General features: G+C 70.5%; 103 protein-coding genes (1 of these 103 cut by a window edge). 41 read left to right on the forward strand and 62 right to left on the reverse strand.

The features are described from left to right. Positions 1-43: 43 nt before the first annotated feature. A complete protein-coding gene (locus tag H2041_RS07575) occupies positions 44-796 on the reverse strand; it encodes an outer membrane beta-barrel protein (protein WP_293411172.1) in 753 nt (250 codons plus the stop codon). Positions 797-1,381: 585 nt separating this feature from the next. Further along, positions 1,382-3,160 carry a cation:proton antiporter gene (locus H2041_RS07580; RefSeq protein ID WP_293411175.1) on the reverse strand — a complete coding sequence of 593 codons (1,779 nt, stop codon included), beginning with the start codon at positions 3,158-3,160 and terminating at the stop codon, positions 1,382-1,384. 206 nt (positions 3,161-3,366) lie between these two features. Between H2041_RS07580 and H2041_RS07585 the strand changes: the two genes are divergently transcribed. Both H2041_RS07585 and H2041_RS07590 read left to right on the forward strand, forming a co-directional pair. Beyond that, the gene (locus H2041_RS07585) at positions 3,367-5,001 is read left to right on the forward strand and encodes an AMP-binding protein (protein ID WP_293411178.1); all 1,635 of its coding nucleotides are present in this window, start codon (positions 3,367-3,369) and stop codon (positions 4,999-5,001) included. A gap of 92 nt (positions 5,002-5,093) precedes the next feature. Then, the gene (locus tag H2041_RS07590) at positions 5,094-7,187 is read left to right on the forward strand and encodes a M13-type metalloendopeptidase (RefSeq protein WP_293411180.1); all 2,094 of its coding nucleotides are present in this window, start codon (positions 5,094-5,096) and stop codon (positions 7,185-7,187) included. Positions 7,188-7,535: 348 nt separating this feature from the next. On the opposite strand, the gene hisG is transcribed toward H2041_RS07590, so the two are convergent. From hisG to pgi, 4 genes are all read right to left on the reverse strand, one after another. Beyond that, the gene (hisG, locus tag H2041_RS07595; RefSeq protein ID WP_293411183.1) at positions 7,536-8,498 is read right to left on the reverse strand and encodes an ATP phosphoribosyltransferase; all 963 of its coding nucleotides are present in this window, start codon (positions 8,496-8,498) and stop codon (positions 7,536-7,538) included. After that, positions 8,498-9,637, reverse strand: a complete 1,140-nt coding sequence (locus tag H2041_RS07600) for an ATP phosphoribosyltransferase regulatory subunit (RefSeq protein ID WP_293411185.1) — start codon at positions 9,635-9,637, stop codon at positions 8,498-8,500. Before H2041_RS07600 ends, hisG begins: the two co-directional genes overlap by 1 nt. Further along, a complete protein-coding gene (hisS, locus tag H2041_RS07605) occupies positions 9,637-11,121 on the reverse strand; it encodes a histidine--tRNA ligase (protein WP_293411187.1) in 1,485 nt (494 codons plus the stop codon). Before hisS ends, H2041_RS07600 begins: the two co-directional genes overlap by 1 nt. Before the next feature lie 296 nt (positions 11,122-11,417). Next, the gene (gene pgi, locus H2041_RS07610; protein ID WP_293411189.1) at positions 11,418-13,034 is read right to left on the reverse strand and encodes a glucose-6-phosphate isomerase; all 1,617 of its coding nucleotides are present in this window, start codon (positions 13,032-13,034) and stop codon (positions 11,418-11,420) included. A gap of 132 nt (positions 13,035-13,166) precedes the next feature. Between pgi and H2041_RS07615 the strand changes: the two genes are divergently transcribed. Further along, positions 13,167-13,628, forward strand: coding sequence for a hypothetical protein (locus H2041_RS07615; RefSeq protein WP_293411192.1), 462 nt, complete (start codon positions 13,167-13,169; stop codon positions 13,626-13,628). A gap of 3 nt (positions 13,629-13,631) precedes the next feature. Here the strand turns inward: H2041_RS07615 and H2041_RS07620 are convergent, their stop codons facing one another. Both H2041_RS07620 and H2041_RS07625 read right to left on the reverse strand, forming a co-directional pair. Continuing rightward, complete coding sequence (locus H2041_RS07620; RefSeq protein ID WP_293411195.1) at positions 13,632-14,261, reverse strand: thioredoxin family protein; 630 nt, start codon at positions 14,259-14,261, stop codon at positions 13,632-13,634. Positions 14,262-14,318: 57 nt separating this feature from the next. Then, positions 14,319-16,454: a protein-disulfide reductase DsbD family protein gene (locus H2041_RS07625; protein ID WP_367133184.1), complete on the reverse strand. Its 2,136-nt coding sequence runs from the start codon at positions 16,452-16,454 to the stop codon at positions 14,319-14,321. 153 nt (positions 16,455-16,607) lie between these two features. Here H2041_RS07625 and H2041_RS07630 point away from each other — a divergent pair, with 153 nt between their 5' ends. Next, the gene (locus tag H2041_RS07630) at positions 16,608-17,000 is read left to right on the forward strand and encodes an acyl dehydratase (RefSeq protein WP_293411199.1); all 393 of its coding nucleotides are present in this window, start codon (positions 16,608-16,610) and stop codon (positions 16,998-17,000) included. Positions 17,001-17,040: 40 nt separating this feature from the next. Here H2041_RS07630 and H2041_RS07635 read toward each other — a convergent pair whose 3' ends face one another. Continuing rightward, the gene (locus H2041_RS07635) at positions 17,041-17,847 is read right to left on the reverse strand and encodes a SapC family protein (RefSeq protein ID WP_293411202.1); all 807 of its coding nucleotides are present in this window, start codon (positions 17,845-17,847) and stop codon (positions 17,041-17,043) included. 199 nt (positions 17,848-18,046) lie between these two features. Between H2041_RS07635 and H2041_RS07640 the strand changes: the two genes are divergently transcribed. Together H2041_RS07640 and H2041_RS07645 are read left to right on the forward strand one after the other, a co-directional pair. Further along, the gene (locus tag H2041_RS07640; RefSeq protein WP_293411205.1) at positions 18,047-18,934 is read left to right on the forward strand and encodes a MaoC/PaaZ C-terminal domain-containing protein; all 888 of its coding nucleotides are present in this window, start codon (positions 18,047-18,049) and stop codon (positions 18,932-18,934) included. A gap of 57 nt (positions 18,935-18,991) precedes the next feature. Further along, positions 18,992-19,783, forward strand: coding sequence for a phosphatase PAP2 family protein (locus tag H2041_RS07645; RefSeq protein WP_293411207.1), 792 nt, complete (start codon positions 18,992-18,994; stop codon positions 19,781-19,783). 77 nt (positions 19,784-19,860) lie between these two features. Here the strand turns inward: H2041_RS07645 and H2041_RS07650 are convergent, their stop codons facing one another. From H2041_RS07650 to H2041_RS07665, 4 genes are all read right to left on the reverse strand, one after another. Next, positions 19,861-20,307 (reverse strand): GNAT family N-acetyltransferase, encoded by a 447-nt coding sequence (locus H2041_RS07650; RefSeq protein WP_293411209.1) that lies wholly within the window; start codon positions 20,305-20,307, stop codon positions 19,861-19,863. A gap of 39 nt (positions 20,308-20,346) precedes the next feature. Beyond that, positions 20,347-21,225 carry an N-carbamoylputrescine amidase gene (gene aguB, locus H2041_RS07655; protein WP_293411211.1) on the reverse strand — a complete coding sequence of 293 codons (879 nt, stop codon included), beginning with the start codon at positions 21,223-21,225 and terminating at the stop codon, positions 20,347-20,349. Further along, entirely contained in the window at positions 21,225-22,229 is a 1,005-nt protein-coding gene (locus H2041_RS07660) for an agmatine deiminase family protein (RefSeq protein WP_293411213.1), read from the reverse strand. The genes aguB and H2041_RS07660 overlap by 1 nt, the downstream gene beginning before the upstream one ends. A 180-nt stretch (positions 22,230-22,409) precedes the next feature. Continuing rightward, entirely contained in the window at positions 22,410-25,703 is a 3,294-nt protein-coding gene (locus H2041_RS07665) for a TonB-dependent receptor (protein ID WP_293411215.1), read from the reverse strand. A gap of 216 nt (positions 25,704-25,919) precedes the next feature. Here H2041_RS07665 and H2041_RS07670 point away from each other — a divergent pair, with 216 nt between their 5' ends. After that, positions 25,920-27,455 (forward strand): glycosyltransferase family 39 protein, encoded by a 1,536-nt coding sequence (locus H2041_RS07670; RefSeq protein ID WP_293411217.1) that lies wholly within the window; start codon positions 25,920-25,922, stop codon positions 27,453-27,455. On the opposite strand, the gene msrA is transcribed toward H2041_RS07670, so the two are convergent. The 3 genes from msrA to H2041_RS07685 form a co-directional block, all read right to left on the reverse strand. Next, positions 27,430-28,026, reverse strand: coding sequence for a peptide-methionine (S)-S-oxide reductase MsrA (msrA, locus tag H2041_RS07675; protein ID WP_293411219.1), 597 nt, complete (start codon positions 28,024-28,026; stop codon positions 27,430-27,432). The two genes, H2041_RS07670 and msrA, sit on opposite strands and share 26 nt — an antisense overlap. Positions 28,027-28,093: 67 nt before the next feature. Continuing rightward, entirely contained in the window at positions 28,094-28,738 is a 645-nt protein-coding gene (locus H2041_RS07680; RefSeq protein ID WP_293411221.1) for a 3-oxoacid CoA-transferase subunit B, read from the reverse strand. After that, positions 28,738-29,472, reverse strand: coding sequence for a CoA transferase subunit A (locus tag H2041_RS07685; RefSeq protein WP_293411223.1), 735 nt, complete (start codon positions 29,470-29,472; stop codon positions 28,738-28,740). The genes H2041_RS07680 and H2041_RS07685 overlap by 1 nt, the downstream gene beginning before the upstream one ends. A 151-nt stretch (positions 29,473-29,623) precedes the next feature. Between H2041_RS07685 and H2041_RS07690 the strand changes: the two genes are divergently transcribed. Further along, positions 29,624-31,504, forward strand: a complete 1,881-nt coding sequence (locus tag H2041_RS07690; RefSeq protein WP_293411225.1) for a monovalent cation:proton antiporter-2 (CPA2) family protein — start codon at positions 29,624-29,626, stop codon at positions 31,502-31,504. Here H2041_RS07690 and H2041_RS07695 read toward each other — a convergent pair. Then, the gene (locus H2041_RS07695; RefSeq protein ID WP_293411227.1) at positions 31,492-32,166 is read right to left on the reverse strand and encodes an OmpA family protein; all 675 of its coding nucleotides are present in this window, start codon (positions 32,164-32,166) and stop codon (positions 31,492-31,494) included. The two genes, H2041_RS07690 and H2041_RS07695, sit on opposite strands and share 13 nt — an antisense overlap. A 131-nt stretch (positions 32,167-32,297) precedes the next feature. On the opposite strand from H2041_RS07695, the gene H2041_RS07700 reads away from it, so the two are divergent. Both H2041_RS07700 and H2041_RS07705 read left to right on the forward strand, forming a co-directional pair. Continuing rightward, the gene (locus H2041_RS07700) at positions 32,298-33,233 is read left to right on the forward strand and encodes a 2-oxoglutarate and iron-dependent oxygenase domain-containing protein (protein WP_293411229.1); all 936 of its coding nucleotides are present in this window, start codon (positions 32,298-32,300) and stop codon (positions 33,231-33,233) included. A gap of 128 nt (positions 33,234-33,361) precedes the next feature. After that, positions 33,362-35,776: an ATP-binding protein gene (locus H2041_RS07705; protein WP_293411231.1), complete on the forward strand. Its 2,415-nt coding sequence runs from the start codon at positions 33,362-33,364 to the stop codon at positions 35,774-35,776. Between the two features lie 37 nt (positions 35,777-35,813). On the opposite strand, the gene H2041_RS07710 is transcribed toward H2041_RS07705, so the two are convergent. Further along, a complete protein-coding gene (locus H2041_RS07710) occupies positions 35,814-37,385 on the reverse strand; it encodes a pilus assembly protein (protein WP_293411234.1) in 1,572 nt (523 codons plus the stop codon). 144 nt (positions 37,386-37,529) lie between these two features. Continuing rightward, the gene (locus H2041_RS07715) at positions 37,530-39,338 is read right to left on the reverse strand and encodes a M2 family metallopeptidase (protein ID WP_293411237.1); all 1,809 of its coding nucleotides are present in this window, start codon (positions 39,336-39,338) and stop codon (positions 37,530-37,532) included. A 148-nt stretch (positions 39,339-39,486) separates the two neighbouring features. On the opposite strand from H2041_RS07715, the gene H2041_RS07720 reads away from it, so the two are divergent. The 3 genes from H2041_RS07720 (at position 39,487) to pbpC (ending at position 48,229) form a co-directional block, all read left to right on the forward strand. Continuing rightward, complete coding sequence (locus tag H2041_RS07720; protein WP_293411240.1) at positions 39,487-40,959, forward strand: NAD-dependent succinate-semialdehyde dehydrogenase; 1,473 nt, start codon at positions 39,487-39,489, stop codon at positions 40,957-40,959. A 93-nt stretch (positions 40,960-41,052) separates the two neighbouring features. Then, complete coding sequence (locus H2041_RS07725) at positions 41,053-46,137, forward strand: alpha-2-macroglobulin (protein WP_293411242.1); 5,085 nt, start codon at positions 41,053-41,055, stop codon at positions 46,135-46,137. 91 nt (positions 46,138-46,228) lie between these two features. Beyond that, positions 46,229-48,229 (forward strand): penicillin-binding protein 1C, encoded by a 2,001-nt coding sequence (pbpC, locus tag H2041_RS07730; RefSeq protein WP_293411614.1) that lies wholly within the window; start codon positions 46,229-46,231, stop codon positions 48,227-48,229. On the opposite strand, the gene H2041_RS07735 is transcribed toward pbpC, so the two are convergent. The 4 genes from H2041_RS07735 to H2041_RS07750 all read right to left on the reverse strand — a co-directional run bounded on the left by H2041_RS07735 (position 48,219) and on the right by H2041_RS07750 (position 50,888). After that, positions 48,219-48,854, reverse strand: a complete 636-nt coding sequence (locus H2041_RS07735) for a carbonic anhydrase (RefSeq protein WP_293411245.1) — start codon at positions 48,852-48,854, stop codon at positions 48,219-48,221. The genes pbpC and H2041_RS07735 overlap by 11 nt on opposite strands. Before the next feature lie 14 nt (positions 48,855-48,868). Next, entirely contained in the window at positions 48,869-49,510 is a 642-nt protein-coding gene (gene maiA, locus H2041_RS07740) for a maleylacetoacetate isomerase (protein WP_293411248.1), read from the reverse strand. A gap of 2 nt (positions 49,511-49,512) precedes the next feature. After that, positions 49,513-50,193 carry a fumarylacetoacetate hydrolase family protein gene (locus H2041_RS07745; RefSeq protein WP_293411616.1) on the reverse strand — a complete coding sequence of 227 codons (681 nt, stop codon included), beginning with the start codon at positions 50,191-50,193 and terminating at the stop codon, positions 49,513-49,515. 89 nt (positions 50,194-50,282) lie between these two features. Then, positions 50,283-50,888 carry a DUF4142 domain-containing protein gene (locus tag H2041_RS07750; RefSeq protein ID WP_293411250.1) on the reverse strand — a complete coding sequence of 202 codons (606 nt, stop codon included), beginning with the start codon at positions 50,886-50,888 and terminating at the stop codon, positions 50,283-50,285. 106 nt (positions 50,889-50,994) lie between these two features. Between H2041_RS07750 and H2041_RS07755 the strand changes: the two genes are divergently transcribed. Further along, the gene (locus H2041_RS07755; RefSeq protein ID WP_293411253.1) at positions 50,995-52,203 is read left to right on the forward strand and encodes a CoA transferase; all 1,209 of its coding nucleotides are present in this window, start codon (positions 50,995-50,997) and stop codon (positions 52,201-52,203) included. Between the two features lie 10 nt (positions 52,204-52,213). Here the strand turns inward: H2041_RS07755 and H2041_RS07760 are convergent, their stop codons facing one another. Beyond that, positions 52,214-53,632, reverse strand: a complete 1,419-nt coding sequence (locus tag H2041_RS07760) for an HWE histidine kinase domain-containing protein (RefSeq protein ID WP_293411255.1) — start codon at positions 53,630-53,632, stop codon at positions 52,214-52,216. A 158-nt stretch (positions 53,633-53,790) separates the two neighbouring features. Here H2041_RS07760 and H2041_RS07765 point away from each other — a divergent pair, with 158 nt between their 5' ends. The 4 genes from H2041_RS07765 to H2041_RS07780 all read left to right on the forward strand — a co-directional run bounded on the left by H2041_RS07765 (position 53,791) and on the right by H2041_RS07780 (position 55,523). Continuing rightward, complete coding sequence (locus H2041_RS07765) at positions 53,791-54,108, forward strand: hypothetical protein (RefSeq protein WP_293411258.1); 318 nt, start codon at positions 53,791-53,793, stop codon at positions 54,106-54,108. Continuing rightward, positions 54,105-54,500 carry a hypothetical protein gene (locus H2041_RS07770; protein WP_293411261.1) on the forward strand — a complete coding sequence of 132 codons (396 nt, stop codon included), beginning with the start codon at positions 54,105-54,107 and terminating at the stop codon, positions 54,498-54,500. Before H2041_RS07765 ends, H2041_RS07770 begins: the two co-directional genes overlap by 4 nt. A gap of 93 nt (positions 54,501-54,593) precedes the next feature. Further along, the gene (locus H2041_RS07775) at positions 54,594-55,232 is read left to right on the forward strand and encodes a superoxide dismutase (RefSeq protein WP_293411263.1); all 639 of its coding nucleotides are present in this window, start codon (positions 54,594-54,596) and stop codon (positions 55,230-55,232) included. Positions 55,233-55,352: 120 nt separating this feature from the next. Continuing rightward, positions 55,353-55,523 (forward strand): DUF1328 domain-containing protein, encoded by a 171-nt coding sequence (locus H2041_RS07780; protein ID WP_293411266.1) that lies wholly within the window; start codon positions 55,353-55,355, stop codon positions 55,521-55,523. A 66-nt stretch (positions 55,524-55,589) separates the two neighbouring features. On the opposite strand, the gene H2041_RS07785 is transcribed toward H2041_RS07780, so the two are convergent. From H2041_RS07785 to H2041_RS07795, 3 genes are read right to left on the reverse strand one after another with little or no spacing between them, the layout of a single operon-like run. Continuing rightward, entirely contained in the window at positions 55,590-56,360 is a 771-nt protein-coding gene (locus H2041_RS07785; protein ID WP_293411269.1) for a metallophosphoesterase, read from the reverse strand. An 8-nt stretch (positions 56,361-56,368) separates the two neighbouring features. Further along, entirely contained in the window at positions 56,369-57,286 is a 918-nt protein-coding gene (locus H2041_RS07790; RefSeq protein WP_293411272.1) for a diacylglycerol kinase family protein, read from the reverse strand. A gap of 13 nt (positions 57,287-57,299) precedes the next feature. Further along, positions 57,300-57,680: a hypothetical protein gene (locus tag H2041_RS07795; RefSeq protein WP_293411274.1), complete on the reverse strand. Its 381-nt coding sequence runs from the start codon at positions 57,678-57,680 to the stop codon at positions 57,300-57,302. Positions 57,681-57,823: 143 nt separating this feature from the next. Here H2041_RS07795 and H2041_RS07800 point away from each other — a divergent pair, with 143 nt between their 5' ends. From H2041_RS07800 to H2041_RS07815, 4 genes are all read left to right on the forward strand, one after another. Further along, on the forward strand, positions 57,824-58,168 hold the full coding sequence (locus H2041_RS07800; RefSeq protein WP_293411277.1) for a YMGG-like glycine zipper-containing protein: 345 nt from the start codon (positions 57,824-57,826) through the stop codon (positions 58,166-58,168). A 96-nt stretch (positions 58,169-58,264) separates the two neighbouring features. Beyond that, a complete protein-coding gene (locus H2041_RS07805; protein ID WP_293411280.1) occupies positions 58,265-58,720 on the forward strand; it encodes an OmpA family protein in 456 nt (151 codons plus the stop codon). Between the two features lie 356 nt (positions 58,721-59,076). Further along, entirely contained in the window at positions 59,077-59,289 is a 213-nt protein-coding gene (locus H2041_RS07810) for a hypothetical protein (protein ID WP_293411282.1), read from the forward strand. A gap of 19 nt (positions 59,290-59,308) precedes the next feature. Continuing rightward, positions 59,309-59,611, forward strand: coding sequence for a hypothetical protein (locus tag H2041_RS07815; protein ID WP_293411285.1), 303 nt, complete (start codon positions 59,309-59,311; stop codon positions 59,609-59,611). A gap of 87 nt (positions 59,612-59,698) precedes the next feature. Here H2041_RS07815 and H2041_RS07820 read toward each other — a convergent pair whose 3' ends face one another. Both H2041_RS07820 and H2041_RS07825 read right to left on the reverse strand, forming a co-directional pair. Beyond that, entirely contained in the window at positions 59,699-59,872 is a 174-nt protein-coding gene (locus tag H2041_RS07820) for a DUF1328 domain-containing protein (protein WP_293411287.1), read from the reverse strand. A gap of 111 nt (positions 59,873-59,983) precedes the next feature. Next, positions 59,984-60,784, reverse strand: a complete 801-nt coding sequence (locus tag H2041_RS07825; RefSeq protein ID WP_293411290.1) for a response regulator — start codon at positions 60,782-60,784, stop codon at positions 59,984-59,986. A gap of 227 nt (positions 60,785-61,011) precedes the next feature. On the opposite strand from H2041_RS07825, the gene H2041_RS07830 reads away from it, so the two are divergent. The 4 genes from H2041_RS07830 to H2041_RS07845 are packed head-to-tail and all read left to right on the forward strand — an operon-like array spanning position 61,012 to position 63,710. Further along, a complete protein-coding gene (locus H2041_RS07830; protein WP_293411293.1) occupies positions 61,012-61,209 on the forward strand; it encodes a NepR family anti-sigma factor in 198 nt (65 codons plus the stop codon). Next, on the forward strand, positions 61,209-61,805 hold the full coding sequence (locus tag H2041_RS07835) for a sigma-70 family RNA polymerase sigma factor (RefSeq protein ID WP_293411296.1): 597 nt from the start codon (positions 61,209-61,211) through the stop codon (positions 61,803-61,805). Before H2041_RS07830 ends, H2041_RS07835 begins: the two co-directional genes overlap by 1 nt. Before the next feature lie 18 nt (positions 61,806-61,823). Beyond that, positions 61,824-63,533: a sensor histidine kinase gene (locus tag H2041_RS07840; protein WP_293411298.1), complete on the forward strand. Its 1,710-nt coding sequence runs from the start codon at positions 61,824-61,826 to the stop codon at positions 63,531-63,533. A gap of 39 nt (positions 63,534-63,572) precedes the next feature. After that, positions 63,573-63,710 carry an entericidin A/B family lipoprotein gene (locus tag H2041_RS07845; RefSeq protein WP_293411301.1) on the forward strand — a complete coding sequence of 46 codons (138 nt, stop codon included), beginning with the start codon at positions 63,573-63,575 and terminating at the stop codon, positions 63,708-63,710. Positions 63,711-63,795: 85 nt separating this feature from the next. Here H2041_RS07845 and H2041_RS07850 read toward each other — a convergent pair whose 3' ends face one another. The 4 genes from H2041_RS07850 to H2041_RS07865 form a co-directional block, all read right to left on the reverse strand. Next, positions 63,796-64,614 (reverse strand): protein-glutamate O-methyltransferase CheR, encoded by an 819-nt coding sequence (locus tag H2041_RS07850; RefSeq protein WP_293411304.1) that lies wholly within the window; start codon positions 64,612-64,614, stop codon positions 63,796-63,798. Further along, positions 64,611-64,976, reverse strand: coding sequence for a response regulator (locus H2041_RS07855; RefSeq protein ID WP_293411307.1), 366 nt, complete (start codon positions 64,974-64,976; stop codon positions 64,611-64,613). Before H2041_RS07855 ends, H2041_RS07850 begins: the two co-directional genes overlap by 4 nt. Positions 64,977-65,078: 102 nt before the next feature. After that, positions 65,079-65,762: a histidine phosphotransferase ChpT gene (gene chpT, locus H2041_RS07860; protein WP_293411310.1), complete on the reverse strand. Its 684-nt coding sequence runs from the start codon at positions 65,760-65,762 to the stop codon at positions 65,079-65,081. A gap of 75 nt (positions 65,763-65,837) precedes the next feature. Continuing rightward, positions 65,838-66,053: a hypothetical protein gene (locus H2041_RS07865; RefSeq protein WP_293411313.1), complete on the reverse strand. Its 216-nt coding sequence runs from the start codon at positions 66,051-66,053 to the stop codon at positions 65,838-65,840. 380 nt (positions 66,054-66,433) lie between these two features. Between H2041_RS07865 and H2041_RS07870 the strand changes: the two genes are divergently transcribed. The 3 genes from H2041_RS07870 (at position 66,434) to H2041_RS07880 (ending at position 72,147) form a co-directional block, all read left to right on the forward strand. Next, complete coding sequence (locus H2041_RS07870) at positions 66,434-67,624, forward strand: acyl-CoA dehydrogenase (RefSeq protein WP_293411316.1); 1,191 nt, start codon at positions 66,434-66,436, stop codon at positions 67,622-67,624. Between the two features lie 107 nt (positions 67,625-67,731). Beyond that, positions 67,732-70,419 (forward strand): PAS domain S-box protein, encoded by a 2,688-nt coding sequence (locus H2041_RS07875; protein ID WP_293411319.1) that lies wholly within the window; start codon positions 67,732-67,734, stop codon positions 70,417-70,419. Positions 70,420-70,494: 75 nt separating this feature from the next. Next, the gene (locus H2041_RS07880; protein ID WP_293411322.1) at positions 70,495-72,147 is read left to right on the forward strand and encodes an MFS transporter; all 1,653 of its coding nucleotides are present in this window, start codon (positions 70,495-70,497) and stop codon (positions 72,145-72,147) included. A gap of 13 nt (positions 72,148-72,160) precedes the next feature. Here the strand turns inward: H2041_RS07880 and H2041_RS07885 are convergent, their stop codons facing one another. The 3 genes from H2041_RS07885 to H2041_RS07895 are packed head-to-tail and all read right to left on the reverse strand — an operon-like array spanning position 72,161 to position 73,790. Beyond that, positions 72,161-73,057: an NAD(P)-dependent oxidoreductase gene (locus H2041_RS07885; protein WP_293411325.1), complete on the reverse strand. Its 897-nt coding sequence runs from the start codon at positions 73,055-73,057 to the stop codon at positions 72,161-72,163. An 11-nt stretch (positions 73,058-73,068) separates the two neighbouring features. Further along, positions 73,069-73,437, reverse strand: coding sequence for an MliC family protein (locus H2041_RS07890; protein WP_293411328.1), 369 nt, complete (start codon positions 73,435-73,437; stop codon positions 73,069-73,071). Next, the gene (locus H2041_RS07895) at positions 73,434-73,790 is read right to left on the reverse strand and encodes a c-type cytochrome (protein ID WP_293411331.1); all 357 of its coding nucleotides are present in this window, start codon (positions 73,788-73,790) and stop codon (positions 73,434-73,436) included. Before H2041_RS07895 ends, H2041_RS07890 begins: the two co-directional genes overlap by 4 nt. A 136-nt stretch (positions 73,791-73,926) precedes the next feature. On the opposite strand from H2041_RS07895, the gene H2041_RS07900 reads away from it, so the two are divergent. Both H2041_RS07900 and H2041_RS07905 read left to right on the forward strand, forming a co-directional pair. Continuing rightward, positions 73,927-74,400 (forward strand): (2Fe-2S)-binding protein, encoded by a 474-nt coding sequence (locus H2041_RS07900; protein WP_293411334.1) that lies wholly within the window; start codon positions 73,927-73,929, stop codon positions 74,398-74,400. Positions 74,401-74,417: 17 nt separating this feature from the next. After that, complete coding sequence (locus H2041_RS07905) at positions 74,418-76,607, forward strand: xanthine dehydrogenase family protein molybdopterin-binding subunit (protein ID WP_293411337.1); 2,190 nt, start codon at positions 74,418-74,420, stop codon at positions 76,605-76,607. Here the strand turns inward: H2041_RS07905 and H2041_RS07910 are convergent. Next, positions 76,604-77,218, reverse strand: a complete 615-nt coding sequence (locus tag H2041_RS07910; RefSeq protein WP_293411340.1) for a nucleotidyltransferase family protein — start codon at positions 77,216-77,218, stop codon at positions 76,604-76,606. The two genes, H2041_RS07905 and H2041_RS07910, sit on opposite strands and share 4 nt — an antisense overlap. Positions 77,219-77,250: 32 nt before the next feature. On the opposite strand from H2041_RS07910, the gene moaA reads away from it, so the two are divergent. Genes moaA through H2041_RS07925 form a run of 3 tightly spaced genes read left to right on the forward strand, consistent with a single transcriptional unit; the run spans position 77,251 to position 78,991 of the window. Next, a complete protein-coding gene (gene moaA, locus H2041_RS07915; RefSeq protein ID WP_293411343.1) occupies positions 77,251-78,282 on the forward strand; it encodes a GTP 3',8-cyclase MoaA in 1,032 nt (343 codons plus the stop codon). A 5-nt stretch (positions 78,283-78,287) separates the two neighbouring features. Continuing rightward, positions 78,288-78,533: a MoaD/ThiS family protein gene (locus tag H2041_RS07920; protein ID WP_293411345.1), complete on the forward strand. Its 246-nt coding sequence runs from the start codon at positions 78,288-78,290 to the stop codon at positions 78,531-78,533. Continuing rightward, positions 78,530-78,991, forward strand: coding sequence for a molybdenum cofactor biosynthesis protein MoaE (locus H2041_RS07925; RefSeq protein ID WP_293411347.1), 462 nt, complete (start codon positions 78,530-78,532; stop codon positions 78,989-78,991). Before H2041_RS07920 ends, H2041_RS07925 begins: the two co-directional genes overlap by 4 nt. Here the strand turns inward: H2041_RS07925 and H2041_RS07930 are convergent. From H2041_RS07930 to H2041_RS07950, 5 genes are all read right to left on the reverse strand, one after another. Continuing rightward, positions 78,988-80,709 (reverse strand): tetratricopeptide repeat protein, encoded by a 1,722-nt coding sequence (locus H2041_RS07930; RefSeq protein ID WP_293411350.1) that lies wholly within the window; start codon positions 80,707-80,709, stop codon positions 78,988-78,990. The genes H2041_RS07925 and H2041_RS07930 overlap by 4 nt on opposite strands. Next, positions 80,706-83,471 (reverse strand): pitrilysin family protein, encoded by a 2,766-nt coding sequence (locus H2041_RS07935; protein ID WP_293411353.1) that lies wholly within the window; start codon positions 83,469-83,471, stop codon positions 80,706-80,708. The genes H2041_RS07930 and H2041_RS07935 overlap by 4 nt, the downstream gene beginning before the upstream one ends. A gap of 129 nt (positions 83,472-83,600) precedes the next feature. Further along, positions 83,601-83,918 carry a GNAT family N-acetyltransferase gene (locus H2041_RS07940; RefSeq protein WP_293411356.1) on the reverse strand — a complete coding sequence of 106 codons (318 nt, stop codon included), beginning with the start codon at positions 83,916-83,918 and terminating at the stop codon, positions 83,601-83,603. Positions 83,919-84,032: 114 nt separating this feature from the next. Then, positions 84,033-84,320, reverse strand: coding sequence for a hypothetical protein (locus H2041_RS07945; RefSeq protein WP_293411359.1), 288 nt, complete (start codon positions 84,318-84,320; stop codon positions 84,033-84,035). Between the two features lie 298 nt (positions 84,321-84,618). Then, complete coding sequence (locus tag H2041_RS07950; RefSeq protein WP_293411361.1) at positions 84,619-85,014, reverse strand: PaaI family thioesterase; 396 nt, start codon at positions 85,012-85,014, stop codon at positions 84,619-84,621. A 184-nt stretch (positions 85,015-85,198) separates the two neighbouring features. On the opposite strand from H2041_RS07950, the gene H2041_RS07955 reads away from it, so the two are divergent. Together H2041_RS07955 and rarD are read left to right on the forward strand one after the other, a co-directional pair. Further along, positions 85,199-86,230: an aspartate-semialdehyde dehydrogenase gene (locus tag H2041_RS07955; protein ID WP_293411363.1), complete on the forward strand. Its 1,032-nt coding sequence runs from the start codon at positions 85,199-85,201 to the stop codon at positions 86,228-86,230. 157 nt (positions 86,231-86,387) lie between these two features. Then, the gene (gene rarD, locus H2041_RS07960; RefSeq protein ID WP_293411365.1) at positions 86,388-87,320 is read left to right on the forward strand and encodes an EamA family transporter RarD; all 933 of its coding nucleotides are present in this window, start codon (positions 86,388-86,390) and stop codon (positions 87,318-87,320) included. On the opposite strand, the gene H2041_RS07965 is transcribed toward rarD, so the two are convergent. The 4 genes from H2041_RS07965 to H2041_RS07980 all read right to left on the reverse strand — a co-directional run bounded on the left by H2041_RS07965 (position 87,298) and on the right by H2041_RS07980 (position 90,599). After that, positions 87,298-87,864, reverse strand: a complete 567-nt coding sequence (locus H2041_RS07965) for a shikimate kinase (RefSeq protein ID WP_293411368.1) — start codon at positions 87,862-87,864, stop codon at positions 87,298-87,300. The two genes, rarD and H2041_RS07965, sit on opposite strands and share 23 nt — an antisense overlap. Before the next feature lie 20 nt (positions 87,865-87,884). Continuing rightward, complete coding sequence (locus H2041_RS07970) at positions 87,885-88,625, reverse strand: M48 family metallopeptidase (RefSeq protein WP_293411371.1); 741 nt, start codon at positions 88,623-88,625, stop codon at positions 87,885-87,887. Between the two features lie 12 nt (positions 88,626-88,637). Then, entirely contained in the window at positions 88,638-89,909 is a 1,272-nt protein-coding gene (locus H2041_RS07975; protein ID WP_293411374.1) for a polyhydroxyalkanoate depolymerase, read from the reverse strand. Between the two features lie 81 nt (positions 89,910-89,990). Next, positions 89,991-90,599 (reverse strand): SCO family protein, encoded by a 609-nt coding sequence (locus H2041_RS07980; RefSeq protein WP_293411376.1) that lies wholly within the window; start codon positions 90,597-90,599, stop codon positions 89,991-89,993. 76 nt (positions 90,600-90,675) lie between these two features. On the opposite strand from H2041_RS07980, the gene H2041_RS07985 reads away from it, so the two are divergent. Continuing rightward, entirely contained in the window at positions 90,676-92,058 is a 1,383-nt protein-coding gene (locus H2041_RS07985) for an ActS/PrrB/RegB family redox-sensitive histidine kinase (RefSeq protein ID WP_293411379.1), read from the forward strand. An 86-nt stretch (positions 92,059-92,144) separates the two neighbouring features. Then, positions 92,145-92,702 (forward strand): ActR/PrrA/RegA family redox response regulator transcription factor, encoded by a 558-nt coding sequence (locus tag H2041_RS07990; RefSeq protein WP_293411382.1) that lies wholly within the window; start codon positions 92,145-92,147, stop codon positions 92,700-92,702. Here H2041_RS07990 and mmcB read toward each other — a convergent pair. The 8 genes from mmcB to H2041_RS08030 form a co-directional block, all read right to left on the reverse strand. Then, positions 92,699-93,163 (reverse strand): DNA repair putative endonuclease MmcB, encoded by a 465-nt coding sequence (gene mmcB / locus H2041_RS07995; protein ID WP_293411385.1) that lies wholly within the window; start codon positions 93,161-93,163, stop codon positions 92,699-92,701. The two genes, H2041_RS07990 and mmcB, sit on opposite strands and share 4 nt — an antisense overlap. A 62-nt stretch (positions 93,164-93,225) precedes the next feature. After that, positions 93,226-93,780 carry a lipocalin family protein gene (locus tag H2041_RS08000; protein WP_293411388.1) on the reverse strand — a complete coding sequence of 185 codons (555 nt, stop codon included), beginning with the start codon at positions 93,778-93,780 and terminating at the stop codon, positions 93,226-93,228. A 107-nt stretch (positions 93,781-93,887) separates the two neighbouring features. Beyond that, on the reverse strand, positions 93,888-95,018 hold the full coding sequence (locus H2041_RS08005; protein ID WP_293411391.1) for a ferritin-like domain-containing protein: 1,131 nt from the start codon (positions 95,016-95,018) through the stop codon (positions 93,888-93,890). A gap of 110 nt (positions 95,019-95,128) precedes the next feature. Then, positions 95,129-95,803: a glycerol-3-phosphate 1-O-acyltransferase PlsY gene (plsY, locus tag H2041_RS08010; protein ID WP_293411394.1), complete on the reverse strand. Its 675-nt coding sequence runs from the start codon at positions 95,801-95,803 to the stop codon at positions 95,129-95,131. Positions 95,804-95,880: 77 nt separating this feature from the next. Beyond that, the gene (locus H2041_RS08015; protein WP_293411618.1) at positions 95,881-97,011 is read right to left on the reverse strand and encodes a ferritin-like domain-containing protein; all 1,131 of its coding nucleotides are present in this window, start codon (positions 97,009-97,011) and stop codon (positions 95,881-95,883) included. A 245-nt stretch (positions 97,012-97,256) separates the two neighbouring features. Beyond that, positions 97,257-98,387 (reverse strand): ferritin-like domain-containing protein, encoded by a 1,131-nt coding sequence (locus tag H2041_RS08020; RefSeq protein WP_293411397.1) that lies wholly within the window; start codon positions 98,385-98,387, stop codon positions 97,257-97,259. A gap of 184 nt (positions 98,388-98,571) precedes the next feature. After that, on the reverse strand, positions 98,572-98,964 hold the full coding sequence (locus tag H2041_RS08025) for a metallopeptidase family protein (RefSeq protein ID WP_293411400.1): 393 nt from the start codon (positions 98,962-98,964) through the stop codon (positions 98,572-98,574). Beyond that, complete coding sequence (locus H2041_RS08030; RefSeq protein ID WP_293411403.1) at positions 98,961-99,545, reverse strand: hypothetical protein; 585 nt, start codon at positions 99,543-99,545, stop codon at positions 98,961-98,963. The genes H2041_RS08025 and H2041_RS08030 overlap by 4 nt, the downstream gene beginning before the upstream one ends. A gap of 123 nt (positions 99,546-99,668) precedes the next feature. Between H2041_RS08030 and H2041_RS08035 the strand changes: the two genes are divergently transcribed. Then, positions 99,669-101,990 carry a PAS domain-containing sensor histidine kinase gene (locus H2041_RS08035; protein WP_293411406.1) on the forward strand — a complete coding sequence of 774 codons (2,322 nt, stop codon included), beginning with the start codon at positions 99,669-99,671 and terminating at the stop codon, positions 101,988-101,990. 174 nt (positions 101,991-102,164) lie between these two features. Here H2041_RS08035 and H2041_RS08040 read toward each other — a convergent pair whose 3' ends face one another. From H2041_RS08040 to sdhC, 6 genes are all read right to left on the reverse strand, one after another. Then, positions 102,165-102,485: a 2Fe-2S iron-sulfur cluster-binding protein gene (locus H2041_RS08040; RefSeq protein WP_293411408.1), complete on the reverse strand. Its 321-nt coding sequence runs from the start codon at positions 102,483-102,485 to the stop codon at positions 102,165-102,167. A gap of 19 nt (positions 102,486-102,504) precedes the next feature. Next, the gene (locus H2041_RS08045; protein ID WP_293411411.1) at positions 102,505-103,734 is read right to left on the reverse strand and encodes an FAD-dependent oxidoreductase; all 1,230 of its coding nucleotides are present in this window, start codon (positions 103,732-103,734) and stop codon (positions 102,505-102,507) included. 63 nt (positions 103,735-103,797) lie between these two features. Beyond that, complete coding sequence (locus H2041_RS08050) at positions 103,798-104,580, reverse strand: succinate dehydrogenase iron-sulfur subunit (protein ID WP_293411414.1); 783 nt, start codon at positions 104,578-104,580, stop codon at positions 103,798-103,800. A gap of 95 nt (positions 104,581-104,675) precedes the next feature. Further along, complete coding sequence (sdhA, locus tag H2041_RS08055) at positions 104,676-106,463, reverse strand: succinate dehydrogenase flavoprotein subunit (RefSeq protein ID WP_293411417.1); 1,788 nt, start codon at positions 106,461-106,463, stop codon at positions 104,676-104,678. A 2-nt stretch (positions 106,464-106,465) separates the two neighbouring features. Further along, complete coding sequence (gene sdhD / locus H2041_RS08060; RefSeq protein WP_293411420.1) at positions 106,466-106,858, reverse strand: succinate dehydrogenase, hydrophobic membrane anchor protein; 393 nt, start codon at positions 106,856-106,858, stop codon at positions 106,466-106,468. Beyond that, complete coding sequence (gene sdhC / locus H2041_RS08065; protein WP_293411422.1) at positions 106,858-107,265, reverse strand: succinate dehydrogenase, cytochrome b556 subunit; 408 nt, start codon at positions 107,263-107,265, stop codon at positions 106,858-106,860. The genes sdhD and sdhC overlap by 1 nt, the downstream gene beginning before the upstream one ends. Before the next feature lie 191 nt (positions 107,266-107,456). Between sdhC and H2041_RS08070 the strand changes: the two genes are divergently transcribed. Next, a complete protein-coding gene (locus tag H2041_RS08070) occupies positions 107,457-108,341 on the forward strand; it encodes a LysR substrate-binding domain-containing protein (RefSeq protein WP_293411425.1) in 885 nt (294 codons plus the stop codon). A 127-nt stretch (positions 108,342-108,468) separates the two neighbouring features. Here H2041_RS08070 and zapE read toward each other — a convergent pair whose 3' ends face one another. After that, positions 108,469-109,584, reverse strand: coding sequence for a cell division protein ZapE (zapE, locus tag H2041_RS08075; protein WP_293411428.1), 1,116 nt, complete (start codon positions 109,582-109,584; stop codon positions 108,469-108,471). Between the two features lie 124 nt (positions 109,585-109,708). On the opposite strand from zapE, the gene H2041_RS08080 reads away from it, so the two are divergent. Beyond that, positions 109,709-110,149 carry a hypothetical protein gene (locus H2041_RS08080; protein ID WP_293411431.1) on the forward strand — a complete coding sequence of 147 codons (441 nt, stop codon included), beginning with the start codon at positions 109,709-109,711 and terminating at the stop codon, positions 110,147-110,149. A gap of 13 nt (positions 110,150-110,162) precedes the next feature. Here H2041_RS08080 and H2041_RS08085 read toward each other — a convergent pair whose 3' ends face one another. Continuing rightward, a protein-coding gene (locus tag H2041_RS08085; RefSeq protein ID WP_293411434.1) for a hypothetical protein crosses the window boundary here: on the reverse strand, positions 110,163-110,230 show its 3' end. It continues 658 nt past the right edge of the window; only the last 68 of its 726 coding nucleotides appear in the window; its start codon lies beyond the right edge, outside the window — the gene reads right to left on this strand; it ends in the stop codon at positions 110,163-110,165.

Below are 110,230 nucleotides of genomic sequence, written 5' to 3' on the forward strand. Positions count from 1 at the left end.
GCTTGCCGCTCAATCCCGAACGCGCCCAGTTCGACGCCCAGGCCTATGAGGTCACGGTCACCGACTGATCGCGGTAGTCGCCCGAGAAGACGCCCGGCTGCAGCGAGGCGGCGCCGGTCGAGGCGAAGTCCAGATCCGAACCGCCGAGGTAGCGGTAGGTCAGGTCGACGTCCAGACGGTCGGTCGCCGCCCAGGCGAGACCGGCCAGCACCTGATAGGCCAGGGCCGTGTCTTCGTCGTCGATGGTCAGGTTCTGGATGGCGGGGTTGGCCGCCGTGAACGGGCCGCCCACGGTGGCGAACTGGCCGACCACGTCCATCTTGACGTGGTTCACGCCGACGCCGACGCCGACGAACGGATTGAGCGCCGCACCCGGAGCGATGTCGTAGATGACATTGCCCATCAGGGTCCAGGCTTCGATGTCGCCGCTCGGCGGACCGCAATCCGGGGCCGCAGCGGTGCGCACCACGCCGGGCGTGCAGAGGCCCGGATGCGAGCCGGGGGCGCCGCGGACCGAGTCGATGTCGCCGGGGCGGTAGCCGCCCTCGAGCTCAACGCGCCAGTTGGGGTTCAGCTGGTAGCCGAGACGGGCGAAGCCGGCCCAGTCGTCGCTTTGGCTGAAGTCCCAGTTGTAGGGGACGCCGCCGGGGCCGTCGTTCGAGGAACCGGCCTCGATGCCTTCCGGCCAGTGGTAGCCGAGATCCAGAGCGCCGTACCAGCCGGCCTCTTGCGCGGAGGCGCCGGACGCGGCGACGACCGCCGCGAAGGCGGCGCCCGCCAGGAGTTTAAACTTCATAATTGAGCCCTCTCATGCCCTCTGCTGCGGCCATTTGACCCAGCAGCGTTTATAGCAAGGCCGAACCGCTGCGAAAGTGTCGCCGACGCAACACCCCGGCGCAAACGCCCGGCCAAATCGTGGAACTTGGCGAGAAATCCTAAGGTCGCTCCCCTCCCTTGTATCCCGGAATGAAGGCCTTTCGCCCCTGCCGGCCCGCGCTCTCGCGGCGCGACCGGCCGTTCCGGCTGACGTTCTCGAACTACGCGACTTAGACGAGGACTCACCCCCCCGACTGCAAGCCGGACGCTTCGGGACGTCGGGATGGGCTGGTCTTTCCGGAGAGCGGCGGATGCTCCGGCTCGGGACCGGCCTGTCGCCTGCCCTCCTCCGTCGCTGCGCCGCCTCACCCTCAGCCCAGACAATCCTTCGCCCTGAGGCGCCGCGGCCAAGAACGCCGACATCGCCCGTGAGTTCCCACCTCGGATCATCCGTCGCAGGAATTTTTCTCTGTCTGCTCATCGCAGATGACGCAAATGGTGCAGCTATGCAGCGAGGAACGCAATGCCGATCTCGCCACAGTGGAAAGTTGTGGCGAGGTCGCGGTCACGCCGCATCGCCCGCCCGCGCCCGTCTCGTCCTGCCGCCCAGGGCGTCGGGGCGGTTGAGCTCCTGGCGATACTCGTCGCGCCGTTCGTGGATCGAGGCGATGACCAAACCCATCGGCACGCCGATCTCCACCAGAACCGTCTCCGAAAGCTGCAGGCTGGCCTCCACCGTCTCCGGCACGGCGTCGGTGGCCCCGAGCTCGTACAGCCGCTTGGCGTGGCGGGAGTCGCGGGCGCGCGCGACGATGGCGAGGTCGGGGCGCAGCTGGCGGGCCACGGCCACGACGGTCTCCACCGCCTCGGGACTGTCCATGGTGACGACCAGGGCGTGGGCCTCGCCGAGGCCGCAGCGCCGGAGAAACTCCGCCCGGGTGGCGTCGCCGAAATAGCAGAGCTTGCCCGCCCGTCGTCCCTGTTCGACCAGCTTGGGGTCGAGTTCGGCGGCGACCCAGGGCGCCCCGTGCCGGCTCAACATGTCGCCCACCAGCTGGCCGACGCGGCCATAGCCGACCACCAGCACGCGCGCCTCCTCCCCCAGGTCCAGCGGCGGCGCCTCGTCGAGCGGCGGAGGAGGCTCTCGGCGCGCCAGGCGCTCGCTCAGCCAGCCGAGGGCGGGGATCGTGGCCATGGTCAGGGTCGCGGCGACGACCACCAGTTCGCCGGTCGCCCGCGGCACGACGCCGAGGCGCATGGCCTGATCGATGATGACGAAGGCGAACTCCCCGCCCGCCGCCAGCGGCAGGGCGATCTCGGCGGCGGCCAGCGCCGGCAGTTTCAGGAACCGCGAGATGGCGAAGATCACCGCCCCCTTGGCGATCAGCAGGCCGGCCGCCAGGCCCATCACCTCCAGCGGCCGCGCCGCCACCATCGACAGGTTCAGGCTGATCCCGACGGAGAGGAAGAAGAGGCCGAGCAGGAGGCCCTTGAAGGGCTCGATGGTGACCTCGACCTCGTGCCGGAACTCCGTCTCGGCCAGCAGCAGGCCCGCGACGAAGGCCCCCAGCGCCATGGAGAGGCCGGTGACGGCGCTGATCAGACCGGCCCCGATGACCACCAGCAGGCAGGCGGCCATGAAGAGCTCCTCGCTCTTGGCGCGGGCGACCGAGCGGAGGAGCGGGCGAAGGAAGAGCCGTCCGAAGGCGACCAGGGCGACCATGCCCATGGCCGCCGGCGCGAAGGCCAGCAGCAGGCGGGGCGAGAACTCCTCGCCGCCCCGGCTGCCGAGCACGGCCAGGGTGATGAGGATCGGGGCCACGGCCAGGTCCTGAAACAGCAGGATGGCGAAGGTGGCGCGGCCGGCCTGGGAATGGTGGCGCCGCTGCTCGATCAGAACGGGCATGACGATGGCGGTGGAGGACAGGGCCAGCGCCGCGGCGATGGCCGCGGCCGGGGCGACCTCCAGCCCGAAGAGCATGCCGAGCCCCGCCAGGGCCAGGGTGCTGATCCCCACCTGGGCCGCGCCGAGGCCGAAGACGAGCCGCCGCATCAGCCGCAGCCGCTCCCACGACAGCTCCAGGCCGATCATGAAGAGCAGGAAGACGACGCCGAGTTCGGCCAGCTGGGCGATCTCGCGCGGATTGTCGACGGTGAAGGAGGAGACCCAGGGCGCGAACTCGCCGAGGCGCGCCAGGCCATAGGGGCCGAGCGCCACGCCGGCGCACAGGAAACCGAGGATCGGGCTGATCCGCCAGCGGCGGAAGAGGGGCACCACCACGCCGGCCGTGGCGAGGAAGAGGACGACGTCCTTGTAGCCGCCAGCCGATACGTGACTTTCCATGCCTGCTCCCTGCCCGTTCGTCCCGAGTATGGCAGGCGCAGCCGCAAGTGCGAAAGCATCTGGCGCGGCGGGCGGGCCTGTGCGCCGCCTGCCCGGCGCATCGGCCCGCGCCTTGCGCAGACAGGGTTTGCGCCATGCGCCGCCGTTGACTCGCCTCCCGCCGGCGCCCCTTATGCGCCGCATATTTTAAACATGGAGGACGTCTTATGGAGGTTTGGAATTACGCCAACCTGTGGGAAGCGGTCGCGAGCGCCACGCCCGACCGCCCGGCCCTGATCCACGGCGAGCGCGTGGTCGACTGGGCGCAGTTCGACGCCCGCGCCAACGCCCTGGCGGCCCACCTGGTCGAGGCCGGGCTGACCCGCCAGTCGAAGGTGGCGGCCTACCTCTACAACGCGCCGGAATACCTCGAGACCTACTTCGCCGCCTTCAAGGCCGGCCTCGTCCCGTTCAACACCAACTATCGCTACAGCGGCGACGAGCTGGTCTATCTGTTCGACAACGCCGACGCCGAGGCGGTGGTCTTCCACGCCTCCTTCGCCGAAACCGCAGCGTCCGTGCGCGACCGGCTGCCGAAGGTGAAGACCTGGATCGCCGTGGCCGAAGACGGCCATCCCGCGCCGGACTGGGCGGTCGACTACGAGACGGTCGCGGGGGCCGGCGCCTCGCGTTTCGAAGCGTCCTGGGGCCGTTCGGCCGACGACCTGCTCTTCATGTACACCGGCGGCACCACCGGCATGCCCAAGGGCGTGATGTGGCGCCAGGAGGACCTGTTCAAGGGCCTCGGCGGCGGCGCCAACCTGCTGCTCGGCCTGCCCCCGCTGGAGACCTGCGCCGAGGCCGGCGCGCGGGCCAAGGCCAACGCCGAGAACGGCGTGGAACAGGCGATCACCATTCCGGTGGCGCCCCTGATGCACGCCACCGGCCAGTTCATCTCGTTCGGTCAGCTGGTCGCCGGCGGCGCCATCGCCACCCTGCCCCAGCGCAAGTTCGACCCCGCCCTGCTGTTCGACGAGGTCGAGCGCCTGGGCGTCAGCGGCCTGATCATCGTCGGCCTGGCCTTCGCCGCCCCGATGCTGGAGTGCCTGGAGGCGAACCCCGGCCGCTGGACCCTCCCCAGCCTGAAGCGGATCATCTCCTCCGGCACCATGTGGTCGGCGGAGAACAAGCAGGGCCTGCTCAAGCACCTGCCCCATGTGATGCTGATGGACAGTCTGGGCTCTTCGGAGGCGCTGGGCCTCGCCTCCTCGGCCTCCGGCGGCGGCGCCGCTGCGGCCACGGCCAAGTTCACCGCCGGACCCAATGCGGCCGTCTTCACTGAGGACGGACGTCGCGTCGAGCCCGGCTCCGGCGAGCGCGGCCTGGTCGCGGTCGGCGGCAATGTGCCGCTCGGCTACTACAAGGACGAAGAGAAGTCGGCCAAGACCTTCCGCGTCTTCGAGGGCAAGCGGTGGTCGGTGCCCGGCGACTGGGCGACCGTCGAGGCCGACGGCGCCATCACCCTGCTGGGCCGCGGCAGCCAGGTGATCAACACCGGCGGCGAGAAGGTCTTCCCGGAAGAGGTGGAGGAGGCCCTGAAGCGCTTCCCCGGCGTGCGCGACGCCGCCGTGGTCGGCCTGCCCGACCCGCGTTTCGGCGAGCGGATCTGCGCCGTGGTCGACTTCGCTGGCGCGGAGCCGCCGGGCCTGGCCGACCTGCAGGGGCACGTGAAGCAGCACCTGGCCGACTACAAGGTGCCGCGGGACCTCGTCTTCGCGCCGGTCGTGCGGGCGCCGAACGGCAAGCTCGATTACAAGGGGGTGCGCGCCCAGGCCCAGGAGGCCCTCGGCGCCAAGGCCTGAGGCCGGCCCTAACAAAAATGTAATGAGTCATCGACGGTCTGGGCGGGGCATGGTCGCGCCCATCCCAGACCGTTTGAAGGCTGATCTTGCTAATGAAGACCCTTTGGTTCGGCGCCGTCGCCGCCGCAGCCCTGGTCGCCGCCGCCGCACCGGCCACGGCCTCCGACTTCCGCCCCCTCCACATGCTGAGCGTCGCGCCCGCCGCAGAGGCCGCCGGCGGCGACGTCTCGAAGGCCCAGCGCATGGGCGAGTGGGGCTTCGACGCCTCGGGCATGAAGACCAACGTCCGGCCGGGCGCCGACTTCTTCGACTATGCCAACGGGACCTATGTCGATGCGCTCGTCATCCCGTCGGACCGCTCGCGCTACGGCACGTTCGATGCGCTGAACGAACTGTCGGTCAACCGCATGCGCGCGGTGCTGGAGGAGTCCGCCGCCGATGCGGCCGCCACCGGCGACGAGGCCCTGATCGGGACCTTCTACAGGAGCTTCATGGACAAGGCCGCCGTGGACGCCAAGGGCGCGGCCCCGCTGGCGGCGGACCTGGCCCAGATCCGCGCGGCCGACACCAAGGACGACCTGGCGCGCCTGATGGGCGACACCATGAAGGGCTTCGGCGGCTCGATCTTCAGCGCCTATGTCTATGACGACGCCAAGAACCCCGAGCGCTACACCGTCTATCTCGGCCAGGCGGGCCTCGGCATGCCCGACCGGGACTATTACCTGAAGGAGAACTTCGCCGAGCAGAAGGCGAAGTACGAGGCCTATGTCGCCCAGCTTCTGACGCTGGCGGGCTGGCCGGAGCCTGCGGCCAACGCCAAGGCCATCGTCGAGATGGAGACCAGGATCGCCGAGGCCTCCTGGACCCGCGCCGAGCGCCGCGACGACGACAAGACCTACAATCCCTACACGATCGCCGAACTGAAGGCCTTCGCCCCCGGCTTTCCGTGGGAAGCCTTCATCGAAGGCGCGGACCTGACGGCGGCCGAGCGGGTGATCGCCTCGGAAAACACGGCCTTCCCGAAGATCGCCCAGGTGTTCGCCGAGACGCCGGTCGAGGTGCAGAAGGCCTGGGCCGCCTACACCCTGACCGATCAGGCCGCGCCCTATCTGGCCGAGCCCTTCGTCCAGGCCCACTACGAGTTCCGCGAGAAGACCCTGTCGGGCCAGCCGGAGCAGAAGCCCCGCTGGAAGCGCGGCGTGGCCCTGGTGGACAATTCCGCCGGCGAGGCGCTCGGCAAGCTCTATGTCGCCCGCTACTTCCCGCCCGAGAGCAAGGCCAAGATGGAAGCCCTGGTGGCCGACATCAAGACGGCCATGAAGGGGCGCATCGAACGCCTGACCTGGATGGGCGAGGACACCAAGGCCAAGGCCCTGGAGAAGCTCTCCAAGTTCACGGTGAAGATCGGCTATCCGGAGGAGTGGCGCGACTATTCCGGCCTCGAGGTCTCGGCCGACGATCTCTACGGCAATGTCGAGCGGGCCTCGGCCTTCGAATGGGCCTACCGCGTCGGCCGGCTGGACGAGCCGGTGGACGATAAGGAATGGGGCATGACGCCCCCGACCGTGAACGCCTATTACAGCCCGACCAAGAACCAGATCGTCTTCCCCGCGGCCATCCTGCAGCCGCCCTTCTTCGACCCCGACGCCGATCCGGCGATCAACTATGGCGGCATCGGCGGCGTGATCGGCCATGAGATCACCCACGGCTTCGACGACCAGGGGCGCAAGTCCGACGGCGACGGCAAGCTGACCGACTGGTGGACGGCCGAGGACGCCGAGAAGTTCATGGCCCAGGCCGCCAAGCTCGGCGCCCAGTACTCGGCCATCGAGCCCCTGCCCGGCCACAACATCAATGGCGAGCTGACCATGGGCGAGAACATCGCCGACCTGGGCGGCCTGCTGCTGGGCCTGGACGCCTACCACCTGTCACTGGACGGCGAGCCCGCGCCCGTCATCGACGGCTTCACCGGCGACCAGCGCGTCTTCCTCGGCTGGGCCCAGGTCTGGCGCGGCAAGTACCGCGAGGACGCCCTGCGCCGGCAGCTGGTCACCGACCCGCACTCGCCGCCGCACTATCGGGTGAACGTGCCGACCACCAATATCGACGCCTGGTACGACGCCTTCGAGGTGACGCCGCAGGACCAGATGTTCGTGGCGCCGGAGGATCGGGTCCGCATCTGGTGACGCCGGCCGCCGACCGATGAAGATGACGCCGCCGGCCGCAAACCGGCGGCGTCATTGTTTTTGACTCAAGAGTCAGAAAATCAGTTCGCAGCCACAAAAGAAAAAGCCCGCTGCGGGGGATAATCGCAGCGGGCCGGTTCTTTTGAGCTGTCGCTCTTATCAGACGGGCGTTTCCTCCCCGAAACGCCGGAGACTTCTGGACTTTGTGTCGCCGTCTTGTCTCTCGCCCATTGAGAAAACGGCAATTCCGGCCCCGAGTCAATCTCGCAAATCGGCGGAAAAGCGCAGTTTTCCAGCACTTTCCCGGAATCGTGCCGAATCCGGGGTCACGAAACCGCTATATTTGAACTATCCGTCAATTTTAAGCGCCGCCGCCCGCAGCCGCTCGAATCCCGCCGACCCCGTTTCGAAGACGAAATCCGGCTGAAGGGCGGTGACCGGGCCAAGACCAGCCGCCGCCAGGGCCTGTCCGGCGCCTGCGGCCTCGGTCTGCGCCACCAGGAGTCCGTTCGGGCGCCGCGAAGCGCCGCGGGCGAGGAGATCCTCGATCACCTTCGCCGCCGCGCCCTGATCTTCCGGCCAGGAGAGCGCGGCGCTGGAACGCGCCGCGGCCCGGGCCTCGACCACGCGCAGCAGACGTTCGGCCACGGCCAGGGCCGCCTCCGACCAGCGGGCCTGCAGGCTGGCGGCCAGGTGCGCCTGGCTGCGCAGCATGACGCCGTCGGCCAGCACCTTCAGGCCGTTCGCCTCCAGGGTCGCGCCGGTCGTGGTGATGTCGACGACGATCTCCGCCGCGCCGGCGGCCGGCGCGCCCTCCGTCGCCCCGCCCGATTCCACGATGCGGTAGTCGACCAGGCCGTGGCGGGCGAAGAAGGCCCGGGTCTGCAGGATGTACTTGGTGGCCACGCGCAGACGGCGGCCGGTGCGGGCCAGGATGTCGTGGGCGACCTCCTCCAGGTCGGCCATGGTCTCGACGTCCAGCCAGCTCTTGGGCGTGGCGACGACGAGATCCGCGCGGCCGAAGCCCAGGGGACGCAGCAGCAGGGCCCGCTGGGCGAGATCGCCGGGCCGCTCGCGCATCAGGTCTTCGCCGGTCACGCCGAGATGCGCTTCGCCGGCGTCGAGGGCCTCGGCGATGTCGCCGGCCGACAGCAGGCGGACCTGGGCGCCCTCCAGCCCTTTGAGGCTCGCCATGTAGCCGCGGTCGCCGCCGACGGCCTCGAGCTTCAGCGCGCAGTCGGCGAGCCAGGCCTCGACCTGTTCCTTCAGGCGTCCCTTGGAAGGAATGGCGATGATCAGGGGCGCGTCCATCAGGCTTCTCCCTGCGCAAAGGCCCGCCAGGGCCGCACCATGCAGCCCACGGCGCGGGCGCGTTCGGGGCCGCCCAGCCGGGCGAGCAGGCCGTCGTACCGGCCGCCGGCCGCGACGGGGCGCTCGGGCCCGAGGGCGGCGCTGCGCACCTCGAAGCTCAGGCCGTCATAATAGTCGAAGGCGTAGCCAAGGCCGGCGGCGAAGCGCAGCGGCTCGGACGGCACGCCGGCGGCGAGGAGCCGTCCAAGCCGGTCCTGCCAGCCGGACAGCGCCGCCTTCAGCGCCCCGTCATTCGGCCCGGCCAGGTTCTCGATCGCCTCAAAGGCCGCCTGCGGCGCAGCCTCGACCGCGAGGAAGCCGGCCACCGACGCCGCCTGCTCCCGGGTCAGGGCCGGCGCACGGCGGGCCTCGGCCTTGCGCACGAGCCGTTCGGCGATTTCGCCCGGCCCGCGGCCGCCCACCGGCGCGATGCCCGCCAGCTGCCAGACCTCGCGCAGCAGGCTCGAGGCGGCCTCGCTCGGAAGGTCGGCCAGCAGATCGGCCAGCCCGCCCTCCGCCGCCGCCTCGGCCGCCTGACCGGCCCGGGCCAGTTCGCTGCGCAGGAGGCGCGGCCGCCCGACGATGCGGACCAGCCGGGAGGCCAGAGCCGGCGCGAGATCCAGGCTCTCGACAAAGGCCGCGAAGAGCCCCGCGTCCCCGAGCCAGAGCGAGAGATCGCCCCGCCCGCCCGCCTTGGCCGAGGCCCAGGCCAGCGCCAGGGTCTCGACCTCGGCCTCCAGCATGGGCGCCTCGGCGTCTTCGAAGCGTTCCAGACCGATCTGCAGGAATTCCTCCGGACGTCCCGGATGATCGGCGGCCGAGCGGAAGGCCTTGCCCTGGTAGAAGTAGCGCCCCGAGGCCGTCCCGCCCTCCAGGTGGCGGCGCGCCACCGGCGCGGTGAAATCCGGGCGCAGACAGAATTCCGGACCGCCCTCGGCCTGGACGATGAAGAGGCGGGCGCGCAGCGCCTCGCCCACCAGGTCCAGCACCAGGTTCAGCGGCTGGACCAGCGGCACGTCCACAGGCGCGGCGTCCGCAGCGTCGAACGGCGCGCGCACGGCGGCCAGGACCTCGGCGGGAATGGCGGGCTCGACACGCATCAGCCGCCCCTCACGATACGGCTGATGGTGGCCACCAGCTCGGCGCGCGGGACGGTGACCTGGCCCGGGCGCTCCTCGCGCCACTGGGCGTTGTCGGTGACCCCGGCGGCGAGCTCGCGGCCGAGATCGAGGTCCTTGATCGTCACCACGCCCGCGGCGATCTCGTCGCCGCCCAGGATGACGGCGGCCGGCGCGAGGCGGCGATCGGCGTACTTCATCTGCGCCTTCATGCCCGACGACCCGAGATAGACCTCCGCGGCGATGCCGGCGGCCCGCAGCTCGCCCGCGACGGCGAAGTAATGGGCCATGTCGTCCTGGGAGAAGGCGATGACCACGACAGGCCCGCGGACCTCGGCGGCCTGGTCGCGTCCGGCGGCGCGCAGGGCCGCCGCCAGGCGCGAGACGCCGAAGGAGAAGCCGGTGGCCGGCACCGGCTGGCCGGTGAAACGCGCCACCAGGTCGTCGTAGCGGCCGCCGCCGCCGATGGAGCCGAAGCGCACCGGCTGGCCCTTCTCGTCCTTGGTGTCGAGCAGCAGCTCGGCCTCGAAGACGGGGCCCGTATAGTATTCCAGGCCGCGCACGACCGAGGGGTCGAACAGGGCCTGGCCTTCGGCGACGCCGAGGCTCTTCAGGGCCGCGTCGATGGCGGCGAGTTCGGCCAGCCCCGCATCGCCCTCCGCCGAGCCGCCGATGACCTCGGCGATGCGGTCGAGCGTGCCGGCCCGGTCATGGCCCCCGCCGGCGGCGGTGAAGGCGAGCACGGCCTCGGCGGCCTTGGCCGACAGTCCCGCCCCCTTGGTGAAGGCGCCGGACTCGTCCTTGCGGCCTTCGCCCAGCAGCAGGCGGACCCCGTCGGGGCCCAGGCGGTCGAGCTTGTCGACCGCGCGCAGCACGCCGAGCTTCTGACCCTCGTCGGTGACGCCGACGGCCGAGAGCAGGCCGTTGAGGAGCTTGCGGTTGTTGATCTTGATGGCCGCCGAGCCCTGCGGCAGGCCCGCCGCGGTCAGCCCTTCCACCGCCATGGCGATGATCTCGGCGTCGGCTTCGGGCCGGGCGGAGCCGACCGTGTCGGCGTCGCACTGGGTGAATTCCCGGAAGCGTCCCGGGCCGGGCTTCTCGTTGCGCCAGACCGGGCCGAAGGCGTAGCGCCGGAACGGCTTGGGCAGGGTCTCCCAGTTTTGGGCGGCGAACCGGGCCAGCGGCGCCGTGAGGTCGTAGCGCAGGGCCATCCACTGCTCGTCGTCGTCCTGCAGGGCGAAGACGCCCTCGTTCGGCCGGTCAGCGTCGGGCAGGAACTTGCCGAGCGCGTCGGCATATTCGAAGGCGCCGGTGTCCAGAGCCTCGAAGCCGTAGCGCTCGTAGACGGCGGCCACGGCCGTCAGGATGGCGCGCTCGGCGGCAAGGTCGCGGGCGCGACGGTCCTGGAAGCCGCGCGGACTGCGCGCCTCGGGCCGGGCGGGGGCGGAAGGGGTCTGGTCGGTCATGTCGGGGCGCTTAATCCATGGCGCCGGGCGCCACAAGGACGCAGCCGGTCGGAAGAACTGGGATGTCGGTTCGGGTCATTCGTCGCTCCTGAAGGGGTCGCGACGGACGGGATGCTGATCGCGGCGAGCCCCGTCCGCTGCGGGGCTCGAGCCGGGGTCGTCGCCTGCGCCTTAAGCCGCGCGACCCCGCCCGATCCCCCGGGAGATCGGATGGTGATGGCGGCCATGATGGACGGCGACGAAGGTCATGGGTCGGGCCTATAGCCGAGCCGGCGGCGCAAGGCGAGTCCCGCCGCTCACCCCTTCAGCCGCTCGATCAGGGCCGCGGTCGAGGGATCGTGCAGGCGCGCCTCCCCGCCCTCGAGATCCTGCAGGATGCGGCCGGCCAGGGTCTTGCCGAGCTCGACGCCCCACTGGTCGAAGCTGTTGACGCCCCAGAGCACGCCCTCGACGAAGGTCTTGTGCTCGTAGAGGGCGATGAGGGCGCCCAGCACCTGCGGCGTCAGGGCCTCCATCAGGATGAAGCTGCTCGGGCGATCGCCGGGGAAGGTCTTCTGCGGCGCGAGGACGTCGATCTGCGCCTGATCGAGGCCGTCGGCGCGCAGGGCCGCGCGCACCTCGGCCTCGCTGCGCCCGACCATCAGGGCCTCGGCCTGGGCCAGCGCATTGGCCAGCAGCTTGCGCTGGGAGTCCGCATGGCCGTCGGCGCTGTTCCGAACCGCCAGGATGTCGGCCGGGATGACGTCGGTCCCCTGGTGCATCAGCTGGAAGAAGGCGTGCTGGACGTTGGTGCCGGCGTCGCCGAACACGGCCGTCGCCGTCGCCTGGGTCACCGGACGGCCGTCGGCGCGGGTCCGCTTGCCGTTCGACTCCATCTCCAGCTGCTGCAGGAAGTTGGACAGCAGGCGCAGGCGCTGGGCGTAGGGCACCACCGCACGCACGGGGCGGTCCATGGCGTTGCGGTTGAAGACGTGGGCCAGGGCCAGCATCACCGGGGCGTTGGCCTCCAGCGGGGCCTCGAGGAAGTGGGCGTCCATGGCCGCGCCGCCGGCGAGCAGGGCCTTGAAGACGTCCGGCCCCAGCGCGATGGCGCACGAAAGCCCCACCGAGGACCACACCGAGTAGCGGCCGCCGACCCAGTCGCGGAAGCCGAAGATCTGGTCGGCCGGGACCCCGAACGCCTGGGCCTTGTCCAGCGCCGTCGAGACGGCGACCAGGTGCGAATCCGCGCCTTCGCCCAGGCCCTGGCGCAGCCAGTCGCGGGCGATCACCGCGTTGGCCATGGTTTCCTGGGTGGTGAAGGTCTTGGAGACCACGATGACCAGGGTCTCGGCCGGGTCGAGGCCGGCCAGCGCCTGGGCGATCTCGGCCGGATCGACATTGGCCACGAAGCGCAGCTCGATCGCAGGCGCCGGCGCCCTCAGGGCCTCCCAGACCAGGCGCGGACCGAAGTCCGAGCCGCCGATGCCGATATGGACGAGGGCGCGGATCGGCCGGCCCGTCGCACCCCGGCGCTCGCCGGAGCCGACGGCGCGGGCGAAGTCGAACACCGCCTTTCGGGTCGCCTCCACCTCCGCCGAGACAGGTTCGCCCAGGGCGTGGAAATCGGCGCCGTCCGGCGCCCGCAGGGCCATGTGCAGGGCCGCCCGGCCTTCGGAGCCGTTCACCGCCGCTCCGCCGAAGAGGCGGGCCCGCGCGCCCTCGACATCGGCCGCTCGGGCGAGGTCCAGGGCCATGGCCACGTCCTTGGCCGACCAGGGCTGCTTGGAAAGGTCGAGATAGAGACCGGCGGCCTCCACGGTCAGCCGGTCGAGCCGATCGGGCTCGCCGTCGAACAGGCCGGAAATCGAGCGCGCCGCGGCCGCGGCCCCGGCGGCGCGAAGCCGCCTCCAGGCGGCGTCGAGATCAGACATGGTTAAGCCCCCGTTCAACCGGACTATGCGACCCTGGCCAAAGCCGGTTAGCAAAAGTCTGCGCCGTCGTCTTCGTTCCCGCCGTCACGTTGGGCGAGCGCCCGCCCCTCCGCGTCCCACAAGGTCAGCTTCATGTCCTGTTCCGCCGTCGCCGCTTCCGCCCTGCTCTGGCTCGCCGCCGCCCCCGCCGGCGCGTCCCCCGAAGCGGCCACGCCGCCGCCGGCCACCGCGCTGGAGCCCTTCTTCGCCGACATCGTGGGGCGCGCGCAGTCGCTGAAGGGCCGCGCCGAGGCCATGCGGAAGACGCAGGGCCCTGCGGACGCCGCCTTCAAGACCGACCTGGCCGACCTCGCCGAACTGGACATGCAGGCGCACCAGCGCCTGAAGGCGCGCGGCACGGACGGCGATCTCACCTGCATCCTGCGCGGCATCGCCGAGGACCTGCCGGTGAAGATGGCGGCCCTGCAGATGGCCGCCGACGAGGCCGCCCGCGACCTCGCCCTGCGCGAGATGATCTACCTGCTGAACGACAATATCGAAGTGATCGTCACGCCGCCCAGCGTCACATCCGACCTGGCGCCGGGCGGCGTCTAGGGCTCAGTACTTCACGCTGCAGCCATAGGGCGCCGACACCGGCTGGGCCACGGCGCGGCCGGCCTTCACGTCGGCCAGGGCGGCGGCGACGTAGTTCTTGGCGCCCTTCAGGCTGGCCGGATCGGCGCTGTTCTTGTCGTCGATGCCGCCCATGTAGACGAGGGCGCCGGTCTTATCGACGACGTACATGTGCGGCGTGGTCTTGGCGGCGTAGGCGCGGCCGACCTCGCCCTTCGGGTCCAGCAGGACGGCGGTGGAGGCGGCGCCGGCCTCCGACTTCCAGGCGCGGGCCTCGTCGGCGGTCTTGTAGCCCTGCTTGCCGGGCGCCGAGGAGATGAGGGTCAGCCAGACCACGCCGTCGGCGACGGCGCTCTTCTGCAGGCCCTGCATGTTCCCGGACTTGTAGTGCTTCTGGACGTAGGGGCAGCCCTCGTTCGTCCATTCGAGCACCACGGTCTTGCCCTTGAACTCGGCCAGGGAGCGGGCCTTGCCGCTGGCGTCGACGGCGGTGAAGGCCGGCGCCGGCTGCCCGATCGTCGGCGCCGCCGCGGCGGGCGCGGCCAGAGCGGCGCAGGCCAGGCCGGCGGCGAGGCCGGCGAGGAGGGATCGGCGGGGGGCGGTCGAGGGGGTCATCGGCGTCTCCTGGGTTATCGTTGAGCACAGGCGCGGGGGTCACTCGGACATCGGGACTCAGCCGGCCGCGGCCTCCAGGGCGCGGATGACCACGCCTTCGGTCAGCAGCTGAGGCAGGACCTGGGGCTCGGAGCCCTTGGCGTCATAGACCAGATAGAGCGGCACGCCGGCGCGGCCATGGCGGGCGAGCTCGGCGGCGATCACCTCGTCCTTCCGCGTCCAGTCGCCTTTCAGATAGACCGCGCCGCTGTCGGCCAGGGCCTGGGCCACGCCCTGGCGGGCGAGCGCCACCTGCTCGTTGACCTGGCAGGTCACGCACCAGGCGGCGGTGAAGTTCACGAAGACCGGGGTGCCGGCGGCGCGCAGCTCGGCCAGGCGCTCGGGGCTGTAGGGCTCGTAGGGCAGCTCGGCCTCGGCGCTGGCCTGGCCTTGCGACGCCGGGGCGGGGCCGCCATAGGCGGGCAGCACGGCCCCCACGAGGGCGGCCGCCGCCAGGGCCGCGCCGAGGGCCCGAAGGCCCCCGCCGCGCTCGCGCCTCTGGGCGAGGCCGAAGATCCAGGCCGCCGCCGCCAGCACCACGGCGGCGGCGAGCAGACGGGCGAGCCCCATGGGCCCGGCCTGCAGGCTGAGCACCCAGAGGAGCCAGGCGGCTGCGCCATACATGGGGAAGGCGAGCGCCTTCTTCAGAACGTCCATCCACGGTCCGGGGCGAGGCAGGCGGGCGAGCAGGCCCGGCGCGAAGGCCACCGCCACGAAGGGCGCCGCAAAGCCAAGGCCGAGGGCGGCGAACACGGCCAGGGCCGCCGCCGGGGTCTGGGTGAGCGCCCAGCCCAGGGCGGGGGCCATGAAGGGCGCCGTGCAGGGCGCGGCCACCACCACGGCCAGGACGCCGGTGAAGAAGGCGCCGGCATAGCCGCCGCGGCTGGCGAAACCCGAGCCGACGCCCTGCAGGGACGTGCCGATCTCGAACACGCCGGACAGATTCATGGCCACGGCCAGCATCAGCAGGGCGAGCCCCGCCACCACCGCCGGCGACTGCAGCTGGAAGCCCCAGCCGACGGCGGCGCCCGCCGCCTGGGCGGCGATCAGCGCCCCGGCCAGCGCCAGGAACGTCACCAGCACCCCGCCGAGGAAGGCGATCCCCTGGCGGCGGGCGGCGGCCTGTTCGTGCGCATGGCCGGCGAGGCTGGCGGCCTTCATCGCCAGGATCGGGAAGACGCAGGGCATCAGGTTGAGGATCAGCCCGCCCAGTATGGCGAAGGCGATGGCGAGCGGCAGGCCGAGCCCCGCTCCGCCGCCCGCTGCGCCCGGGTCCGGCGCCGCGGCGGGCGGGGGGCCAAGACCGGCGGCGCCGGCCGGCGGCTCGCCGGGCATGGCCGTGATCTCGTAATAGGCCTCGCCCACCTTTAGCACGCCCGCCAGGCTCTGCGGCGGCTCCGGGGCCTGGAAGACGAAGCCGGGCGTGATGGAAAGCGTCAGGCCCTGCGACCCCCGCTCGATGGGCTGAGGCGCGGCATGGTCGATCATGCCGCCCTCGAACGGGAAGAAGTAGCTGTCGGCCTTGTCCGCCTCGGCGATCGCCGGACCGGTCACGGCCAGCTGCAGCACGCCGTCGGCCAGCCGGTAGGCGGCGGTCAGGTCCGCCGGCCGCGGCAGGGCCGCAAGCGCCTCGCCGATCGGGCCGGCCCAGCGTCCGGCGGGCTCGGCCGCCTGAGCCTGGACCGGCAGGGTCAGGGTCAGGTCGGCGTTCTCGGGAATGCAGATCTCTTCGCAGACCAGGAAGGTGGCGGCCGCCTTCAGCGTCACCGCCTGTCCCATCGCCGCGTCGGCCGGAGCCGTCAGCGTCATCGGCAGGAGCACTTCGCCCGAATAGCCGTAGTTCATCAGCGGCCCGGTGGGCTGACGGTGCGGCGGCGCCCAGGCGAAGTCTCCGACCTGCCAACCGGGGGGAGCGGACCATTCGATGCTGGTGGGCTCGCCGGAATCGCCGGCGTTGCGCCAGTAGGTGTGCCAGCCCTCGTCGATGTCCTGGCGCAGGGCGATATGGATGGTCTGGCCCGGCGCGATGGCGCGGGTCTCCGCCACCAGCTCGGCCATCAGGTGGCCGGTGTCGACCGGCGCGGCGACGGCGGACGGGACGCCGGTCATGCCCGCCAGGGCGGCGACAAGGAGACCGGCGAGGCTGCGCATCATGCTTGATCTCGAACCTGGTTATGCAAGCGGCTATATGGCCCCATCGGCGGCGCGCATGAAAGCATCCGCGATTCGCCGAGGCGCGACCGCCGCTGTCATCCTTTACGGAAGCACGGTCGCGATGGTTTCAGCCCCGCCGCGAGGAGTCCACCGATGCCCGCCCCCTTCGACGAGATCGAGATCGGCCAGGTCGTTCCCCTGGGCGCCGCAGCCGTCGATGCGCGGGCGCTGGAAGCCTTCATCGCCGCCTTCGCGCCGGGCTGGACGATCGAGCGGGGCGCGCCCGACGCCATGGTCTATGCGATCTGGACGCGGCTGGACGCCCAGGCGGTCGTCGGCTGGCCTCAGACCAAGCGGCTGGGCGTCGACGCCCTGCGCTGGGTCCGGAACCCGCCGCCGGGCGAGCTGCTGCGCGGGCGCATGACGGTGATGGGCAAGGATCCCGTCGGCGAGGGCAAGGGGATCGTCATCGCCCAGCACGACCTGCTGGACGAGGCGGGCCGGCTGGTCTTCTCCTGCCTGACCCGCAGCGTCTTCGCCCGCTGACGCCGGCCCCGCGGGGGGGCGGGCGTCGCGAGGCGCCGCCTCAGCTGTTGGCGGCGACCAGACCCTGCTGCTGGGCCTGGCGGAACATGGTGATCGCCACCAGCCGATCCCACTGCACCAGCGAGAAGAGGTGGGCGTAGATCTGGTCCAGCGCGCCCGACTGGCGCAGGTCGAGGAACTTGTCGGCCGGCAGTTCGCGCAGGCGCTCCGCCGAGACCCCGAAATAGTCGGCGATCTTCTGCGGCTCGCCGGGGGAGCCGTCCTCGTTGGTCGGGGTGTGGAAGGACTCCTTGGACTCGAACAGGTCGAGCGCCTTGAGCAGCTGCACGAAGCTCTCGGTCTTCTGACGCTCGGCCTCGTAGTTGTTGCAGAAGGTCAGGCAGTTGCGCGTGTACTCGGTGGGCTCGCCCTTGTCGTCGAAGAAGGCCATCTCCGGGTCCTTCTCGGCGAAGAACGGCGCGGCGCGGTCGACGCACAGGATCGACTGGCCCGCCTTGCGGTCGTTGGCGAAGACGAACGGATAGCGGCGCACATAGGCCGGCACGTAGACGCCGGCGTCGAACAGACCATTGTCGCCCAGGAAGATGTTCTGGTCGTGGTTCAGACCCATGACCATCAGCGGCGTCTTCTCTTCGCCCACGAAGATGATCGGAGCGGTGGCCGCGGCCGGCTGGAACTCGCTGACCGTCAGCGGCACCAGGTTGTGCTTGGCGGCGAAGGCGAAGGGCCCGTCGATCCGCTTCACGCCCATCCCCTTGTGCGTCGTGGGGTTCAGGGGCTCGGGCTTGGAGTAGAACAGGACGTTGCCGGTGATCTCGCCTTGGGCGGACGCGGGGGTCTCGGTCATCAGGAACCTTCGAGGACTTCTAGGGCCTCCGCCACGGCCGAAAAGGCCGGTGCGCAAGGCGATCGGGCGCTTCTAGCCGATCGCACCTGGAGCGGCAAATCCCCGGCGCGCGCTTGCGTCGCGACGCCTCTGCCGTTTCAATCCCGCGCCATAGAAGACCGTCCCGCACCAGGCGGGTTCGTGGAGGAACGATTTTCAGATGCCCATCTATTATCCCGACATTCTCGACCAGCGGACGCCGGCCCGCACCTTCACCTATGGGGACAAGGACGTGATGCTCTACGCGCTCGGCGTGGGCATGGGTCAGGACCCGATGAACGAGACGGAGCTGCCCTTCGTCTATGAAAAGAACCTCAAGGTCATTCCGACCGCGGCCACCGTCCTGGCGGCCGGCGCCCGGGCCTCGGCCAATGCCGGCCCGGCCCCGCAGATGCCCGAGGGCCACCGCCCCAGCCAGATCAACTTCCTGATGGTCGTCCATGGCGAGCAGAAGGTGGAGCTGCACAAGCCCCTGCCGACCAAGGGGACCTTCACCGTCGAGGGCCGCACGGTCGGCGCCTATGACAAGGGCAAGGACAAGGGCGCCGTCGTCATCAATGAATCGGTCTGGACCGACGAGAACGGCGAGAAGGTCGCCACCCTGACCTCCTCGACCTTCGCCCGCGGCGACGGCGGTTTCGGCGGCCCCTCCGAAGGGGCGCCCGAGCCGCACAAGGTGCCCGACCGGGCGCCGGACATGTCGGTGGATTTCACCACCCGCGAGGACCAGGCCCTGCTCTATCGCCTCAACGGCGACCGGAACCCCCTGCACTCCGATCCGGAATCGGCCAAGCGCTCGGGCTTCCCGCGGCCGATCCTTCACGGCCTGTGCACCTACGGCATCACCTGCCGCGCCATCCTGCAGGCGGTGACCGACTTCGATCCCGACCAGATCAAGAGCCACCAGGCGCGCTTCTCCGCCCCCGTCTTCCCGGGCGACACCATCACGGTGGACATCTGGAAGGACGGCAAGGAGATCAGTTTTGAGGCGCGCGTGAAGGAGCGCAACGCCACAGTGATCAAGAACGGGCTGACCGTCCTGCGTTAGGCCTCTCCCGGCTCCGGAACGGTTCCCCTGCGGGGGGAGCCGTTCTAGGAGGGTGGGATGATCCGTATACATCCCTATCTGGCGGCCCTGGCCGCCGCCGCCGGCCTCGCCGCCTGCGCCGCGTCCGGCGTCTCCCAGGTCGCCGCGCCGGCGGACGCCGAAGCGGCCAGCTTCGTCCCGCCCGAGATTGAGGGCTATCTCACCGCCGCCGACCTGGACGGCGCGGCCCTCATCGGCCCCCCGCCCGCGCCCGACAGCCCCCGCGGCCGCTCCGACGCCGCCCGTTTCGCCGAAACCCGGGCGCTGGAGGGGCGCGCGCGCTGGAAGAAGGCCGCGGCCGACGCCGACCTCTGGGGCGGCAAGGCGCTGAAAGGCTATGCCTGCGCCGCGGGCCTGGACGTCAATCCGAAGACCACGCCCGTCACCGTCCATATCCTGGAGCGGGTCGAGCAGGACGTGCGCACCATCGGCACGCCGGCCAAGGATCACTACGGCCGTCCCCGCCCGCTGATCGGCAACGATGCGCCCATCTGCGTCGCCCGCGCAGAGTGGATGAAGACCAACGCCTCCTATCCTTCGGGCCACGCCATGACGGGTTGGGCCTGGGCGCTGGTGCTGGCCGAACTGGCGCCGGCCAAGGCGAACGAACTGATGGCGGCGGGCAAGGAGATGGGAACCTCCCGCGTCATCTGCGGCGTCCACTATGAGAGCGACGTGGAAGCCGGCCGGGATCTCGCCGCGGCGATGGTGGCGCGCATGCACGCCGATGCGGAGTTCCGCGCCGACATGGAGAAGGCCCGCCGCGAGGTGGCCCGGCTTTCGGCGCCGCCCTCGGGCTGCGGGGGCTAAGGTGTCGCCACCCAGACCCAGGCCGGGCGGAAGGGATCTTCAGCCGGCACGTTGGGGTTCTCGAAGTCGAGATCCTCTCAGCGAGTCAGGCCCAGCCGCGTCATGACCGCCTGAGACTTCAGATTGTGCGGACTGGTATAGGCCCACACCTCGGGCAGTCCGAGACGGTGGAAGGCGTCGGCAAGGACGGCGGCGGCGGCCTCGGTGGCGTAGCCCTGCCCCCAGGCTTCAGGGATCAGCCGCCAGCCGATCTCCGGCGTGCCGGCGATGGGCTGGCTCTCATGGGCGGGCATGACCCCGCACCAGCCCAGCACCCGCCCGTCGGCGCGACGCTCGACGCAGAACCGGCCATAGCCGAGGCGATCAAAGGTCTCCTCGACCCGCGCCAGCCGCAGGTCGGCTTCCCCGGGGGTCAGCACGCCCCCCAGCCAGTCCATCACCTGCGGGTCGGCGCAGATGGCGTGGAAGGCTGGCCGGTCGTCTTCGCGCCACCGCCGCAGGATGAGCCGTTCGGTCTCGATCATGCGGAAAGCTTAGGCGGCGCGCGCACGCCGCGCCATGGCTCAGGCGGGACACGGCCCGGCGAGCGCCCCATAGAGGTCCGTCCGCCGGTCGCGGAAGAAGCCCCAGGCCGCGCGATGGGTGGCCAGGAAATCCAGGTCGAATTCGGCGGCCAGCACCCCTTCGTCGTCACGGCCGAACTCGGCCACCAGGTCGCCGCGGTGATCGGCGATGAAGGAGGAGCCGTAGAAGCGCTGGCCGCCGCCGGGATAGCCGTCCCAGGGCTCGAAGCCTGTGCGGTTGGCGCCGATCACGGGAATGACGTTGGAGACCGCGTGGCCCTGCATGGCCCGCCGCCAGGGGGCGGCGGTGTCCAGGGTCTCGTCATGCGGCTCCGAGCCGATGGCGGTGGGATAGAAGAGCGCTTCGGCCCCCATCAGGGCCATGGCGCGTGCGGCCTCCGGGTACCACTGGTCCCAGCAGATGCCGACGCCGATGCGCCCGAAGCGGGTGTCCCAGACGCGGAAGCCCGTGTCGCCAGGGCGGAAGTAGTACTTCTCCATATAGCCGGGGCCGTCCGGGATATGGCTCTTGCGATAGACGCCCATCAGCGAGCCGTCGGCGTCGACCATGACCAGGCTGTTGAAATAGTGCGGCCCTTCGCGCTCGAAGATCGAGATCGGCAGGACCACGCCCAGCTCGCCGGCCAGCGGCGCGAGCGCGGTGACGCAGGGATGCTCGCGCCAGGGATGGGCGGTGGCGAACCAGCGCTCCTCCTGGGCCACGCAGAAGTACGGTCCCTGGAACAGCTCCGAGGGCAGGATCACCTGGGCGCCGCCGTCGGCCGCCTGGCGGATGAAGTCGGCGGTCTTCCTGATGTTGGCGTCCAGGTCCATGCCGTAGCTGGTCTGGATGGCGGCGGTCTTCAGGATACGGGCCATCAGGCGGGCTCCTGCTGGGTGATGCAGTGGAAGGATCCGCCGCCGGTCAGGATGGCGGTGGACGGCAGGCCGATGACGGCGCGGTCGGGGAAGACGGTCCTGAGCGCCTCGATGGCCATCTCGCCCGGGCGCTCCTCGTAGATCGGCACGATCACCGCCTTGTTGGCGATGATGAAGTTCATGTGCGAGGCCGGCACATAGACGCCGTCCTCGTCCTCCACCCAGCCGGGCGAAGGGATGCGGACCACCTTCAGCGGCCGCCCCTGCGCATCGGTCATGGCGGCCAGCCGGCGGGCGGCGTCGTCATAGGCGTCGAGGTTCGGATCGCCGCGGCCGAAGCCCACCGGGCAGACCGCCACGCCGGGCGCGACGAAGCGGGCCAGATTGTCGACATGGCCGTCGGTGTGGTCGTTCTGCAGGCCCTCGCCCAGCCAGAGCGTCTTGCGCACGCCGAGCGCATTCGCCAGCGCCTCTTCGGCCAGGTCCCGGGTCCAGCCGGGATTGCGGTTGGCGTTCAGCAGGCACTGGCCCGTGGTCAGCACCGTGCCGAAGCCGTCGTGGTCCAGCGCCCCGCCCTCCAGAACGAAATCGTGGCGGACGAGCGGCGTCAGCGCATGGGCTGCGATCTGGCCGGCGACGGTGTCGTCGTGCTCCAGCTCGTACTTGCCGCCCCAGCCGTTGAAGCGGAAGGCCCGCGCAGACAGCGTTTCGCCCTCCTTGGCGAAGATCGGTCCTGTGTCGCGCAGCCAGATGTCGCCGAAGGCGCCGGGCACGATCTCCACGCCCTCGGCCCCGTCCAGCAGGCGCCGCGCGACGGCCTCGCCCTCGGGGCTGCCGGTCAGGAGGCGCACGCGTTCGCCGCCGGGTCCGCCCAGGGCGCGGGCGAGCGCGGCCACCTCGGCCTCGGCCGCGGGCAGGTCGTCCTCCCAGAGGTCTTCGTGGCTCGGAAAGCCCAGCCACATGGCGCGGTGCGGCGCCCATTCGGCAGGAACGACAAGGCTCATGGAAGCTCCCCTCCGGTTCGGCCCCGCGGCGGGCGGGCGCGGCCCCTGTAGCACAGGAGGCGCGCAGATGGGCGCACAGGGGGGCTGCGTCAAGCGCCGCCGCCCTGCGACCCTTCGCCCAAACGAAAAGGGGCGGCCGCAAGGCCGCCCCTCCCGTTCGTTCGGACAGCGTCGTCCGGCTTAGAAGCGGTACTTCACGCCGAACTTGATCCGCCACAGCGAGCTTTCCGGCACCACGAACGGATCGATCGCGGTGGGGCTGCCCGAGTAGAGGTAGGTGGCGTTCGGCGCGCCGCAGTTGACGGCCGTGGTCGTGCCCGCGGCGACGCAGGAGACCGTGGCGACCGGCACCGAACGGTGGAAGTCGTACTGTTCGAGTTTGCCCCACTCGTCGTTGAGCAGGTTCCCGAGGTTTTCGACGTCCATATAGACCTGCAGCTTGGCGCCGCCCGGGAAGAAGGCCGGGAGCTCCTGGCTGATACGCAGGTCGACCGTGGTCACGTCCGGCGTGTTGAACGCGTTCCGCGGGGCGATGCCGCCGGCATAGGCCGACAGACCGCTCGACTTCACGAAGGCATCGAAGGCGCCGACGTCGAAGCCCGGCGCATAGCGCACGATCGGGTCGCTGGTCGCGGTGATCGAACCGCCGGCCATTTGCGGCACGTAGAACAGGGCGTTCGACGTCGCCTGACGGCCCGAATAGGAGGACACGTTGTAACCGAAGTCGTTATCGAAGCTGCCGGACCGGCTGCCCGCAAAGGTGTAGCTGAACGGCAGGCCCGTGCGGTTCTCGGCGAACACCTGGATCGAGGTCTCGTTGTCACCGAAGAAGGCGCGGCTATAGCCGAAGTTCATCGTCCAGCGCTCGGCCACCTCGTAGTCGGAGGTTTCCGCGGGCGGGTTCTGCGGGTTGGCGGTGCCGTACCGGGTATAGCTCGACTGAGCGATCGAGCTGGTCATCGGGTTGGCGTCTTCGGCGTCGGTATGGGTGTAGCCGAGGCTGAAGTTCAGACCGTCCCAGACACCTTCACGCCAGGCCTTGTCGACCACCAGGGCGATCGATTCCGAGCTGCCCTTCTTGGTGTTGGTCAGCAGGAAGTCGTTCTCGTTGCCGGCGGTCGCGCCCATGGTCGACTGCGAGAACACCGGACGGCCATCGGGGGCCACGCCGGTCTGGACCGAGCGCAAATTGTACCAGAGCAGGGCGTTCTCGTTGACGGACTTCAGGTAAGCCGCGGTGAAGCGCCAGTTGTCGCCGAAGCGGCCGAAGTCCGCATTGTAGACGGCCGTCAGATTGCCCTTCCAGGCGGTCGGGATCTTCAGCGCCGGGTCGATGGCGTTCACATTGCCCGCGCGCGGCGTGAAGGTGCAGCCGGCCGGCGCCTTCGTCAGATCGACGTTGGTGAAGGGCGCGGCGGGGCAGATGGCGTTGGTCTGGTTGACCCCGTTGTTGGCGAACGGGTTGGAGATCCAGACGTTCAGGCCGGTCGAGGAGAAGCGGCCGATGCCGCCCGAAAGGGTCAGGTTGCTGGTGGCGTCCCAGTTGAAGGAGACGCGCGGCAGGACCACGCTCTTGCCGTCCAGGTTCGCCGTATTCGTGAAGCCGTGGCGCGAGAAGAAGGCCGCGTTCTCGTTCGGCTGGTCATCCATGTCGTACCAGTCGTAGCGGACGCCCGCGGTGATATCGAACACCGGGGTGACCTGCAGACGGTCTTCGGCATAGAGGCTCGACAGGCGATAATCGAAGTTCGCCGCGCCGAGACGCGCCGTGCCCAGGGTCGCCGGGACGGTGCCCGCCGTCGGATCGACCCCCCCCGTCAGGCTGAAGCCGGCCGCGCGCCGCGCCAGGAAGTCGGCGTAGCTGTTGAAGGTCCAGGTGCCGAGGGAGTTCGACACGAAGACGTTCAGGATGTCGTTGGTTTCCGTGCGGAAGCCGAACAGGGCGTCATGGTCGCCGTAGCTGTAGCGGCCGATGGCCTCGAACGTGTCGGTCTTCACGTTGAGATAGTTGTCGTGCCGGAAGGTGTCGGCGCCGAAGCGGATCTGCGGCGTGCCGGAGCCGGCGGAGACGCCCGGAAGGTCGGCGACGTTCACTTCCACCTGACCGACGCTCAGCCCGCTGAGCGGGATCTGGGTGGTCTCGGTTTCCTTGCTGGAGTAGCGCACCTCGGTCGAGAAGGCGTCGGTCCAGTCGGAATTGAGCTGAACGGTGTAGGTCGTGAGCTCTTCGGTCTTGTTGTACTGGTTCGACTCCAGGCCCACGCGAGGCTGGGTGGTCGAGTTGCCGTTGGCGAAGACCGAACCGACGGAGCCGTTCAGCGAGTTGCCGACGGTGTTCTGATAGATGAACGACGCGCGGTGGTCGTCGGTGATGTTCCAGTCCAGCTTGCCGAGCCACTTCTCGTCTTCGACCGGGAAGGCGCCGCTGAGGTAGGAGCCCGGATCGTAGCCGTAGATGCGCTGCGTCGCTTCTCGGAAGGTCTCGACCGCGGTCGCGCTGATGCGCGGGATCTCAACGGCGGCGCCGGAGCCGACGGGACCGGTGTCGAAGCCGAGCTGGCCATCGAACTTTTCGTACGAGCCAAAGAAGAACAGACGGTCGCGGATGATCGGGCCGCCGAGCGTGGCGCCCCAGGTCTTCTCCTCGAAGACGCTGCTGTAGTCGACGCCGTCTACGGTGTCGCCGCGCAGGCTGTCGTCGCTGTACTCGTAGAAGAGCGAGCCCGAGAAGCTGTTGCCGCCCGACTTGGTGACCGCGTTGATCTGGCCGCCCAGGAAGCCATTGTTGATCACGCTATAGGGCGCCGAGGAGACGTTCACCGCTTCGATCGCGTCGAGCGAGATCGGCGAACGCTGGGTCGGGTAGCCGTTGTTGTTCAGACCGAAATCGTCGTTCTGGCGGATGCCGTTGACGGTCAGCTGGTTGAACCGGGTGTTCACGCCGCCGAAAGAGATCGCGTCCGAATTGGTCGGGTCGATCGTGGCGAACGGGTCGAGGCGGGCCACGTCCTTGAGGTCGCGGCTGATCGACGGCAGGGAGGCGATGTCGCCGGCCGTGAAGTTCGACGACGGACCGCCCTGGGCCGGGGCGGCGGCCGCGGCGGTGACAACCAGCTCGGCCACCTCGGCCTCACCAGCGGCGCCCAGGCGGACATCGACCACGGCGGCGTCGCCGACGCCCACCGCTTGCAGGGTCGTGGCCCCGGCGCCGAACTGCGGCGCACTGGCGGTGATGCGGTAGGGGCCGCCGACGCGCAGGCCGCGCGCGGAGTAGATGCCGTCCGCGCCCGTCATCGTGGTGGTCGCACCGCCCGTCGGGACGTGGGTGATCGTCACGGTCGCGCCGGCGACCGGAGCGCCCGCGCCATCGACGATCTGGCCGCGGATCGCCGCGGTGGTTTCCTGCGCGTAGACCGCGCTGCCCATGGCGCAGACGAGCGCCGTGAGAGCCGCGCCGCCGGCGAGCCTCTTCATGGAAGTCATTGTGAGATTCCCCTCTCCATCGAGAACCGGAGCGGGCATACGCACAGGCGCTCCGAGTCCGGCGCTCTATACCGTCAACTCTCCCGTTTGTTGGTGATGGATTTGTGACGCAGGCCGCCTGTTGTCACGGCGCCACAGTGACGGGCGCCGCGGCCTTTACATCGCCCTCCGGGCGAGCAACGGTCCGCGCGCTTTTGGAGCCCAAGCTTGTCGCAGACCGCCGATCCCGCCCGCGCCGCCTGGCGCGCCGCCCTGGCCATCACGCTCGCCCTGACGGTCGTGCGCCTGGTGGCGCTCTTCGTCACGCCGCTCGAGCTCTACCCCGACGAAGCCCAGTACTGGCTGTGGTCGAGGACGCTGGATTTCGGTTATTTTTCAAAGCCTCCCATGGTCGCCTGGGGCATCTGGGCGACCACTGCGCTGGGGGGTGATTCCGAGCCCTTCGTGCGGCTTTCGGCGCCTCTGTTCCAGGCCGCGGCGGCCCTCTTCGTCTTCCTGATCGGCCGCCGGCTGTACGGTCCGCAGACGGGGCTGGCGGCCTGCGCCCTCTATCTGCTGACGCCCGGCGTGCAGCTCTCGGCGGCGGTGGTGGCCACCGACGCGGCGCTGCTCTGCTTCCTCTCCGGGGCCCTGGCCGCCTACGTTTTCCTTCCGCAGACGGACGGATCGCGACGCTTGGTCGCGGCCGCCGGGGCGGGCGCCCTGCTCGGCCTCGCCTTTCTCTCGAAATATGCCGCCGTGTACGCCCTGATCGGGGTGGCCCTGCACCTCGTCGCCGATCGCGAGGCGCGGAAGGTCTGGTCGCCGCCGACCGTCGCGGCGGCCCTGGGCGCCCTGCTGCTCGTGCTGGCCCCGAACCTCGTCTGGAACGCCGCCCACGGCTTCTCCACGGTCCAGCACACCGCGGCCAACGCCAACTGGGCGGCGGCGGAGCTCTTCAATCCCGGCGAACTCCTCGACTATCTCGCCTCGCAGTTCGGCGTCTTCGGGCCCATCCCCTTCGCCGTCCTGGCCGGAGGCGGCGTCGTGATGGCGCTGCGCCGCCGACTGACGCGGCAGGACCTGCTGCTGCTGTGCTTCGCCGCCCCGCCGATGATCATCGTCGCGGTCCAGGCCCTGATCAGCCGGGCCAACGCCAACTGGGCGGCGGCCGGCTATGCCGCCGGCGTCGTGCTGGTCGCCGCCTGGCTGCTGCGCTGGCGCGCGCGCGGCTGGTTCATCGGGGCGCTGGCGACGCAAGGGGTCGTCGCAGCCCTCTTCCTGGCCTTCGTGCTCTCGCCGGAGCTCGCCGACCGCATGGGCATGGCCAACGCCTTCAAGCGCGCCAAGGGCTGGTCGCAGCTGACCGAGGCCCTGACCGACCGGGCCATGCACGACCTGTCGCTGGACGCCGTCGCCGTCGACGACCGCTTCATGTTCAACGCCGCGGCCTATTACGGGCGGGACTATTTCGCCCGGCCGGACGCCGCGCCGCTGCGCATGTGGGTGCGCACCGCCCATCCACAGAACCAGGCCGAGGTCGAGGCGCCGCTCGCAGGGACCGAGGGCGGGCGGGTCCTGGCCATCAGCGTGGAGCCCGACTTCACCCCCGAGATGAAGGCCGACTTCCGCAGCGTGTCGGACACCGAGATCGTCAATGTCCGGCTGGACAGCGAACGCAGCCGCCGGGCGGAGCTGTTCCTGGCCGAGGGCTACGAGCGCCGGCCGCGCGATCCGCTCACCGGCCTCCCCACACCGCCTTGAGGGCCCGCTCGCGGCCGCAGCCGATCTTGTAGGCCTGATAGCGTCCGGGGTTCTTCTCGGCGAAGTCCTGGTGGCCGGCCTCGGCCAGCCAGAACTTCGCCGCCGGGCGGATCTCGGTGGCCACCGGCTTGCCGAGCGTCCTCGCCACCTGCGCCCTGACCTTCTCGGCCGCGGCGCGCTGCTGCGCGCCTTCGACGAAGACGGCGGTGCGATAGGAGGGCCCCTGATCGCAGAACTGGCCGTTCGGATCGGTCGGGTCGATGTGGCGGAAGAAGGCCTCGGTCAGCTTTTCGTAGCTGATCTTCGCCGGGTCATAGGTGACCTTTGCGGCCTCCAGGTGGCCCGCATGGTTGCGATAGGTGGGATTGGCCTTGGTCCCGCCGGTATAGCCGACGACCACGTCGCGGACGCCCGGGACCTTCTCCAGGTCGTTTTCGGTGGACCAGAAGCAGCCGCCGGCGAACACGGCGGTCGCGGTTCCGGCCTGGGCGGGCGCCGCCCCCGGCGCCGCCGAGGCGGCGGCCAGGGCCAGCGGCGCGAGCACCATGGCGGCGAGGCTGTGGGTCTTCATCACGGCGTCCTTTCGCTTGCGCGGCGCAAGCCCCCGGGGAGGACCTACGCGCCACGCCCTGGAAAGGTTACGCGCCGGCGGCCTCGAAGGACGCCTCGGTCTTGGCGCGGACCTCGTCCAGCGCGACGCCGGGGGCCAGTTCCAGGAGACGCAGCGGCGTACGCCCGCGGTTCACCTCGAAGATCGCCAGGTCGGTGATCAGCAGGTCCACCACGCCCTGGCCGGTCAGAGGCAGGGTGCAGGCGTCCTTCAGCTTCGGGGCGCCGGACTTCTCCACATGCTCCATGACCACGACCACGCGCTTGACGCCGGCCACCAGGTCCATGGCGCCGCCCATGCCCTTCACCATCTTGCCCGGCACCATCCAGTTGGCGAGGTCGCCATTGGCGGCCACCTGCATGGCGCCCAGGATGGAGAGGTCGATATGGCCGCCGCGGATCATGGCGAAGGAGTCGGCCGAGGAGAAGAAGGCCGAGGTCGGCAGGGCCGTGATGGTCTGCTTGCCGGCGTTGATGAGGTCGGGATCCTCCTCCCCCTCGAAGGGGAAGGGTCCCATGCCCAGCATGCCGTTCTCGCTCTGCAGGGTCACCTCGACGCCCGGCGGGATGTAGTTGGCCACCAGCGTCGGAATGCCGATGCCCAGGTTCACGTAGAAGCCGTCCTTGAGCTCGCGCGCGGCGCGCTCGGCCATCTGTTCGCGGGTCCAGGCCATCAGACTTCCTCCCCCGCCGCGGCGCCTTCCGGCGCGCGGGCGCGCGTGGTGACGCGTTCGATACGCTTCTCGAAGGCGGTCCCTTCGAAGATCCGGTCCACATAGATGCCGGCGGTGTGGATGTGGTCGGGATCGATGGCGCCCGGCTCCACCAGGCGCTCCACCTCGACCACCGTGGCCTTGCCGGCCGTGGCCATCATCGGGTTGAAGTTCCGGGCGGTCTTGCGGAAGACGAGGTTGCCGGCCGTATCGCCGATGTCGGCCTTCACGATCGACAGGTCGGCCGTGAGGCCCCGCTCCATGACGTAGAGCTCGCCGTCGAACTCCCGCACCTCCTTGCCCTCGGCCACCAGAGTGCCGACGCCGGTCTTGGTGAAGAAGGCCGGAATGCCTGCGCCGCCGGCGCGGATGCGCTCGGCGAGCGTGCCCTGCGGATTGAACTCCAGCTCCAGCTCGCCGGAGAGATAGAGCTGCTCGAACAGCTTGTTCTCGCCCACATAGGAGCTGATCATCTTCCTGATCTGGCGGTTCTCCAGCAGGATGCCGAGGCCGAAGCCGTCGACGCCGCAATTGTTGGAGATGACGGTGAGATCCTTCACCCCATGCGCGCGGATCGCCGCGATCAGGTGTTCGGGAATGCCGCACAGGCCGAAGCCGCCGGCCATGATGGTCATGCCGTCGAAAAGCAGGTCTTCCAGCGCTTCGGCGGCGTCTTTGCGAACCTTGTTTGCCATACCCATTTCCTTACGCCGCGGGGCGGGTTTTGAAAATCTCTACGCTCGGTGAATTTTTTCCAACTCATTCCGCGGGCCTGATCGGCGCGCGCCCGCCACACAGTGACGTCCGCGCGCCCGCAGGCGTCCGCCCCGCCACAGGAGAATGCACATGGACGGCCAGTCGCTGCTGATTCAGGCCCTGGTCTATCTGGCGGCCGGCGTCATCTCCGTTCCGATCGCCAAGCGGCTCGGCCTGGGGTCGGTGCTCGGCTACCTGATCGCCGGCGCTCTGATCGGGCCCTTTGTCCTCGACCTGGTGGGCGAGGCGGCCGACGTCATGGTCTTCGCCGAGTTCGGCGTCGTCATCATGCTCTTCCTGATCGGGCTGGAGGTGCGGCCGGCGCTGCTGTGGCGCATGCGGACGGCCATCTTCGGCCTGGGTCTCGCCCAGCTTCTCCTCACCGCCGCGGCCATCGGGGGCGTCGCCTTCGCCTTCGGCCTCGATCCGCGCATGGCGCTCGCCATCGGCCTTGTGCTGGCGCTCTCCTCCACCGCCATCGTCCTTCAGAGCCTGGAGGAGCGCGGCCTGCGGCGCGGGGCGGCGGGCGAAGGCGCCTTCGGCGTCCTGCTGCTGCAGGACCTGGCCGTCATCCCGATGTTCGCCTTCCTGCCCCTGCTGGCCAGCCTGCCGCCGGGCGAGGGCGGCGGACATCACGCGGTCAGCCTGGTGGGCGGCCTGCCGGCCTGGGCCCAGGCGCTGGCGAGCCTGGCGGCCATCTCGGCCGTGGTGTTCGGCGGGCGCTATCTCGTGCGGCCGATCTTCCGCTTCATCGCCGAGGCCCGGCTGCGCGAGATCTTCACCGCCTTCGCCCTGCTGCTGGTGGTGGCGGTGGCGGCGCTGATGCAGATGGTCGGCCTGTCGCCGGCCCTGGGGGCCTTCCTGGCCGGCGTCGTCCTGGCCGAGAGCGAGTTCCGGCGCGAGCTCGAGACCGACATCGAGCCCTTCCGCGGCCTGCTGCTCGGCCTCTTCTTCATCACGGTGGGGGCGGGCGTGAACTTCGCCGTCATCCTGGAGCGCCCCCTCCTTCTGGTCGGCCTGGTGCTCGGTCTCATGGTCCTGAAGGCGGCGCTGATGTTCGGGGTCGCGCGCGCCTTCCGCATCGGTCCGCGGGATTCGGCGACGACGGCCGTGGCCCTGGCCCAGGGCGGGGAGTTCGCCTTCGTCCTGCTTGGCCTGACGGTCGGCTCCGGCGTGCTGGAGCCGGAGATCGCCGAGCTGCTGACGGCGGTCGTCGCCGTGTCCATGGCGCTGACGCCGGTGGCGCTCGCCCTCCACGAACGCTTCGTCCTCGCCGGCGCCGGACGGCCGGAGGAGGAGCCGCAGGACGATCCGTTCGACGACGGCGCGCCCGATGTGATCCTGGCCGGGTTCGGGCGCTTTGGGCAGGTGGTCGAGCGGATGCTGACCAGCAACAATTTCAAGGTGGTGACCCTGGATTCCAGCATCACCCAGATCGACATGCTGCGACGGTTCGGCCGCGAGGTTCACTATGGCGACGCCGGCCGGCTCGACCTGCTGCGCACAGCGGGCGCCGAAAAGGCCAAGGTTCTCGTGGTGGCCATCGACGATCCGGACCGGGCCATCGATCTCGTCCGCGACGCGCGCGAGGCCTTTCCGCACCTGACGGTGGTCGCCCGCGCCTGGGACCGGCCGCACGCCTACCAGCTCCTGAAGGCCGGGGCGCACGGGGTGGAGCGCGAGACCTTCGAGGCCGGGGTGTCGGTCGGCCGGTCGGTTCTGGAGAAGCTCGGCTTCAGCGACCGGCGCGCGACCCGCGCGGCCGGCGTCTTCCGCCGGCACGACAACATCCTCTTCAAGAAGCTGATGCCGATGGCCGATCAGGAGGAGCGCTATATCCTCGCCGCCCGGGAATCGCGGGAGACCATGGAGCGCCTGCTGCGGTCGGAAATGGCTCTGGCCGGCCAGGAGGAGGACGCGGCCGAAGCGGACGCCGCCGCCCCGACCCCGCGCGAGCGTCAGCCCGTATAGGGCCGCAGGATGATCTCCACCCGACGGTTCTCGGCCCGCCCCTCGGCCGTCTCGTTCGAGGCGACCGGCTGGCTCTCGCCGCGGCCGGCCACGTAGAGGCGGTCGGGCAGCACGCCGCCGCGGCTGACCAGATAGTTGGCCACCGAACCGGCGCGGCGTTCGGAGAGCGCCTGGTTGTAGCTGTCCGAGCCGGTGGAGTCGGCGTGGCCGATCACGTCCACCAGGGTCTGCGGATAGGCGTTCAGCGTCCGCGAGACGTCGTCGAGCACGGGATAGAAGCGCGGCTGGATGTCGGCCTGGTCGACGGCGAAGGTCACGTCGCTCGGCATGTTCAGGATGATGTTGTCGCCCTGACGGGTGACGTCCACGCCGGTGCCGGCGAGCTGGCGGCGCAGCTCGGCCTGCTGGCGGTCCATGTAGTTGCCGGCGGCGGCGCCGGCGAGCGCGCCGATGCCCGCGCCGATGAGGGCGTTCTTGCGGCCTTCGGAGCTCTTGTTGGTGTTGGTCAGGTAGCCGAGCGCGGCCCCGCCGAGCGCGCCGGCCAGGGCCCCGGTGCCGGTGTTGTTGCGGACCGTCTGGCCGGTATAGGGATCGACGGTGGTGCAGGCGGCGAGGGCGAAGGCGCCCGCCAGGCTCGCCGAGACCGCGGTCAGATGACGCATGACGCTTCTCCGTTGTTGATGTCGCTCAAGGCAACGCTAGGCCAATCTTCGAAGTTCCGATAAGGCCGATTTGTGGCGGGCGCACAGCCCAAGGCCAAGCTTCGCCCGCCCGCAGCGAAAAAGAGTATTCCGTGACGACCGAATCCATCCAGCCGGTCTCGTTCCGCCAGTTCGAGACCGACTTCGCCGCCTTCTCGCAGGCGCTCGGCGACTCCTTCGCCCGCTACGGCTTTGCGGTGATCAGCGACCACCCGCTGGCGCAGGCGGGCATTGACTCCGCCCTGGCCTCGGCCAAGGCCTTCTTCGCCCTGCCCGAGCCGGCCAAGCGCGCCTATGTGGTCGGCCAGGGCGGCCAGCGCGGCTACACCCCCTTCGGCGTGGAGACGGCCAAGGGCGAAGCCCACCACGACCTTAAGGAATTCTGGCACATGGGCCGCGACCTGCCGGCCGGCCACCCCTATGCCGACGTCATGCCGCCGAACGTGTGGCCCGACGAGATTCCGGGCTTCCAACCCGGCGTGAGCTGGCTCTACCAGTCCCTCGACGCCATGGGGCTGAAGGTGCTGGAAGCCCTGGCCGTCTATCTGGGGCTCGACCGCCACTTCTTCGATGCGACGGTCAATGACGGCAACTCCGTTCTCCGCCTGCTGCACTATCCGCCGACGACCGGCGAGGGACCGCACATCCGCGCCGCCGCGCACGAGGACATCAATGTCATCACCCTGCTGCTGGGCGCCGAGGAGGCGGGGCTGGAGGTGCTGCGCCGCGACGGGACCTGGCTGGACATCAATCCCCCGCCCGGCTCGCTGGTCTGCAATATCGGCGACATGCTGCAGCGGCTGACCAACCACCGGCTGCCCTCGACCACCCACCGCGTGGTCAACCCGGCGCCGGAGCGGCGAGGCGTGGCGCGCTATTCGACCCCCTTCTTCCTGCACTTCAATCCGGACTACGAGATCCGCACCCTTCCGGGCTGCGTCGACGCCGAGCACCCGGACCGCTACCCGGAGCCGATCACCGCCGACGGCTACCTCCGCCAGCGGCTGAAGGAGATCAAACTGCTCTGATCGGCGCCGCCTCGAATTGAGCGGCACGGAAATTTAACCGCCACGGGCAGACCTTTCTCGATCAGTTCGGGGGAGAGCAGACGTCCATGGTCGAGTATCCCGCAGCCCTTCAGGCGCAGGCTCGAAGAATGGCCGCCGTAGGGAGTCTCGATCTCCCGGCGCTGAAGCCGACCTTCCAGCGCATCGGCAAGCTGTCCCGCGCCCTGATCGGCGGCGGCCTGGGCGATGTGATCCTGATCGACGGCGATCGCACCTGGCACGCCAGCGCCGACGCCGACTTCACCCAGCAGATCGACGTGGAGAAGTCCTTCGCCGGCGTCGTCGCCATGGCCGACGATGTCCTGTGGACGCCGGACGCGCGGCTCGATCCGCGCCTGGCCGAGCATCCCTATGTGGTGGGGGAGCCGGGCGTCCGGTTCTTCGCCGGCGCGCCCATCGTCCTGGCGGACGGCACGGCCCTGGGGGCGGTGATCGTCGCGGGGCCGGAGGTGCGGCCCTATGATGAGGACCTGGCCGAATCCCTCCGCGACCTGGCCGCGATCGCCGCCGGCGAATGCAGCCGGCATCAGGCCGTTTCCGATCTGGCCCATGCCCGGCTGCGGGCGAAGGCGGCGCAGGACCTGATGGTCGCCTTCGTGCAGAGCGCGCCGGTGGCCCTGTGCCTCACCGACCGTCAGATGCGCATCGTCCAGGCCAGCCCGCGCTGGCGGGAGGAGCGCGAGGTCAGCGACCCCACCGGCCAGACCCTCTACGAGGCCACGCCGGCGGCCGAGCGGTGGCGCGCGGTCTATGACGAGTGCCTGACCGGCAAGACCGCCCAGTACGAACGCGTGCAGATCCGCCGGCCGAACGGCGAGCGGCGCTGGTTGCGCGTCGAGATCGCGCCCTGGCGCGACCCGGAGGGCGCGGTCGCCGGCCTGCTGATCATGTCGGTGGACATCACCGAGTCCGTGGCGGCGCTCGAGGCCTCCCAACGCTCCGAGCAGCGCCTGAAGTTCGCCCTGGCCATCGGCGACCTGCAGATGTGGGAGATGGACTATGCCCGCCGCGAACTCTCTGCGGCCGGCGCGCCGTCCATGCACTCGGACGCGACCTTCGACATGGTCAAGAACCGCCTCTGGGACAGCGTTCATCCGGCCGACCGGCCGCGCCTGCAGGCGGCCTGGTCGCGACACCTGAAGAGCGGCGAACCCTTCCGCGAAACCTACCGGATGATCCGGCCGGGTCAGCCGCATCGCTGGGTCTGCAGCGCCACCACGGCCTTCAAGGACGCCAGGGGCCGGGTCGAACGGGTGGTCGGCATCATCCGCGACGTGGACCAGCAGAAGCGTGGCGAGATCGAACTGCTGAAGGCCAAGGAAGCCGCCGAGGCGGCCAACCGCGCCAAGAGCGAATTCCTGGCCAATATGAGCCACGAGATCCGCACGCCGCTCAACGGCGTGATGGGCGTGGCCGGCGCCCTCGCGCGGACGGGCCTGACCACACAGCAGGCCGAGATGGTCGGGCTGATCGAATCCTCGGCCCAGACGCTGGAAGCCCTGCTGACCGACATCCTCGACCTCGCCCGCATCGAGGCCGGACGCATGGAGCTGCGGCCCGAGCCCTTCGATCTGGCCGCTTCGGTCGGCGCCTGCGCCGCCCTGTTCCAGCCGAGCGCAGAGGCCAAGGGTCTGCGCTTCGAGGTCGACATCGCGCCCGAGGCGACCGGCGCCTATCTGGGCGATGCCTGCCGTCTGCGGCAGATCCTCAGCAACCTGCTGGGCAACGCCGTGAAGTTCACCAGCGAAGGCGGCGTACGCCTTCGCGTCCGGGCCGAGCGCGGCGAGACCGCCTCGCGTCTGACCTTCGAAGTCGCCGACACCGGCATCGGATTCGACGCCGAGACCCAGCGCCGGCTGTTCGGCCGGTTCGAACAGGCCGACGGCTCCATCACCCGGCGGTTCGGCGGCACGGGCCTGGGCCTGGCCATCTCCCGCTCCCTCGCCGAGGCCATGGGCGGAGCGCTGACGGCCACCTCCGCCCCGGGCGAAGGCGCAACCTTCACCCTGGTCCTCGACCTGCCCCGCGGCGTCGGCGCCGTGGAGATGTGGCAGGCCGACGAGCCGGTCGCCGCCGCCGCCCCGCTGCATGGCATGCGGATCCTGCTGGCCGAGGATCACCCGACCAATCGCCGCGTGGTGGAGCTGATCCTCCAGGCGGCCGGCGTCGATCTCACCTGCGTGGAAAACGGCGCCGAGGCCGTGGAGGCGGCCTTCTCCCAGGCCTTCGATCTCGTCCTGATGGACATGCAGATGCCGGTCATGGACGGGCTGAGCGCCATCACCGAGATCCGGCGCCGCGAGCGCACCGAGGGCCGAGCGCCCGTGCGCATCCACACCCTCACCGCCAACGCCATGCCCGAACACGACCTCGCCGCCCGCCAGGCGGGCGCCGACGGCCACGTGACCAAGCCGATCACCGCCGAGCGCCTGCTGGCCACGGTGGAGGAGGTCTGGGAGAGCCTGAAGGGCGAAGCGGGCCAGCCTCGACAGGCCGCCCTCTGAGAGCGAAGGCGGCGGCCTCCGAGCCGCCGCCCCGCCCCTATTTCGTGATCCGCAGGTTGTCGATGGACCCGGCGATGGCGTCGAAGGCCGCGCCCAGCTGCGAGACGTACTGCACGTCGTAGAATTTTTCGGGGTCGGTGGCGCAGTTGCGCAGGAGGGCGCTGTCGCCGGTCCTCACCTCGACGCGCACGGTGTAGAGGACGATGTCCTTGGCCTTGATGTTCTCGCAGAGCAGGGCGAGCCGGTTGTCCATCGCCTGGGTGCGCGCCGCGCCCGACGAGCCCTCATTGGCGCCGTCGAGCAGGCCCTGCCACAGATAGGCGCGGCCGCCGTAATACGAGCCGTTGTAGTTGTACCAGGCCGTCGTGTTGTTCACGTTGTCGCCGTCGGTCATCAGGATGATGATCTTCCGGTTGTTCTTGGCGCCATAGGCGGCGCCGTCCTCGAACGGGGCGTTCGGCGAGAGCGTATGCCAGCCCCAGACCAGCCCCATCGGGATGTCGGTGGTGCCGCTGGCCACCATGTCGTCGATGGCGTTCTTCAGGCCGTCCATGTCGGTGGTCAGGCGCTTGATCGGCTGCAGGTCGCAGCCCTCGTTCGGGCCGCCCCCGCTCGGCGTCTTGTTGCTGTACTTGGCGGTGCGATGCTGGCGGGTCTTCCAGTCCGACGAATTGGTGCCGTCGTTGAGATAGTCGTTGGCGAACGACCAGTAGCCTTCGTCGTCGTCCGGCTCGTCCGGCGCGAAATACGGGACGAAGTAGCTCGCCATGTCGCTCTTGAAGGGGGCGGTGTCCTTCACGTCATAGGGCGGGCGCCGGCTCTCCACGCAGCCGCCCCAAACCTGGCCGCCCTTCATCGACTTCAGGACGCCGAAGCGGTCGGTGTGCTGCACATCGAAGATGTCGACCCCGGCCGCCCAGTGGGCCTTGGCCTGGGGGTCGATCCAGAGCGGGATGTCCGGCCCGGTGTGGGTCGAGGTGTTGTAGTTCTTGACGCTGACGTTGTGGGCCACGCGCACCGTGCTGGAGAAGGGCACCAGCGAGATCTTGATCGGGTCGTCCGCGGTGCTGCGGTTTCCCGCCGCCTCGAGCTTGTCGACCAGGTCCTTGGCCGCGGTCTTAAGCGTCGAGAGCTTCGTCCCGGCCATCGAGCCGGTGTTGTCGAGCACCAGGGCCACTTCCAGGCGGTCCATGGCGCGCAGCACTTCGGAGGTGGCGGTGACGTTGCCGTGCTGGAAGAAGCCCGCGGCGAGCGCCAGGGGCGTCATCTCCGCCGACCCGATCACCTTGGCCCCGTCGAGCTTGAAGCTGGAGGTGATCAGCGCCGAGCCGGTGAAGGACTGCAGGTTCGCCTTCAGCGCCCGCTGGCCGATCTCGTTGATGTCCGTCTCGGTCTGGGCGCTGGAGCGCGCCGCATAGAGCGCCGCGGCGTCGAGGGCGTCCTGCAGCTTCTGCCGCTGGTTGGAGGCGATGTAGATGTCGAAGACGCCGAGCGTCAGCGGCGCAAGGAGGACGAGCGCCATGGCGAAGATGATCGCCGCCGCGCCGCTTTCGTCGCGGGCGCCCGAGGTCAGTCGGGCCTTGATCGCCGTCAGGTCGAAGGTTCGCACGTCTGCGCCCCGCTCGTTTTGAATTCGAGCCGGCATCATGCGGGCCTAGGGTAAACGAAGCCTCCGCAGAACAGGGTAAACCAAAGACGACCGCCCGGACCTCGCGGCCCGGGCGGCGACCGTTTCGAAAGCGTCAGGCCGAGCCTACCAGCCGCACTGCTCGCCCTTGTTCTGAGCGGTCAGCCAGGTGTTGAGCGGCGCGAAGTAGTCGGCGATGGCGCTGGCGTCGGTCTGGCGCTCGCCGGTGAACGCTTCCAGCGCGTCCGGCCAGGGCTTGGACTGGCCCATCTCCATCATGGCGTTGAACCGCCGGCCCATCTCGGCCTCGTCATAGACCGAGCAGCGATGCAGCGGTCCGTCCCAGCCGGCCTGGGCGCAGGCCGCACGGTGGAACTGGAACTGGTAAATGTGGGCCAGGAAGTAGCGCATGTAGGGCGTGTTGCCCGGCACGTGGTACTTCGCGCCCGGATCGAAGGCGTCGGCCGGCCGCGGACCGGGCGGGACGATCCCCTGATACCTGGTCCGCAGCGTCCACCAGGCGTCGTTGTACTCCGCCGGCGTGACTTCGCCGGAGAAGACCTCCCAGCGCCACTTGTCGACCAGCAGGCCGAACGGCAGGAAGGCGATCTTGTCGAGCGCCATCTTCAGCAGGAAGGGAATGTCCTCCTCCGCGCCCGGCGCCTGATCGAGCAGGCCGATCTGCTGGAGATAGGTCGGCGTGAGCGCCGACAGGCCGGCGAAGTCGCCGATGGCCTCGTGGAAGCCGTCATTGGCGCCGCCCTTGAACAGGTAGGGCTGATCGCCGTAGGCGCGCTGGTAATAGTTGTGACCGAGCTCGTGGTGGACGGTGTAGAAGTCCTCGCCGTTCACCTTGGTGCACATCTTGATGCGGATGTCGTCCTTGCCGTCCAGGTTCCAGGCTGAGGCGTGGCAGACCACCTCGCGGTCCTGCGGGCGGGTGATCTGCGAACGCTCCCAGAAGGTCTGCGGCAGGGGCGCGAAGCCGAGGGACGAGTAGAAGGCCTCGCCGGTCTTCACCATCTTCGTGGGGTCGTAGTTCGCCTTCACCAGCAGCTGGTCGAGGTCGTAGCTGGAACGCACCCGGGCCGGGGCGACGATGTCGTAGATGTTGCCCCAGCTCTGGGCCCACATGTTGCCCAAGAGGTCGGCGCGGATCGGACCGGTGCGCGGCTGCACGCCGTCGCCGTACTTGTCGTTCAGCTTGGCCCGGACGTAGCAGTGCAGGTTCTTGTAGAAGGGCTCCACCTGCGCCCAGACGCGGTCGGTCTCGGCGGCGAAGGCGTCCGGCGCCATGTCGTACTTGGCCCGCCAGAGCGCGCCGGTGTCGGAATAGCCCAGCCCCTTGGAGCCTTCGTTGGCCAGGGCGACGAGCTGGGCGTAGTCGGCGCGCATGGGCGGCGAGACGGTGCGCCAGCCTTCCCAGACCGCCTTCAGCTCGGCCGGATCGCGGGACTCCCGCAGGATGTCCTCGGCGTCGTTGAGGGTGATTTGCCGGCCCTTGTAGTCGAACTTGCCCGTCGAATAGGTCGAGTCCAGCCCCGACTCGAGCGCCGCCAGTTCGGCCGCGGCCCCTTCGCGCGCCGGCGCCGGCAGCACGAGGTAGAGCTTGAGCAGCATCAGCTTGCGCGCCGTGACCGGGTCGACCGCCACGCCGTCATAACGCGCGGCCTCCATGGCCAGCTTCGTGGCCAGGGCCTTCTCCTCGCCGACCGCCTTGGCCTCCAGCCACTGGGTGTCTTCGGTGATGTAGGTGGCGCGCACCCAGGCGGCCTTGGCGGTGTAGACGCTCAGGGCCTCGAGCTCGGCCTCGGCCTTGTCGACAAAGGCCTTGGCCTCCGCGGGCGTCGGACGCGCAGCCTGCGCCTGGGCGGCGGCGAGCGGCGTCATCGCCATCAGGGCGGCCGCTGAGGCGGCCATCAGATAAGATTTCATGCGAACATGCTTCCTTGGACGGGCGCGCTTGTCTCCGCGCCGATTGGGGCCGATGCAATCCGTCCGGCCCCGACGCGTCAAGGCGCAGGCGCCGCGGGCCGGACTTCCGCGTTGTGCAGGCGTCCGAACCTTCGCCAGGAGCCTCGAGATGAGCCAGCAGCCCTCCCCGAACGACCTCATCGCCCAGGGCCGCGCCCTGATGATCGAGAAGGCGCTCGTCGCCGGCCGCTGGCGCGACGGCGAGGCCCCGCCCATCGCGGTCGAGGATCCCGCCGAAGAGACCGTCCTGGGTCATGTGCCGAGCCTGGGCGGCGCGGCGGTCGAGCAGGCGATCGAGGCCGCCGCCCGCGCTTTTCCCGACTGGGCGGCGCGCAAGGGCAAGGACCGGGGCGCCGTGCTCGCCCGCTGGGCGGCGCTGATCGAGGCGAACGAGAACGGACTGGCCGCGCTGATCTCCCTGGAGAACGGCAAGCCCTGGCCCGAGGCCCTGGGCGAGGTGCGCTACGCCAATTCCTTCATCACCTGGTTCGCCGGCATGGCCGAGCGGCTGGACGGCAGGACCATCGAGAGCGCCAAGGACGAGGACCTCATCCTGGCCTTCCGCGAGCCGGTCGGGCCGGTGGCCGCCATCACGCCCTGGAACTTCCCCGCCGCCATGATCACGCGCAAGGCGGCGGCGGCCTTCTGCGCCGGCTGCACCATGGTGCTCAAGCCCGCCTCGGCGACGCCCTTCACCGCGCTCGCCCTGGCCCGGCTGGCGCTGGAGGCGGGCCTGCCGGAGGGCTGCTTCTCCGTCGTCACCGGCGCCAACAGCGAGGTCGGCGGCCGGCTCACCGGCTCGCCCCTGATCCGCAAGCTCTCCTTCACCGGCTCGACCGAGGTCGGACGCAGGCTGGCCGAACAGTGCGCCCCGACGCTCAAGCGGCTGTCCATGGAGCTCGGCGGGGCCGCGCCGCTGATCGTCTTCGAGGACGCCGACATCGACCAGGCCGTGGAGGGCACGGTCGCCGGCAAGTTCCGCGCGGCGGGACAGACCTGCGTCTGCCCCAACCGCATCTATGTCCACGAGGCGGTGCGCGAGGACTATCTGGAGCGGCTGACGGCGCGGGTCTCGAAGCTGAAGGTCGGCAAGCCCTTCGAGGACGGCGTCGTGATCGGCCCCCTGATCGACGCCAAGGGGCTGGACAAGGTCGAGGACCACATCGCCCGCACCAAGGCCGCCGGCGGTCGGGTGCTGACCGGCGGCGGCCGGCACGAGCTGGGCGGCCGCTTCTTCCAGCCCACCGTGCTGGCCGGCGGCGACGACCGGCTGTTCGCGGCCGAGGAGACCTTCGGCCCAGTGGCCCCGGTGTTCGCCTTCCTGTCGGAGGAGGAGGCCCTGACGCGCGCCAACGCCTCGGAGTTCGGCCTGGCCGCCTTCCTCTTCACCCGCGACCTCGACCGCGCCATGCGCGCCGGCCGCGCGCTGGAGGCCGGCATCATCGGCGTGAACAGCGGCCTCGTCTCCAACGCCGCCAACCCCTTCGGCGGGGTCAAGCAGTCCGGCTACGGTCGCGAGGGCTCGGTCTACGGCCTGGACGACTATCTGCAGGTCAAGTCGCTGACGCTCGCGCTGGGCTAGCCGCCTCCCCTGGTAGGCTTGCGAGATTGACGCAGGCCCGCCCGATGGGCTCCCCTTCGCGCGCAGGATGTGGCCTGCGCGGGGGGACTTGCGATGACGCCGAGCGACGAGACGCCGACCGAGGGCCAGCCGGCGACGCCGGAGACCGCCGGCCCGTCCGAACCCGCGCCGCCGCGGCCGCCCTGGTGGCGCCGCCTGGGCGACAGGGTCACCCACGGCAAGACCCCCGCCATCCTCGCCGCCGTCCTGGTGGTGGCCGCCTTCGGGGGCGGCTTCCTGACCGCCAAGGGGGTCGACGGCATCCGCCTGCTGCCGCCCAATGTCGCGGGCGCCGACGGCGACGGCGGCGGCTGGTCCCTGTTCGGCAAGCCGCGTTCGGCCGACGCCCCGCGGCGCGGCGCCCCCAAGCCCGAAGGCTTCGCCGTCTGGCGCACCCGGGTGGACACGAGCGGCCCCCAGCCGCGCGCCTGCGTGGAGATGACCCGGCCGCTGGACCCGTCCCGGTCCTATGCCGACTTCGTCCTCGTCTCGCCGGAGACCGAGGCCACCCCGGCCATCACGGTCGACGGGGCCGAGCTGTGCGTCGCCGGGACCGGCTTCGCCGAGCGTCGCCTCACCCTGCTGAAGGGCCTGCCCGCCCGCGGCGGCGAGACCCTGGCGGCCAACGCCGACATCGACTTCACCTTCGGGGAGAAGCCGCCGTTCGTCGGCTTCGTGGGCGAGGGCGTCGTCCTCCCCCGCGAGGAGTCCGACGGCGTCGGCATCGAGACGATCAACGTCACCCAGCTGGAGGTCGAGGTCTGGCGCGTCGTCGACCGCAACCTCGTGCGCACCCATGTCAGCGCGCCCGATCCGACGGCGGAGGGGGAATGGCCGAGCGACTATGGCGCGGACTCCCCCAATGACGAGGGCCAGAAGATCTGGTCCGGCACCGTCCCGGTCCGGGGCGAGGCGGGACAGCGGACCGTGACCGTCTTCCCCCTCGGCGCCGTGCTGCGCGAGATGAAGCCGGGCGGCTACGTCATCAAGGCCCGCGACGCCTCGGGCGGCCGCGCCCTGCGAGCGAGCGAGGACGACTACGACCCCAATCCGCCGGCCCAGGCGCGCCGCTGGATCATTTTCACCGACATGGCGCTCAGCGCCTATGACGGCGAGGACGGCGCCGACGTTGTGGTCCGCTCGCTGAAGAGCGCCCGCACGCTCTCCGGGATCCGCGTCGCCCTGGTGGCGGCCAATGGCGAGGACCTGGGCGAAGCCCGCACCGACGGCCAGGGCCGCGCCCGCTTCGCGGCCCCGCTTTTCGAGGGCGAGGGCGCCCTGCGGCCGAAGATGGTCATGGCCTATGGCCCTCAGGGCGATCTGGCCCTGCTCGACCTGGACCGGCCGCCGGTCGACCTCTCGCGCCTGGGCGTGGGCGGACGCACGCCGACCACCTCCGGCCGCGCCGCCGCCGGCCTGGTGGACGCCTATCTCTACACCGACCGCGGAATCTATCGGCCCGGCGAGACGGTGCGTCTGAACGCCCTGCTGCGGGACCGCGCGGCCCGCGCGGTGAAGGACCGCAAGGGCGCGATCGTCATCCGGCGGCCCTCCGGCGTCGAGTTCCGCCGCTTCGCCTTCGACGGCGCGCCGCTTGGGCATGCGGCGGCCGACATCGCCCTGCCGAGGAGCGCGCCCCGGGGCCGCTGGCGCGCCACCCTGGAGATCGAAGGCGTCGAGGCGCCGGCCGGCGAGATCGCCTTCGCGGTCGAGGACTTCGCCCCGCAGCGGCTGGCCGTGACCCTCACCGGCCAGGAGTCGGTCCCGGTCCGCGCCGGCGAGACGCGCAATCTCGACGTCGCCGCCCGCTTCCTCTACGGCGCGCCGGGCTCGGGCCTGACCGCCGAGGGCGAGGCCCGCCTGCGCGTCGATCCGGACCCCTTCCCGGCCTATGAAGGCTATGAATGGGGCGATGCGCGCGAGCCCTTCCAGGAGCAGTTCCTCGACCTCGGCCGCAGCGTCACCGACGGCGAAGGCCGCGCGACCATCGCCTTCGCGCCCGGCGAGGCGGCCGACACCGCCCAGCCGCTGATCGCGGCCACGGCGGTCAGCGTGTTCGAGCCCGGCGGGCGGCCGGTGCGCGAGAGCCTGGACCTGAAGGTCCGCTCGCGCCCCGTCTATCTCGGCGTGAAGACCAGCCAGTCGGAAGGTGACCGCGGCCGCGAGCCCACCGTCACGCTCGACCTCATCGCCGTCGACGCGCACGGCCGGCGAATCGCCGCCCCGGGCGTCACCTGGCGGCTCGTGTCCGAGAACTGGGACTATGACTGGTTCCAGCAGGACGGCCGCTGGCAATGGCGGCGCACCAGCCGGGACGTTCTGGTGGATCAGGGCCAGGTCAGCATCGCCGCCGGCGATCCTGCGCGCCTGTCGCGGCGTCTGGGCTGGGGCGACTACCGCATCGAACTGACCGGCGCCGACGGGGTGGAAAGCGTCATCCGCTTCAACGCCGGCTGGGGCGCCTCGTCCGAGGACGCCGAGGCCCCCGACATCGTCCGCGTCAGCGCCGGCGACCGCACCTATGCGCAGGGCGACACGGTCGAGATCACCCTCAAGCCCCCCTATGCCGGCGAGGTGCAGGTGGCCGTGGCCACCGACCGGGTGCTGGACTTCCGCACCCTGACGGTGGGCGACAACGGCGCCACGGTGCGCTTCAAGAGCGACGCCTCCTGGGGCGGCGGGGCCTATGTGCTCGTCACCGTCATCCAGCCGCGCGACCCGGTGAAGACGCCCAGGCCGCGGCGGGCCATGGGCCTCGTCTATGTCCCGCTGGAGCCCGAGGGCCGCAAGCTGGAGGTGGACCTGGGCACGCCGGAAAAGGTCGATTCGCGCGAGGTCCTCGCCGTGCCCCTGACCGTGCAGGGCGCGGGTCTCGGCCAGCGGGTGCGCGTCACCCTGGCGGCGGTGGACGAGGGCATCCTGCGCCTGACCCGCTTCGAGAGCCCCGATCCCGTGAAGTACTATTTCGGCAAGCGGGCGCTCACGGTCGAGTATCGCGACGACTATGGCCGCCTGCTCGACCCGAACCTGGGCGCGCCGGCCAACGTCAACTTCGGCGCCGACGAGATCGGCGGCGAGGGTCTGACCGTCACCCCGATCAAGACCGTCGCCCTGTGGTCGGGCGTGATCGAGACCGGCCGCGACGGCAAGGCGACCATCCGTTTGCCGGCGCCCGACTTCAACGGCGAACTGCGCCTGATGGCCGTGGCCTGGACCGACGACGCGGTCGGGGCGGCCTCCAAGCCGCTGGTCGTGCGCGAACCCGTGGTGGCCGAGCTGGCCCTGCCCCGTTTCCTGGCGCCGGGCGACAGCGCGCTTGCGACCCTGGAGCTGCACAACCTGGAAGGCCGGGCCGGCCAGTACGTGGCCGAACTGACCGGGGAAGGCGGGCTGCTCGCCCCCTTCCGCAAGGCCTTCGAGCTTGCGGTCGGACGGCGCATCGCCGAGCGCGTCCCCATCGAGGCGCCGCGGACGGCGGGCCTCGGCGAGGTGACGCTGAAGGTCAGCGGCCCGGGCTTCGCGACCAGCCGCGACTATCCGATTCAGACGCGGCTGGGCTGGGACAAGGTCACGCGCACCACCAGGACCCTGCAGCAGCCTGGCGCGGCGTTCACGCCCACGCCCGACCTGCTGGCCGGGCTGGCGGCCGGCGACGCCACCCTGCAGGTGAGCTATTCGCCCTTCCGCGGGTTCGATCCCGGACCGATCGCGGTGTCCCTGCTGCGCTATCCCTATGGCTGCACCGAGCAGCTCGTTTCGGCGGCCTATCCGCTGCTCTACGCGCCGGACGTCACCGACGATCCCAAGACCCGGCGCGCCAGCGCGGGCCTCTCGCAGGCCGTCAGCCGCCTGCTGGACCGCCAGACGCTCGACGGCGCCTTCGGCCTCTGGCGGGTGGGCGACGGCGAGGCCGATCCCTGGCTCGGGGCCTACGCCACCGACTTCCTGCTCGAGGCGCAGGCGGCCGGCGTGCCGGTGCCGCAGACGGCCCTCGACCGGGCGCTCTCGGCCATGCGTCAGGTCTCGCGGCCGGACGGCTGGGCCAGCGTCTCCTACCGGATGCAGTATCCGTCGTGGTGGGCGAGCTCGCCGGAGGCCTCGGAGCGGGCGACCGAGGCCATGCGCCGCCGCGCCTCGGCCTACGCCCTCTATGTCCTGGCCAAGGGCGGCAAGGGCGACCTCGCCCGCCTGCGCTGGTGGCACGACGTGCAGATGAAGTCGGAGACCTCGCCGCTCGCCAAGGCGCACGTGGCCGCCGGCCTCTCCATGATGGGCGACAAGGCGCGCGCCCGCTCGGCCTTCCGCCAGGCGGTGCGGTCCCTCGGCTATCGCGAGGAGAGCGACTGGTACCAGAGCCCGCTGCGCGATCTGGCCGCCGTCATCGCGCTCGCCTACGAGGCCGGGGAGACGCAGATCGCCCGCGACCTTCAGGGTCGGCTGGAGAACGCCGTGGAGGATCCCGAGGCGCTCAACACCCAGGAGCAGGCGCGCCTGCTGCAGGCCGCCCACCACATGCTGGAAGCGGCCGGCCCCATCCGCATCGAGGCGAGCGGCGCCATTCCCCTGGCCTCGGTCGCCGGCGGCCCGCGCTGGGCGGTGGGCAGACTGGCGCAGGCGCGGTTCGTCAACACCGGCTCCGGCGCCATCTGGCGCACGGTGACCGTCAGCGGCGCGCCGGTCGCCGCGCCGGGCCCCGCCTCGAACGGCCTGACCCTGGAAAAGCGGATCCTGAGCTTCACCGGCGGAGCCGTCGATCCGCGCGCCCTGACCCAGGGCGACCGGGTGATCGTCATCGTCTCCGGCCGCGCGCAGCAGGCGCGGACCACCGCGCTGGTCGTCGACGACCCGCTGCCGGCGGGCTTCGAGATCGAGACGGTGCTCGGCCCCGACGACGCCCAGAGCGGCCCCTTCCGCTTCCTGGGCGAGCTGTCGGTGGCCGACGTGCAGGAGGCGCGGGACGACCGCTATGTGGCGGCCATGGACCTGCCGGGCCGGGAGGACTTCGCCTTCGCCTATGTGGCCCGCGCGGTCACGCCGGGCGACTTCCTGTTCCCCGGCGCCCAGGCCCGCGACATGTACCGCCCGCAGGTCAACGCCCGCACCGGCGTCGGCCGCACGGTCATCGCGCCGGGACAATAGGGTGAGGACGGCCGAGCTGAAGGCGAGGGTCGCGGCGGCGCGGACTTCGCCGCGCCTCGTGCGCCGCCTGACGCTTGGCCTGGTCGCGGCGATGGGCGTCCAGACGGCGGTCTTCGCCCTCGACGCCCTCTTCCCGCCGGACCTGTCGCGGGGCGAGCGGGCCTCGCCCGTGGCGCTGGACCGCCGCGGCGCCTGGCTGCGCGCCCTGCCGGTGGAGGACGGCCGCTGGCGCATCCGCGCCGACCTGGAGCGCACCGATCCGGCCTTCGTGAAGCGCCTGATCGCGGTGGAGGACGCCCGCTTCTGGATCCATCCGGGCGTCGATCCCCTGGCCGTGGCCCGCGCCACGGCCTCGGCGGCCGTCACAGGCCAGGTGACCTCCGGCGCCTCGACGCTCACCATGCAGACCTCGCGCCTGCTGACGCCGCGCCCGCGGACCGTGCCGAACAAGCTGGTCGAGATGGTCCGCGCCGTGCAGATCGAAGCCCGCCTGTCGAAGCGCGAGATCCTCGCCCTCTATCTGACGCTCGCCCCCTACGGCGGCAATCTCGAGGGGGTGCGCGCCGCCAGCCTTTCCTATTTCGGCCACGAGCCGAGCGCGTTGACGCCGGGCGAGCAGGCGCTTCTGATCGCCCTGCCCCAGTCGCCGGAGGCCCGCCGCCCCGACCGCAGGCCGGCCCAGGCGAAGACCGCCCGGCAGGAGGTGCTGGCCAAGATGGTGCGCGCCGGCGCGCTCTCGCCCCTGGAAGCCGAGGAGGCCGCGTCCGAACCTATTCCGGGGCGCAGCCCCTTTCCCGCGCTCGCCTGGCACGCGGCCGGCGAACTGGCGCGCCAGGCGCGGGCCGATGAGGCCTCGGTCGTCTCCACCCTGGATGCGAGCCTGCAGGCCAGGCTCGAGCCGCTGGTCCAGCGGGCGGCCGCCGCCCAGGGACCGGCGGCCTCGGCGGCGGTCCTGGTCGTGGCCCTGGACGGGCGGGCCGTGCGGGCCTCGGTGGGCTCGGGGGGACTCGACCGCCCCGGCGGGTGGATCGACATGACGCGGGCCCTGCGCTCGCCGGGTTCGGCGCTGAAGCCCTTCATCTACGCCATGGCCTTCGAGCGCGGGATCGCCGCCCCCGACACCCGCCTGGCCGACGCCCCCGCCCGGTTCGCCGACTACCAGCCGGAGAACTTCGACCGCGTCTTCCACGACGAGGTGACCGCCCGGGAGGCCCTGACCCATTCGCTGAACGTGCCGGCGGTGGACACTCTGGCGCGCCTGGGGCCTGAGGCCTTCGAGGCCCGGCTGGCCAACGCCGGCGTGACCCTGTGGCGGCCGCGCATGGAGACGCGGCAGGCGGGCCTCGCCATCGCCCTCGGCGGAGTCGGCCTCTCCCTGCGCGACCTCGCCGTCCTCTATGGCGCGCTCGCCGACGAGGGTCTGGCCAAGCCGCTGGCCTGGACCGAGGCCGACGCCGAGGCGCGTCGCCGCGAACGCGGGGTGCGCCTCGTCCCGGCCAAGGCCGCCGAGGAGGTGATGGCCATCCTGCGCGAGACCCCGCCGCCGGCCGGCGCCACGCCGGCGGCCCTGGTGCGCGGCCGGCCGCTGATGGCCTACAAGACCGGCACCTCCTACGGCTTCCGCGACGCCGTGGCCGCCGGCGTCGTCGGCGGGAACGTCATCGTCGTCTGGACCGGCCGGGCCGACGGCGGCGCTCGCGGCGGCCTGACCGGACGCGACGCCGCCCTGCCCCTGCTGTTCCAGGCCGCCGACCTGATCGATGCGCCGCCGGCCGCCCCGCCGCCGCTGGCCCCCAGGTCGGCGCCCCGCGCGCTGGACTCCCTGACGCGCACGGCCGAAGGCCCGCGGATGATCTTCCCGCCCGACGGCTCGGTGGTGCAGGTGGACGCGTTCGGACCGGCTTCGCGCGGGCTCGTCCTGGCCGCCAGCGGCGGCGAGACGCTGTCCTGGTACGTGGCCGGCCGGCCGCTGCAGGCCGATCCCGTCAGCGGCCAGGTGATCTGGCGCCCCTCCGGTCCCGGCTTCTACGATCTGTCGGTGGTGGACGAACGCGGGCGGGCGGCCCGGTCGAAGGTCCGCATCACCGGTTAGCGAGCAGCGCCAGTTCCGCCGGGCCGCTGACCGTCACGTTCATGTCGTTCACCAGGCCGTTGGCGAGGGAGTAGACCCAGCCGTGGACGCTGAGCGGCTGGCCCCGCTTCCAGGCCTCGCCCACGAAGACGTCGGAGGCGACGTTGCGGACCTGCCGGATGACGTTCAGCTCGCAGAGCCGGTCGTTGCGCGCGTGCGGGTCCTCGATGGCCTCCAGCTCGGCCTTGTGCGCGGCGTAGACCTCGCGGATCGGATGCAGCCAGTGATCGACCAGGCCGCGGCGCTCCCCGTCCACCGCCGCGGCGACGCCGCCGCAGCCATAGTGGCCGACCACCATGATGTGCTTCACCTTCAGCACGTCGACGGCGAACTGCAGCACCGACAGGTAGTTGGCGTCCTGGGGCGGGGCGAGATTGGCCACGTTGCGGTGGACGAACAGCTCGCCCGGATCGAGGCCCACGATCTCGTTGGCCGGCACGCGGCTGTCGGCGCAGCCGATCCACAGATATTCGGGGCTCTGCTGGGCGACGAGGCGCTTGAAGAAGCCCGGATCGACGGCGAGCTTTCCTTCGGCCCAGGCGCGGTTCTTATCCTTCAGGTGGTCGAGGGCGTGGGATTCGGACATGGCGGCGCTCTCCCTCAGGCCTTGACCGCGTCGGGCTGGCGGTCGGGGTGGGCGGCCAGGAAGGCCGGATGGTTCTGGGCGTGCTCGGCCGCCGCCCGCAGGGCGGGATAGGGGGAGAGGTCCACCTCGTAGCGATGGGCCGAATAGACCTGGGGCACGAGGCAGCAGTCGGCGAGCGTCGGGGCCGCGCCGAAGGCGAAGCCGTCGCCGTGCCGGGCGATCATCGGTTCCAGGGCGGCGAAGCCCTCGGCCATCCAGCGTCCGATCCAGGTCTGCCGGTCGGCCTCGGAGACGCCCAGGGCCGCCAGCTGCTTCAGCACGCGCAGATTGTTCAGCGGATGGATGTCGCAGGCGATGATGGCCGCCATGGCGCGCACGACCTGGCGGCTGCGGGCGTCGCTCGGCAGGAGCGGCGGCTCGGGATGGGTTTCCTCCAGCCATTCGAGGATGGAGAGGCTCTGGGTCATCGGTCCGTCGCCGGCGTCGAGGCTCGGCGTCAGGCCCTGCGGATTGAGGCGCATATAGTCCGCCTCCCGCTGCTCGCCGGCGGCGAGGTTCACCGGCGCATAGTCGTAGGGCAGGCCCTTGAGCGCCAGGCCGATGCGGACGCGATAGGGCGCGGTGGCGCGCCAGTAGCCGTGGAAGGTGAGCGCCATGGTCAGACTACCTTGAAGTCCAGGGCGCCCACCCCTTCGATCTCGGCGTGGACGGACTGGCCGCGGCCGATGGCGCTGACGCCTTCAGGCGTGCCGGTGAAGATCAGGTCGCCGGGCGCCAGGCGCCACAGACGTGAGGCTTGGGCGATGATCTCGGGCACGTTCCAGATCATGTCGGAGAGGACGGCGTCCTGGCGCGTCTGGCCGTCGACTGAAAGCTGGATGCCTCCCTGCGGCGGCGCGCCCCGCCAGCGGCGGACGGCCGAGATGGGGGCGGAATCGTCGAAGGCTTTCGACGCCTCCCAGGGCTGCCCCTTGTCCTTGGCGCGGGCCTGCAGGTCGCGACGGGTCAGGTCGACGCCCACGGCGTAGCCGAAGACGGCGTCCAGGGCGCGCTCCACCGGGATGTCGGCGCCGCCGCCCGACAGGGCGACGACCAGTTCCACCTCGTGGTGAAGGTCCTGCGTCTGGGACGGATAGGCCACGTCGCGGCCCGGCGGCGCGAGGCCGTCGGCGGGCTTGGAGAAGAAGAAGGGCGGGTCGCGGTCGTCCCCGCCCATCTCGCGGCGGTGGGCGGCGTAGTTCCGCCCCACGCAAAGCACCCGACGGACGGGAAAGAGGACGGACTCCTCGACGATCGGCAGAGCCGGCGTCGGGGGCGGCTCGAAGGCGTAAGCGCTCATGGCCATGCCCCTACCCCTCGGCGCGCGCAAAGAAAAGGCTCCCGCCACGTGAGGCGGGAGCCCATTCCGGTCGTAGCTGGGCGCTGGCCTTACATGGCCGAGCCGTCGTTCCCCAGCTGCTCCTGCAGGGCCTTGGCCCGATCGAGGTGCTGCTGGATCAACGGCGCGGTGGCGGCGGCGAAGGCCTGCAGCTCCGGCACGTCGCCGTCGCCGGCGTAACGCTGCATCAGGTTCAGCGCCTCCTGGTGAGCCTCGACCTGCTCGTCGATATAGGCCTGGTCGAACTCGCCGGCGGCGACTTCGCGCAGGTCGTTCAGTTCGTCGGCGACCTCTTCGCTGGGCTGGGTCGGCGGCGTGATCGCCTGACCGGAGGCCTGGACGGCCGCCTTCAGGTCGGCGGTCGACTGGTTGTGGGCCTCGATCATCATCTGGGCGAATTCCTTCACCTCGGCGTTCTGCGCCCGTTCCACCGCCATCTGCGAGGACTGGATCTCGAACATGTCGCTTTCGGCCGCCAGGCGCACGAAGTCGGGCGCGGAGGCTTCGTCGGCGGGCGTCGGCAGGGTCGCGGCGGGATTGGCGTCGGGCGTCACGCTTTCGGCCGGCGCAGTGGCGTTATCGTCGGCCGCCTGGCCGCATGCAGCAAGCGACAGCGCGGCGACAGCGGCGCCGGCGATGAGCAGGTGACGGGGCATGTGGACTCCTCGAGCATTGACAGTCGTAGCGCGCATCAGGTCGATGCGTCGGCTGTAACAACTCACGCCGCCGTGATCTGTTCCGAGCAACCGGGAGACGACCGCCATGGCCGAAACCACCGCCGAAGGACCCCTGGCGGGTCTGCGCGTCATCGAGATGGGAACCCTGATCGCCGGCCCGTTCTGCGGCCAGATCCTGGGCGACTTCGGCGCCGAGGTGATCAAGCTGGAGGACCCGAAGACGGGCGATCCCATGCGCCAGTGGGGCCGCAGCCTGCCCAAGGGGCTGTCCCCCTGGTGGCCGGTGATCGGCCGCAACAAGAAGTCCGTCGGCCTGGACCTGCGCAAGCCGGAAGGCCAGGCCCTGGCGCGCCGGCTGATCGCCAAGGCCGACGTGGTGATCGAGAATTTCCGCCCCGGGTCGATGGAGAAATGGGGCCTCTCCTATGAGAGCCTGGCCGCCGAGAACCCGCGGCTCGTCATGGCCCGGGTGTCCGGCTTCGGCCAGACGGGGCCGATGGCGAAGCGCGCCGGCTATGGCCTGATCGGCGAGGCGATGGGCGGGCTGCGACACGTCACCGGCGAGCCGGACCGTCCGCCAGCCCGCGCCGGCATCTCCATCGGCGACAGCCTGGCGGCCATGCACGCGGCCATGGGCGTCATGATGGCCCTGCACGCGCGCGAGCGCACCGGCCGCGGCCAGGTGGTGGACGCGGCCCTCTATGAGAGCGTGCTGGCGGTGATGGAGAACCTGATCACCGAGTACGACCTGACCGGCTATGTCCGCGAGCGCTCCGGCTCCATCCTGCCCGGCATCGCCCCTTCCAACGTCTATCCCTGCGCGGGCGAGGCGATGATCCTGATCGGCGGCAACGGGGACACCGTCTTCGCCCGCCTCTGCGAGGCCATGGGCCGGCCGGAGCTGGCCGCCGATCCGCGCTTCGTCGATCATGCCAGCCGGGGGCGCAACCAGGCCGAGCTGGACGCCCTGATCGGCGCCTGGACGGCGGGTTTCGGCCTGGAGGACCTGCTCGACCTGCTGGAACGCCACGGCGTGCCGTCCGGACGGATCTTCCGGGCGCCCGACATGCTGGAGGATCCCCAGTACGTCGCGCGCGAGGCCATCGTCAGCGTCGACCATCCGGTCTTCGGGGCCGTGCGGATGCAGAACGCCTTCCCCAAGCTGTCCGAGACCCCGGGCCGGGTGCGCTGGCCGGGGCCGGAACTGGGAGCCCACACCGAGGAAGTGCTGCGCGAGATCGCCGGGCTCCAGCCCGCCGAGATCGCCGCGCTGCGGTCCGACGGCGTGGTCTGAGCGGCGTCGCTCAGCCCGCCGGGCGCAGCAGGTCGGAGACCGCGGCGGTGACCTGGGTCACGTCGTAGGGCTTGCGGATGATCGGGGCGTCGAAGCCGTTGGGCGCCCCGCCCGCCTCGCCGTAGCCGGTGGCGAAGACGAAGGGGACGCCGCGTCCGGCGAGGATCTCGGCCACCGGCCCCACCGACAGACCGTTCAGATTGGCGTCCAGCACCGCGGCGTCCACCGGCTGGTCCAGCAGGGCCAGGGCCTCCTCCAGTTCGTAGGCCGGCCCCAGCACCTGGGCGCCCGCCTCCGAAAGGCCCGTCTCCAGCTCCATGGCCAGGAGGACCGCATCCTCGACGATCAGAATGCGCTTGCCGGTCAGGTCCACAGGTCCGCCGGCCGCCAGAGCGGTCTCCGCCGTCCGGGGTTGAGGCGCCTCGGGCACGGTTTCGGGACGGGCGACCAGGGCGGACGGGCCGGCTTCCAGTCGGGCGCGCACGCCGTTCGGCCGGAATTCGAGCCCTGTGTGCCCGTTCAGCTCCCGGCCCGTGACCTGGCGGAGAAGGGTGGAGCCGAAGCCCGTGTGTTCCGGGGGCGCCACGACCGGACCGCCGGACTCCACCCAGTCCAGGACGAAGCCGCCGCCGGGCGCCTCGCGCCAGGTCACGTCCGCCCGCCCGGTCTCCACCGACAGGGCGCCGTATTTCAGAGCGTTCGTCGCCAGTTCGTGCAGGGCCAGCGAGACCGCGTTGGCGGCGCGCGGTGTGAGGAAGAGCTCGGGCCCGTCCCAGCGGGTCTGGCCCGGCGCCACGCCGCCCAGCTCGGCGGCGGCGAGATGGTCGATGGCCGCGCCCCGCCAGCGCGCCGCGGTGAGCAGTTCGTTGGCCGAGCCCATGGACTTCAGGCGGCCGAAGAAGGTCTGCAGGAAGGCCTCGACGGACGAGGTCCGGCGGGAGGTCTGCACGGCCAGCGCGCGCACCGTGGCCAGGACGTTCTTCACCCGATGGTCGATCTCGGCCATCAGGGCCTGGCGCTGCTCCTCCTCCAGCCGGCGCGCGGTGATGTCCTCGACGATGCCGATGACGCCCTTGATCTCGCCGGCCTCGTCGCGGATGCGCTGGCCCACGACCCGCAGCCAGGTGACCGGCCGCTCCGGCCGCGGCGCGGCGCGGCATTCGATCTCGTAGCGGTCCTCGGCGGCGAGGCCCGCCTGGATCCGCTCGAGCGCCGCGGGGAAGTCCTCCGGGTGGATTCTCGGCCACAGGGCCCGTCCCCCTTCGGCGGGGATGAAGCCGGCCGGACCGCCCGCGATCGCGGCCATGCGCTCACTGACGATATAGAAGTCGCCGGGCACATCGTATTGGAACTCGCCGAGGCCCGCGGCCCCCAGCGCCAGCTCCAGATGCTCCATGTCCAGGCGCGCACGCCTTGTTTCTGCGGGCATGGGATGACCATAGTTGCGTCGCCGCCGCGACGCGACAGGAACCTGCGAAGAAATGACGCACCTTCCACTGGAACCCGGAACCGGGGTCGCCTATGTCACGTTGAGGCACAGCTCGGCGCGGAGCGCGCGCCGGGACATCGAACCTCTGGAGACCCGACATGTCGAACGCTGCTGACCAAGCCGCGAGCGAAGCCAAGGCTGCCGCCGCCTCCGCCAACAACTCCGCCCACCTTCTGGCGGAGGATGCGCAACGCACTTTCCGCGACGCGGCCAAGCACTTCGAACGCGCGATCCAGGAAGGGGTCGAGCAGCTGCGCGCCCAGTCGCGCGCCTATGCCGACACCGCCAGCGAACAGTTCGAGGAGGCGCAGCGCTATGTCGTCGACAACGTCCGTGAGCGTCCGCTGGCCGCCACCGGCGTGGCCGTCGGCATCGGCGTGGTGATCGGCCTCCTGCTGGCTGGCGGCCGCCGTTGATCGAAAAGGCGCTCCTGGCCGTCATCGGCCTGGCCGCGATCTGGGCTCTGACCCTGCTGTGCGTCTGCGCAGCGGGGTTCGCTCTGTTCGCCGGTCTCGCCGGCCCGCTGGGCCCCGCCTGGGCTGCGGCGCTCGTGGCGCTGGTCGCCGGGCTGCTCCTGGCCATCGTGGTTCTCGCCTCCCGGAACAAGCCCGCGACGCATGCGCCGCCGGCCGAAGAGGAAAGCCTCTCGGCGCGCGCCTTCGACCTCGCCCGCCGCTATCCGGTGGCTGCGGGGGCCGCCTCGATCCTGGCCCTCGTTGCGGCCGGCACGGTCGTGGTGAAGAATCCGAAGGTGATCGCCACGGCCATCAGCGCCTTCCTGGCGGGCCGGAGCGCCGGTCACCGCTAGGTCGCCGGCGGCCGATATTGACAAGGCTTTTCGTGGCGCGTCCGGTCCGGGCGCGCCCTTCCGTTTGACCCACTTCAGCGTATAGGAAACGCCATGTTCAAACTTCCCGACCTGCCCTACGCCTATGAGGCGCTGTCGCCGACCATCTCGGCCCAGACCCTGCACTTCCACCACGACAAGCACCACGCCAAGTACGTGGACGTGCTGAACGACCTCCTCAAGACGCAGGGCCGCAACCCGTCGAGCCTGGAAGAGCTGGTCAAGGAAATCGCCGGCGACCCGAGCCAGAAGAAGCTCTTCAACAACGCCGCCCAGACCTACAACCACACCTTCTTCTGGACCTGCATGATCGGCGAGAAGCAGGAGCCGACCGGCGACCTGGCGGCCGCCATCGAGCGCGACTTCGGCGGCATGGCCGGCCTGAAGGAAGCCTTCGTCAACGAGTCGGTGAACCACTTCGCCTCGGGCTGGGGCTGGCTCGCCGCCGACGGCGACAAGCTGGTGGTCACCTCCACCCACGACGCCGACGACCTGCTGCCGACCAACCTGACGCCGCTGCTGACCTGCGACGTCTGGGAGCACGCCTACTATCTCGACCACCAGAACGACCGGAAGGCGTTCGTCGAGGCCTGGTTCGACAACCTGCCGCACTGGAAGTTCGCCGGCGCGCAGTACGACGCCGCCCGCGGCAAGGGCCAGGCCTGGAAGCATCCCGCGCCCGTCGCCGGCTAAGCTTTCTAAGGCCGAGCCGGGAACAGCCGAGTTCTGAAGACGTTGAAGTCCCGTGAGCCCCTGGCTCGCGGGATTTCTTTTTTCCTCTGGCGAAGTCTTCGCCTGCAAAGGAGAGTTCAGATGCTCAGTTGGGCCCTTGTCTTCCTGGTGGTCGCTCTGATCGCCGGTCTTCTTGGCTTCACTTCGATCGCCGGCGCCGCGGTCGGCGTCGCCAAGATCCTGTTCTTTGTCTTCCTGGTGCTGTTCGTGGTCTCGGCCATCATGCACATGGTGCGTGGCCGCAGCGTCTAGAGCGGCGTTCCGCTGTCCCTCGGCGCGTTTCGACCGGCGGTCGGTCTTCAGCCTGTCGGAACGCGCCTAGCGGCGGCGGTCCAGGGACCAGGTCCGGTACGCCTCGAAGTGCGAGCCGGACCAGGCCTGGGCTCGCACGCGGATTTCCCGGTCGTCGACCTCGATGATGTTGAACCCGGCCGGCACGCCCCGCTCCCTCACCGACAGGGTGCCGCAGCCGATGGCGTAGGTCCGCTCGTCGGCGAAGGGATAGGGCAGGGCGAAGGGGGCGTGCACATGCCCCGAGATGACGATGTCGACGCCCGCTTCGCTGAAGTCGCGCGCCGCGTCGGTTCCGCCCCACACCTTCCCCGTCATCGGCCCCCCGATCATCTCCGTCAGCGGGTGATGCAGCGCGACGACCCGGAAGCGGTCCGACGGCGCGCCGGCGAACCAGGAGACCGCCTGCCGCGCCTGGTCGCGGGAGATCTGGCCCTTCGACCAGTTCATGCGCGGCTGCGCCCCGCGGGCGGTGTTGAGGCCGTGGACCGCCACCCGCTCGTCCAGATGGGTCTGGGACCAGGCCGGGCCGATGATCCGTTCGTAGCGGGCGAAGGGCCGGAACAGCCGGTCGAACCAGGCGAGATAGGGCGCGTCGTGATTGCCCGGCGTCACCATCAAGGGCGTCGGCAGGCGGGCCAGCCAGTCCCGCGCCGCCTCGAGTTCGTGCACCTCGGCGAAGCGGGTGACGTCGCCGGTGACGATCGTCATGTCCGGGGGATCGTCGCACACCATGCGGGTCGCCGCCTCCACGGCGGCCGCGTTCTCGTCCCCGAAATGGACATCGGAAAACTGCACCAGTCGGATCATTCGTCTTCGGGCCTCAGAACGGAGGCGGCCACGTCGCGTTCGGCGCCCGCAGGCTCGTCGGGCGGCGCGTAGATCCGCGCCACCTGGGGCAGGAAACTGACCTCGGCCAGCGAACCGAGCTGCACGGATTCGCCGTCGAGCAGGGCCGGTATCCCGCTCGCCGCCCAGATGCGCGCCTGCCGGCAGCGCGCCAGATCGACGGAGGGATCGTCGCGCCAGTCGCCCACGGCGGCCGTCAGACCCAGACGCACCGCTTCCAACGCGCCGTGCAGGTCGAGGCCGGCGGCCTCCAGCGCCTGGTCGTCGTCGCTGAGCCGGCGGGAAGCCGTCGGGCACATGAAGACGACCGCCTCCCCCTTCTCGCGGGGGCCGTCGTCGATGATGTAGCGCAGCCGGGCCGAGAAGGCCCGACGCCAGGCGGTGCGGGCGCGTTGCAGGGCGAGGCCGGCCTTGCCCTCCCGCACGGCCTCCCGCGCCGGCGCCCAAAGGGCCGGCGCGCCGAAGATGGCGGCGACCAGGAAGAGACGCCCCTCGACCATTCCCCCGGCCAGGGGATGGGTTTCGCCCCTCTCGAGCAGGTCCTCGAACGCCGCCTGCCAGGGGCGACGGCCATAGATGGCGTGGGGCAGCATGTTCATCGTCCCTCCGGCCAGCGGCGCCAGGAGAGGGCCGTCGGCGCCGCAGAGCTCCGCCGCCCGACGCGCCGTGCCGTCGCCGGCGACGACCGCCAGCAGATCGGGGCCCGCATCGATGGCCGCCCGCAGGCACCGGTCCAGATCTCCCGTCTCGGAGGCGCAGACGCGGGCCTCCACGCCGAAACGGCTGACGATGGCTTCAGCTTCGGCGGCGGCGTCGGGCGAAACGCTGCCGGACGCCAGGTTGATCACCACTTCGACCTTGCGGACCCCCCCCACACGCGGCTCCTGACTAGAGGTTCTGATCGTCGCCGCGGTCGCCGGGCGCCGTCTGCAGGTCGCGACCCGCCTCGCGCACGGCGACGCCCGCCTCGCCGATCGCCTCGCGGACGACCGGTTCGGCCTGGTCGGCGGCCACGGCCAGCTGCTGATCGACCACCTCGCCGCCGCGGCCGAACGAACCATACCACGCGGCCACGGCCAGCACCGCGCCGCCGGCCACGGCCACGACCCCGACCATCAGATTGCGCACCGGGTGGCTGCGCCGGACCCGCTCCTCGCGCCGGCCGTCGGCGCGGCCGCGCTCATAGGCGGCCTCCAGCGCGCGGTCGCGCGCCGGATCGACGTCGGCCGGGCGGGCCTCGGGGTTTCTACGGAATCGACGCCACATCATCTTCGGGCTCCATTCTCCTCATGCGGCTAAGCTAACGACATGTCCGCATGGGGGTTCCGCCGCGGCGAAAGCTGCGCAATGGCGGGAACCCGACGGAAAGGCGGGGCGTTTGGCCGGGGGCACAAGCTCAAGGAGAGCGCGAAATGAACAAGTCTTGGATCGCTATCGCCGGGGCCGGCCTGCTGGCTGCCGCCTGCACCTCCACCGGCACGGTCGAGCGTAACGCCGCCGGCGGCGCGGCGCTGGGCGCCCTGGCCGGCGCCGTGATCGGCAACAATGTCGGCGACGGCGACGCGGGCACCGGCGCGGCCATCGGCGCGATCGCCGGCGGCGCGGCGGGCGCCTACCGCGGCTGCCGCCAGGAAGGCGGCTGCGGCACTCAGGAGCCGAACCGCCGCCAGTATTATGACGAACGCGCGGGCCGCTACTACTTCTACGACCCGCAGTCCCAGCGCTACTACTGGGAGAATGGTCAGCCCCGCTACTGAGGCGGCCGACAATCGGATGTGCAAGGGCGGTCAGCACGGCGCTGGCCGCCCTTTTCATGGCCGGAAGGCGGAACGAGGGACCGGAGGAGAGACCGAATGGCGAGTTTTGCGACGGCGGGGCGGCTGACGCCCCTGGTGCTGGCCCTCGGCCTGGCGGGCTGCCAGAGCTGGGCCGAGATGCGCGGACGTCTGGTCGACGAGCCCGGCTGCGAACCGGTGCGGGCGGAGATCTATTTCGAGCCGGATTCGGCGGCGATCGGGCCGGAGGCCCAGGCCCTGATCGCCGAGGCCGCGCGCCAGGCGGAGGGATGCCGCCTGCAGCATGTCGAAGTGCTGGGTCTGGCCGATGCGGCCGGCGCGCCCCAGGCCAATCTGGCGCTCTCCAAGGCGCGGGCCGAGGCGGTCACCGCGGCCCTGGCGGCCGAACGGCTGGCGGTGAGCGACGTGCGGCTGCTGGCCGCCGGCGAGGCCGGGGCGGTGACCCCGCAGGGCGAGCTGCAGCCCATGCGGCGTCGGGCGGAGATCGTCCTGCGCCTCGCCGACCCCGACTGAGGGCCCGGGCGGAAGGCCAGGCGGAAAGAAAGACGGCGGGCCTTTTGGGGCCCGCCGAGTTTGCATCATCGAGAAAAGGGGGTGCGGAGACGGCAGACCGGCATAAGGGGGCCGGTCTCAAGTCGGGGGGGGCGTCGCCGCCTCCGCAAGGACATAAACACCGGCCGCCCCCCTGCGTTCCCGCCGGCGCGAGATTTTTTGGGATTTCTCGCCCCAGACGTGGTCCTTGATTGAATTCGTTGGCGAATTTTTTTGTGGCCGCGCTTCCGGCCCTTGGGGGAACGCCCGCCCCGCCCCGACGTTCAGTTCCCGAGCGGGGCCATTCCCGCGACCTCCAGCCGGGACAGGGGCGAAGCATGATCCGAGGCTATATGACGGCCCATGGCGGCCTGGCCTATGTGGAAGGCCCCACCCGGCGCCAGAGGCTGGCGCGGCGTCGCCTGACGGCCGTCACCTCCATCGCCGCCATGGCCTCGGCGGCGGCCCTGCTGGGCGCGATGGCGCCTGCGGAACGGCCCCCGCCGGAGGCGCCGCCCGCGCCGAGCCTTCTGAGCTATTTCACCTTCTAGAAGAAAGGAGAGCGCCGTCATGGCCGACTCCAACGATCCGCATCCCAAGGTCCCGGCCACGCCCGCCCGCCAGGGCGCCCTGGGCAAGCCCGTCCTGGCGATCCTGGTGGTGTCCGTCACCCTGGCCTTCCTCGGCCTGCTCGGCAGCTGGCTTCTGCGCTCCGACGATCTCGCCGAGACCGCGCCCCACGCCGCCCAGCAGCCGTCGGACGCGGCGGTGTTCGACGAGCCCGAACCCTCGCCGATCGAGCCCACCATGGCCGACAAGCGCCAGGAGCAGGTCCCCACCCCGGCCAATCCGACGCGGCCCGACGCCCCCTGATCGAAGCCTGCACGCCGACACGAAAGAGGCCGCCGGAGACCGGCGGCCTTTTCTATTGTCCGGACCGCCGGGACGGGATGTCCGAGGTCAGACCACCGACTGGCCGCGCAACGCGCGGACGACGAAGCTGGCGACGAGCAGGACCAGGAAGACCACGAAGAGGATCTTGGCGATGGTGGCGGCGAGACCCGCCAGGCCCATGAAGCCGAGATAGCCCGCGACCAAGGCGAGAACCGCAAAGACGATCGCCCAACCGAGCATGCCGACGCTCCTTCGATCTGGGCGGAGTTGCTCCGCCGCGCATGAAAAGGGCGGCCGAGCTTGGCCCGGCCGCCCCTTCAAACGTCTGGCGAGGTCGCCCGTTCCGGCGGCTCAGGCCGCGGCCTTGGCCGCCCGTCGCGGATGGAAGAACAGCGCCTGGCCGATGGCCGCCTTCACCGTTTCCGGCTGGAAGGGCTTGGTGATCAGGAAGGTCGGCTCGGGCCGCTCCCCGGTCAGGAGGCGCTCGGGGAAGGCGGTGATGAAGATCACCGGCACGTCGTGGTCGCTGAGGATGTCCTTGACCGCGTCGATGCCCGAGGAGCCGTCCGCCAGCTGGATGTCGGCCAGCACCAGGCCCGGCCGGTTGCGGCTGACCGCCTCCACCGCCTCGGTGCGGGTGGCGGCGATGTCGACCACCGTATGGCCGAGCTCCTTCACCAGCGCCTCGATGTCGGCGGCGATCACCGGCTCGTCCTCGATGATCAGCACATCGGTGGCCAGTTCGGCGTCGATCTCGGCCTGGGCCTCGGCGATCAGGGCCTCGACCTCCTCGAAGCTGGCGCCGAGGATCTGGGCCGTCTCGCTGGGGGTGAAGCCCTCCAGGGCCGTCAGCAGGAAGGCCTGGCGCGAGCGCGGGGCGATCCGCATGAGGCGGGAATTGGCGTCTTCGCCGCCGGCGTCCTCGCCGGCGGGCGCTTCCAGTTGCGCGCCGCTCGAGAGCCAGATGGCGTGAAAGACATGATAGAGCGCCACACGGGGCGTCAGATTGGCCTCCAGGACCCGTTCGCCCGCGGCAAGCGCCTCAAGCGCGACGCGGACATAGTGGTCCCCCGTCGTCTGATCTCCAGTGAGCGCGCGCGCATAGCGCCGGACATAAGGCAGATGCGGCGCCAATCGGGCTAGAAGACTCACGAACCCCTCCCGTTCAGGACAACGATCGACGCGCGCCGGCGTCCAAGCGAGCGCGCGAGATCAACTAAGACCGAAAACGCCATTTGTGGGAACCGGTTCCCACCGGGCGGTGTTTTCGTCATCCTGACAACAGGTTGCATAATGGAACCCGGCAGGGGGCGGGGCGTTTGAGCGATCAGAATGACAATGCGAGGGGGCGATCTCCGCGTGAGCGGAGCGCCGAAGGTATGATCGAACAGCAGCAGCAGCCACAGAAACCGCCGGGTCCCGAAAACCGTTCGGCGGCGCTCGACGAGGCGCGGTTGCGCCAGCAGGCCATCGGGGTGCGCCTCCGTCAGATGTTCGACGAGGTGGTCAACGAGCCGGTCCCGGATGAGTTTCTCGACATCCTGCGCCGCGCCGACAAGTCGGCGGAGGGCAAGTAATGGTCGATGCTGACGCCCGAGACGCCGCCACGGACGAAGCGTTCAAGAAGGAGCTGGTCGGTCTGATCCCGCACCTTCGCGCCTTTGCGCGGACCCTGTGCGGCGACGCCACCGCCGCCGACGACCTGGCCCAGGACGCCATGATGAAGGCCTGGGATGCGCGCGCCAGCTTCCAGATGGGGACCAACATGAAGGCCTGGACCTTCATGATCCTGCGCAATCAGTTCTATTCCGAGAAGCGTCGCTCGTGGCGCCAGAGCCAGCTCGACCAGGAAGCGGCCGAGCGGACCCTGGTGGCCGTGGACGATCCGGAGGCGCCCGTCGCCCTGGACGAACTGCGGCTCAGCCTGATCATGCTGCCGCCCGAGCAGCGCGAGGCGCTGATCCTGGTCGGCGCCGGCGGCTTCGCCTACGAGGAAGCCGCCGAGATCTGCGGCGTGGCCGTCGGCACGGTGAAGAGCCGCGTCAGCCGGGCGCGGCGCGCCCTGCAGGCCATCCTCGACGAAGGCGCGTACGAACGGGACGGCGGCGCGGCGGGCGACGCCATGCGCTCCATCCTTGCAGACGCCGAGCGTCTCAGCTCCACCGTTCGCTGAAGCCTGAGGGCCTGGGCGATGACCGGGGGAGCCTGGGCCTCTCTGAGCACCATCCGGGTGCGGCTGATCGCGGCCCTGGCGGCCGCGCTCCTGCCCGTGCTCGTCCTGGGCGCGGTGCAGACGGCGGTGGCCTTCAATCGGGAAGCCGCCCTTCTGCGCGAAAACCTGGGTTCGGCGGCCGAGCGAAGCGCCGCCGACGCCCGGGCCCGGATGGAGTCGGCCGACATCCTGCTGGAGACCTTGGCCCCGGGCTCGGTGGGCTTCCAGTGCGCCCAGCGCCTGGCCCAGGTGACCGAGCGCATACCCGGCTATGACAACCTGATCCGGTTCGACCGCTCGGGACGCGTGGCCTGTGCGGCCGGCGACGTGCCGGCCGATCCGGGACGGCGGGAGCGGCCCTGGTTCCAGCAGCTGCGGGCCGGCGAGGACCTCGTCATCACCCGCGATCCCGGCGCCGCCTATTCGGCGGAGCCGGCCCTGATGGCCGTGGTCCGGGCGGAAACCGCCCGCGGCGACTTCGACGGCGCCCTGGCGGCGATCATTCCGCTCTCCAGCCTGCGGCCCGACCGGGCGGTGGCCCTGCCGCGGGGATCGGAGGTGGCCCTGCTCGACGGCGAAGGGCGCTATCTGAGCATGACGAACGCCCAGGCTTTCGCGCCGCCCCCGCGCGACTGGCTGGAGCGGACGCGGGCGCAGGGCTCCTTCGTCTGGTACGCGCGGGCCGGGGGCGAGCGACGGGTGCACATCGCCGCGCCGCTGGTGGGCGAAAGCCTCTTCGTGATGCTGTCGGCGCGCTCTCCCGGCCTGTTCTCCTGGGCGCGGCTCAACCCGCTGACCGCGCTCGTCTTCCCGCTGCTCACCTTCGCCCTGGCCCTGCTCACCGTCTTCGTGGCGGCCGAACGGGTGGTCGTGCGGTGGATCGTCTATCTGCAGCGCATCGCCGCCCTCTACGCCCGCGGCCGGCTCAGCGTCAGGCCGGTGCGCGCCGACGACATGCCCGCCGAGATCCGCGACCTGGCCGAGACGCTCGAGGACATGGCCGACGCCATCGTCGGCCGCGACGCCTCCCTGCGCGACTCCCTGGCGCAGAAGGACGGGCTGATGCGCGAGATCCACCACCGGGTGAAGAACAACCTGCAGGTCATCTCCAGCCTGCTGTCGATGCAGCAGCGGGCGCTCACCGACCCCGGCGCCCGGGCGGCCATGTCCGACACGCGGCAGCGCATCTCCGCCCTCGCCCTGGTCTATCGCGCCCTCTACCAGGGGCCGGACCTGAAACGCGTGGACCTGCGGCCCTTCCTCGAGGAGCTGACGGCGCAGCTGGTGGCCGGCGACGCGGCGCATGGGCCGGCGGTGCGGACGGAGCTGCACGCCGACGCCCTGGTCATCGATCCGGATCGCCTCGCGCCGCTCGCCCTCTTCGCCGTCGAGGCGATCACCAACGCCCAGAAGCACGCCTTCGCCGAGCGCGGCGGGCTGCTGAGCGTGAATTTCCAGGTGCAGGACGGCGAGGGAATCCTGGAGATTTCCGACGACGGTCAGCCCACCGACGAGGCGCTGAACGCCAGCGGGGTCGGCCGCACCCTGATGACGGCCTTCGCCCGGCAGCTTCGCGGCCGCAACGAGGTCCTCCGCAACGCCTCGGGAGGCATGACCGTGCGCCTCGTCTTCCCCATCCCCGCGTCGGAGCACGCCGCGCCGCACGCCGGGAACCAGGCCGCAGCCTGACCGTTTGGCTGGCGACACCCCCAAGAGGAGATCAGGTGCATGCGTAAGGTTCTCATCCTGGCGGCCATGGCCGCCACCTTCGCCACGGCTGCGTGCAACACGGTCGCGGGCGCGGGCCAAGACGTGGAAGCCGCCGGCGAGGCCGTTCAGGACACCGCCCGCGACGTCGCCAACTAAGGCGCGCGTTTCGACGAAAACGGTCTCCGTTTCACCCCGCCGGTCCGCCGGCGGGGTTTTTCGTCGGCGCGACGCCGGTGAGGATCTAGGCGGCCGCCCGCCGATGGCCCGTGAAGACGCCCGCGCCGACGCCGGGCTTCAGGGCCTCGGAAAGAAGGGTCGGATCCTCGCCCGCCGCGAACAGAACCGCGCCGCCGGGATTGAGGGCCGCGGCCAGGTTCTCCGCCACGCGGGCCCGGGCGGGTTCGATCATGCACTCGATGACGTGAGGGCAGAAGATCACGTCGAAGCCGCGCACCCGCGACAGGTCGCTGACCAGGTTCAGCCGACGCCAGCGGATATCCTGCCGCAGGCGGGGCGACAGCTCCCAGGTTTCCCCGGCCTTCTCGAAATGGCGGACCAGGCGCCGGATCGGCAGGCCGCGCTGAACCTCGAACTGGGTGTAGAGGCCGCTCTGGGCCTTCTCCAGCGCACGTTCCGACAGGTCCGAGGCGAAGAGTTCGAAGCGCGCCTCGGGGAAGCGATCGGCCAGTTCGTCCAGGAGCATGGCCAGGGAATAGACCTCCTGTCCCGATCCGCAGGCGGCGCTCCAGATACGGATGGGCTGGCCGGTCCGGCCCTTCGCCAGGGCCGGCAGGATCTCGTGCTCGAAGCGGTCGAAGAGCTCGCGGTCGCGGAAGAAGGCCGTCTCGTTCGGGGCCATGGCCTCGACCACCGCCCAGATCAGCCGGTCTTCCCGGCGGGTCCGCAGGGCGGCAACCAGATCCCCGATGTTGTCGAACCCCTCGCGCCGGGCCACCGGAGACAGCCTCGTCTCCAGCACATAGTCCTTCGCCGGATCGACGCGCTGGCCCGAGCGGGCGGCGCACAGTTGGGCGATCAGTTCGCGGTCCTCGGGCTTCATGCCAGGCCCGCCTCGGCGAACTTCGAGGCGACGATCTCGCTGTCGAAAGGCTTCATGATGTACTCGTCGGCGCCGCTCTCCAGCGCCTCACGGATGGCCGGAATCTCGTTCTCCACGGTGCAGAAGACCACCTTGGGCGCCTCGCCCCCCGGTTCCTTGCGCAGGCGGCGCAGGAATTCGAGGCCGTTCATCACCGGCATGTTCCAGTCGAGCAGGACGACGTCGGGCATGCAGGTGCGGCACCAGGCGAGCGCCTCAGCGCCGTCGGCGGCCTCGGCCACGTCGAAGCCGAGATCTTCCAGGATGCGTCGCGCGACCTTGCGGATCACCCGGCTGTCGTCGACGACGAGGCACGTCCTCACAGGAACACTCCCAACCAGATCCCAGCCGTTTTCGCGTCTGGTTGGTTAAGGAGGGGTGCAGCTTCGCCCTTAATCGCCTCTTCGTGACCCCAGGTTGGGCGGTCAGGCCGGCAGGGTCGCGGCGAAGGTGACCTTCCCCTCCGCGCTCTCCACCAGGACCCGGCCGCCGGCCTCGGTGACGAACAGATGGACGTAGTAGGCCTGCACCCAGTGGCCATGCAGCATGCCGTCGGGCAGAGGGCGGCCCAGAAGGCCGGCCTCCACCTCGGGCCGCAGGCGCGCCTTGGCCCCGACGGCCTCGGCGGCGATCACCGTGGCTGCGCCGTCGCTCACCGCCCGCACCTGCGCCTCCCCGCCCATGGGCAGGGCCGCGCCGGCCATCTGGGCGAGGTTGAGGATCGTGCGCGCCGACGGCTTGTCCAGGCTGGCCGGCTCCACCGTCCAGACCAGGTTGGCCCGCTGGTGGGCGAAGACGGCCTGGCTGAGCGTCTCGAGTTCGCGCGGGTCGAAGGTGTCGGCCGACGCCGAGGCTCCGAACGCCACCCGCGTGAAGGCGAGCAGGTCGGCGAGCTTCCGCCCGGAGGCCGCGATCAGGCCGATGGCGTCCTCGCGCATGTCCTGCGCGCCCTCGTCCTCCAGCAGGTCGAGGCCGGAGACGATGGCGCTGACCGGACTGATGAAGTCATGGCACATGCGCGCGGCCAGGAAGGCGGCGATCTGGGCCGTGCTGGTGAGGCTCTCTCCGGCCGGGGCCTCGGAAACGGGGGACGGTGCGGCGTCGCTCATGGCGCGCGAGAGTGGCGTGATTTGGCGCCGAGGTGAACTGCCGAGCCCGGCGGGCTCATGCGGCGAGCGCGAACGCTAGACGTGCTTCTCGAAGGTCCAGGGCTCGTCCGGCGCCGGCACGGCGGGCGAACGCTCCGCGGCGGGCGCGTAGATCCCCTGGGCGTCGGCGGAGGCGGCGACCGAACGGCCGCCCAGTCCGACCATGAGATAGGTCGAAAACCCCGCGAAGAAGGCGAAGACGGCCAACCACAGGAAGGGGCGGTAGAGGTCGCTAAGGCGTTCGGGCGTCATGGCTTTCGGCTCCTCGTCGTGACAACCCCGGAGCGCTCGATTGGTTGCGGGCCCCCGACCGCCCGCCCGCTTTGTTGCGAGCCATTCTCATTCTCCGTTGCGCCGGGACCCGTGGGGTTATAAGAATGCCTCGCAATCTCGATTGCTCCCCCGCGGCGTCTCCCCAGCCGTCGCACGTCGTCCGGAGCGCCGTCCCTGTCCGCCCTCGGCCTGCGGCGGCGTCTCCGGACGTTTTCCCTTTGGCGTTCCTCCCCGCCAGGCCTCGCCCCGCTCCGGCCCCCGCCGGGCGGGGCGCTTTCTTGTGCAGGGCGCCTGTAATCGCCCACGTTTTCGGTCCATAAGCGCGCGAACAAGAACGTCCGCCAAACAGGAGGCGCGCCATGGCTCTCGACACCGGAGCGACCCAGAAGACCTTTCGCTGGGATGACCCCCTCGACCTCACCTCCCGCCTGTCCGAGGACGAGCGGATGGTCTGGGAATCGGCCAGGTCCTATGCGCGTGAAAAACTCCTGCCGCGCGTGGTCTCGGCCTTCGCCGAGGAGCGGTTCGACCGCGAGATCATGACGGAGATGGGCGCCCTGGGCTTCCTGGGGCCGACGGTCTCGGAGCAGTACGGCGGCGCCGGCGTGGGCCACGTGGCCTACGGCCTCATCGCCCGCGAGGTCGAGGCGATCGATTCCGGCTACCGCTCGGCGATGAGCGTGCAGTCCTCTCTGGTGATGTATCCGATCGAGGCCTTCGGCTCCGAGGAGCAGAAGCAGAAGTACCTGCCGGGCATGGCCCGCGGCGAGATCATCGGCTGCTTCGGCCTGACCGAGGCCGACGGCGGCTCCGATCCGGCCTCCATGCGCACGAACGCCAAGAAGGTCGATGGCGGCTATGTGCTGAACGGCGCCAAGATGTGGATCACCAACAGCCCCATCTGCGACGTGGCGCTGGTCTGGGCCAAGCTGGACGGGGTGATCCGCGGCTTCCTGGTGGACCGCGGCTCCGAGGGCTTCGAGACGCCGAAGATCCAGAACAAGCTGTCGCTGCGCGCCTCGGTGACCGGCGAGATCGCGCTCGCCGACGTGTTCGTGCCCGAAGACCAGATGCTGCCTGGCGTCACCGGCCTGCGGGGCCCCTTCTCATGCCTGAACAAGGCCCGCTACGGGATCGCCTGGGGCGCCATGGGCGCGGCCGAGTTCTGCCTGCACGCCAGCCGCGACTACGTCTCCAGCCGCACGGTGTTCGGCAAGCCGCTGGCCGCCCGCCAGCTGGTGCAGAAGAAGCTGGCCGACATGCAGACCGAGATCGCGCTGGGCTTCGAAGGCGCGCTCGCCCTCGGCCGGCTGATCGACCAGGGGGCGTGGGTCCCTGAAGCCATCAGCCTGATGAAGCGCAACAACTGCGGCAAGGCGCTGGCCATCGCCCGGGAGGCCCGCGACATCCACGGCGGCAACGGCATCAGCGGCGAGTACCACGTCATGCGCCACGCCGCGAACCTGGAGACGGTCAACACCTACGAAGGCGCCCACGACGTCCACGCCCTCATCCTGGGCCGCGCCATCACCGGCGAGAACGCCTTCTAGTGGAGCGGGCCGGCGGCCTCGCGCCGCCGAACCTTGCGTTTACGCTTGTCTGATACCCCCGTTCGGAAAGACGCGGCGATGAACCGCGTCGATCCGGGGGAATCTGAATGGCGGATTCGGGCGGGCTCTCGGGCCAGCTGTCCATAGACTGGATGTTCCGGCAGAGCTGCGAGCTGATGCTGGCGGCGGATCCGGCGGGCCGGTTCGCCCTGCTCAACCCCGCCTGGGAAGCCGCCACGGGATGGGCCGTCGCCGAGCTGATCGGCCGCCCCGTCGCCGAGCTCATCCACCCGGACGACATGGACGACTTCGGCGCCCATGTGGAGCGCCTGCTCACCCGACAGATCAGCGAGAACCTCTGCCGCGTCCTCATGAAGGACGGATCCTGGCGCTGGTTCTCCGGCCGCGCGCAGCTGACCGACGACGGCCACATCATCGGCGTGCTGCGCGACGCCACCGACGACCACGCCCGTCAGATCGAGCTGCAGGAGGCGCGCCGGACGCGCCTGCTCCTGTCCGAAGCCGCCGGCATCGGCGCCTGGAGCTACGAACCCCACGAGCGGGCCGTGGTCTGGTCGGAGGAGATCCTGGCCATCACCGGCTACGCCCCGAGGGAGATCAGCCGGCCGGAGGACTTCTTCGCCGTCCTGCATCCCGACGAACGCGGGCTGGTGGAGACGGCCTTCGCCCGCGGCGTCGAGGAAGGGCTCGCCCAGAGCCTGGAACACCGGATGCGGACCCGCGACGGCCGCTGGGCGACCTGGCGCGCCACCTTCCATTGCGAGCCGCGGCCCGGGGGCCGCTTCGCGCTCAAGGGCATTTCCCAGGACGTGACGGAACTGGTCGCGGCGCGCGACATGGCCCGCGCCAGCGAGCGGCAGATGGCGCTGCTGGTGGAGAACGCCCCGTTTGCGGTGGCCATGTTCGACCGCGAGATGCGCTACCTGGTGGTGAGCCCGCGCTGGCGGGAGATCTTCAAGCTGGGCGGGCGCGAACACATCGGTCTGCCGCTTCGCCAGGTCTTCCCCGGCATGCCGCGACGCTTCCGCGAGGCCGAGCACCGCGTCCTGCAGGGCGAGGTGGTCAGCCGGTCCGAAGACCGCTTCACCGACAGCCAGGGCCAGGACCACTGGGTGCGCTGGGAAGCGCGCCCCTGGCACGACGGCGACGGCCGGGTCGCCGGCATGGTGGCCTATCTGGACGACATTTCTAGCCTGACGCGGGCGCGGGAGGCGGCGCGGGCCAACGCCCGGCGGCTGAAGGTGTCGCTGGCCGCCGCCGACGCCGGCGTCTACGAGATCGACCACGTCGCCAAGACCTTCTGGGCCTCGCCGGAGTTCAAGAAGCTCTTCGGGGCCAACCGGGCCAGCTACGACGACGCCCTCCATCTGGCCTTTCCGCGCTTCCATCCGGACGATCTGCCGACCGTCCGCCAGGCCTTCCGCGACATCCAGACCGGGGCGCGCACCTCCGGCGAGGCCTTCGAGGCCCGCGTGCTGCGCCCGGACGGCCAGGCCCGCTGGGTGCGGGTGTTCCACCACCTGCAGAAGGACCCGCAAGGCCGCTGGCTGAAAGGCGTCGGGCTCGTCCACGACTTCGACGAACGCAAGCGACAGGAGCTCGCCCTCATCGAGGCCGAACGCGCCGCCCAGGCGGCCGCCGAGGCCAAGGCCCAGTTCCTGGCCAATATGAGCCATGAGATCCGCACGCCGATGAACGGCGTGCTGGGCGTGCTGCACCTGCTGAAGTCCGAAACCCTGTCGGACGACGGACGGCGGCTGCTGGACGAGGCGCTCTCCTGCGGCCACATGCTGGCCGAGCTGCTCAACGACGTGATCGACTTCTCCAAGATCGAGGCCGGGCGTCTGGAGCTCGCCTACGAACCCCTCGAACCCCGCGCGCTGGTGGAGAGCGTGATCAGCCTGCTGGCGCCGCAGGCGGCCGAACGGGGCCTGCAGCTGCGCGCCGAGCTTCCCGCCGATCTCGGCTGGATCCGCGGCGAGCCCACCCGGTTGCGCCAGGCCTTGTTCAACCTGGTCGGCAACGCCGTGAAGTTCACCCTGCAGGGCCACGTCGTGGTGCGGGTCCGCAGCGTCGACGGACCCGCGGGGCCGCGCCTGCGGTTCGAGGTGGAGGACACCGGAGTGGGCATCCCCGCCGAGGTGCAGCCGCGCATCTTCCAGCGGTTCGATCAGGGCGACGCCTCGACCACCCGCCGCTTCGGGGGATCGGGTCTTGGCCTGGCCATCACCGAGCGGCTGGCGCAGATGATGGGCGGCGCGGTCGGCTTCACCTCCCTCCAGGGGAAGGGCTCGACCTTCTGGCTGGAAGTGGCCGCCGAGCCGGCTCAGGCGCCGGAACGCGCAGCCGACGTCCTGCCCGACCTTCTCTCGGGGGTGCGGGTCCTGGTGGTGGAGGACAACCCGACCAATCGGCTGATCGCCACCAAGCTGCTCGAGAAGCTGGGCGCCAGCGTGGAGACCGCCAGCGACGGCTATCTGGGCGTCGAGGCCGCCGCGCGACAGGCCTTCGACCTCATCCTGATGGACGTGCAGATGCCGGGCATCGACGGCCTGGAGGCCGCACGGCGCATCCGCGCCCTGCCCGCGCCGGCGTCGGCCACCCCGATCGTGGCCCTGACCGCCAATGTCATGGCCCATCAACGCCGCGCCTATCTCGAGGCCGGCATGGACGGGGTGGTCGGAAAGCCGATATCGCCCGCCGCCCTGCTGGCCGAGATCGCCCGGTTGGGAGACCCCGCGGCCGCCGCCTCGGACGGCGTCGCCGCCGCCTGAGATCGGGCCTTCTTCCGCCGCCTCGCCGACCGGTGTTACAGCTTGCCCCAACGAACAAGGGGGAGGGGCGAATCGATGAGCGCCGCATCGCAGGCTGGCGAGTCCGGATCCGGGCCGTCCATGCGCACCGTCGTCGTAGCCTCGTCGGCGGGCACCGCCTTCGAGTGGTACGACTTCTTCATCTTCGGCACGCTGGCGGCGATCATCTCGCGCAACTTCTTCGCCGGCCTGACCGAGACCGCGGGCCTGGTCGCCGCGCTCGCCCTCTTCGGCGCGGGCTTCGCCTTCCGGCCCCTGGGCGCGCTGATCTTCGGCCGCATGGGCGACCGGATCGGGCGCAAGGCCGCCTTCCTGATCACCGTCACCCTGATGGGCGGGGCCACCTTCGCCATCGGCCTCCTGCCGACCTATGAGCAGGCGGGGCTGATCGGTCCGGCCCTGCTGGTCTTCCTCCGCATCCTCCAGGGCCTGGCGCTGGGCGGCGAGTACGGCGGCGCGGCCATCTACGTGGCCGAGCACGCGCCCGACCACCGGCGCGGCGAGTACACCGGCTGGATCCAGACCTCGGCCGCCTTCGGCCTGATCGGCGCCCTGGTGGTGATCCTGGTGACGCGCCGCCTGCTCGGCGAGGAGGCCTTCTCCGCCTGGGGCTGGCGGATCCCCTTCCTGGTGTCGGCGGGCCTTCTGGCCATTTCGGTCTTCATGCGGCTGAAGCTGGCCGAGAGCCCGAGCTTCCAGCGTCTGAAGGACAGCGGCGAGGCGACCAAGGCGCCCTTCGCCGAATCCTTCGGCCAGTGGAAGAACCTGAAGATCGTCCTGCTGGTCCTCTTCGCCTTCATGAGCGCCCAGGGCGCGGTCTGGTACACCGCCTTCTTCTACGTCCAGGTCTTCCTGGAGCGGTTCCTGAAGGTGGAGCCGGCGACGGTGAACACGCTGATGATCTGCGCCACGATCGCCAGCGCTCCGCTCTACGTCTTCTTCGCCTGGGCCTCGGACCGGGTCGGCCGAAAGTGGGTCATGTGGTTCGGCATGACCCTGGCGCTCGTCGCCTTCTTCCCGGGCTTCAAGGCTCTGACCATGGCGGCCAATCCCGCCCTCGCCGAAGCCCAGGCGCGCACGCCGGTGGTCGTCGCGGCCGATCCCGCCGACTGCTCCCTGCAGTTCGACCCGGTGGGCAAGGCCGCCTTCGTCTCCTCCTGCGACATCGCCAAGACGGTGCTGGCCAACGCCGGCGTCTCCTACGCCAACGCCGCCGCGCCGGCGGGAACGCCGGCCCAGGTGCGGGTGGGCGAGCGGACGGTCGTCTCGATCGACGGCCGCGGCCTGCCGCCCGAGGCGCTCGCCGCCGCCAAGTCGGAGGTGGAGACCCAGATCCGCGCAGCGCTCGCCGCCGAGGGCTACCCCTCCTCCGCCGATCCGGGGCGCATGAACCTGCCGGCGGTCTTCGGCATCCTGATGATCTTCGTGGTCGGCGCGACGGCGCTCTACGGCCCGATGGCGGCGGCGCTGGTGGAGCTCTTCCCCACCCGCATCCGCTACACGGCCATGTCTCTGCCCTACCACATCGGCACGGGCTGGGTCGGCGGCTTCGTCCCCTTCAGCGCCTTCGCCATCGTGACGGCCACCGGGAACATCTATTCCGGCCTCTGGTACCCGGTGATCTTCACCGGCGTCAGCGTGATCGTCTGCCTCTTCCTGCCCGAGACCAAGGGCAGACCGCTGGACTGAGCGTGACGGCCGCTCACATTTCCGGAGCGGCCAGCATCACCTCGACCTTCACGCCGGAGCGGGCGAACGCCTGGATGTCCTCCGCGGCCGGCGGCCCGGTGATCACGACGACGACGCGCAGCCCCTCGCGCGCCAGGTCGATGAGGCGTCCGGGCGTGGCCTCGGCGGCGGGCAGCCGCTCGGCGTCGCGGCGGGCCATGCCCAGGATCTCGGCGTCGGCGTCCTCGGGCGTGACGAGCACGTCGGCGGCGGCCAGCGCGCGCGAGGCGCGCAGGGTGAGCAGATCGGCCGGTCCGCGGCCGGCGACGAACTGCAGCAGCCCCTCCTGCGGTTTGTCCTCGGCCAAGGCCTGGCGCAGCAGGGCTTCGGCCGCCTCCATGTTCCCCGCCATGGCTGCATCGGCGGCTGGCCCGTCGAGGGCCTTGCGCAGGAAGGCGCGGCGGCGCGGCAGGTCCGGCAGGGCCTCGCGCACCTCGTCCTGCATGCGGCGGAAGAGGGCCGCCACCCGGCCCGTACCTTCGGGGATGCGCGCCTCGATGGTGTTGCGCAGCAGGGTGGCCAGCATGGGCGAGGCCCCGCCGGTGCCGACCGCGGCCACCACCTCGCCCCGGTCGATGACCGCCGGGGTGGTGAAGTCGCACATCTGGGGCCGGTCGACCACGTTCACCGGCACACGGGCGGCGCGCGCGGCCGTGACCGCGGCCTGGACGAAGAGCGCGTCGTCGCTGGCCACGAAGGCGAGGGTCGCGCCGGCATAGGTGCCCGGCAGGAAGGCGAGCGGCCCCTCGACCTGAACGAGCTTGGCCGGCGCGCCGTCGAACAGGCGCGCCTTGGCCTGCGCCGGCTCGCCCGATCCGGCGATCACGATCTTCGCGCCCTTCAGCGGGAAATAGGCGGGAAAGGCGTCCAAGCTCTGCTCCTTCAACCGGTCCGGCACGCCCGGTAGGGCGCCCCGGCGGCGCCGTCCAGCGTCGCCTCGACCCCTTTGGTGAACAGATCCACGCCGCCGCCGGCGAAGCGCGCCCCCGAGGCCGAGGGCACGTGGGGAAGGCGATAGGACCGCCCGCCCGCGGAGACCACCGCATGCTCGCCCGACAGGGCGTAGGCGGCCACGAACCGCTTCCCGTCGCGGCAGGCATAGGTCATCGGCGCGTCGGTGGCGTCCTCGGGCGCGAGGCTCGTCCCGCCGCCGAAGCTGGCCGGCGGGAGCCCCGGACCGACGGTGGAGCATCCGGCGAGGCCTGCGCCCAGAAGGACGACAGCGCCTGCGGCCCTGGCGAAGGTCTTCATTTTAGCGTCTTCAGATAGTCGATGATCTCAGCGCGCGACGTGGCGGCGGGCACGGCGACCATCATGCGCGTGCCGGGGGCGAAGGCCATCGGCTTCGCCAGATAGGAGTCCAGGGCCTGGGCGGTCCAGGTTCCGTCCTTGGCCTTCAGGCCGGCGGAATAGTTGAAGTCGGTCCGGCCGGCGATGTCGGCGCCGAAGACGCCGCCGAGCGCCGGGCCCATGGGCGTGCTCTTGGCGCCGTGACAGGACTTGCACTGCAGGTTGAAAAGCCGCTCGCCCTCGGCCGCGGCGGCCGGCGAGGACAGCGCCAGCATGGCGGGCAGGGCGAGGACGGCGGCGAGGACGGTCTTCATGCGGCGGTCTCCTATCGGGGCGCGAGCACCATAGCTGGGAATGGGGCGCCTTCGACACCATGTCACGGGCCACGCTTACGCTGTCGCTTGAACAGCGTTAAGTTGGATCCCACGGTTATCTGAGCAAGGGACGCCCATGGCCGCCACCCTCGACATCAACGGCAAGTCGCAGACGGTCCAGGCGGCCGGCGACACGCCTCTTCTCTGGGTCCTGCGGGACGAGCTGGGCCTCACCGGCACGAAGTACGGCTGCGGGATCGCCCAGTGCGGCGCCTGCACCGTCCTGGCCGACGGAGCGCCGATCCGCGCCTGCGTCACGCCCCTGGAGGCGGTCGCCGGGGCCAAGATCACCACCATTGAAGGTCTGGGCGGGACCCACCCGCTGCAGGAGGCCTGGGTGAAGCTGGACGTGCCGCAGTGCGGCTACTGCCAGTCCGGCCAGATCATGTCGGCGGCCGCCCTGCTGGCGGCCTCGCCGAACCCCACCGACGAGGAGATCGACGGCGCCATGGCGGGCAACATCTGCCGCTGCGGCGCCTATCAGCGCATCCACGCCGCCATCAAGGACGCCGCGGCCCAGCCGGCCGCCGCGGCCGCCGACGAAGCCTGAAAGCCGGGAACGATCCGATGAACGCGCCCTTCAAACGCACCGCCGCCGGCCTTTCGCGGCGGGAAGTCATCGTCACCGCCACCGCCGCCGGCGGCGCCCTCCTGGTGGGTTGCTCGCCCACCGACCTGGTCTCGGCCGGCTCGAAGGTGGAGGTCGGCGCCTTCGGCCCCTTCGTGAAGGTGGCCCCGGACGGGGTGGTCACCATCGTCTCCAAGCACATCGAGTTCGGCCAGGGGAACCATGCGGGCCTGGCCGCCATCGTCGCCGAGGAGATGGACGCCGACTGGAGCAAGGTGGGCTGGGAGCACGCCCCGGCCAACGCCAAGCTCTACGCCAACGGCGCCCTGGGGGCCCAGCTCACCGGCGGGTCGAGCGCGATCAACAACAGCTGGGACCAGCTGCGCAAGGCCGGCGCCGCGGCCCGGGCCATGTTCGTCCAGGCGGCCGCCAATCGCTGGAACGTGGGGGTCGGCGAGCTCGCCGTGAAGGACGGCGTGGTCAGCCACGCCGCCTCGGGCCGCACGGCGGACTTCCGCGAGCTGCTGCCCGACGCCGCCCGCGTCACGCCGCCCGAGGAGCCGACCCTGAAGGATCCGGCGCAGTTCACGCTGATCGGGACCGACCGGGTCCGGCGCAAGGACAGCCGCGCCAAGAGCACCGGCGAGCAGGTCTTCACCCAGGATGTCCGCCTGCCCGACATGCTGGTCGCCATGGTCGCCCATCCGCCCCGGTTCGGGGCCAAGGTCGCCAGCTTCGACGCGACGGCGGCGAAGAAGGTGGCCGGCGTCGTCGAGGTCTATGAGATCCCCTCCGGCGTCGCCGTGGTGGCGGAGAACACCTGGGCCGCCCGCCAGGGGCGCGAGGCGCTCACCGTCGAGTGGGACGAGGCCAAGGCCGAGACCCGGGGCTCGGCCGAGATTCTCGACCGGTTCCGGAAGGTCGCCGCCGGCCAGGCGGACCTGGCCGAGGGCGAGGAATGGCAGGCCTTCGAATCCAAGGGCGACGCCGCGGCGCAGTCCGGCGGCGAGGCGCTGGAGGTCGGCTACGACTTCCCCTACCTGGCCCACGCCACCATGGAGCCGATGAACTGCGTGGCCCAGGTGGACGGCAACAAGGTCAAGCTGACCTTCGCCTCGCAGGGGCCGACGCTCGACCAGCTGAACGTCGCCAAGATCGTCGCCAACCTGCCCGGCGCGGTGGAGATCGAGACCCTGCCCGCGGGCGGGTCGTTCGGGCGTCGCGCCAACTTCCAGTCCGACTACGTGGTCGAATGCGTCCACATCGCCAAGAAGGTCGGCGGGAACCGGCCGGTGAAGCTGGTCTGGACGCGCGAGGACGACATGGCCGCCGGCTACTTCCGGCCCCTGGTCCATCACCGGGTGAAGGTGCTGACCGACGCCGAGGGCTATCCCAGGGCCTGGACGCATCGCATCGTCACCCAGTCGATCATGAAGGGCGCGCCCTTCGGCGGCGGCGGCGTGGACGAGACGGCGGTGGAGGGCGCCAAGGGCTCGCCCTATCTGGCCGCCACGGCCCATGTGGACGCCCAGCTTCTGACGCCCGACATCGGCGTGCCGGTGCTGTGGTGGCGTTCGGTGGGCGCGACCCACACGGCCTTCGTGATGGAGCACACCATCGACCAGCTGGCCCGCAAGGCCGGCAAGGATCCGGTCGAATACCGCCGGGCCCTCTATCGGAAGGCCGGCGCCGAGCGGCATCTGGCCGTCCTCGACCTCGCCGCCGAGAAAGCCGGGTGGACGACGCCTGCGCCCGCCGGCTGGACGCGCGGCGTGGCGGTGCATGAGAGCTTCGGCTCCGTGGTCGCCCAGGTGGCCGAGGTCCAGGTGGAGAACGGCGAGCCCAGGGTCGGCCGGGTGGTCACGGCCATCGACTGCGGCACGGCCATCGCGCCCGACCAGATCGCCGCTCAGATGGAAGGCGGGACCTGTTATGGCCTTTCGGCCGCCCTCTATGGCGAGGTCACCCTGACGGAGGGCCGGGTCGACCAGCTGAACTTCGACACCTATCGCGTGCTGCGCCACAACGAGGCGCCGAAGGTCGAGACCTATATCGTGCCGAAACCCGCGGGCGCCCATCCGACCGGGGTGGGCGAGCCGGGCACGCCGGTGATCGGACCTGCGGTGGCCAACGCCCTGCTGGTCATCAACAGCGCGCCGGTGACCGCCCAGCCCTTCGTGAAGGTCTAGGGCGGCGTCAGGTCTTCGGGCCGGTCGACATCGAAGCAGACGCCGGGATCGTCGGTGTCCACAAAGGCCATGCGCCCGCCCAGCTCGGCGAGAACCGCGCGCGCGCCCTCGTCGCCGGAAAGCCGGGCCAGCGCCGGCAGGAGATCGCGGCCGATCAGCACCGGATGGCCACGGCGGCCGCCGTACATGGGCGCGGCGGCCGCCGCGCCCTGCCGAACGGCCTGGGCCAGGCGCGGCAGGATGGCCGGCGGGACCTTGGGCATGTCCCCCAGGAAGACGAAGACGCCCGCGGCGTCCGGCGGGAGGGCGCGGGCGCCGGCGCGCAGGGAGGCGCCCATGCCTTCGGCGTGGTCGGCGGCATGGACGATGCGCAGGCGCGCAGCCTCGCCCCGCGCCTCGGCGACGGACCGAGCGGCGGCGCCCACCGCCTCGGCCTGGGCGCCGGTCACCAGAACGATGTCGAGGGCCGGGCTCGCCAGGGCCGCCTCCAGCGCGCCGGCCAGCAGCGGGCGCCCCTGGAAGTCCGCCAGCAGCTTGCCGCCGCCGAACCGGCGCCCCGAACCCGCCGCCAGCAGGATGGCCGCCCAACGCCCCTCGCCCCCTGTCGCCACGCCCTCGCCTCGCCTATGTTCCCAAGGACGCCATGACGCCCTACGACGCCCCATCGCCGCAAGTGCGGACCGAGCCGCTGATCGACGGCTTCGGCCGGGCCGTGACCTATCTGCGGGTCTCGGTGACCGACCGCTGCGACCTGCGCTGCGTCTACTGCATGGCCGAGCACATGACCTTCCTGCCCAAGAAGGACCTGCTCAGCCTTGAGGAGCTGGACCGCGTCGGCTCGGCCTTCGTCGAGCTGGGCGTGCGCAAGCTGCGGATCACCGGCGGCGAGCCCCTGGTGCGAAAGGGGGTCATGGGCCTGATCGCGCGCCTCGGCCGGCATCTGCGCGCCGGCGCGCTGGAGGAGCTGACGCTGACCACCAACGGCACGCAGCTCGAGGCCTTCGCCGGCCAGCTGGCCGATGCGGGCGTGCGGCGGGTCAACGTCTCCATGGATACGCGCAAGCCGGACCTCTTCCGCCGCCTGACGCGGGGCGGCGACGTCGCCAAGGTGATGAGGGGCCTCCAGGCCGCGCGGGAGGCGGGCCTGCAGGTGAAGATCAACGCCGTCGCCCTGGCGCAGGACAACGCCGCGGAGATTCCGGACCTGATCGCCTGGGCCCATGGCGAGGGCATGGACATCACCCTGATCGAGACCATGCCGCTCGGCGAGGTGGAGGCCGACCGCACCGAGCAGTTCCTGTCGCTCAAGGAGGTGCGCCGGGAGCTGGAGAGCTTCTGGACGCTTCAGGACATCCCCCTCTCCACCGGCGGGCCGGCGCGCTATGTCCGGGTGGCCGAGACGGGCGGGCGGCTCGGCTTCATCACCCCGCTCAGCCACAATTTCTGCGAGGCGTGCAATCGGGTCCGCCTGACCTGCACCGGCACGCTGCACACCTGCCTCGGCCGGGAGGACGCCAGCGATCTGCGGGCGGTGCTGCGCGCGGGCGCCGACGACGCGGCCCTGAAGGACGCGATCCGGCTGGCCGTGGACGCCAAGCCCAAGGGGCACGACTTCCGCATCGAACGCGCCGCCGCCCCGGCGCTCGCCCGCCACATGTCGACGACGGGAGGCTGAGGAGAATGGCGCGCGTGCTTCTCTTCGGGCCCCTGCGCGATCTGGCCGGCTGGCGCGAGCGGACCTATGAGCCCTCGCCCGCCAGCCTGTCGGACCTGCGGCGGCGGCTGGCGGCCGAGGATGCGGCGCTCGGCGAGGCGATCGCCGCGCCAGGCGTCCAGGTGGCGCTCGATCAGGCCATCGTGCGCGGCGAGGCGGCGCTGACGCCCGCCTCCGAGGTCGCCTTCCTCCCGCCGATGAGCGGCGGATGATCCGGCTGACCGACAGCCCCTTCGAGCCGGGCGGTCTCCTGTCGGGCTTCTGCCGCGATCGGACCGAGACCGGCGCCGTCGCGACCTTCACGGGCCTGGCGCGGGCCGAGGCCGGCTCGACCGCCATCCTGGAGCTTGAGGCCTATCCCGGCTTCACCGAGACCGAGATCGGCAGGATCGCCGACGAGGCGCGGGCCCGGTTTTCCCTGCAGGACCTTCTGATCGTCCACAGGGTGGGGAAGATCGCGCCGGGCGAGGCCATCGTCTTCGTCGCTACGGCCGCCCCCCATCGCCGGGCCGCCTTTGAGGCCTGCGACTACCTGATGGACTATCTGAAGAGCCGCGCCCCCTTCTGGAAGAAGGAGCATGGCCCCGGCGGCGCCCGCTGGATCGAACCGCGCGATCAGGACCACGCCGACATCGCACGTTGGGAGGCGAGCGGCCCCGCCATCGACTAGTTCAGGTCGGCGACGCTAGGATCGAGGCGCACCGCCGCCTCCATGTCAGCCGCCGCACCGGCCGCATCGCCGAGTTGGGACTTCGCCTGACTGCGCGCCCACAGGGCATAGACGTCTTCTGGATTTGCGGCGAGCGCCTTGTCCAGCCACTCCACCGCCGAGAGCGGATCCTCCATGACGAAATAGACGATGCCCTTCTGGGCGATCAGCGCCTGGTCGTCGGGGTGGGCCGCCAGACCGGCGTTGAGGTCCCGCAGGGCCGCGTCGAACTGGCCCGTCGCCCGGAAGAGGGCCGCGCGCGAAAGCCGGAGGTCGGCGTGATCGGGCGCCAGGGCGAGGCCGGCGTCGTACTCCGCTCGCGCCGCGTCGAAGTTCTCCACATAGACGTGCAGGTCGCCCCGGGAGACGCGGACGTCCGGATTGTCCGGCCCGAGGGCCAGCGCCGCGTCGAGATCCTTCCAGGCGCCGTTCAGATCGTCCAGGTAGGAACGGGCGGCCGCCCGGCTCAGATAGGTGGTCACGGTCGGCTCGAGCGCGAGCAGCGCAGTGTAGCTCTTTTCGGCCTGGGCGTAGTCGCCCGTGGAGAAGGCCGCCTCCGCCAGCCCCGAGTTGCCGAGGTAGCTCTCAGGCTCGATCTCCACGGCGTGTCTGTAGAAATTCATCGCCGCGCCGGCGTCGCCCTCGTCGTCGGCTATCGCGCCGAGCGTCAGCCAGGCCGTGTCGGTCTTGGGATCGGCGGCGATCGCTTCGACCGCCTCGGTCCGGGCCTCGTCGGCGCGGCCGAGGATGCGGAGCCCGTTGGCGTAGATTCCCTGCACCCAGGGCTCCATCGCGCCGGCCGCCTTCAGGTGTTGGAAGGCCTCCACCGCCTGTTCGGCCTCGTCGACCAGGACCGCGGCGAGGGCGTAGTAGAGAAGGCTGTCCGCATCCAACCCGTCGAGGTTGGAGGCGACGGCAAGGTCGGCCTTGGCGCCCCCGACATCTCCCTGGTCGGCCCTCAGCCAGGCGCGGCGAACGGCGGCGGCGGGGGTCGGCCGGGCGGCGAGGGCGCGGTCGAGATCGGACCTTGCGGCGTCCGTCTCGCCCTCGTCCATCAGCACCTTGGCCCGCATCAGAAGCATCTCCGGCTCCCCGGGGGTGCGTCGAAGCCCCTCGTCGAGGACACGCCGGGCGCGGGCGTTCTGGTCAAGATCGTAGTAGGCGCGGCCCAGCAGAGCCGTGACGAAGGAATCGTCGGGACGGGACCGGTTCAGTCGCGTGAGAAGCGGCAAGGCCTCCTGCGCCCGCCCCAGCTCCACCAGGCTCTCGGCGCGTGCGGCTTGCGCCCACGGATCCTGGGCGTCGAGCTCCAAGGCACGGTCGGCATAAGCCAAGCCGCGCTGCGGGTCACCGGATATCAGGTTCAGCCGCGAAGCCAGCCCAAGGGTGTCCGGCGTCGGAACGAGGCCGGCCGCCGCCTCCGCGTCCCTGAGCGCGCCGTCGAAATCGCCCGCGTCAAGCCGCAGCGTCACGCGCGCCATATGAGCGCCCGCCTTCACGACGGGCGGGTGTTCGCCGGCCAGCAAGGCGTCGCAGGCTTCCGCAGCCCCCGGGGCGGGCTCGCCGCTGTCTTCGATGCGGCAGGCGCCGAAGGCGTCGGGCTCCTCCTGCGCCTGGACCAGGGCGGGGGACAGGAGCGCCGCCGCGGCGACGGCGGCGGCGAGCGAACGGATGATCATGGTGCTTCTCCAGCTTCCTTCAGACCGGCGGCGGGGCGGGCCAAGGCGACGATGGGCTCCGGGGTGAGCCAGCGGACGGCGGCGGCCTGAACCTGGGCCACGGTCAGGGCGTCGAGCGTCGCCCCGATGGCGAGCGAATCGGAAAGGGCTGTCGGCTCCCGGGACGACTGAGACAGGGTGAGCGCCCAGGAGCCGTTGTCGGACAGACGGACTTCGCGATCGGCCTGGATGGGCCGGCGGGCGGCCTCGAACATCTGTGGCGTGATCTCCTCGGCCGCCAGCCGGCGCGCCGCGTCTCGCACCGCCGCGACCACCGCATCCAGATCGGCCGCAGCGCTCTCCACCACCACGAGCAGCACGCCCTGGTCGGAGCGCGGGCGCATCTCCACCCCCACGAGCGGCGCATAGGTCATGCCGCGACGCTGCCGCGTCTCCTCCATCACCGCCATTTCAAGGATTCGCGACACGACGGCGAGGGTCGCCAGCGTCTCCAGATCATCGCCGTCGGCCCCGTAGAGCGGCCAGCGGATCTGGGCCGCCGCCCGGCTCGTCGGGCCCTCATGGACGACCTCGATCGGAGCCTTGGGGCGGGCCTCGGGCGCGACGAGGTGCTGGGCCCGGGTCGGCGGCGGCGGCCGCCGCCGCGGGGGCAGGGCGCCGAAGGTCGCCGCGACCGCCTCTCGGACAGCCTCTTCGGACGCATCCCCCACGACGGCGACATCGATCCGGCCCAGCGCGAGGTCGGCGGAGAGCGCCCGCCGCAGATCGGCCACGGAGAGGGCGGCGGCCGCCTCCGGCGCCAGCGTCACGGCGAAGTAGTCGGGCCACAGGGCCTTCATCAAGGCGTTGCGCGCGACGTAGGACGGGTCGGTCGCCCCCAGTTGCGCCTCCCGGTCGGCATAGCCCGCCAGGGGCGCGGCGAGGCTCGGGTCGAAGGCCGGCGCCTTCACATAGGCGGCCATCATGGCGAGGCCGAACTTGAGGTTGCCCGCCAGCATTTCGGACGAGAAGACCAGGGCCTCGTCTTCCAGTTCCGCGGCGAACCGCCAATCGCGGGTGGCGTAGCTGCGCGCGAGTTCGGCCGCCGGGTGGCCTTCCAGCCCACCGTCCACGAGCAGGGCGGCGCCCAGGGTGGCGGGCAAGAACTGGTCCGGCGGAAGACCACGACGCCCATCCCCGATCCGCACGACCACCGTCACCTCGCCGGGCGCGAAGCTGGTGCGCATGTGGTTGACGACGACGCCGTTGCCGAACCGCAGGCGCAGGACGCCATGCCCCAGAACCTCGCGGCCCACCACCTGGCCAGGCGCGCCCAGAGCCACAGGGGAGGCGTCGCCGAAGGCGATGACGGGCGCCTGGGGCGCAGGGGGCAGTTCCGATGCGCCCGCGGCGGTCCAGGCCGCCAGGATCTCCGACGCCTTGGGCGCCTTGGCGTCCTCAACCGAGATCCGGGGCGGCGCGTCAGGCGGCCAGGCCTGGAGGAACGCCGCCCGCACCGCTTCGGGGCTCAAGGTCTCGGCGAACCGGTTGAGCCGCCGCATGTCTTCGTTGGCCGTCCGGTAAGGGCGCTCCAGCGACGCCAGACGGAGCAGTTCGTCGGCCCAAGCGAAGCTTGAGCGCGCCGCCTCCGTGTCCTGCAGGCCGCGCAGGGCTGCGCGCTCCACCGCCAGGACATGATCGATCTCACCCTGGCTCGGGCCCTGCTCGGACAAGGCCCGCATCGCGGTGCGGATCAGGGCGACAGCGCGACCGGCCGCCCCGTCCGCATGTGCGGCGCTGACGCAAAGGCTGGCCGCGCGGTCGAACCGGAGCGGACCGATGACGTCGAGGCTGTGGACATCGGCGTCGCGGGCCGCCGCCGACGTCAGCCGGGCCGCAAGGATTTCGGCCCAGACGAACTCCGCAAGATCGGCGGTCTCCGGCGCTTCGGGCAGGGCTGCGCTGCTCTTGCACACGAGGCTGCGGCGGGGCACGCGCGTCGCCGGCAGCAGCCGCACCTCGGGCGCGGACAGGCGGGCGAGGTCGCGCCGCGGCGCCCGCTGGGCCGCATCGCCCGCCGGACGCCAGCCGGAGAAACGCTCGCGGATCAGCGGTGCGACAGCGGCGGCCTCCACCGGCCCGGTCACGATCAGCAGAGACCGGTCGGGCCGGTACGCCCGGCGATGGAAGGCCGCCAGCTTGGAGGCGTCGAGGCTGCGCAGCGACTCCTCGGTCCCGGCGGGGCTGCGGTCGCGGTCGCCCTCGCCGACGAACTGGAACGCCCACTCGGCCTCGATGGTGGGCGTTTCGGGAATCTGCATGCCGCGCCGCTCGGCCTGGACGACGCCCCGCTCGATGTCCACCTCCTCCGGGCGGAACAGCAGGCCGTCACCCACATCACGAAGCCAGACGAGCGCCAGATCGAGATCGGCCCCGTCCGCTCCGGGCAGGTCGAGGTGATAGGTTGTCTCACGTTCGCTGGTGAAGGCGTTGTGGTCGCGGCCGCTGGTCAGGCCGCGCTGCGCCATCACCGCGTCGATGTCGCCCTGGGGTCGGCTGCGCGTGGCGCGAAAGGCCATGTGCTCGACGAAGTGGGCGGCGCCGTGCTCGTCTTCCGCCTCGTCCTGACTGCCGGCTTCGATCCGCAGGCGCAGGGAGATTCCGGTCGCCTGCGGCGCCTCCAGGATCTGGTAGCGCAGGCCGTTCTCGAGCGCGCCCTCGACCAGACGCGGCTCGGCCTGGGCCGCCGCCGGCGCAAAGAAGACCACCCAAGCGCCCAGCAAGGCGCCGCACGCTCCCCAGGCCCGAGACAATCCCCACCCCCGAACAAAACGGAAACAGCCCGAGCCATTGCTACATTGGGTTGTCCCGCCGCGCTACCCCCTATCGCCCGTCAGGCGAACGGCGTGCGCTCAGTCGAGGCCGAGGCTCTTGCGGTAATCGGGGTGGACGAGGTCGTGGTATTCCTCGTGGCGCCGGATGTAGCTGGCGAAGAAGGGGCAGACCGGCATCACCACCTGGCCATGCTCGCGGGCGTAGTCCAGCGCCGTGCGGACGAGCTTCGACCCCACGCCCTTGCCCTCGAACGCCGGCGGCACCTCCGTGTGGGGGAAGAGGATGCCGGTTTTGAGCAGCCGGTATTCGGCGAAGGCGACGTCGCCGCCCAGCCGGACTTCGAAGCGTCCCGCTTCGCTGTTGTTGATGACTTCGAGATCGTCCGCGCCGGCCATGGCGTCCTCCGCTTGCCAGCGCCAAGGGAAGCACGGCCTCCGCACAAGCGAAAGGCCGGCGTCGCCGCCGGCCTTTGCCGAAGTCCTCTGCGGCCCGATCGGGCCGCGGGCGCCTTAGCGCTGGGCCAGTTCGATGCCGGCCACGGCGGCGAGTTCGGAGTCGCCGACCTTCTGGAGGGTGGCCTCCACGGTCGACTTCACGCAGCGCGCCTGGGCGGACTGGCGGAAGGTTTCGTGGGTGGTCTCGCGCAGGCAGACCGTGCGGGCGGCGCCGACGATCTCGGCATGGACCTGCTCGGCGGACTTGCCGGAGAGGGAGACCTTCACGCCTTCGGCGGCGAAGGCCGGAGCGGAGACGGACGCGGCGGCCACGAGGGCCAGGGCGGCGATACGAGCGATCATTTTTTCAGTTCCCGGAAAGGGGGTTGATGACAAACCACTTTTCGGGGCGTTCCTCTGGCGGCCTTCGTCGTCGATACGCGCCGTTGTCGGCCGCCTTGACCGTGTGATAGCGCGACCTTCCCCTAGGTCACAAGCGACTTTTTTGCGACGCAACATCCCCCTGCTGCGCTGCGGGATGAACAGGCGCCGCTGGTCATGGCGTAGGCGCCGGGGCTTGATAGCCAAGCGGCTCGCCGAGGAGCCGGAAGGTCGTGCGGTCCAGTCGAACGGATCCAGGCAGCGCAGCGTCCGAGCGAGCCTATGCCTCCACCGTCATCTGGGTCTGGGTGACCAGGGCCAGAAGCTTGCCCTCGGCGCTGGTGATGCGGGTCTGCCAGACGCTGGAGCGGCGGCCGATGTGCAGGGGCGCAGCCTCGCCGGTCACCGTCGTGCCGACCTTGGCCGAGCCCAGGAAGTTGGTCTTGCTCTCCAGCGTCGTCGTCCGCGCGCCGGCGGGAAGGTTGAGGAAGCCGCCGATGGCGCCGAGCGCGTCGGCGAAGGCCATGAAGGCGCCGCCGTGCAGGATGCCGCCGGCGGTGCACAGGTCCTCGCGCACGGTCAGGCGGCCGACGACGCGGTCCTTGCCGCGCTCTGTGATCTCCACGCCCATGAGGTCGGCGAAGGGCATGCCCGTAGGGGCGGCGGGCGCGGTCATCGGCGTCGTCTCCAACATTTCGTCCGGGTCTTTTTCTCGGCGCCCGGGTTGCGCCGCGACAGCCTAGCCCCTAGGTGGAACGAGACGAAGCCGCCACCGTTCGGGTCTGGCGGCGGCGCGCTTGCGCGTGTGGGAGCGGCGGCGTATCGACGCCTGCCGCAGGAGAAAATCAGGAGAGAGTTCGATGGGTTACCGGGTGGCCGTGGTCGGCGCCACGGGCAATGTGGGCCGTGAGATGCTGAACATCCTCGAGGAACTGGAATTCCCCGTGGACAAGATTCATGCGCTGGCTTCGCGCAAATCCATCGGAGTCGAGGTCTCGTTCGGCGACGAGCGGATCAAGTGCGAGGACATCGAGCAGTTCGATTTCTCCACGGTCGACATCGTGCTGATGAGCGTCTCGGGCGCCTTTTCCAAGGAATGGTCGCCGAAGATCGGCGCGGCCGGCCCCATCGTGATCGACAATTCCTCCGCCTTCCGCATGGATCCGGACGTGCCGCTGATCGTGCCGGAAGTGAATCCGGACGACGTGTCCTACGCCGGCAAGAAGAACATCATCGCCAATCCGAACTGCTCCACCGCCCAGCTGGTGGTGGCGCTGAAGCCCCTGCACGACCGGGCCAAGATCAAGCGCGTGGTCGTCTCGACCTATCAGTCGGTCTCCGGCGCGGGCAAGGAAGGCATGGACGAGCTGTGGGACCAGACCAAGGGCGTCTTCGTCCTCGGCCCGGGCGAGCCCAAGAAGTTCCCCAAGCAGATCGCCTTCAACGTCATCCCCTTCATCGGGTCGTTCAACGACGACGGCTACACCGATGAGGAGGCCAAGATGTGGAACGAGACGCACAAGATGATCGACCCTGAGATCAAGCTCACGGTCACCTGCGTGCGCGTGCCGGTCATGGTCGGCCACTCCGAAGCCGTGAACATCGAGTTCCACGAGCCCCTGGACGAGGATGAGGCCCGCGAGATCCTGCGCGAGGCGCCGGGCCTGATCGTCGTCGATAAGCGCGACGAGAAGGGCTATGTCACGCCGAAGGAAGTCCAGGGCGAGTTCCCGGTCTTCGTCAGCCGCATCCGCAACGACCCGACCATCGAGAACGGTCTGAATCTGTGGGTCGTGGCCGACAACCTGCGCAAGGGCGCGGCGCTGAACGCGGTGCAGATCGCTCAGCTCCTGCACGAGCGCGGCCTGATCAAGTCCAAGGCCATCGCCTGAGGCGGCGGGCGGCGGGCGCGTCAGCCCGCCTGCCCCGGACTTCAGAATTCCTGTTCCGGAAGGCGCGAACCGCGCGGCGATACAACCTTGCCCGTCGCACGCGAGGGCATAGGTAAGGGGCCTTCTGGTCCCGATTCCCTCCCCGAAAGCCGCCGCCGTGGTTGAAGCCCCCGAGTCCCCGCCGCCCGCAGCCCTCGCCGCGGGCCTTTCGGCCTATCTGATCTGGGGCTTCATCCCCCTCGTCTTTCAGCTCCTCGGCGGGCTTGGCATGGGGCCCTGGGAGATCCTCGCCCACCGCACCTTCTGGGCCATCCCCTTCGCCGGCCTCTTCGTCTGGATGGCCGGTCAGCAGGCCCAGGCTCTGGCCGTGTTCCGCAAGCCGGGCGTGCTCGCCCTGCTCGCCCTGTCCTCCCTGCTGATCGCCGCCAACTGGGTGGTCTTCATCTGGGCGGTGAACAACGGCCGGGTGCTGCAGACCAGCCTGGGCTACTTCATCAATCCCCTGCTCAGCATGGCCGCCGGCGCGCTCCTGTTCCGCGAGCGGCTGGACCGCGTGGCCCAGGCGGCCATCGGCTTCGCCATCGTCGGCGTGCTGCTGCAGACCCTGGCGCTGGGACGCCTGCCGTGGGTTTCGCTGACCCTGGCGGCCAGCTTCTGCGGCTATGGCATCGTGCGCAAGCGGGTCGCCGCCGACGCCCAGACGGGCCTCTTCATCGAATGCCTGATCCTGGGCCTGCCCGGCGCGGTCTTCGCCGTCTGGCTGGCCGGCGCCGGCGCCGACCACTTCACGAAGGGCGTCACCCCGGCCGCCTGGCTGATCTTCTCCGGCGCGGCGACGGCCGTCCCCCTCGTCCTCTTCGCCTGGGCCGCGCGGCGCCTGCCGCTCTCGGCCATGGGCTTCATGCAGTTCCTGGCGCCGTCCATGACCTTCGTCCTGGGGGTCCTGCAGGGCGAGCCGCTGACCGCCCTCAAGCTCGCCTCCTTCGCCTTTATCTGGGCCGGCGCCGGGGTCTTCGCCTACGGGCTCTGGCGCGCCGGCCGCCGGTTGGCGCGGGCGCCGGCCGCCGTCATTCCGGATCCGGGTACATGACGTGCGGCGAGGCGAGCGGCGCAAGCCCGAACGCCTCGATGATCCGCTCGGCCGCCGCGTCCGGCGGCGTGGCCTCGGTGTCGATGACCAGATCGGCCGGAATCGGGCGATAGGCGGGCCCACCGGCGGCGCGGAACTTCCGCAGCACCTCGACGGAGTGCAGCTTGTTCGAGGCCTTGCGGTCGGGGTTCTCCACCCGCCGGTCCTGCTCCTCGGGCGAGACCGTCAGCTCCACGAAACAGACCTCGCCGCCGTGGCGCTCGACCACGGCCCTGGTCTCCTCGATGAAGCCGGACGGGACGGTGTTCTCCGGGGCGAAGGTGAAGATCAGCGGCCGGTCCTCGCGCGCCGCCTCTTCGAACATGGCCAGCCAGTAGAGGCGCCGCAGCCGGACGAAAGGCGCGCTGCCGAAGGGAAAGACCGCCGCGACGGCGTCCAGGGCCAGGTGGTTGTGGAAGAGCGGATAGTTGGTCCGGGCCGCCAAGGCCTTCGCCACCGTCAGCTTTCCGCAGGCCGCCGGACCGAAGATGAAGACCAGCCGCATCGCCCCTCTCCCGATGGCCCTCAGCCGGCGCCGACGGCGTGGAGCCTCGCCCCATGCTCGCGCAGCCAGGCCCGCTGCGGCGCCGGATCGCCGACCAGATCATGCACCAGAGCCCAGAAGCGCGGGCCGTGGTTCAGCTCGCGCAGGTGGGCGCATTCATGGGCCGCCACATAGTCGGCCACCGAAAGCGGCGCCAGCGCAAGGCGCCAGGAATAGCGGATCACGCTCGGAGTCCGCCCGGCGCCCGGCTTGCAGGAGCCCCAGCGGGACCGGGCGTCCATCACGCGGATCTCCGGGGTCGGCTCGCCCAGGGACCCGGCATGGCGCTCGGTCAGCCGCGTGAGGCCGGCCAGGGCCTCGCGCTTGATCAGGCGCAGCGCCCCCCTGGCGAAGACCTCGCCCTCGCCGGGCGCCAGCAGGCGGCCCGGCTCGCCGCCGTCCGGAACGAGGCGCCTGGCCCGCCCCTCGCTGCGGGCGAGAACATAGGCCTCGCCGAACAGGCGCAGCTGACGGCCGGGCGCCAGGGGCCGCGGGGCCGGAAGCTCGGCCAGCCGCGCGCAGATCCAGTCGATCCGCTCGCGTGCGAAGTTCGCCGCTTCGGAAAGGCGGCGGGCGGAGGGGGCGGTGGCCACGACCTCGCGCTGCGTCCGGTCGAGACGCAGCGAGATGCGGCGGGCGCGCGGGTGGACTTTCAGGCGGACGACGGCGCCGGCGATCTCCAGCCGGTCGCCGTCGGCGAAGGGACGGCCGAAGGGACTCATGTCCGGCCGAATCTAGGCGGCGGCGCGCGACTTGTCGAAGCGGCTTTCGTGCTCGGCGATGAAGGCCCGCACCCGCGGATAGATCTCCTCGCGGAAGCGGCGGCCGTTGAAGACCCCGTAGTGGCCCACATGGGGCTGCACGTAGTCGGCCTTGAGGGCGTCCGGCAGGCCGGCGCAGAGCGCATGGGCGGCCTGGGTCTGGCCGATGCCGGAGATGTCGTCCTTCTCGCCCTCCACCGTCAGCAGGGCCACGTCGGTGATCTTGCCCGGATCGACCAGCCGCCCGCGATGGACGAGTTCGCCCTTGGGCAGCAGGTAGCGCTGGAAGACGTAGTCGACGGTCTGGAGATAGAACTCTTCCGTCAGGTCGAGGACCGAGAGGTACTCGTCATAGAATTCCAGGTGCTTCTCGGCGGAATCCCCGTCGTCCTCCATGAGGTGCTGCAGGTAGCGCAGATGCGCCTCCTGGTGCCGCTCGATGTTCATCGACATGAAGGCGTAGAGCTGGACGAAGCCCGGATAGACGCGCCGGCCCATGCCCGGATAGGGCGGCGGCACGGTGTAGATCATGTTCGAGGCGAACCAGGCGAAGGGCCGCTCCTCGGCGAGCCTGTTGGTCACCGTCGGCGAGAAGCGCGCATCGATGGGCGAGCCCATGAAGGTCATGGAGGCCGGGCGGCTCTCCTCCTCGTCCTCGGCCATCAGGGCGGCCGCGGCCAGCACGGGCGGCCCCGGCTGGCAGACGGCCACGACGTGCGGCCGCGGGCCCAGGAAGCGCAGCATCTCGCGCACGTGGTCGAGATAGTCGTGGAAGTCGAAGCGGCCCTCCATCACCGGCACGGAACGGGCGTTCTGCCACTCGGTGATGTAGACCTCGTGGTCCTGGAGGAAGGCCTGAACCGTGCCGCGGAGCAGCGTGGCGTAGTGGCCTGACAGGGGGGCGACGATCAGCACGGCCGGCTCCAGCCGGTTGCGGCCGGCCTTGCGCATGTCGGCCATGTCGCGGGCGAAGTGGGTGAGCTTCACCCAGGGCGAGCTCCACACCGTGTGCGGACGCACCTTCACCGCCTCGCCGTCGATCGTGACGGAGTCGATCCCCCAGTCCGGCTGCCGGTAGCGGCGGGTGAGGTTCGACACGAGGTCTGCGGTGGCGAAGACGCGACGGCCGAAATCGGTGTCACGCGCCGGGTTGAGGGGGCTTGACCAGAAGTTCCGGGTCGCCAGCGCGGCCAGGCGCAGCGGCGTGGCGCCGTAATAACCGGTCTCGTGCAGGGTGTAGAGCATCTGCGAAACGTCCTTGTGCGCCGCAACATATCATGTGGCGGCTTAACGGAGTCCACCCCGTCAAGGATGCATGGTCGCGCGTCAGCCCTGCTGCATGGCCTCGCGGATCAGGCGCGCCATCTCCTCGGGCGGCAGGCCATAGGCCAGGACCCGGTTGAACCGCCCCTGCGGATCCATCAGGTAGGCCGCCGTGGAATGGTCGACCGAATAGTCCGGCCCCTCGCCGTTCTTCCGGTAATAGGCGTGATAGGCCTTGGCGGCCTGGGCCACCTGTTCGGGCGTGCCCGTCAGGCCCATGACGTCGTCGGGGAAGGCGTCGAGCGACAGATAGGTCTTGAGCTGCTCGGGCGTGTCGCGCTCCGGATCGACGGAGATGAACACGGTCTGCAGCTCGTCGGCCCGCGGGCCGAGCTGCTCCTCGGCCACGGCCACCGCCTGCAGGGTGGAGGGGCAGATGTCCGGGCAGTAGGTGAAGCCGAAGAAGACGACGCTCCACTTGCCCTTGAGCACCGATTCGTCGACCGGCTGGCCGTCCTGGTTCACCAGCTCGAACGGACCGCCGACGTCGGCTTGTCCCGAGGAGGCGACCACGCCGCTCGCCGGTCCGCCGGCCCGCCAGAAAAGGGCGGCGCCCACGGCCAGGCCGAGGATGGCCACCAGGGCGACGATGATCCAGGAACGTTTCGACATGGGCCTTGTCCGGGAAATTGAAAAATGCGGTCCGGGGGCTCGCCTTGGCCGCCGATCTCGGTGATCCTCGCAGCGTATGGCCTTGAAGAACGACGGATCGGCGGGTCTGAAGGACCCCTTGGGTCTCGATAGGCAAAGCACCGCCCTGCTGCAAGGTGAGCTCGCCTGGGACGAGGCCGTCCTGAAGCAGGGCCGCCTGCGGGTCCGCACGGTGGTGACCCTCCGGTGGGTGCTGGTGGCCGGCGAGGCCGCCCTGCTGACGCTCGCGGCCACGACCCTGGACTTCGCCGCGCCCTACGCGCTCTGCTTCGCCCTCGTGGGACTGGCCGCCTGGGCCAATCTGCTGGTGGGGATCGCGACCCCGGGCCAGCGTCTGCTGAGCCCCACCGAGGCCGCCGTCCAGCTCGGCTTCGACGTCGTCCAGGTCTCGGCCCTGGTCTTCCTGACCGGCGGCATCGTCAATCCGTTCGTCATCATGATGGTGGCCCCGGTGGCCCTGGCGGCCGCCACCCAGCCCCTCAGCGCAATCCTGGCCCTCACGGGCGGCGCGGCGGCCTGCGCCCTGGCGCTCACCTTCGCCTCCCTTCCCCTGCCCGGTCCGGACGGCGCGGCGCTGCACCTGCCCTTCAGCTACCGGCTCGGCGCCCTGGGCGCGCTGCTGGGCGGACTGGGCGTGACGGCCAGCTATGTGCGCGAAGCCGCCCAGGAGACCGCCCGCCGGGCCCTGGCGCTGGACGTGACGCAGGCGGTGCTGGCGCGCGAACGCCGTCTCTCGGCCCTCGGCGCCCTGGCCGCGGCGGCCGCGCACGAACTGGGCACGCCGCTCGCCACCATCGCCATCGTGGCCAAGGAGATGGCCCGCGAAGCGACCGACGGGCAGGTCAAGGAGGACGCCGAGCTGCTCATGGCCCAGGCCCAGCGCTGCCGGGAGATTCTCACCCGGCTGACCCAGACGCCCGACGCCTCCGACGAGGTCCATGAGCGGATGAGCCTTCTGCAGCTGCTGCAGGAAGTCATCGAGCCCCACCGCGAGGTCAAGGGCGTGCGCCTGGAAGCCATCGTCACCGGCGCGCCGGGCGTGAAGAAGCCGGCCCTCATCCGAATGCCGGAGGTGACCCACGCCGTCTCCTCCTTCGTCGAGAACGCCGTCGACTTCGCGGCCTCCGAGGTGCTGGTCACGGCGCGCTTCGACGCCGAAACGATCACCGTCGAGGTGCGCGACGACGGGCCCGGCTTCGCGCCGGAGATCCTGGCGCGTCTCGGCGAGCCCTATGTCACCAGCCGGCCGGGCGCCGAAGGATCGCGGACGGGCCACATCGGGATGGGGCTGGGCTTCTTCATTTCGAAGACCCTCCTGGAACGGACAGGCGCCACCGTGACTTTCCAGAACGGGCGTCCCCGCGGAGCCGTCGTCTCGGTCCGCTGGCCTCGCGAGAAGGTGGAGGCGATCCATGGCTGACACGGCGGGGGACTTGCCGAACTATGTCAGCGCACGACAGTATCAGCACACGCTGTGAGGGAGGCCCGCACGCGCGGGTGGCAGGAATGACCGATTTGAGCGCCCAGATCGACGCGTTGCCGGACAAGAGCCTGTTGCTCATGGACGACGACAGCGCCTTGCGCACGCGTCTGGGCCGCGCCCTGGAAGGTCGGGGCTTCGAACCCGTCCTGGTGGGCAGCGTCACCGAGGCGCTGGCGGCGGTGAAGGTCTTTCCGCCCGCCTTCGCCGTCCTCGACATGCGCCTGGAGGACGGAACCGGCCTGCAGGTGGTGGAGGCCATGCGCGAAGCCCGGCCCGATTCCAAGGTCATCATGCTGACCGGCTACGGCAACATCGCCACCGCCGTGGCCGCGGTGAAGGCCGGGGCGGTGGACTACCTCTCCAAACCCGCCGACGCCGACGATGTCGCCCGCGCCCTGCTCGCCCTGCCCGGCGATGCGCCGGCCCCGCCGGAGAACCCGATGAGCGCCGACCGCGTGCGCTGGGAGCACATCCAGCGGGTCTACGAGCTCTGCGGCCACAATGTCTCCGAGACCGCGCGCCGGCTGAACATGCATCGCCGGACCCTGCAGCGGATCCTGGCCAAGCGGGCGCCGCGCTAGGGCGTCAGGAGTTCGCTGCCGCCGCCCACGGCGCGCAGGGCGGCCAGGCGGCCGAAGGCGACGGTCAGCGCCTTTCGCCGGGCGCCGGCCAGGCTCGCCACCGCAGGTTCGCGCAGGACCTCGCCGCCGAAGGCGTCGGCCACGATCAGGCCGGGATCGGGCGGCAGCACCTCGCGCGGGAACTCCGGCGCCACGGCGAAGGCGAAGGCGTCGCAATAGGGCGCGTACTCATGCCACTTTCCGTCGGTGCGGAAGTCCTCGAGGCTGGACTTCACCTCGACGATGTAGAGATCGCCTCGGCGACCGAGCGCCATCAGGTCGGCGCGGCGGCCGTTGGGCAGGCAGACCTCGGTGAGCGGCGCATAGCCCAGAGCCGCCAGCAGACGCGCCGCGCCGCGGGTGACGGCCTGGGTGATCTCCGGCCGCGAAGCCGGCGCGCAGGTGGTCAGGACGAGGTCCATGCCGCCACCATGTTCCGCATGTGTTCCGAAATCAAGGGCCGCCGGCGCGGCTCAAGGCCGCTTCACTTGCCCGGCTGTTCCGGGAACTCGAGTTTGCTGACGTCGTAGCCGAGCTGCCTGATGCGGGCGAGGGCCTGGCTGCGGGCGCTGGCGGCCAGTTGCGGCGCCTTGGACATCAGCCAGACATAGTTGCCGCCCGGCGTGCCCATGATCAGCCAGCCCTGGTCGGTGCGGTGGTCGAGGATCCAGTACTCCTGGTTCACCACCCCGCCGAAGAAGCTGAGCTTGAACTTCGCCTTCTTGACCGGGTCGGTGATGGCGGCGCTGGCCTTCCATTCCTTCTTCGGTCCGTCGGGCGAGCCGCGGCGACAGGTCTGGACGACGTCATAACCCTTGCCGTCGAGCGCCCAGTCGGAGGTGGCGGCCTCGCAGTCCTTCTGCATGGCGTTGGGCGTGCGGGCCACCTCGTACCAGCGGCCGGTCATCTTGGTGAGCTCCACCTCGCGGACGGGCTCGGGCGCCTGGGCGGCCTGGGCCGGAAGGGCGAGCAGGAGGAGGGCGGCGGCCGGCGCGGCGAGCGCCCGCCGGGGCGGACGAAGCGGGTTCGGGTTCGACATGCGCGAATGCCTTACGGGATGCGGGCGACGAAATGAAGGCGCCCGCGAGCCTAACTCACGGGCGCCTGGAAGGTTGAGCGGAAAGGCGCGGCCTCTCCGAAATTTGGCTATTCCGCCGCGATGGTCACCGGCGCGGCGGCGCGGTCCTTGAAGTTGATCGCCTGCAGGTAGCGGATGCCGTCCTCGGCGATGTCGTCGCCCACCATCCGCTCGCCCTCGCCGGCCAGTTCGTCCATGTCGACATACATGGCGTAGAAGCCGCGGGTGCGGTCGGTGATCAGGCCGGCGTTCAGCAGGGTCTTCACCAGCACGCGGAAGATGTTGGTCTCGCCCGTGAACTTGCGGTTGGCATCGCGCTCCTTGCGGCGCTGGACGATATCGGCGACCACCCGCTCAGGATCGAGGCCGAACTGGCCGTAGATCTCGGCCTGCTGGCGGGGATCGCCGCGGTCGAACAGGAGCTTCTGGGCGCAGTGGGCGGTCCAGTCCTCCATGATGTTGCGCTCGGCTTCGGAGAGGTGCGGCACCGTCCGGTCGGCCCAGATCTTCCCGAACTTGTGGTGGAAGGCCTCGTCGGTCATCACCAGCTGGAAAAGCTTCCTGGCCAGGGGGTCGCGGTTGTTCTTGTAGCCGTTGGCGAAGGCCCCCATGGCCAGGCCCTCGACCAGCATCTGCATGCCGACGACCTTCTTATAGACCTCCGGCGCTTCGATGATCTCGATCAGCAGGGACTTCAGCGCCGCGCCGCATTCGGTGGGCCGGCCCCAGCGGGCCTTGATGTACCTGGCGAAGGCGGTGACGTGGCGGGCTTCCTCGCGCGTCTGGTTGGCCGCGTACTCCTGGGCGCCCTGATCCTTCAGCACGTGGCAGAGGCTGGCCGACAGGTTCAGCGCCCCCTGCTCCCCATGCAGGATGGAGGAGAAGTTGCGCAGCTGCATGTAGTTGATGAAGCGGACCTTCTCCTTCGGGTCCTTCAGCGTCTCGGCGATATAGGGCAGCCGCAGCAGGGGCTGCTGGGCCTCGTCGATCATGGGCTCGTTTTCCATGTCGAAGGGCTCGTCGAAGTCGATGTACTTCGGATCCAGCGGGTCCCAGAAGTGGTCGTGCGTGGCCGAGATGATCTTGTCGAAGGCGGTGGAGCGGGCGTTGTAGCGGTCCAGCTCCAGCATGGACTCGAAGTCGTCGGGGGCCACGGCCCCGTACATGACGTCCTTGGTGATGTTGCCGTCGGCGGCCATGGATATCCTCCCTGCGGCGCCCGTCTGACGCGGGCGCTCGTCGACCACACGCTCACGGGGTGAACGCTGTTCGTCAAAGGGTTTCGGGCGATGGCGCCTGTGAACAACCCTCAACGACTGTCTGGCGCTGCGCTCCGCCCTACGCTGGGTTCAGTTCCCGCAAGAAGACGGCGGATGTTGGCGTCGTGGCGGACGATCACGAAGAGGCCGCCTGCGATGACAAAGAGGCGGTAGGGAAGCGGATGCTCCAGTGCGCAGACCAGGACGATCGCTGTAACTGCTGCAGCCATCGAGCCGAGAGACATGATCCGAAAGAGGGCCAGCGTGAGCCCGAACACCGCCAAGCCCCCCAGACCGACCGGCCATGACATCGCCAGCAGCACACCAAGTCCCGCTGCGACGGACTTGCCGCCGTTGAACCTCAGCCAGACCGGACGGGCGTGCCCCACAAGCGCAGCAAGACCCGCAAGACAGATGGTCCAAGACGTGAGCGTGCCGAGGTCCGCCACCGACGGCGGCGTAATGCTCTGGCGGGCATAGGTCCAGGCAACGACCTCGCGGACGAGGATGACCGACATGGCCCCCTTCAAGACATCCAAGGAGAGGACCACCGCAAACGGCCATGAACCCAGGGTTCGCAGGACGTTTGTCGCGCCAGTGGACTTGGAGCCGTACTCCCGGATGTCGATGCCTTTGAGCAGTCGCCCGGCCAGATACCCCGTCGGGACGGAGCCGAGGAGATAGGCCGCCGCCAATCCAACGGCGATGAGTGTCCAGAAGGCCATGGGGTTCCTGGGGTCGGCAGCTAGAAAAAGGGCGGGCCCAAAGACCCGCCCCTCTTCATTCGATCGACGTTCGCGACCTACTCCGCCGCGATGGTCACGGGCTTGAGCGCCCGGTCCTTGAAGTTGATGGCCTGGAGATAGACGATCCCCTCCTCGGCGATGTCGTCGCCGACCATGCGGTCGCCCTCGGACTTCAGCTCGTCCATGTCGACATACATGCCGTAGAAGGCCTTGGTGCGGTCGGTGATGATGCCGGCGTTCAGCAGGGTCTTGATCAACACCCGGAAGATGTTGGTCGATTCCTTCATGTCCTCGCGGCGGGCCTCGTCGGTGGCCAGCTTCTGGATCTCTTCCAGCACCTTGTCGGGATCGAGGCCGAACTCCTCATAGAGGTCGCGCTGCTCGCTGGGCGAGACGAGGTTGAAGAGCAGGACCTGGAAGCAGTGGGCCGCCCAATCCTCGATGATCTCGTGTTCCTGCTGGGTCAGCTTCGGAATGGTCCGGTCGGCCCAGATCTTCCCGAACTTGTGGTGGAAGGCCTCGTCGGTCATGACGAGCTGCATCAGCTTGCGGCCCAGCGGGTCGTTGAGCTTCTGGTAGAAGGTGGCGAAGGCGCCCATGGCCAGGCCCTCGACCAGCATCTGCATGCCGATGATCTTCTTGTAGACCTCAGGGCTGCCGATGATGTCGACCAGCAGGTCCTGAAGGACCTTGGAGCATTCCACCGGCCGGCCCCAGCGGGCCTTGATGTACTTGGCGAAGGCCGTGACGTGGCGGGCTTCTTCGCGGGTCTGGTTGGCGGCGTACTCCTGCGCGCCCTGGTCCAGCAGCACGTGGCACAGGCTGGCCGACAGGTTCAGCGCGCCCTGCTCGCCGTGCAGGATCGAGGAGAAGGACCGCAGCAGCGACTTGTTGATGAACTGGGCCCGCAGGCTCGGATCGCTGAGGTGGTTGCGGACATAGTCGGTCTGCAGGGCGACGTTCAGCTCCTCGGGCACCAGGGGCTCGTTGTCCATGTCCCAGGGCTCGTCGAAGTCGATGTACTTCTTGTCGAGCGGATCCCAGAAGTGGTCGTGGGTCGCCGAGATGATCTTGTCGAAGGCCGTGGAGCGCGAATTGTAGCGGTCCAGGTCGAGCATGGACTCGAAGTCGTCGGGCGCGACGGCTTCGTAGATGAGGTCCTTGGTGATGTTGCCGTCGGCGGCCATGCGTTCCTCCAGGAATGATGTGGGCTTGCCGGCGCCCTTGATCCGCATTTCGGGACCAGGTCCCGCTGTCGCGACGGATGGGCGGCTCTGTGCTTGGGCCCAAGCCTGACTCGTTGACCGGCGTTCGTCAAAGGAAACCGTGACGCCCGCGTCAATTTTCGGAGAGGACGCCCCGCCGCCGAAAGAAAACGCCCGCCGGACGGGTCCGGCGGGCGAAGGTCGATGAGATGGAAAGGGCGGCGGCCCTATTCGGCCGCGATGGTCACCGGGGCGGCCATGCGGTCCTTGAAGTTGATCTCCTGGAGGTACTTGATGCCCTCCTCGGCGATGTCGTCGCCGACCATCCGGTCGCCTTCGGCCTTCAGCTCGTCCATGTCCACATAGGTGGCGTAGAAGGCCCGCGTGCGGTCGGTGATGATGCCCGCGTTGAGCAGGGTCTTCACCAGCACGCGGAAGATGTTGGTCTGCTCCTTCATGTTCTCCCGGCGGGTCTCGTCGGTGACCATCTCGGCCATCTCGGCGATCACCTTGTCCGGATCCAGGCCGAACTCCTCATAGAGGTCGCGCTGCTGGCTGGGGGAGACCAGGTTGAAGAGCAGGGTCTGGAAGCAGTGGGCCGCCCAGTCCTCGATGATGGCGTGCTCTTCGGCGTTCAGGTGCGGGATGGTCCGGTCGGCCCAGATCTTCCCGAACTTGTGGTGGAAGGCTTCATCCGTCATGACCAGCTGAAGGAGCTTCTTGCCGGTCGGATCGTTGATGTTGTTGAAGAAGGTGGCGAAAGCGCCCATGGCCAGGCCTTCCACCAGCATCTGCATGCCGATGATCTTCTTGTAGACCTCCGGGCTGCCGATGATCTCCACCAGCAGGGTCTTCAGCGTCGGGCCGCATTCCACCGGACGGCCCCAGCGGGCCTTGATGTACTTGGCGAAGGCCGTGACGTGGCGGGCTTCTTCACGGGTCTGGTTGGCGGCGTATTCCTGCGCGCCCTGGTCCTTCAGCACGTGGCACAGGCTGGCCGACAGGTTCAGCGCCCCCTGCTCGCCGTGCAGGATGGAGGAGAAGGAGCGCAGGGCCGACTGGTTCACGAAGCGGACGCGGGTCTTCCAGTCCGACAGGTGGTTGGAGACGTAGTCCGTGGACATGGAGATGATCATGTCCTCGGGCAGGATCATCTCGTTTTCCATGTCGAAGGGCTCGGAGAAGTCGATGTACTTCTTGTCGAGCGGATCCCAGAAATGGTCGTGGGTGGCCGAGATGATCTTGTCGAAGGCCGTGGAGCGCGCGTTGTAGCGGTCCAGCTCCAGCATCGACTCGAAGTCGTCGGGGGCGACGGCGTCGTAGATGATGTCCTTGGTGATGTTGCCGTCGGCGGCCATGGCTTCGTCCTCCTGAAGATCGATCGGGCTCTGGTTGCCGGCCCGCGCCGGTGCGGGCTGGCCCTTTGATCTCCGGGAAGGATCGCAGATGAACGGCGTTCAGTCAACGAAGATGACGGGGGCGTCACCTTTCGTAACCGGTTGTTCATCCTGACGTAACGGCGCCGCGCCGGCCGCGGGAGGTTCAGTCGGCGGCGGCCTCGATCGCCTCGATCTGCTCGTCGGACAGGCCGAAGTGATGACCGATCTCGTGGACGAGAACGTGGGAGACGAGGTCCTCCAGGCTGACGTCCCCGCGCGCCGCCCACTCGTCCAGGATCGGCCGCCGGTAGAGGAAGACCATCGACGGCTGGGTCGCCGGATCCAGCACCGAACGGCGCGCCAGATCGACCCCGTGATAGAGGCCCGTCAGCTCGAAGGGATCCTCGATCCCGAGCTCGTTCAGCACCTCCTCGTCGGGGAAGTCGTCGACCCGGAAGATGACGTGGCCCGTCATCCGCCGGAATTCCTCGGGCAGGCGGGCGAAGGCGGCTTCGGCCAGGGCGGCGAAGTCGTCGAGGCTGGGCGCGCGGCTCATTCGTCAGGCATCACCGAATGGGGCGCTTCGGGCCGGCGGACCTCGAAGAGGCCGATGTCGAGGGGCTGCTGCGGGCGCACGGCGCGCAGCGGCTGGCGCGTGAGGGCCTTCAGGGTGTCGCGGTCGGCCTCGCCGGCCTTGCGCTGCTGCCGGGCCTGGGGCGCATCGGAGAGGTCGGGCCCGTCTCCGACCCGCCAGTAGGAGACCTGAAGACGCCAGACCGTCGCCACGGGCGCCGCCGGCGCCTCGGGCCAGCGCCGGCCGTCCTGGAAGCTGGGCGCCAGCGGCGCGGGCAGGCGCCGGCGACCGCGCACGGGCGCCGCCAGCTCCACCAGCCGGCAGAAGCGGTCCTCCGGCGGCAGGGTCAGGGTCCGGCCCGGCCGGTCGTCCTCCACCCGGCCGGCATGGGCGTCCAGCGCAGCCTCACGGGCGGCGTATTCGGGCCCGACCCCCTGGGTGACGAAGCTCACGCGTTCGCCGCCGGCCAGGCGGCTGGCCTCGCGCTCGCGCGCCGCGCGGCCCAGCGGTCCGCCCAGGGCCGCCGCAGCGTCGGGCGCGACGGGATAGAGGATGGCGGTCATGGCGCCATTCTCGCGCAATCTCGGAGCTCTGTGAACGGAGCGCGCGTGCGGCGTACGAATTTGGGTCTTATGGTTGATCCTGGGTGATTCGCATCGGCGTGGACGGACGCCGATGGAGTGGTGATGAACGCGCACGAACTGATCCTGGCTGCGGCCGCCGGCGCGGTCTGTCTGGCCATCTGCGCAACCCTGTGGGCCCTGGCCCAGCAGCGGCAGGGTCGGATGCGGCTGTCGGCCCTGCAGGCCCGGGTCGCGGCGCTGGAGACCCAGGCCGAGGTGGCCCAGTCCTCCGTGGAGGCCTTCGACTCCGCCCTGCTGGCGGTGGAGGACGGCCGCGCCATCCTGGCCTCGGGCGAGGAGAGCCTGGCCGTCTGCGCTGCGGCGCTCGGCCTGGAGACGGCCGACGCCCAGGGCCTGGTCAACGCCCTGATGCGGGCCGATCCCGACCATGCGCGGCGTCTGCGCGCCCTGTTCGAACGCGGCGAGGCCTGCGCCTTCGAGGCCCGCGGGCCGGAAGGCGTCGTCGCCGTCGAAGGCCGGGCCGCCGGTGCGATCGCCTGGCTGCGTCTGTCGGCGGTGATCGGCGACGACGCCGGCCTGCCCACCGCCCCGCGTTTCGCCGCCTTCCTCGACGCCCGCACCGGCCCGGCCTGGATCGCCTCGGCCGATGGTTCGCCGGTCTGGGTGAACGCCGCCTGGCTCGCCGCGGTGGACGCCGTCAGCCTTGACGACGCCGCCAGCCGCGACCTCACCTTCGACAAGGCGGCCGACGAACTGGCGAGCGAAGCGGCCAATCTCGCCCAGGTGCGGGAGACCACCCGCTGGCTGACGGTCGGCGGACGTCGCCGGGCCTTCCACATCACCGCCCGCCCGCTGGAGGGCGGCGGCGTCGGGGTCTGGGCCGAGGACGTCACCGAGACCGAGGAGATGCGCGAGGCGCTGAAGCGCCACGTGGCCGCCCACGACGAGACGCTCAACCACATCGCCGACGCCGTCGCCATCTTCGGCCCCAGCAAGAAGATGATCTTCCACAACACGGCCTTCGCCGAGCTGTGGGGCCTGGAGCCGGCCTGGCTGGCCGAGCAGCCCTCGCATGGCGAACTGCTGGACCGCCTGCGGCAGCGCCGCCGCCTGCCCGAGACCGCCGACTACGGGCGCTGGAAGGCCGCCGAGCTGGGCCGCTACGAGGCGCTGGACGCCAGCCCCGACGACCTGTGGAGCCTGCCCGACGGCCGCACCCTGCGCGTGGTGCGCCAGCCCCACCCGATGGGCGGGGTCCTGCTGCTCTTCTCCGACATCACCGACGAGCTGAAGCTCAAGGCGCAGTACAACGCCCTGATCCAGGTGCAGCAGGCCACGCTCGACAAGCTGAACGACGCCGTCGCCGTGTTCGGCTCCGACGGGCGCCTGCGCCTGCACAACGAGGCCTTCGAGCGGTTCTGGAACGTCACCCCCACCCAGCTCGACCTGGCCGGCGACTTCGAGGGTGTGGTCGAGCTCTGCGTGCCGCGCCTGCACGATCTCGGCTTCTGGCGCGAGTTGAAGGGCCGGGTGGCCGATCCCGATCCGAGCGCACGGGCCCCCATGTCCGGCGAGGTGAAGACGTCCGACTCCCGCATCGTGAACTATCAGTCGCGGCCGCTGCCGGACGGGGCCACCCTGATCGCCTTCACCGACGTCACCGACGCGCGCAAGCTGGAGAGCGCGCTCGCCGACCGCTCGGCCGCGCTGGCCGACGCCGAGCGGCTGAAGCGCGATTTCGTCGGCAACGTCTCCTACGAACTGCGCACGCCGCTGACGACGATCATCGGCTATTCCGAGCTGCTGGAACGCTCGGGCGAGAACCTGTCGGAGCGCGGCCGCAGCCACGCGGCGGCCGTGCGCCTGGCCGCCACCCAGCTGGCGCGCTCGATCGACGACGTGCTCGACATGGCCCAGATCGACGCCGACGAGATGGCGCTGGACCTTGAGGATGTCCGCGTCGCCGATCTGCTCGCCCAGTCCGCCGCGCGCTGGGCGCGGGAAGCCGAGGCCGGGCGGGTCGCGCTGGCGGTGGAGCATGCCGACGACATCGGCGTCATCCGCGCCGACGCCCACCGCCTGGGCCAGATCATGGATCACCTGATCGAGAACGCCATCCGCCAGACCCCGCCCGAGGGCAAGGTGACGGTCTCGGCCCGGCGCGCCCTGGGCGAGGTCAAGCTGCAGGTCAGCGACACGGGCCGGGGCATCCCCTTCCACGTCCAGGCCCACATCTTCGACCGCTTCGTCGGCCGCGAACGGGGCGGGCCGGGCCTCGGCCTGGCCCTGGTCAAGGCGCTGACCGAGCTGCACGGCGGCTGGGTGGCCCTGGAGAGCGAGCCGGGCAACGGCGCCACCTTCACCTGCCACCTGCCCGAACTGGCCCAGGCCGAGGCCGGCAGCCACCGCGAACTGGAGTTCTAGGTCCAGGCGCCTTCAGCGCCGTCGCGCGGGCTCCGGCTCTCCTTCGTCCCCTCGTGGTCGCGCGGAGACGCGTAAGGCCCGCGCAGGCCGCGCACGCAGAAACGCCGGGCGCAGAGTCCCGGCGTTCGCGATCTCAGTCGGCGGCGGCTGCGGCCCCGGCCGCAGCCCGCCCGATCAGTGCTGGCTTTCCGGCATCCGGACGACGAGGCCGTCCAGCTCGTCGCTGACCTTGATCTGGCAGGACAGGCGGCTGTTGGGTTCGACGTTCTCGGCGAAGTCGAGCATCGACTCCTCCATGGCCGAGGTGGAGCCGGTCTTGTCGCGCCAGGCCTCGTCCACATAGACGTGGCAGGTCGCGCAGGCGCAGGCGCCGCCGCAGTCGGCGTCGATGCCCGGAATGTTGTTCTTGACCGCGCCTTCCATCACCGTGAGCCCGGTCTTCACGTCCACGACGTGCTCGGTGCCGTCGTGCTCGATGTAGGTGATCTTGGCCATGACTCCCTTTCGCGCCGCCTTAGGCGACGACCTCTTTCATTGAAACCGTCGGATCGGCGAGCTTCGCCTTCGAGACCGCTTTGCGGTTCCCGATCAGCTGCTTGCCCATCATGAATTCCGGGGGCGAGTTGATCGCCTCCACGGACTGGATCTGATCGCCCTTCAGGTGGAAGACGGCGAACTTCCCGCTGGCCGAGTCCCCCCGCAGCAGAACCTCGTCCACGTCGAAGGCGTAGCCGGCGATCTGGAGCTTCAGGTCGTACTGGTCCGACCACTGCCAGGGCACCTCGCCCGCCGGGGCGGGGCGGCCGGTGATGGCGCAGGCGGCCTGCTTGGCCTGTTCCAGGGCGTTGGGCACGCTCTCCATGCGGAACATGCGGTCGTAGATCGGCATCGGCCGGTGCGTCACGTCGCCGATCGCGAAGACGGAGGGATCGGAGGTCCGCGCCTCCAGGTCCACCACGATGCCGCGGGCGGTTTCCAGCCCCGCCTCGGCGGCGATCTCGTCATTGGGCGTCGCGCCCACCCCGATCACCACGGCGTCGCAGGCGATGACGCGGCCGTCCTGCAGCTTTACGCCGGTGACGTGGCCGTCCTGCCCTTCGAAGCCGGCGACGGTGGCGCCCAGCTCGAAGGTGACGCCGTTCTTTTCATGATAGCCGCGGAAGAAGTCCGACAGCGCCTCGCAGGCCACGCGGGCCAGCAGGCGCGGCTCGCGCTCGATCACCACGACCTCGGCGCCGAGCGCGCGGCCGGAGGCGGCGACCTCCAGCCCGATATAGCCGCCGCCCACCACGGCCAGGCGCTTGCCCGGACCGACGGCGGCCTTCAGCGCCTCGGCGTCGGCGGCGGTGCGCAGCTCCAGGAGACCCGCCAGGTCGGCGCCCTCGACCGGCAGCTTGATGGCCCGCGCGCCGGTGGCGAGGATCAGGATGTCGTAGGAGAGCGTCTCGCCATTCTGCAGCGTCACGACCTTGTCGGCGCGCGCGATCTTCACCGCCCGGGTGCTGGGCCGGAAATCGATGTCGTGCTCGGCGTAGAACGCGAGCGGCTTGAGCGCCAGGGAGTCGGCGTCGGCCTCGCCCTTCAGCCAGGCCTTGGAGAGCGGCGGCCGCTGATAGGGCGGGATCGGCTCCTCGCCCACCAGGGTGATCTTCCCCGTATGGCCATACTGGCGCAGCAGGGCCGCGGCCGTGCCGCCGGCATGCCCCGCCCCCAGGATCACCACGTGTGCGCCCAAATCACTCATGCTCCTCCCCCGATGCAGAAAAATGACGCCTGCGTCAACTTGGGAAAAGCAGGGCGCCCGTCTTTAGACCACGCGGTCGGCCAGCATCTTCTTGACCTCGGCGATCGCCTTGGCCGGGTTCAGGCCCTTCGGGCAGACCTGCGCGCAGTTCATGATCGTGTGGCAGCGATAGAGCTTGAACGGGTCTTCGAGCGCGTCAAGCCGCTCGCCCGTCGCCTCGTCGCGGCTGTCGATGATCCAGCGGTAGGCGTGGAGCAGGGTGGCCGGACCGAGGTACTTCTCCCCGTTCCACCAGTAGCTGGGGCAGGAGGTGGTGCAGCAGGCGCACAGGATGCACTCGTAGAGGCCGTCCAGCTTCTCGCGGTCCTCGGGCGTCTGGCGCCACTCGGTCTGCGGTTCGGGCGTGGTGGTGTGCAGCCACGGCTCGATGGAGGCGTACTGGGCGTAGAACATGGTCAGGTCGGGAACCAGGTCCTTGACCACCGGCATCTGCGGCAGGGGGCTGATCTGGCACTCCTTGCCCGGGACCTCGTCCCAGCCGTGCGTGCAGGCCAGCGTGTTGCGGCCGCCGATGTTCATGGCGCAGGAGCCGCAGACCCCTTCCCGGCACGAGCGCCGGAAGGCGAGCGTCGGATCCATGGTGTTCTTGATGTGGATCAGCACGTCCAGGACCATGGGGCCGCAGGCGTCGACATCCACGTCGTAGGTGTCCCAGCGGGGGTTCTCGGTCCCCTCGGGATCGTAGCGGTAGACCTTGAAGGTCTTGACCGTCTTGGCGCCGGCCGGGGCCGGGAAGTGCCGGCCCTTCTGGACCTGGGAGTTCTTCGGCAGGGAGAGTTGGACCATCGGAGGCTATCCCTAGGCGATGGCGGACGGCGCGCGCGCGGCGGCGCCGGTCCGGGACGAGGAGGAAAGGACGGAGGCGGCCACCGGCGCGGGCATCAGTACACCCGCGCCTTGGGCGGGATGTAGGCGATGTCGTTGGTCATGGTGAAGCTGTGCACCGGACGGTCGTCGAGGCGCACCTTGCCGGTGGCGTCGTCGAACCAGGCGAGCGTGTGCTTCATCCAGTTGTCGTCGTCGCGGTCCGGATAGTCCTCGCGGGCGTGGGCGCCGCGGCTCTCGGTGCGGTTCAGGGCGCCGTTCACCGTCACGGCGGCCTGGCCGATCAGGTTGTCGAACTCGAGCGTCTCGACGAGGTCGGTGTTCCAGATCATGCCCCGATCGGTGACCTGGATGTCGCCGCGCTGGTCCTGGATCTTCTGCAGGCGCGCGACGCCCGAGGCCAGGCTCTCGCCCGTGCGGAACACCGCGGCGTCCTCCTGCATGGCCCGCTGCATGTCGAGGCGCAGTTGCGCCGTCGGCGTGCCGCCCTTGGCGTTGCGCAGGCGGTCGAGCCGTTCCAGGTGCGCCTCGGTGTGCGCCGGCTTGAGCTCCGGCTGCTTGGCGCCGGGGGTGAGGATGTCGGCGGCGCGCAGGGCGGCCGAGCGGCCGAACACCACCAGGTCGATCAGCGAGTTGGAGCCCAGGCGGTTGGCGCCGTGCACCGACACGCAGGCCGCCTCGCCCACGGCCATCAGGCCGGGGATCACCTTGTCCGGATCGTCGCCGTCGCGGGTGACCACCTCGGAATAGAAGTTCGTCGGGATGCCGCCCATGTTGTAGTGCACGGTCGGCAGCACCGGGATCGGGGCCTTGGTCACGTCCACGCCCGAGAAGATGCGGGCGCTTTCGGAGATGCCCGGCAGGCGCTGGTGCAGCACCTTGGGGTCCAGGTGGTCCAGGTGCAGGAAGATGTGGTCCTTGTTCGGACCCACGCCGCGGCCTTCGCGGATCTCGATGGTCATGGCCCGGCTGACCATGTCCCGCGGCGCGAGGTCCTTCACCGACGGCGCATAGCGCTCCATGAAGCGCTCGCCCTCGGAATTGGTCAGATAGCCGCCTTCGCCCCGGGCGCCCTCGGTGATCAGGCAGCCGGCGCCGTAGATGCCGGTGGGGTGGAACTGCACGAACTCCATGTCCTGCAGGGGGAGGCCGGCGCGCAGCACCATGGCGTTGCCGTCGCCGGTGCAGGTGTGGGCGCTGGTGCAGGAGAAATAGGCCCGGCCGTAGCCGCCGGTGGCCAGGATGACGAGCTGGGCCTGGAAGCGGTGCAGGGTGCCGTCGTCCAGCTTCCAGGCGGTGACGCCCCGGCAGACGCCGTCGTCCATGATCAGGTCGAGGGCGAAGTACTCGATGAAGAACTCGGTGTCGTTGGCCAGCGACTGGCCATACATGGTGTGCAGCATGGCGTGACCGGTGCGGTCGGCCGCCGCGCAGGTGCGCTGGATCGGGGCCTCGCCGTAGTTCTTGGTCATGCCGCCGAAGGCGCGCTGGTAGATCTTGCCGTCCTCGGTGCGCGAGAAGGGCACGCCCCAGTGCTCGAGTTCATAGACGGCGGCCGGCGCGTTGCGGCACAGGTATTCGATGGCGTCCTGATCGCCCAGCCAGTCCGACCCCTTGACGGTGTCGTACATGTGCCAGCGCCAGTCGTCCTCGCCCATGTTGCCGAGGCTGGCGGAGATGCCGCCCTGGGCGGCGACGGTGTGCGAGCGCGTCGGGAAGACCTTGGTCACGCAGGCGGTCTTCAGCCCGGCCTGGGCGCAGCCCAGCGCCGCGCGCAGGCCCGACCCGCCGGCGCCCACGACGACGACGTCGAACTTGTGGTCGATGAATTCGTAAGCGGCCATGCTCAGTAAGCTCCGCCCGTGAGGGCGACCTTCAGGATGGAGAAGAGGGCGAGCGCGCCGAACAGCGCGCAGACGAAGAGGTTGAGCAGCAGCAGGCCCGCCTTGGAGATGCGCTTGTGGATGTAGTCCTCGACCACGACCCGCATGCCCGCATGCATGTGGTGGAAGCTGATCACCGTCAGCAAGGCGAGCAGCACGGCGTTCAGCGGCGAGGACAGCCACGCCACGGCCATCTCGTAATCGCTGCGCGCCAGTCGCAGGACGGCGAAGACGCCCCAGAGGACGAGCGGCACGAGCGCGACCGAGGTCACGCGCTCGGCGATCCAGTGGCTGACGCCGTGGTGCGAGGCGCCCAGGCCCCGGGCGCGCGACAGCGGAGTGCGGAAATCGGCCATCAGAGCGCTCCCGTCATGGCGGCGATGATCCAGACCACGGCCGTGGCGACGACGGCGAAGGCGATGGTGGCCACCGCGCCGGCGTTCGCCGCCGGGACCCGCAGGGCCACGCCCATGTCCCAGACCAGGTGCTGGACGCCCTTGGCCAGATGGAAGAAGACCGAGAAGGACAGGCCGAAGAGGACGAGCTTGCCGAGCGGCGAGCCCATCAGGTCCATGAAGGTCCCATAGGCCTCAGGGCCGGCCGCCAGGCACATGGCCCAGCCCGCCAGGATCAGCGCGCCCACATAGAGCGCCACGCCCGTCATCCGGTGCAGGATGGAGGTCGCCATGGTGATGTGCCAGCGCCAGACCTGAAGGTGCGGCGCGGTAGGTCGTTCTCGAATGGTCCGCGTGGCGTCCGACATGGATTCGCAGCCGCTCCCTCTTGCCCTGCATGCGTGTGCGGCCGCTTTTACGCCGCCGACCCCGGGTGTCAAACGAAGGCGCCGCCCAATGCCCTCACGGCGCACGGACCTTCGCAAAGGCGGAAGTTCGGCCGAAACCACCTCCCTGACAATCCGTCTTTCCTGTAGCCTTCCTTCGCGGGAGACGAAGGATGCGGTTCGACCTTACGGATTTGAGGCTCTTCTGCGACGTGGTGGAGGCGGGCTCGATCACCCGCGGCGCCGAGCGCAGCGCGCTCGCGCTCGCCGCCGCCTCCACGCGCATCCGCGCGATGGAGCAGTCGCTGGGGGCCGCCCTGCTGACGCGTTCGCGCCAGGGCGTCTCGCCCACGCCGGCGGGCCAGCTGCTCCTCAAGCATGCGCGAAGCCTGCTGGAGCAGAGCGCGCGCATGCAGGACGAGCTGTCGGCCATCGCCGAGAGCGGCGCCGGCGAGGTCCGCGTCCTGGCCAACACCAACGCCCTGACCGAGTTCCTGCCGGAGGCGCTGTCCTCCTTCCTGGCCGATCACCCGCAGGTGAGCGTCGACCTGGAGGAGCGGCTGTCCGACGAGATCGTGGGCCTGGTGGCCGAGGGCGCGGCCGACCTCGGCATCGTCGCCGGCACCGTGGATGTGGGGGCGCTGGAGACCTATCCGTTCCGCACCGACCGCTTCGTGGTCGTGACCGCGCCCGACCATCCGCTGGCCCAGAACCTGCGCGCAAGCTTCGGCGAGGTCCTCGACTACGACCTGGTGGGCCTCGACCGCGCCAGCTCCCTGCAGCGCTTCCTGGCCGCGCGGGCGGCGCGCGAGGGCAAGCGCCTGCGGCTTCGCGTCCAGCTGCGCAGTTTCGACGCGGTCTGCCGGCTGGTGGAATGCGGCGTCGGCGTGGGCGTCGTGCCGGAAACCACGGCGGCCCGTGCGGTCTGCACCATGAAGCTCGCCATCGTCGCGCTCACCGACGACTGGGCGGTGCGCGAACTGAAGATCTGCGCCCGCAGCCTGGACGACCTGCGCCCCGTGGCCCGCCAGCTGGTGGACAGCCTGCGGACTGCGTGACCCCGCGCAGGGGGAGTTAGGATTCAACCACGAAGATCACAAAGGACACAAAGCGGCCCTGCGCACGGCGCCTTCGTGCTCTTCGTGTCCTTCGTGGTTCAAAAAATCGCGCCTTCGGCGCCGCGCGCTATCCCCGGTCCGCGAGCCAGTCGGCGGAGCGCATCTCCTGCAGGCGGGAGGCGGTGCGCTCGAACTCGAAGGCGCCGTCTCCCGACGGATAGAGCTCCGTCGGCTCGGCCTCGGCCAGCACGATCAGCTTGGCCCGGGCCTCGTAGAGGGCGTCGATCAGGGTGACGAAGCGGCGCGCCTCCTCCCGCCGGGCCGGCGAAAGCCTCGGGACCCGCTCGAGGAAGACGGTGTGGAAGCGCTCGGCCAGGGCCAGATAGTCGTTGGGACCGAGCGCCACGCCGCAGAGGCTGGCGAAGGTGGCGCGCAGGAGGCCGCCCGTGGCGTGCGGCAGGTGGATCTTGCGGCCCAGCACCTCCAGCGTCTCGCCCAGCTCCTCGTCGCCGTCCAGCATGTCGGCCCACAGGGCGTCGAAGACCCGCTCGTGGTCCTTGTCGACCGGCGAGAACCAGACGCCGGCGGCGCGCAGGCGGTCCAGGCGGTAGTCGTGGGCCCCGGCCACGGCCACCACCTCGGTCTTGGCCTTCAGGAGATCGATGAAGGGCAGGAAGAGCTGGCGGTTGATGCCGTCCTTGTAGAGCGCCTCGGGTACGCGGTTGGAGGTGGCCACCAGCGTCACGCCCCGCTCGAACAGCGCCTCGAACAGCCGTCCCAGAATCATGGCGTCGGCGATGTCGGTGACCTGGAACTCGTCGAAGCAGAGCAGGCGCGCCTCGCCGGCCACCACGTCGGCCACCGGCGGGATGGGGTCGTCCCCGCGGTGCTGGCCGAAGCGGGCCTTGCGGGCCGCGGCGTCGCCCTTCCGCCAGGCGTCGATCAGGCGGTGAACCTCGCCCATGAAGACGTGGAAGTGGGTGCGCCGCTTCTTGGCCGCCGGCGCGGTCTCGAAGAAGAGGTCCATCAGCATGGACTTCCCCCGTCCCACCGGGCCCCAGAGGTAGACGCCGGTCTGGCTTTCCGGCCTGCGGAAGCGGGCCAGCAGGCCCGAGGGCTCGGAGGCCGCGAGGTCGGCCTCGAGGCGCGCGAGCACCGGAAGGGCGGCGGCCTGGGCCGGGTCGGGGCGGATCTCGCCGCGCTCCAGGCGGGCGCGATAGGCGGCTTCGAGCGCGGACGTCATGGCGCTCGCCCTAGCCTGACGAAGCGGCGATCACAATCACCCAGCTCAGGCGGGGCCTTAGGAACGGCCAGGCTGCCCCTGGGTTGTCCTTGCAACACTCCAATGCAGGACAAGGAGAACGGACATGGCCGACGAGCCCCGCAATTTCGATCCCGACACGACCGACGCCAACCGCACCCGCCAGCAGGGCGGCGGCGTGGGCCAGCGTGAGCTCTCCGGGCAGCACGACCCCGACCGCAATGCGGACGTGACGGCGCCCAAGCCGCCGGCCCCGGCCGGCGACCGCGACGACGGCACGGCCGGGCGCGACCGCGGCCGCTATCCGGAGCGCAACGCCGCCGACCGGCACGACGCACGCGGCGCGCTCGGCGCCGGCACCCCGGCCAATGTGGACATCCACGACACGGGCGAGGACGACAACCCGCAGGCCGACTGGGGCGAGGCGCGGGAGGGCGCGGTCCATTCGTCCAACCACACCAAGTGGGGCGAGAAGACCGAGGCCGAGCGCGGCCAGGGCGCCAAGACCCGGGCGCGGAACAAGGAGATCAATTCCGGCGGGCTCTAAGGCGCGCGCGGAGCTAGATGGCGGCCTCGGAAGCCTCTTCCGGGGCCGTCATGCGTCCGGCGTCCTCCTCGCCATCGGGCA

Source organism: Phenylobacterium sp. (genome assembly GCF_013911965.1).
In the GTDB taxonomy this organism is placed as follows: Bacteria; Pseudomonadota; Alphaproteobacteria; order Caulobacterales; family Caulobacteraceae; genus Phenylobacterium.

What these genes read in the sequence shown, in the direction of transcription:
- H2041_RS07575 (WP_293411172.1), bottom strand. Translation starts at nt 796, where the DNA reads ATGAAGTTTAAACTCCTGGCGGGCGCCGCCTTCGCGGCGGTCGTCGCC.
- H2041_RS07580 (WP_293411175.1), bottom strand. Translation starts at nt 3,160, where the DNA reads ATGGAAAGTCACGTATCGGCTGGCGGCTACAAGGACGTCGTCCTCTTC.
- H2041_RS07585 (WP_293411178.1), top strand. Translation starts at nt 3,367, where the DNA reads ATGGAGGTTTGGAATTACGCCAACCTGTGGGAAGCGGTCGCGAGCGCC.
- H2041_RS07590 (WP_293411180.1), top strand. Translation starts at nt 5,094, where the DNA reads ATGAAGACCCTTTGGTTCGGCGCCGTCGCCGCCGCAGCCCTGGTCGCC.
- hisG (WP_293411183.1), bottom strand. Translation starts at nt 8,498, where the DNA reads ATGGACGCGCCCCTGATCATCGCCATTCCTTCCAAGGGACGCCTGAAG.
- H2041_RS07600 (WP_293411185.1), bottom strand. Translation starts at nt 9,637, where the DNA reads ATGCGTGTCGAGCCCGCCATTCCCGCCGAGGTCCTGGCCGCCGTGCGC.
- hisS (WP_293411187.1), bottom strand. Translation starts at nt 11,121, where the DNA reads ATGACCGACCAGACCCCTTCCGCCCCCGCCCGGCCCGAGGCGCGCAGT.
- pgi (WP_293411189.1), bottom strand. Translation starts at nt 13,034, where the DNA reads ATGTCTGATCTCGACGCCGCCTGGAGGCGGCTTCGCGCCGCCGGGGCC.
- H2041_RS07615 (WP_293411192.1), top strand. Translation starts at nt 13,167, where the DNA reads ATGTCCTGTTCCGCCGTCGCCGCTTCCGCCCTGCTCTGGCTCGCCGCC.
- H2041_RS07620 (WP_293411195.1), bottom strand. Translation starts at nt 14,261, where the DNA reads ATGACCCCCTCGACCGCCCCCCGCCGATCCCTCCTCGCCGGCCTCGCC.
- H2041_RS07625 (WP_367133184.1), bottom strand. Translation starts at nt 16,454, where the DNA reads ATGATGCGCAGCCTCGCCGGTCTCCTTGTCGCCGCCCTGGCGGGCATG.
- H2041_RS07630 (WP_293411199.1), top strand. Translation starts at nt 16,608, where the DNA reads ATGCCCGCCCCCTTCGACGAGATCGAGATCGGCCAGGTCGTTCCCCTG.
- H2041_RS07635 (WP_293411202.1), bottom strand. Translation starts at nt 17,847, where the DNA reads ATGACCGAGACCCCCGCGTCCGCCCAAGGCGAGATCACCGGCAACGTC.
- H2041_RS07640 (WP_293411205.1), top strand. Translation starts at nt 18,047, where the DNA reads ATGCCCATCTATTATCCCGACATTCTCGACCAGCGGACGCCGGCCCGC.
- H2041_RS07645 (WP_293411207.1), top strand. Translation starts at nt 18,992, where the DNA reads ATGATCCGTATACATCCCTATCTGGCGGCCCTGGCCGCCGCCGCCGGC.
- H2041_RS07650 (WP_293411209.1), bottom strand. Translation starts at nt 20,307, where the DNA reads ATGATCGAGACCGAACGGCTCATCCTGCGGCGGTGGCGCGAAGACGAC.
- aguB (WP_293411211.1), bottom strand. Translation starts at nt 21,225, where the DNA reads ATGGCCCGTATCCTGAAGACCGCCGCCATCCAGACCAGCTACGGCATG.
- H2041_RS07660 (WP_293411213.1), bottom strand. Translation starts at nt 22,229, where the DNA reads ATGAGCCTTGTCGTTCCTGCCGAATGGGCGCCGCACCGCGCCATGTGG.
- H2041_RS07665 (WP_293411215.1), bottom strand. Translation starts at nt 25,703, where the DNA reads ATGAAGAGGCTCGCCGGCGGCGCGGCTCTCACGGCGCTCGTCTGCGCC.
- msrA (WP_293411219.1), bottom strand. Translation starts at nt 28,026, where the DNA reads ATGAAGACCCACAGCCTCGCCGCCATGGTGCTCGCGCCGCTGGCCCTG.
- H2041_RS07680 (WP_293411221.1), bottom strand. Translation starts at nt 28,738, where the DNA reads ATGGCCTGGACCCGCGAACAGATGGCCGAGCGCGCCGCGCGCGAGCTC.
- H2041_RS07685 (WP_293411223.1), bottom strand. Translation starts at nt 29,472, where the DNA reads ATGGCAAACAAGGTTCGCAAAGACGCCGCCGAAGCGCTGGAAGACCTG.
- H2041_RS07690 (WP_293411225.1), top strand. Translation starts at nt 29,624, where the DNA reads ATGGACGGCCAGTCGCTGCTGATTCAGGCCCTGGTCTATCTGGCGGCC.
- H2041_RS07695 (WP_293411227.1), bottom strand. Translation starts at nt 32,166, where the DNA reads ATGCGTCATCTGACCGCGGTCTCGGCGAGCCTGGCGGGCGCCTTCGCC.
- H2041_RS07705 (WP_293411231.1), top strand. Translation starts at nt 33,362, where the DNA reads ATGGCCGCCGTAGGGAGTCTCGATCTCCCGGCGCTGAAGCCGACCTTC.
- H2041_RS07715 (WP_293411237.1), bottom strand. Translation starts at nt 39,338, where the DNA reads ATGAAATCTTATCTGATGGCCGCCTCAGCGGCCGCCCTGATGGCGATG.
- H2041_RS07720 (WP_293411240.1), top strand. Translation starts at nt 39,487, where the DNA reads ATGAGCCAGCAGCCCTCCCCGAACGACCTCATCGCCCAGGGCCGCGCC.
- H2041_RS07725 (WP_293411242.1), top strand. Translation starts at nt 41,053, where the DNA reads ATGACGCCGAGCGACGAGACGCCGACCGAGGGCCAGCCGGCGACGCCG.
- pbpC (WP_293411614.1), top strand. Translation starts at nt 46,229, where the DNA reads ATGGGCGTCCAGACGGCGGTCTTCGCCCTCGACGCCCTCTTCCCGCCG.
- H2041_RS07735 (WP_293411245.1), bottom strand. Translation starts at nt 48,854, where the DNA reads ATGTCCGAATCCCACGCCCTCGACCACCTGAAGGATAAGAACCGCGCC.
- maiA (WP_293411248.1), bottom strand. Translation starts at nt 49,510, where the DNA reads ATGGCGCTCACCTTCCACGGCTACTGGCGCGCCACCGCGCCCTATCGC.
- H2041_RS07745 (WP_293411616.1), bottom strand. Translation starts at nt 50,193, where the DNA reads ATGAGCGCTTACGCCTTCGAGCCGCCCCCGACGCCGGCTCTGCCGATC.
- H2041_RS07750 (WP_293411250.1), bottom strand. Translation starts at nt 50,888, where the DNA reads ATGCCCCGTCACCTGCTCATCGCCGGCGCCGCTGTCGCCGCGCTGTCG.
- H2041_RS07755 (WP_293411253.1), top strand. Translation starts at nt 50,995, where the DNA reads ATGGCCGAAACCACCGCCGAAGGACCCCTGGCGGGTCTGCGCGTCATC.
- H2041_RS07760 (WP_293411255.1), bottom strand. Translation starts at nt 53,632, where the DNA reads ATGCCCGCAGAAACAAGGCGTGCGCGCCTGGACATGGAGCATCTGGAG.
- H2041_RS07765 (WP_293411258.1), top strand. Translation starts at nt 53,791, where the DNA reads ATGTCGAACGCTGCTGACCAAGCCGCGAGCGAAGCCAAGGCTGCCGCC.
- H2041_RS07775 (WP_293411263.1), top strand. Translation starts at nt 54,594, where the DNA reads ATGTTCAAACTTCCCGACCTGCCCTACGCCTATGAGGCGCTGTCGCCG.
- H2041_RS07780 (WP_293411266.1), top strand. Translation starts at nt 55,353, where the DNA reads ATGCTCAGTTGGGCCCTTGTCTTCCTGGTGGTCGCTCTGATCGCCGGT.
- H2041_RS07795 (WP_293411274.1), bottom strand. Translation starts at nt 57,680, where the DNA reads ATGATGTGGCGTCGATTCCGTAGAAACCCCGAGGCCCGCCCGGCCGAC.
- H2041_RS07800 (WP_293411277.1), top strand. Translation starts at nt 57,824, where the DNA reads ATGAACAAGTCTTGGATCGCTATCGCCGGGGCCGGCCTGCTGGCTGCC.
- H2041_RS07805 (WP_293411280.1), top strand. Translation starts at nt 58,265, where the DNA reads ATGGCGAGTTTTGCGACGGCGGGGCGGCTGACGCCCCTGGTGCTGGCC.
- H2041_RS07810 (WP_293411282.1), top strand. Translation starts at nt 59,077, where the DNA reads ATGATCCGAGGCTATATGACGGCCCATGGCGGCCTGGCCTATGTGGAA.
- H2041_RS07815 (WP_293411285.1), top strand. Translation starts at nt 59,309, where the DNA reads ATGGCCGACTCCAACGATCCGCATCCCAAGGTCCCGGCCACGCCCGCC.
- H2041_RS07820 (WP_293411287.1), bottom strand. Translation starts at nt 59,872, where the DNA reads ATGCTCGGTTGGGCGATCGTCTTTGCGGTTCTCGCCTTGGTCGCGGGC.
- H2041_RS07830 (WP_293411293.1), top strand. Translation starts at nt 61,012, where the DNA reads ATGATCGAACAGCAGCAGCAGCCACAGAAACCGCCGGGTCCCGAAAAC.
- H2041_RS07835 (WP_293411296.1), top strand. Translation starts at nt 61,209, where the DNA reads ATGGTCGATGCTGACGCCCGAGACGCCGCCACGGACGAAGCGTTCAAG.
- H2041_RS07840 (WP_293411298.1), top strand. Translation starts at nt 61,824, where the DNA reads ATGACCGGGGGAGCCTGGGCCTCTCTGAGCACCATCCGGGTGCGGCTG.
- H2041_RS07845 (WP_293411301.1), top strand. Translation starts at nt 63,573, where the DNA reads ATGCGTAAGGTTCTCATCCTGGCGGCCATGGCCGCCACCTTCGCCACG.
- H2041_RS07850 (WP_293411304.1), bottom strand. Translation starts at nt 64,614, where the DNA reads ATGAAGCCCGAGGACCGCGAACTGATCGCCCAACTGTGCGCCGCCCGC.
- chpT (WP_293411310.1), bottom strand. Translation starts at nt 65,762, where the DNA reads ATGAGCGACGCCGCACCGTCCCCCGTTTCCGAGGCCCCGGCCGGAGAG.
- H2041_RS07865 (WP_293411313.1), bottom strand. Translation starts at nt 66,053, where the DNA reads ATGACGCCCGAACGCCTTAGCGACCTCTACCGCCCCTTCCTGTGGTTG.
- H2041_RS07870 (WP_293411316.1), top strand. Translation starts at nt 66,434, where the DNA reads ATGGCTCTCGACACCGGAGCGACCCAGAAGACCTTTCGCTGGGATGAC.
- H2041_RS07875 (WP_293411319.1), top strand. Translation starts at nt 67,732, where the DNA reads ATGGCGGATTCGGGCGGGCTCTCGGGCCAGCTGTCCATAGACTGGATG.
- H2041_RS07880 (WP_293411322.1), top strand. Translation starts at nt 70,495, where the DNA reads ATGAGCGCCGCATCGCAGGCTGGCGAGTCCGGATCCGGGCCGTCCATG.
- H2041_RS07890 (WP_293411328.1), bottom strand. Translation starts at nt 73,437, where the DNA reads ATGAAGACCTTCGCCAGGGCCGCAGGCGCTGTCGTCCTTCTGGGCGCA.
- H2041_RS07895 (WP_293411331.1), bottom strand. Translation starts at nt 73,790, where the DNA reads ATGAAGACCGTCCTCGCCGCCGTCCTCGCCCTGCCCGCCATGCTGGCG.
- H2041_RS07900 (WP_293411334.1), top strand. Translation starts at nt 73,927, where the DNA reads ATGGCCGCCACCCTCGACATCAACGGCAAGTCGCAGACGGTCCAGGCG.
- H2041_RS07905 (WP_293411337.1), top strand. Translation starts at nt 74,418, where the DNA reads ATGAACGCGCCCTTCAAACGCACCGCCGCCGGCCTTTCGCGGCGGGAA.
- moaA (WP_293411343.1), top strand. Translation starts at nt 77,251, where the DNA reads ATGACGCCCTACGACGCCCCATCGCCGCAAGTGCGGACCGAGCCGCTG.
- H2041_RS07920 (WP_293411345.1), top strand. Translation starts at nt 78,288, where the DNA reads ATGGCGCGCGTGCTTCTCTTCGGGCCCCTGCGCGATCTGGCCGGCTGG.
- H2041_RS07925 (WP_293411347.1), top strand. Translation starts at nt 78,530, where the DNA reads ATGATCCGGCTGACCGACAGCCCCTTCGAGCCGGGCGGTCTCCTGTCG.
- H2041_RS07930 (WP_293411350.1), bottom strand. Translation starts at nt 80,709, where the DNA reads ATGATCATCCGTTCGCTCGCCGCCGCCGTCGCCGCGGCGGCGCTCCTG.
- H2041_RS07940 (WP_293411356.1), bottom strand. Translation starts at nt 83,918, where the DNA reads ATGGCCGGCGCGGACGATCTCGAAGTCATCAACAACAGCGAAGCGGGA.
- H2041_RS07945 (WP_293411359.1), bottom strand. Translation starts at nt 84,320, where the DNA reads ATGATCGCTCGTATCGCCGCCCTGGCCCTCGTGGCCGCCGCGTCCGTC.
- H2041_RS07950 (WP_293411361.1), bottom strand. Translation starts at nt 85,014, where the DNA reads ATGACCGCGCCCGCCGCCCCTACGGGCATGCCCTTCGCCGACCTCATG.
- H2041_RS07955 (WP_293411363.1), top strand. Translation starts at nt 85,199, where the DNA reads ATGGGTTACCGGGTGGCCGTGGTCGGCGCCACGGGCAATGTGGGCCGT.
- H2041_RS07965 (WP_293411368.1), bottom strand. Translation starts at nt 87,864, where the DNA reads ATGCGGCTGGTCTTCATCTTCGGTCCGGCGGCCTGCGGAAAGCTGACG.
- H2041_RS07970 (WP_293411371.1), bottom strand. Translation starts at nt 88,625, where the DNA reads ATGAGTCCCTTCGGCCGTCCCTTCGCCGACGGCGACCGGCTGGAGATC.
- H2041_RS07975 (WP_293411374.1), bottom strand. Translation starts at nt 89,909, where the DNA reads ATGCTCTACACCCTGCACGAGACCGGTTATTACGGCGCCACGCCGCTG.
- H2041_RS07980 (WP_293411376.1), bottom strand. Translation starts at nt 90,599, where the DNA reads ATGTCGAAACGTTCCTGGATCATCGTCGCCCTGGTGGCCATCCTCGGC.
- H2041_RS07985 (WP_293411379.1), top strand. Translation starts at nt 90,676, where the DNA reads ATGGCCTTGAAGAACGACGGATCGGCGGGTCTGAAGGACCCCTTGGGT.
- H2041_RS07990 (WP_293411382.1), top strand. Translation starts at nt 92,145, where the DNA reads ATGACCGATTTGAGCGCCCAGATCGACGCGTTGCCGGACAAGAGCCTG.
- mmcB (WP_293411385.1), bottom strand. Translation starts at nt 93,163, where the DNA reads ATGGACCTCGTCCTGACCACCTGCGCGCCGGCTTCGCGGCCGGAGATC.
- H2041_RS08000 (WP_293411388.1), bottom strand. Translation starts at nt 93,780, where the DNA reads ATGTCGAACCCGAACCCGCTTCGTCCGCCCCGGCGGGCGCTCGCCGCG.
- H2041_RS08005 (WP_293411391.1), bottom strand. Translation starts at nt 95,018, where the DNA reads ATGGCCGCCGACGGCAACATCACCAAGGACGTCATGTACGGGGCCGTG.
- plsY (WP_293411394.1), bottom strand. Translation starts at nt 95,803, where the DNA reads ATGGCCTTCTGGACACTCATCGCCGTTGGATTGGCGGCGGCCTATCTC.
- H2041_RS08015 (WP_293411618.1), bottom strand. Translation starts at nt 97,011, where the DNA reads ATGGCCGCCGACGGCAACATCACCAAGGACCTCATCTACGAAGCCGTC.
- H2041_RS08020 (WP_293411397.1), bottom strand. Translation starts at nt 98,387, where the DNA reads ATGGCCGCCGACGGCAACATCACCAAGGACATCATCTACGACGCCGTC.
- H2041_RS08025 (WP_293411400.1), bottom strand. Translation starts at nt 98,964, where the DNA reads ATGAGCCGCGCGCCCAGCCTCGACGACTTCGCCGCCCTGGCCGAAGCC.
- H2041_RS08030 (WP_293411403.1), bottom strand. Translation starts at nt 99,545, where the DNA reads ATGACCGCCATCCTCTATCCCGTCGCGCCCGACGCTGCGGCGGCCCTG.
- H2041_RS08035 (WP_293411406.1), top strand. Translation starts at nt 99,669, where the DNA reads ATGAACGCGCACGAACTGATCCTGGCTGCGGCCGCCGGCGCGGTCTGT.
- H2041_RS08040 (WP_293411408.1), bottom strand. Translation starts at nt 102,485, where the DNA reads ATGGCCAAGATCACCTACATCGAGCACGACGGCACCGAGCACGTCGTG.
- H2041_RS08045 (WP_293411411.1), bottom strand. Translation starts at nt 103,734, where the DNA reads ATGAGTGATTTGGGCGCACACGTGGTGATCCTGGGGGCGGGGCATGCC.
- H2041_RS08050 (WP_293411414.1), bottom strand. Translation starts at nt 104,580, where the DNA reads ATGGTCCAACTCTCCCTGCCGAAGAACTCCCAGGTCCAGAAGGGCCGG.
- sdhA (WP_293411417.1), bottom strand. Translation starts at nt 106,463, where the DNA reads ATGGCCGCTTACGAATTCATCGACCACAAGTTCGACGTCGTCGTCGTG.
- sdhD (WP_293411420.1), bottom strand. Translation starts at nt 106,858, where the DNA reads ATGGCCGATTTCCGCACTCCGCTGTCGCGCGCCCGGGGCCTGGGCGCC.
- sdhC (WP_293411422.1), bottom strand. Translation starts at nt 107,265, where the DNA reads ATGTCGGACGCCACGCGGACCATTCGAGAACGACCTACCGCGCCGCAC.
- H2041_RS08070 (WP_293411425.1), top strand. Translation starts at nt 107,457, where the DNA reads ATGCGGTTCGACCTTACGGATTTGAGGCTCTTCTGCGACGTGGTGGAG.
- zapE (WP_293411428.1), bottom strand. Translation starts at nt 109,584, where the DNA reads ATGACGTCCGCGCTCGAAGCCGCCTATCGCGCCCGCCTGGAGCGCGGC.
- H2041_RS08080 (WP_293411431.1), top strand. Translation starts at nt 109,709, where the DNA reads ATGGCCGACGAGCCCCGCAATTTCGATCCCGACACGACCGACGCCAAC.